Raw genomic sequence first — 115,343 nt, 5'->3', positions numbered from 1 at the left:
TAATGTTCGGCTTGATCAGCGCGGTTAAGCTTTTTTATTTTTTAAATTTTACGCTTAAGGGTTTTACACCGCTTAAAAAGACGGGTTTTCAAATTCCTCAATTCTCGGGTGCTAGATTTAGAATTGGCTTATTTTTTGAAGTCGTTAACTTCTATAAAGATTTGAGACTGCGAAAACCTTCAAGCTTGTATTCGGATAGCATATAACCTAAGAATTGTATTTTGTTTTACTAAGGATTGTTACTAGTAGAATTATTGGTATCCCCATTTTTTAGTGTAACGCCTGAATAGGCGTTAAAGGCAGTTTTATAAAATGCTTTGTGGAGTTGATTTAATGGTTTTTGAAAATAATCTTTCTGATTTTCAGTGTCTTGAAAAATAGTTTTTTCTTTTTTGATTGATGAGGAGCTTTGTGAGGAAATGTAGGACTTTTTTTGCGAGCTTATTTTCCTGTTAACCCTTTCTAGGAAGCATTCACGATCAATACCCCCATTAAAAGGTCATGTCACCTATTGAAATTTAAGTAAAGAATTTTGGCGGTAAAGGTTGATAGAGCATGTCAATGTGCAATTTGTCATTAAATTTTGCAAAATAAAAAAAGTTGTTTTGGATCGTTTTAATGGCCGTGCTTTGAAACCAGGTCTGCCTATGACTTTTCGATATTATACGTAATTTGATATATTTGATATTTGAAATTACGCGATCCTTATGCCGAATAATATATTGAACCCTTTTGCCACACTGCCCATCTGGAAACACTTTCTTGAAGTTACCAAAGACCAACCTGATGAACAGTCCATGGTGATTAAACATATTGAACATGCACTGCCGTTGTTGGAGCGTATTCCTTTGGCATTCCCGTTTTATACCCTGCACAATAGCCAGCACCAATATAATATCCTTCACCTGATAGGGGAAATATTAGATCCCAGACTAAACGAACTGACAGGTCTTGAAACTGCGATGATCATTTTGTCTGCAGTTTACCATGATATCGGAATGGTCTACTCTCCTGCGGATCTTCAAAAGATCGTCACCGAGCCGGAATTCCTGGACTTTTTGTCGGAAAACACCTCGGCCAACCTTCAATTTGAGGAAAACGGAAAGCAGCCTACAGAGGAACTAATCAACTGGTACTGCCGCTGGGCACATGCCAAAAGGGTGTGGCCATTTCTACAGCAGGCCGATGAAAGAATACCCATTGTTTGGGAAGGGGTGCCGTTCCGTGACGAACTCGGGAATGTCTGCGAGAGCCACAATGAGCCGGCGGATGTCATTAAGAATGATGACTTGAAGTTCAGCAACAGTTTTTTGGGCAAATGTGACCTGAAGTTCTGCGCCCTGCTGCTACGTTTGGGGGATATACTTGATTTTGATGATACCCGATCACCAAGGGGTCTATATGAGTTTCTTGGATTGGACAAGGCAAAAAGAACTGGAGAAGTGATCAGCAACGAAGAGTGGCGCAAACATATGAGCGCCAAAGGGTTTGCGATAGATAGAACAGGCAAGCGCCCAGGCCTTCGATTTATTGCTGTTCCAGAACATCCGAAAGTGGAAGTGGGCATCCGCGATTTTTTGAAGATCATAGAAAATGAACTCAACGCCTGTGCCAGGCTTTTGCATTTCTGTTCCCCGCGCTGGTCTGACTTTGAACTTCCAGAAGAAATGAACCTGGAAGGTATCAAAAGCAAAAACTACCGATCGGGCAACTATCATTTTTCGCTCGCTGAAAACGATGTGATGAAACTGCTGACCGGAGAAGGGATCTATAACGACGATTATATTTTCCTGAGGGAACTGCTGCAGAACGCCATAGACACCAGCAGGCACAGGGAGTTCAGGGAGAGATTAACGACAGCGGGTTTTCAGGCTTCGCCCATTGTTGTTTCCAATTTTACCGACCAAGAAGGTTACCAATGGATCAGGATTGATGATTTCGGAATGGGCATGACCCTGGATATCATTGAAAAGCATTTGCTCAAGAAAGGACAATCCTATTATAACTCGGATTCGTTCAAACTCGAAAAGCTGGCCATCAAAGAAAAAGTGAATGCGGATTTTGTTCCGATAAGCCGTTTTGGGATCGGACTATTGTCATGCTTCATCTCTGGTGATAGAATCGAGATCAGTACCCTGCATAAGGATGACCTGCAAAATCCCTATAGACTTTCTGTGGAGGGAAGAAACGGATTCTTTACCCTGCAGAGCAAAAAGGCAAGGCATATACCGGCACCAATGCCAGCTGAATATGGACCGGAGACCGGTTTTCGTCAACAGGCAGGTACCTCGATAGCCGTCAGGATCACCACGAACAAGGAATATGAAGGTTTTGATGTCAAAAGGCACTTGGAAAAATACCTGATGGCACCGCCAGTTCCCGTGAAATACGATAGTGTCCAGGTCGGGGGTGATTTTGAGCTGCTGACAAAAGAGCCATGGACAACAGCCCAGTCCTTTGACCTGGAAGAAGAATTTGTCGAACGCGTCAGGACGCTGACTGATCTGCCCTTCGAAAAAGGGATAAAGGTTTCTATACTTCCGATCAACCTGACCAATGATGCGCTATCGTCCAATATCAAAGGGCAGCTGGTAATCACCTATATCGATATCAACGGACAAGAGCTGGGTAGTGACGAGAAAATCAGCTTTACCCTTGAATCTCATGAAGAGAACCAAATGAAGGTCCGTTGTACTCGTAGGATTCAGGACGGATCGAATTCCACAGAAAACCAGGAAACTTTGGATGTATCCTTCCTAATGGAACATTTACAGATTCCCAAGGAAATCACTTCCTATCCTTATTACTATAACCCATATCACCTCAATTCGCTTAGGTTCAGCCATAATGGTATCATGATCCCATCAGAATCCGAACTTTTTGCGCTGAACAGGGGACTGATCAACAACCACGTTAGCAGCTGGGGACATATGAACAATTTCAATTTCATTTGTACAGGCCTGATCTATTTCCAGGATGAACTGCTGCCGAAGCTGACCGTTTCCAGAAATGAAGTCAGGGAAATGACCTATCCTACGATAGCGCACATGCTCTCGGCGATGAGAGCATTAAACGGCCTGTTGTATGTGGAACCAAAACTCGACCAATATCATTTTTTTGACAAGTTGGAACGTGACGTCAAATATACCTCAGGGGATATCAAGGAGTCCAGGTTCTATGAGGATAACAGAGATTTCTGGAACGATCGCATCGAAGTCAGCACTGTTGAAGGGACGCTGACGATCCGTGAGCTCGTGGAAAAATCTCCGCAACGATTGCAGGTATATCTTGGTTCGCACAGTTCACGCTTCTACCAGACCCTGATCAACTATGTCCTGGAAGAAAATTTCGATATCGAGGCAGAGGATTATGAGGAAGACGGCTACCGCCACCTGCGCTATTTTGTTACCAAAAGGTCCAGGCCTTTACCTGAGATGGTCCTGGGATTCGATCCGCTTACCTTTGTAGACATTTCGAACAGTAGCCTGCTCAAGCTTGGCAAAAACATCAACATCAACCATAGTTTTGTCAAATGGTATGCCGCTGCCTACCCAATTCTTAACGCTGAGTATTTCCATTATTCTAAACAGCTCATCTATGGGCTGTATGGGAACTACAGCTCGATCAGGCCAGACACCCAGAAGATAAACAGGATATTGGAAAAACTCAGGAGCATCCTGCCGCCGGATCTAAGGCCTCCAAAGGACATAGACCTGAGCATGGATGATTTAGGCATCAAAGACTAGCCGGTAACCAGATCGTTTCCGTAGCAAACCTCTGTACATGTTTCAATGAACAGAGGTTTGATAACCGCTCAGTAGTTCCAGATTCTGGAAGCGATCTCTTTCAATTGGGCAAATTCCAGGTGAGCTGAAGGTTCGTAAAGGTTTTTATTGCCCTTGACGATCGAATGAAGCATGCTTCTTAATATATTCATCGTTTCCTTTCCACAGGTGTACCTTTCCGGGTCGCTTTCGTAGATCTTGGCGAGCTCAGGTTTTTCAGCGGCATGCATTTCATGCTTTTTGCCATATTTTTCCTTGAGCATTTTTTCGATCGAGAGCTCCCTGGTTTTTTCCCTTGCGACTTCGACTAATCCTACTGCCGATTCCAGGGATATAGTAGGGATGATGGCGCTGATGTGCTCTGGATCCAGAAAATGGGATTCGATGTCGGTACCCTTGGTTACAAAGGGAATTGCTCCCAGGGCAGTGATCTTCTTGCACTGATCTTCCAATTTTTCGGCGCTGAGGTAGTCTTTGTCCCTGTGTACGATAAAGATCAGGTCTTTGTTCACCTTTCTCAACGTTTCAAGCGTCAGCGGCAGTAGATCTATCTTTGTACAATTGCTGTAGGACATGATCGTCGTCTGTTCTGTGTCAAAGCCGTTCGACTGCACCAGCACCTCCAACATACCGGTTTTGGAGTCTTCTGAAAATACAACGCACCTGCTTTTGATGAGATCCTTTAGATTCATTACTGCCGATAGCCTGGCCACATATTCATCCAGATACATCATTCTGGAAGCCTCGTCCATCCGGTCGATGCCAGGGCTGGCAAATATATGTACTCCGGGTAAAAGGTCAGCTCCGCCCGACAGTAGTACCTTGGCGTTGTCAAGCCCCTGGTCTCCCAGAACGGCGATCTTCACCCTGCTGATCCCGGTAACCCGGAGGGCCATATAGGTCAGGTAGTCATCGCTGGTCAGAAATGCGCCGTCTTTCCAGTACACCACCAGTCCGTTTTGCACATGGTCATCGATATTGCGTTTGGCCTGCTGGATCTCAAAATAGGGGATCATAAAGCAGGCGTCAAAACTAAAGGGCCTGATCATCTCGAAATCGACTTCGGCGACATGGCATAAGATCTCTCCGAGAAACACCTGCTGTACGAGCTTAGTGTAAACACGGTCGTCAGGAGCTGAATCCCTTTTTTTGAATTCTGCCTTCTTAGATTTTTCCAAGCTTTGTTCCAGCGTCAAAAAAGATTCGGTATAATGGTCAGACAGATATTTCAATATCTCTATGCAGAGCCATAACGGCTGATTTTTGCTGATCCCGGGTTCAGTTTTTGCCGATGAAACCCACTGCCTATCTTGATCATAGTAGCAGAAGGCCGGCTCAGGTTCCAACTGGCTTACCCTGATCTCGAAGTAGGAGACCTGGGATGGATAGTTTTCGTCCATAAAAGTAATAGCATAAAAATGGCCGATATCTCCTTTGAGCTGATGGCAATGGACCATCACGCCGATCGGCTTATCTGGCAGGTAGTTCTCCACTTCGAAAAAGATCGGTTTTTTCAACGGGAATCTATCCAGCCGGGCAAACAGCTCATCAATGCCAATGTCCTGGGCCATCTGCTGATGGTTGACCAGAATAAAGCGGGCATCATTGAGCACATAGACCGCTAACTCTACGATAGTGATCTGCTGTTTGGTAAAACTGTGAATGTACCGCTGAACTTCTTTTACAGTTGGTGCCATGTCCTGTTTGCCCAGTATCTCCTTAAAAAGTGCAAGCTTGAGCCTGCCCATTAAGCTGGAACGAAGATTGGCCAATACTAGAGGATTTATTTTATTCATAGCTATAAGATCTGTAAAGTTTTGTTTAATCTAGCAAAAATGGCCTGTTCTAGAGCAGTTCCTCCAGTACCCTGTCCGTATCAGACCTGTAGCGGTAATCCTTCAGTATCTCGTCAAAAGACTCCAAAAGCTGCTCTCTTAACGTCTGGCTGGCCATGTCCTTTCCAGTAAGTGCAGTAAATGCCCCTACAATGAATTTGGTATAGCCCTCCTTTTTTCGCTGGATAACCTGACCAAATACCTAATGAAATTCTTTCACTCTACCATCAATTTTTGAAGCAAAATAGGCCTGCGTCATAGCACCCTGTTTTGAGGCTGATGATTTGCATCTTTACGAAAATCGAAAACCTTATTCATTTCTTCTAAAATATTGGTGTGGCTTTCCATATATAATCCTTGCTTACCGTCAGCTGCATAATCATCAAAGCTAATTAAGGTATCGTAATAGTTTTTGGTTGAATTGAACTTCTTATACTTCGTTTTTGAAGTCGCTACCTTTCTATGATAATTTTCTATAGTTGTTTTGAGCAGATTTCGATCCCGCTTAAGTTCAGAAAGATTTTCAATAAAAAAATCATAGTGAATCGTTGTGAATGGCGCAATTTTTTGAAATTGCTGAGCAATCTCCTCAGAAAGCTTTGGCGCGTTTAAATTTATATATTCATTCACCCCATTTTTAACGAGATGATTTTCAGTATATACCAAAACCGGGAAAATCCTGAGTTTTTTAACGGGCTGTTGAATTTTATAGTCACTCTGACTTTTTTCTGCCAGTAAAGTAATAATCCTGTTGAGCTGGGATGCTCCTTTTTTTTCAGCCACGAAGTTTTTATCAATGAAATACTTAAACTGTTCAACACTTTTCTCTATCGTAACAGTATTAACCAGCGAGGATGATTTGATCTCAAACAGATAAACATCACGTTCATTAACAATCATGGTCACATCGGTGAAAATCCCATCGTCAGAACCTATCACCCTAATCCCGCTTTTTTGAAGCGACTGTAACATTCCAAGAATAAGATACCGCTCAATATAATGCTTTCCCCAAAGCGATTGAAGATCACTATATCTTGACACCTTGAGCGACTCTGGTAGCAACTTCTTTGTGAAAAGATAGAAATTCCAGCATTTCTCAGTAATCAATCCGAAATTGGAAATGCCAGTCAAATACAACAGCCCATCAGATAGCTTAATGAATGGTTTAGTGGTAACGGTAGCAAGGCTTTTTTGTTCCTCTCTATTATCCGCATAGGTAACGACATCAATAACGTGAAGAATTTGGTAAAGATAATGGTCTGGGGGAACTACAACCAACGGACTGTCTTTCTCAATCGCCTCCTGGTAGGTCAAAACAAGGTTGGTAAAAATCAGTGGGTAATCATAGATAGATTTAAACCCAGTCTCTTTCAATAATGCTGTTTCAAACAGGGGATAACTTCCTTTAAGAAATTCCTTTAAGAAACTGATAAAAGCCAATTGCTTTGATATACCAGACCGGTGATAGGATGAGGCGTTTTCAGCATTCAAACCCTGTGCAATCAGCATTTCCCAGATCAACTCAATACTATCATCCCTTTTCCCAACTCCAACTTCGCTATACCGGTCCTCGTTGTAGATCAAAATCGTATCGAAGGCGTGTAAAGCGAAAGAATTATCATTTGCAATTTGAGTATTTTCAGGCTCGTCTAAATTTAAAAGATCAACTAGTATTTCAGTTACCACAGGTCCAGTGCTTAGATAATGCGATTTGATAAACGACAAAGCATTTTGTTTATAGCCGCTAGGCAGTGCATCAATAAAATTATTAACAAAAGCGTGAGTCTTTCTTGTGCGTTTTGTTTCTTCGACTGCTACATTGAGCATAACAAAGAATTTTATCACTGCATTTCGGTCAAAACTGCCGATACTTGAAACTTCCTTTTTGGGAAGCACCAGTGAATTATGGAAAAAACTGAAAGTTAAGATTGGGTTAATTTGTTGCATGTGTGATAAATATACCAGAAAAATTATTCAGCATAACATTTTGCTGGATATGCTCATTTTTTGCGCCTTATATATTGATACACCCCAAAGGAAATAACCGTAAGCCCGAGCCCAGCCCAAAATTTGATTAACCGCCTACGGTAAACACCTGAGCCGATAAGTTTATTGCTTTCAATAATATCACGTTTTTGATAAGCCAATTGGACAAACCAATTATTTTGACCCCTTTGCACCAATTTTCAATAATTTATAAGCTCTTAAATAAAAGGGTGTTATGAGTAAAATATTTTTGGTAAGATGAGGTCAATTAACAGCGGTTTATCCAATCTATTGGACTATTTTCCAATATTGACCGGAATTCCTAATTTCACTCCAAAACTAAATTTATCATGCAAAGCAACTGAAGCACCATCAGCATCAATGGAAGATTTTAAATTACTCCAGGCTACATAAGGAATTAATGAAAGATAATTTACGGCATCTTTTGTTTTTGAACTAATATTGAACAACAAACCACCTTCAAAAGGAATCTGCCTTTGGTTAATCCAAGGCTCCCCGAAAGAATACCCAAGTTTCAAATATATCCCCGGAATGGCCAGGTGTTTAGTGAAAACAGCATAAAATTCGGCGCTTGTTTCAATGCCAAACCCAACCTTATAATTCCCCTTATAAGCGGTGCCACTTTCATCTTCGTTAATGGTTTTTGTTGTATCAGGTAACTTCACGTGGCTTTTGGTGATTTTATAATTGACCTGCGTCAAATCATCCAAACTATTTGTTCTCTTTGGTGTAGCTGATATTGTCAGCAATAGAAATTTTCCACTTACGTTGGGGTATCTTTTAAACCAATTCAAACCAATTTTGACCGCAGGTACAAAACTATTTCTTTCGCTTAATGTGTTCCCAACCAAATTTTCATAATGATGGAAAGAAGTGTTACTAATACTGGGGGTAATGTTAGCATAGAAAAGATTATAGCTATTGTATCTTTTAGCGTAAAGTTTAATTTGCGCATCTGCAATTGAATCTTTTCCAAGCTTTATAATGTTATCTGCTTTTCCTAGGTTTTTATTAAATAAGGATACTTGAAAACGATTGACCATTGTTTCAGATGACTCATTAGTGGTTAAACTTATGTTGTTATGTTTCATTGCTTCCTGCCACATGAATACAAAGGAATACAAAGCCTGGACAATATCTTTGTCTTTTACTCCATAATCACCCAGCACCTGTAAAATAAGCGGACTCTCGCGCTTGTAAAACTCATCATCTTTTGCGATCTCGGCATATTTGAGATAAATCTTTTTAAAAGTGACACTGCTTTTGATTGCTCGAAACTGGTAATGCCCTGTCCTTTGTGACGCAATATGGGTGGTCGCTGTATCTCTCTAATACTGCGATTGCGGGTGGTAATAGGGGAACAGCAGAACGCGTTCCCGTCTTGGTTCTGTTTATATAAACCCATTTTTTGCCATCTAAACCTGTTTTGATATTAGATAAGCTCAGCTTTTCTATGTCAGAATAAGCAAGTCCCGTGAAACAGCAAAAGATAAAAACGTCCCTTACCTGACTCACTCGCTCGGTTAAGAACTGCTTTTCTGAAATTTTAGTTAATTCATCCTCTGTAAGAAATGAACGCTCTACGTTTTTACTCTTTAGTTTGTATCCAAACATTGGATCGCTGTCTATCCATTTTAAGCTCAAAGAAATGCGTAGGATTTTACCAAGACTTTTCAGATACCTTACTGTGGTATTGTTGGCACAACCGTTTACTGACCTCAGGAAAAAATCAAAATCTCTTATAAACGCATGGTTAATATTTTTGATGTTGATATCTGTTATCTTGTATTTTTCATTCATGAAAGCGACAAGATGCCTTTCCAAGACCTGAAAGCGCTTCAAAGTACCAATGGCGTATTCACGTCCAACTAGGGCTTCCATTTTCTCGTTATGAACTTTGATGCCTTCCATCAAGGTATGCTTCCGGACTTCCCGCCCGATAAATCTGCACTTAATGCCTTCGGCTGTAATAACTTCGCCGGCATCAAAAAGATCCCTGTAAGCCTGGTTTATCATTGACTGGAGATTATCCAGATGAGCATTAAAACTTCTGACATCTTCCTTTTTTCCATCCTGTCTGCCTGATTTGGTATTCCACTTTTCAGGATCGCACTCAAGCCCACTGGTCATTTCTGACCTTTTTCCGCCAACGGTTATTCTTAAATAAACTGGCACATGACCGCCATTGTAGTTTTTCTGCTTTTTAAGATAAAAAAGCATGCTAAAATTAGTTTTCATATAAACTGAATTAAGGTTAACAAAATTAGCCCTGCAGTCTGAAAACGTCAAGATGTTCGATGGCCGAACAACTTGTTAAACAAGTGATTATAAATAATTCGGTGAGTTCTTTTACTACCTAAATTACTCACCGAATTACACACTTTTAATATGAGAATCGGTGAGCATTTTAGTTTTTTCCACTAAAACAAAAAAGCTTGCAATCATTTGATTTGCAAGCTTTTACGTAGTTTTGATACTATTTTCTGTGATCCCGCTGGGATTCGAACCCAGGACCACTACATTAAAAGTGTAATGCTCTACCAGCTGAGCTACGGAATCGTTTTTCCTTGTTGTTTAAGGAGGTGCAAATATAGAGATAATAATTAATCGTGCAAATCTTTTTTTATTTTTATTTGAAGTGTTTTATTGAGCCCTATACAACTGCCTGATTTCTAAAAATATAGTTGCTGAAAAAAATAAAAATTATTTAGTCGACTTCGGTATAAAGTTTAAAAACGACTGAAACTGCGCCTTATGCTTGTTTTTATCCAGTTTAAAGTAGAAAGCACCCCGACGGGAATTCGACTTATCTTTTTCAGTTTGCTTAATTAAAAGACCACTTGCGGTGATTTTACGGATGAAGTTCCGGTTATCAATAGGGGTGTCGTATACCTGCTCATAAAGCGATTGCAATTGCGGAATGGTAAATTTCTTCGGCAGCAGCTCAAATAGAATAGGATGGAGGGCTGCCTGATAACGGATTTTATCCATCGCTGCCTGTACCATTTCATTGTGGTCGAAGATCAGTTCAGGAACTTCCGCCAGTTTAAACCACTCGGCGTGGAACTGATCGTTAATTTGCTTGCTGTATTTATTGATGTCGATTAAAGAAAAATACACCACCGAAATGGTACGCTCAATCGGATCACGATCTGGGCGTCCGTAGGCGTGAAGTTGTTCCAGGTACACATCGTGCAGGCCTGTCAGCTCCAGAAGGATGCGCTTGGCTGCACCATCCAGGTTTTCTTCGTCGCCGATGAATCCGCCCATTAAGCTCCATTTATCTTTTACAGGTTCGATAGCTCTTTTGATGACCAGGAGTTTCAATTGCTCGCCATCGTAGCCGAAGATGATACAGTCTACCGCTACAAGTACAGGTTTCTGGTTAAGGTATTTAGCCATTTTTAAGCAGAACGTTTTAGGTTGTTGTAAATGATTTGCTAACATTGCAAACCGATGCAAATTATGCGATTTTTTCTGATGTTATAAAGTCAATTCAATATTAACTCAAATATTATTGATAATCGTTACAATGACGATAATATATTTTTCCTACTTTAGCCTTAACCAAAATAAATCTTTATGAAGAAAATATATCTTAAGCCGGTATCGGTTGCGGCCATTTGTGCTGCTATGTTCCTGTATTCATGCCAGTCTAAAACAGGTCAGGCTGCTCAAAACACCGCTGCACTAGACAGTACCAGATACGAAAGCACTATTGATGGTAAAGCCGTTAAATTGTATACCCTTAAAAATAAAGACGGGGCTAGCGTAAGCATCACCAACTATGGCGGAAGGATTGTTTCGCTTATGGTTCCTGATAAGGACAATAAATTAACGGATGTGGTTTTGGGCTACGACAGCATTGGTGCATACCGGAAGAAAGGAGAACCATTTTTTGGTGCTTTAATCGGCAGGTATGGCAACCGCATTGGCAAAGGCAAGTTTACGCTGAATGGCCAGCAATATCAGTTACAGCTTAACGACGGACCAAATACACTTCACGGTGGAACTGACGGTTTTTATTCAAAAGTATGGGATGCCAAACAATTAGACGCTCAGAAACTGGAGCTTACTTACGTTGCTAAGGATGGCGAGGCGGGTTATCCGGGTACGTTGAACGTTAAAGTGATTTATACTTTAACGGATGATAATGCGGTGCAGATCGACTATGAAGCCACTACAGATAAAGCTACGGTGGTGAACTTAACCAACCACGCCTATTTTAACCTGAACGGTGAAGGGAACAATACCATCCTTGATCATGAATTAACCGTTGCTGCAGATTCGATTACGCCGGTCGATTCGACTTTGATCCCAACCGGAAAGTTAACCGCTGTTGCCGGTACGGCATTTGATTTCAATAAGGCCAAAACAATTGGCAAATCCATTGAAGATAAAGACGAGCAGTTGAAGTATGGTAAAGGTTACGACCATAACTTCGCCTTGAAAGCGCATGATGCCAAAACATCAGTTGCTACGGTTAAGAGTACGGTGACAGGAATAAAAATGGATATTTATACTACAGAGCCGGGTTTACAGTTTTATAGCGGAAACTTTCTTACCGGAGCTGATAAAGATGGTAAAGGGGGTAAATCATATCCGTACCGGTCAGCGATTTGCCTGGAAACACAGCATTTCCCTGATGCACCAAATCATCCAAACTTTGCTTCCACGGAGTTAAAACCAGGACAGGCATACAAAACGAGTACAACGTATAAGTTTTCGAAGTAGGTAATCTATTTTAACCACGAAAACACTGTGGTCACAGAATTTTACGACAAAAGACACAAAAGAACACAAAGCATAATGATCCCCTTTGTGTTCTTTTGTGTCTTTGTAGTTTATTTTTTAACGACGGAAATATTTCAGTATCAGCGAAATCAGTGAGATCTGCGGGAACTTCATTGGCTTCATGAACTCAAGACTTCGGACTAATTACACCTCCAACAACCTGTCGGGAAATTGGGAAACTTTCTCAATCGTCAGCTGCTGCATGATCTGGTAAAGGTGTGTTTTGAACATGTTAATCGTGTGTTCACCACCATCGTTACCCAAAGCACCAACACCATACATAAACGGGCGACCCATAAAATTGAATTCAGATCCAACCGCATGTGCCCTGGCTAAATCTACACCTGAACGGATACCACCATCAAGCATGATTTTTAATTTCGATTTATAAGCGGGATTTGCGGCCAGTTTGATTAATGAATTGATCGATGATTCACCTGCATCAATTTGTCTTCCGCCATGGTTCGATACAATTACTCCATCAACACCAATTTGTATAGCTGCCTGCATATCTTCATCCGTTGCAATGCCTTTCAGTACCAGTGGCCCTTTCCAGATTTCGCGGATAGCAGAAACCTTTTCGATATCTACCTTACCGGTAAAAGTCCGGTTCATGAATTGTCCCAGTTGCGACATGTCCATACCTTTTTCCATATATGGCTTTAGTGTAGCAAAAGACGGGATCCCATGCTGTAAGGTTTTAATGCCCCATAGTGGTCTTGCAAATGCCTGAAGAATGTTATTGATCGACATCTTCGGTGGAATGGATAGTCCGCTTTTGATCTCTTTATACCGCAACCCAAATGCAGGAACATCAACCAATACGACGAGCACCGGGCATTCAACCGCTTTCAAACGGTTTAATATATCATCTCTTAACCTGTTTTCCGTAGGATGATAAAGCTGAAACCATGCCTTTCCATCCGACACTTCGGCAATGCGCTCAATGCTGCTGGTAGAAACGGTACTTAGGGTATAGGGAATATCGTGTTTTGCTGCTGCTTTGGCTAATATTTCAGGAGCATTAGGCCACATTAAACCTTGCAGGCCTATTGGCGAAATACCAAACGGAGCACTATACTTACGGCCGAACAGCTCTACCGACATGTCGATTTCTGACCCAACACGCAGGTAATTTGGCTTCAGGTAAATATCATCAAAATCGTTCTCGTTACGGGCCAAATTCAGTCCCTCATTACAACCACCTTCTAGGTAGTCGAATGCGAACTTAGGAATTCTGTTTTTTGCTTTACGCCTTAAGTCTGCAACAGAAGGATATTGCGGATGGTAAGGAAATGTAATTTTTTTGCTCATTATTTAATCTATTGTCTTGGTCAGATGCCTTTTAAAGTCGAAAACTAATATTATATATTAATTTTCCCATCCTGCACTATCTGTTATATTCGGTTTATTTAGGAATTTTACTGTTTAAAAGTCCTAACATGATAAATTTCCGTGGTTTACAGCGTATAAAAAACTTTGGCATTACCACTGAAAACTGATTTTCTTTGCTGCTCACTCAGCCTTTCCGTGTATTTGCGCACAAGCTGAAACCAGTCCTGGTAAGGGCGGCTGATGAGCATCACCGGCCAGTCGCTGCCATACATGATCCGCTCTGCACCAAAGTTCTCAAAAATCACATCGAAGCATTTAAAAATTTCAATCTCTTTCCAGTTCTTCCAGTCGGCTTCTGCAAGCAAGCCTGAAACTTTACAATATACATTCGGATTTTCTGCCAGTGTTTTAATATGGCCAGCCCAGGTTTTTAAATCTTGCGATTTTACATCCGGTTTACCGCAATGATCGAGGACAAAGGCCTGGTCAGGAACCTGGTCGACCATCCTGATGATGCTATCGAGCTGATTGTGGTAACACAGTAGGTCGTAAGTATAGCCGAAATCTTTCAGTTGCCTGATGCCCGCAATGAAATCCGGGTTAAGTATGAACGCCTGATTTTCTGCCTGAAGCACATGGCGCCAGCCTTTGATCAGTTTAAAATTGCTCCAATGTTTTAGGCGATCAGCAAGATCAGGGTTTTTAAGATCGATCCAGCCGACAATGCCTTTAATCAGGTCGTTTTGTTCTGCCAGTGACAGCAGGAATTCATTTTCAGCCTCCGACTGGTTAGCCTGAACCGCTACACAGCCCGTAATCTGGAGGTCACTGTATATCCGGCTTAAGTTTTTAGGGGAGAAGTCATTGCGGATCGCCTGCATGTCTTCGGTGATCCAGCTATCCCTTACCGGATCAAAATTCCAGAAATGTACGTGGGTATCAATCATGATCTATAGCTTGAAAATTTTATCCATTAGCCGCCATTTCTCACCCGGCTCAGCTCCGGGCAGGGCCTGCTGGTATTTCCACATCAGGGTTTCCCATTCCTGCACTTTCGGGTTTTCCAGGTCGGCCTTTGCTTTCCTTTCAAAAGAAAAGTCTTCACCCACTTCCATAACCATAAACAGCCTGCTTCCGCTTAAGTAGATTTCCATATCGAGCACACCTGCCGAAGTAATACTTTCCTGTATCTCCGGCCAGATCGCTTCATGGTGTTTTCTGTATTCTGCAATCAGGGAGGGCTCATCGATCAGATCGAGGGTGAAGCAATATCTCTGCATTAGTTTTCGGTGTAAGCTTTAACGTTTTGTTTACTTGAACCTAAACCATCAATGCCTAGTTCCACTACATCACCATCTTTAAGGTACCATGGTTCTGGTTTTTGTCCTAAGCCAACACCTGCAGGTGTTCCGGTAGTAATCACATCACCCGGCAATAGCGTCATAAACTGACTGATATAAGATACCATAAATGGCACATTGAAAATCAGGTTTGAAGTATTACCGTCCTGTAAAGTTTCTCCGTTAACCGTTAACCAAAGGCGAAGATTGTGCACATCTTCAATATCATCCTGGGTGGCAATGAATGGGCCAATCGGAGCAAACGTATCGCAACTTTTACCTTTTACCCATTGTCCGTTGCGTTCCAGCTGGAATTCACGTTCACTGTAATCGTTGTGCAGCACGTAGCCTGCAATATGGTCTAATGCATTTTCCTCAGATACATAACTGGCTTTTTTGCCAATAACAATTGCAAGTTCCACTTCCCAATCGGTTTTTTTACTGTTTTTAGGGATGGTGAGGTCATCATTTGGACCCACAATCGCTGAAGTGGCTTTAAAGAATAAAATCGGTTCAGCAGGGATAGGTGCATTGGTTTCTGCAGCGTGATCTTTGTAGTTTAAGCCTACACAGATGATTTTGGAAGGACGCGCCAATGCTGGTCCGAGGCGTACACCTTTATCTACTTCTGTTAAGCTCGCAGTAGCTATATCCTGTTTTAGTTTTTCCAGTCCATCGCCACCAAAAAATGCTTCATTGTAATCCTGTACCAAACCTGAAACGTCATAGTATTTATCATCTATAATCACTCCTGGTTTTTCTGCACCTGCAGCTCCAAAACGTATTAATTTCATATTGTTTAATTTTTATATAGTATCAAGTGAGGTATCTTCGGGCTTAGTATTAATTATTTAATGTAGTAAAGCCACCGTCGATCGGATAATCGCAGCCGGTAATAAACGAAGCCTCGTCGCTGCATAGATACAACGCCAATGCACCGATCTCTTCCGGTTTGGCCATTCTGCCGATGGGCTGCGTTTTAGATAATTTATCGAACATTTCGTCAATATTATCCGGATAGTTTTTTTGCAGAAAACCATCCACAAAAGGGGTATGCACACGGGCCGGTGAAATGGAATTGCACCTGATGTTTTCACCGATATAGTCCTTCGCCACACTCATGGTCATGGCTTTCACCGCACCTTTTGCTGTACTGTAGGCAAACCTGTCGGGCAGGCCAATCAGCGAGGCAATAGACGCCATATTGATGATTACGCCGCCACCAGCCGCACGAAGCTGAGGGATTGCAGCATATAAACAATTGTAAGCGCCTTTTACATTCACCCGCATAATGCGATCGAAATCGGCTTCTTCGGTTGTATCGGCTTTGCCAATATGCGCAATGCCGGCATTGTTAACTAATATATTAATCTGTCCGATTTTGTTAAAAGTATCAATTACAGCCTGGTGGTCAGACACATCGCAGGCATAGCTGAATGCAGCACCGCCGGCATTTTTAATTTCCTGCAAGGTGTTTTCGGCTTGTTCAGGGCCCAATTCAATGATGTGAACCTCTGCGCCCTGCTTTGCCAATACGGTTGCAATGGCTTTGCCGATTCCGCTACCGCCACCCGTAACCACTGCTCTTTTGTTTGTTAAAGAAAACATGTTTATGGTTTAAATTTATAATTGATTAGAATATGCTTACAAATAAAATAAATATTGTTGATTAAAATTCTTTATCTTCTAATCTAATTATTCTTTTGCTTGCCAAATAGTACTATAAGCAATTTTAAGGCATAGAAATTTTACAAAAGCGAATGGCTCATTTGCTTATATTTGAATATTATTTTTATATTTAAATAATTTATTAACCAAATATAATGCTGATCGGATTCGATTAGTCTTTTATCAGAGCCACACCGAATGAGAAAATTCCTGATTTTTGCTTTCTGTTTCCTATTATCTTTCGTTTCAATTTGTTCAGGGGCAACCATTCCATTGCAGAAAACCATTATTGTTTCCGGCAGGCAACAGTTACGTGTTCAGTTTGGCGCAGAAAGACTGTCGAAAAGCTTAACCGCCATCGGTATCAGTAACCGCATTGAAAAAAAACCGAAACCGGTCGCTGCAAAAAATAACATCGTTATTGGAACCATAGATGATCAGGCATTCGTGGCAGCGATTCCCAAAGCGATTCTCAGTAAGCTCGTTCAGCAAAAAGAAAGTTTTATCGTTTCCAGCGCGAAAGACGGTACCATTTATATTATTGGTTACGATGCTTCCGGAGCGTTGTACGGTTGTATGGAACTCGCTGATCAGGTAAAGAAAACAAAAAAAATGCCGTTGCAGATCAATCTCACTGATCGTCCGGAGATGGTGCTCAGGGGAACTTGCATCGGATTGCAGAAACCAGATTACCTCCCAGGTCACGATGTATATGAATACCCCTACACGGAGGAGACTTTCCCATGGTTATATGATAAAAAACTATGGATAAAGTATTTGGATATGATGGTGGAAAACCGTTACAATTCGCTTTATCTATGGAACGGACACCCATTTTCTTCTTTATTGCGACTAAAAGATTATCCTTATGCAGTGGAAGTGGATGAAGCGACTTTAAAGAAAAATGAGGAGATTTTTCAGTTCCTGACGCATGAGGCAGACAAAAGAGGTATTTGGGTGATCCAGATGTTTTACAATATCATTATCCCAAAGCCATTTGCCGATAAGCACGGATTGAAAACGCAGGACCGCAACCGGCCTATTATTCCTTTAATTGCCGATTACACCAAAAAGTCCATTACGGCTTTTGTAGAAAAATATCCTAACGTTGGTTTAATGGTGGCTTTAGGCGAGGCCATGGAAGGTGTGGGGCAAGACGATATTGACTGGTTTACCAAAACCATTATCCCAGGTGTAAAAGATGGTTTAAAAGCTGCGGGCATAAAAGAGGAGCCACCCATTGTACTCCGCGCTCATGATACGGATGCACCCAGTGTAATGAAAGCGGCACTGCCTCTATACAAAAATTTATATACTGAAAACAAATTTAACGGAGAGGCATTAACCACCTACCAGCCCCGTGGTGCCTGGGCAGAGCTGAACAGAAAACTGGCAGCCATTGGTACCATCAACATTTCAAATGTACATATCCTGGCAAACCTGGAGCCCTTCAGGTATGGTTCGGCAGATTTTATTCAGAAGTCAGTACAGGCCATGAACAAAATTTATGGTGCCAAAGGATTACACTTATATCCACAGGCAAGCTATTGGGACTGGCCATATACTGCTGACCAAGTGAATGGCAGATTATTAGAGGTTGACAGGGACTGGATCTGGTATAAGGAATGGGCACGCTATTCCTGGAATTCGCAGCGCGACCGTACAAAGGAAATCGATTACTGGGGCGCAGAACTGGCATCGAAATACGGCACGGATCTGGCCGGTGGCAAAGAAATATTAAATGCTTACGAAGAATCTGGAGAGATTTCGCCCAAGTTGTTGCGCAGGTATGGTATAACCGATGGTAACCGCCAGACCCTGACACTTGGTATGCTGATGACGCAGCTGATTAATCCCTACCGTTACGGTGTGTTTACCCTGATGTATGAATCGGAAGCGCCTGAAGGTGAAATGATCATTGACTATGCAGAGAAGGAATGGAAGAAACAGGGTCACATTGGTGAAACACCCATGCAGATTGCAAAAGAAGTAGTGGTACATGGCAAAAATGCCCTGGCATCGATCAATAAAGTGAAGGCCGGAAAAGATGTGGAAGAATTCAACCGTTTAAAAAACGACATGTATTGTTATGATGAAATGGCGAACTTTTATGCTGAAAAGGTGAAAGCTGCGCTCTGGATTCTTCGGTTTAAATATTCAAACCAGGTGACTGATCTGGAACAGGCTTTACCTTTCCTGCAAAACAGTGTAGATCATTATGCTAAACTAGTGAAACTCACCGAAGGGAGCTACCTGTATGCTAACAGCATGCAAACCAAACAGCGGAAAATCCCGATGCGTGGCGTAGATAAAACATTTATCCACTGGAAAGAGATGCTTCCGGTATTTACCAAAGAGCTGGAACATTTTAAAAGGAGTATTGATTCATTGAAATCGGTAAAAGGGGCGGGTATTGCAACGGTTCAGCCTTATAAAAACGCGGATGTAAAGCTGATCAGTCCATTAGAAAATTACACAGTTGAAAAAGAGACAATCGTATTCGCCGACAGCTCGGTGCGCATCAGAGAAGTCGCAGACCAGCTGACCGGATTAAAAGGGATCAGACTTTCTAAAACCAGGCAATTGAAATCTGGTACGGAGATCAGCTTCGAGACTAAGATTCCGGTGAAGCTGCTGGTCGGCTTCTTTAATCAAAAAGATGCAAAATTCTTAGCGCCACCACAACTGGAAACAGATGCGAGTGCCAATAATTACGGACAATCGGAGATTAAAATCTCAAACGCGCTGGTATTGAATGGTTATCCGCCGGCAAATGTGCATGCTTATAGTTTCCCGGCCGGAAAACATACGTTAACTTTAGGTAAAGGGGAATGCCTGGTGCTGGGTTTTATTGATGATAACCAGGAATTGCGCATTTTCAATGCGGGTTTAGATGGCAGAGGTAAGGATATAGATTGGTTATTTGAATAATGATAAATACAAAGAAAATATTATTTACAGCAGGTATCTCGCTGTTAACAATTAGCGGTTTTGCGCAACAATCGGCTATTTTAGGCACATCCAAACTTAAAAAGTATGTCGATTATTTTAACTCAATTGATACGGAGGCGGTAAAAAATTTTGTGCCGAACAGCGAGGCTTTTACCTGGCTGGCCGATCAGGCACCCATGTTCGAATGTCCTGATTCCGTATTGGAGCAAAACTATTATTATCGTTGGTGGACTTACCGCAAGCATCTGGTGAAAACTCCTGATGGATTTATCTTCACCGAGTTCATTGAGCCGGTAAAGCATGCAGGGAAATACAATTCCATCAGCTGCGCTTTGGGGCATCATATTTATGAAGGAAGATGGCTGAAAGACAATAGCTACTTAAAGGATTATATTAAGTTCTGGCTTTACAAAGCAGATATTGGGGAAAGCAAACAACGCTTCCACCAGTTTAGCAGCTGGGTAGATGACGCGGTTTACCAGAATGAACTGGTAAAACCAGACCAGGCTTTTTTAAAAGAGATTCTTCCTGCGCTGGATCTGGATTATGCCAAGTGGGAAGAGCAGCGCCAGCTTAAGAACGGTTTGTTCTGGCAAAATGATGTAAAAGATGGGATGGAAGAATCGGTTAGCGGTTCAAGGAAAGACCAGAATCAGCGTCCAACCATAAACAGTTATATGTACGGCAATGCAGTGGCTTTGAATAAGATTGCCAGTTTAATGGGTGATAAAGTAATGGCCTTAAAATACCAGGAAAAATCTGCAAGGATCAAAAGCCTGGTACAAGACAGCTTGTGGAATAGCAACGAAAATTTCTTTGAAACCAGGAAGGCAAAAGGAGGCTCATCAGCTGTAAGGGAGGCGATTGGCTTTACCCCATGGGACTTTAATTTACCTGATGATAAGGCCGTCTATGCGAAAGCCTGGGATCAGTTACTGGATACTGCGGGTTTCAAAGCGACCTGGGGCCTTACCACAGCAGAAAGAAGGGAGCCTACATTCAGGACCCGCGGTACGGGACACAGTTGTGAATGGGATGGCGCACTCTGGCCCTTTGCCAGTTCGCAAACGCTGAAGGGATTAGCTAATTTGCTAACCAACTATAAGAATCATGGCAAAATGAATGCCCGGGTATTTTACCAGGAGTTGCACCAGTATGCTGCCTCGCACGTAAAAAACGGGAAACCTTACATTGGTGAATATCAGGATGAAAAAACCGGTGAATGGTTGAAAGGGGATAACCCGCGAAGCAGCTTTTACAACCACTCTACTTTTAATGATCTGGTGATTAATGACCTGATTGGGATCAAGCCCCGTGCAGATAATGTTTTGGAAATCACCCCGCTGATTCCAAAAAACCAGTGGGATTGGTTTGTATTGGATAACCTGTCGTACCACGGAACGAGCATTACCGTGTTATGGGATAAATCCGGAAAAAGGTACAATAAGGGAAAGGGTTTCCTGATTTTTGCCAATGGAAAAGAAATTTACAAAGGCAAAGATTTGAAGGCACTAAAAGTGAAAATGGATTAATCGAAAACACACAATGAAATTAAAGCTGGTAACAATCTTTTGTATAGCGATGAGCTTATTAACCACTTCAGTGGTTGCCAATGCACAATCCTATTACAATGTTTTAAAATACGGTGCTAAAAACGATAGCAGCAAACTGGCCACAACGGCCATAAAAAATGCCATTGAAGCCGCCTCGAAAGCAGGTGGTGGTACTGTTTATTTCCCTGCGGGAAAATATTTAACAGGACCCATTCATCTGAAAAGCAATATCACCATCCTGATTGATGCCGGAGCGGAGCTGCACTTCAGCGATAATTTTGACGATTACCTGCCCATGGTAAAAAGCCGTTATGAAGGGGTTGATGTCACATCCTTTTCACCTCTTTTTTATGCCTATAAAGCCGAGAACATTTCCATCATCGGAAGGGGGCTAATCGACGGCCACGGAAAGAAATGGTGGGATTTCGTTGAAGGCTATAAGGAAGGCCAGCCGCGCTCGAAATGGCAAACCACTTTCGACGGACTCAACAAAGATATTGTGCTTCCGGATGATCCGAAGCAAATGAAACGCGGTTTCCTCCGTCCGCCGTTTATACAGCCTATGTTCTGTAAAAATGTGTTGATTGAAGGCATTACCATCAGAAATTCTCCATTCTGGACAGTTAATCCGGAGTTTTGCGAAAATGTAAAGGTTCACGCGGTGACCATTAATAATCCACATTCGCCAAACACGGATGGGATTAATCCTGAATCCTGCAACAATGTGCACATTTCTGATTGCCACATCAGCGTAGGTGATGACTGTATTACCATCAAATCGGGTAAAGATGAGCCCGGACGTAAGATGGCTGTTCCTGCAGAAAATTATGTGATCACCAATTGTACCATGCTATCCGGTCATGGCGGTGTGGTAATCGGCAGTGAAATGAGCGGCGATGTGCGGAAAATAACCATTTCAAACTGCGTGTTTGATGGTACTGATCGTGGCATCAGAATTAAAACCGCCAGAGGGAGAGGCGGCATCGTGGAAGAAATCAGGGTGAGTAATATTATCATGAAAAATATTAAAGATCAGGCTATCGTACTGGATATGCAATATGCTAAAACCAATGTCGAGCCGGTTTCTGAGCGTACTCCAAAATTCAGGAATATTCATCTCAGCAATATCACCGGACAGGTAAATCAGGCAGGCTACTTAAATGGCCTGGAGGAGATGCCAATTGAAAACGTAACTTTCAACGACATCAATATGGAGGCTAAAACGGGATTCAGCATATCCAATGCCAACCTGATTGAATTCCATAACGTTACGGTAAACACAGAAATCGGCCCTGCACTAAAAGCCCTGAATTTAACCCAGTTGATTGTTGACGGCTTCAAAAGCTATAAACCGAACACGGCGGCAGTGGTGGATCTGATGAATGTAAGCGATGCTTTTATTTATAATGCCTTCCCCGTTCCGGCCACGGCAACCTATCTTAAATTGAGTGGGAAGACCACCAAAAATATCACCTTAGGCAATAACAACTTTGGAAAGATCAAGGCAGCCGTTAAAAAAGATGGCGATGTGACCGAAAATGTCAATGTAATTTCTGGTGATAAAGGGCAGTAGAGATGAGGTTTGCAATACGGAAATATGTTTTGGCAATTTGCAGCCTGTGGCTCACTTTTCAGGCAAATGCCCAGGATGGGAATCAGTTACTGTGGTACAATAAACCTGCGGAAAAATGGACTGACGCCCTTCCTATCGGAAACGGGCGCTTAGGCGCAATGATTTTCGGAGGTGTAAACCACGATCATATTCCATTCAATGAAGAAACATTATGGACGGGTAAGCCCCGCAATTACAATAAGAAAGGTGCTTCGCGATATCTTGCTCAAATCAGGAAGCTTTTAGCGGAAGGAAAGCAGAAAGAGGCCGAGACTTTGGCGCAGGCGGAGTTTATGGGGGTGGAAAGTGAAGCAGGCAATAAGGCTGCCTGGGTAGAGGAAATGAAAGCCGGAAAAGGCATTCAAGGCAATCCTGCACTTCCCGGTTTTGATGATCAAAACTGGAAAGAGTTGGCCGTTCCGAGTTATGAGGGCTGGGAAACTGTGGGCTTACAAAACCTGGATGGGGCAGTGTGGTTTCGCACGAGCATCGATGTGCCAGAAAGCTGGGTAGGTAAAGAGCTGACCTTAGATTTAAACAAAATCTTCGACGAGGATTTCACCTATGTTAACGGAGAACTGGTTGGCCATACGGATAAACCGGATGCACGAAAATATACAGTTCCGGCAAAGCTGATCAAGGCCGGAACAAATACAATAGCCATTCAGGTATTCAATTACGCTGATCGTGGTGGCATAGGTGGTTATAAAGATACCACCAAACCTATCGGGATTTATCCTGCAGGAAGCAATGTCGGTCAGGGAATCTCCCTGGTTAAAACCTGGAAGTATAAAATTCAGAATGCAAGCCCACCCGCAACACCGCAATATCAGGCCAGCTATCAACCTTTTGGTGATTTAGATTTAAACTTCCATCACGGCAAAGCAGCTGTTTCGAACTACAAGCGTTCACTTGATTTAACTACGGCCATTTCCAAAACCTCCTATACCGTAAATGACGTTCATTTCGAAAGGAGCTATTTCGCCAGTCAGCCTAACCAGGCAATAGTGGTTCATTTGACCTCCGATACCAAAAGATCTGTAAGCTTTGAAGCCTCATTTTCCAGCGTTCATCCGCAATCTTCGGTCAGGATGCTCGATCAGCATACTATCGCACTGAAGGTGCAGGTAAAAGACGGTGCGTTGAAGGGGGAAAGCCGTCTGATGATTATTACCAGGAATGGCAATGTAAAGGTTGTGGGCAATAAAATCATGATCAGCAAGGCTGATGAGGCCACTTTGTTTTTAACCGCAGGAACTAACTTTATCAATGCAGGTGATGTTTCCGGTAAGCCGGAACAAGCCAGCATTATAGCATTGAAATCTTTAAAAGGGAAAAGCTACGCAACGCTTAAGGAAAACCATATTCGTGAGTACCAGTCTTACTACAATCGTTTTAAAATAGATTTCGGCTGGTCGGATAATGAAAAACTGCCTACTGATGAACGCTTAATCAGATTTGCAACCTCCAGTGATCCGGCTTTTGCCGCCTTGTATATGCAATATGGCCGCTATCTGCTCATTTCCAGTTCCCGGCCGGGTACGCAACCGGCAAACCTTCAGGGGATCTGGAATGATTTACTGAGTCCACCATGGGGAAGCAAGTATACCACCAATATTAATCTGGAAATGAACTATTGGCCGGCCGAAAACCTGAACCTTGCTGATTTAAACGATCCGCTGTTTCAAAAAATAAAGGGACTGGCAACAAAGGGTGCTGAAACCGCAAAAGATTATTATAACGCCCGGGGCTGGGTGTTGCACCACAATACAGACATATGGAACGGTACTGCGCCGATTAATGCATCCAACCATGGCATTTGGGTAACCGGGGCCGGCTGGTTGAGCGAACATTTATGGGAACATTATCTGTTTGCCAGGGACGAGCGTTTTCTAAGAAATGAGGCCTATCCGGTGATGAAGGATGCTGCGTTGTTTTTTGAAGATTTCCTGGTTAAGGATCCAAAGACAGGCTGGCTGATCAGTACACCGTCGAATTCTCCGGAAAACGGGGGGCTGGTAGCCGGACCAACAATGGATCACCAGATTATCCGTTCGCTATTTAATAACTGTATAGCCGCTTCGCGTTTACTAAATGTCGATGCCGCTTTCAGAAAGGAACTGGAAGACAAAGTAAAACAAATTGCGCCAAACCAGATTGGGAAATACGGACAATTGCAGGAGTGGCTCGAAGATAAAGATGATACAGCCAGCAAACACCGGCACGTTTCGCATTTATGGGGGGTGTTTCCGGGAAATGACATTACCTGGGACCAGGATACAAAGCTCATGAACGCCGCCAGAAAATCACTGATTTACCGGGGAGATGAGGCCACGGGCTGGAGCCTGGCCTGGAAAATCAATTTCTGGGCACGCTTTAAAGAGGGTGACCATGCCATGAAGCTGATCAAGATGCTCCTGAAACCGGCTAATGGTGGTGCAGGTTCGTATGTGAACCTATTCGATGCCCATCCGCCATTTCAGATTGACGGAAACTTTGGTGGTGCAGCGGGAATAGCAGAGATGCTGGTGCAAAGCCACCAGGGCTACCTGGATATTTTGCCTGCTTTGCCAACAGATATCCCGAACGGGGAAGTTAGCGGTTTACGCGCCCGTGGTGGTTTTGAGCTGGGATTGAGCTGGGATAAAGGGCGCCTGATTTCATTGGTCGTGAAATCAACGGCCGGAGGAAAATGCAAGGTGAAGTACCAGGATAAGAACATTGAATTTGATACAAAGGCTGGTGGGAAATACCGGTTGAACGGGGATTTGAAGCTTAACTAACGATGAAGAATACAAAAAGGTTACTGATTATTTTCCTGTTGTTTTCAGCGGCCGGGTTAAATGCCCAGACGAGGAAAGATATTTCTTTAAACGCAGATTGGCTAAGCATAGCTGATAAGCAGAATATTCAGGCCTATCAGGGTTTTGAAGGCTTGCATTATCGGCCGGCAAACTGGAAAAAAGTAAATGTTCCGCACAACTGGGACCAGTACGAGGGCTATCAGCGCAAGCTGCATGGCAATAAACATGGTTATGCCTGGTATCGTAAAACTTTCAAAAGCAATGAATCTGGTGCGGGAAAAAGACAATTCCTTTATTTTGAAGGCGTAGGTTCTTATGCCACCGTATGGCTGAACGGAAAAAAGATTGGTTATCATGCAGGTGGACGAACCACTTTCACACTTGATGTTACCGGAGTAATCAAACTGAACAATGAGGAAAATATTCTTGCTGTTCGTGCCGATCACCCTGCCAATATTCAGGATTTACCCTGGGTAGATGGAGGCTGTTCTACAGAACGCGGTTTTTCTGAAGGCTCACAACCCATGGGTATTTTCCGCCCGGTGCATTTGATTACCACAAATGAAGTCAGAATTCAGCCCTTTGGTGTGCACATCTGGAATGATGACCGGATTTCAGAAATAGAGGCGGTTTTGAACCTCGCGACAACCATTAAAAATTACAGTGGCCAGTCAAGATCAATAAGCGTTTCCACGCAACTCCTTGATGCTGGTGGGAAGGTGGTGAAGTCTTTGAAAAGTGTGCTTAGTATCCCTGCAGGCAAGGAAACCGAGCTCAGTCAGCAGACGGATAAAATCATTGATCCTCAGCTCTGGTCTCTGGAAAATCCATACCTGTATACCTTGAGAACCACGCTATCAGAAAATGGCAAAGTACTTGATGAAGTTAACACGCCCTATGGCATCCGCTGGATCAGCTGGCCCATTGGCGATAGGGCCTCACAGAAAGTATTTCTATTAAATGGAAAGCCGGTATTTATAAATGGTATTGCCGAATATGAACATTTAATCGGGCAGAGCCATGCCTTTTCAAACGCACAGATTTCATCGAGGGTAAGGCAGATTAAAGCTGCTGGTTTCAATGCCTTTCGCGATGCACATCAGCCTCATAATTTATTGTACTCATCATATTGGGATAAGGAAGGAATCTTATGCTGGACACAAATGGCCGCGCACATCTGGTATGATACTCCGGCATTCCGGAATAATTTCAAAGCGTTGTTAACCGAATGGGTAAAAGAACGCCGCAACAGCCCTGCAGTAGTACTATGGGGACTGGAAAATGAAAGTACCCTGCCCGAAGCTTTTGCAAAGGAATGTACCGAACTAATCAGAAAACTCGATCCGACAGCCTCATCGCAGCGAAAAGTAACCACCTGTAATGGAGGTAAGGGTACAGATTGGGACGTTCCGCAAAACTGGACGGGGACTTATGGTGGAAATCCGCTAAGCTATGGCGAAGACCTGCAGCGACAAGTGCTGGTGGGTGAATATGGTGCCTGGAGAACCATCGACCTACATGATACAGATGCCAATGGTAAAGGCTATACAGAAAACAAGATGACCGACCTGATGGAAACCAAAGTCCGCCTGGCTGAAACGGTTAAAGATAAAACTGCTGGTCACTTTTTTTGGCTATACAGCTCGCACGATAACCCGGGAAGGGTACAGGGAGGCGAGGGGTTGAGAGACCTGGACCGGGTTGGACCGGTAAATTACAAAGGGATGTACACTCCCTGGGAGGAACCGACAGACGTATTTTATATGTTCAGGGCGAATTATGCGTCGAAGAAGACGGAGCCGATGGTGTATATCATCTCGCATACCTGGCCAAACCGCTGGACTAAGCCCGGCATTAAGGATAGTATTGTTGTGTATTCAAACTGTGATGAGGTAGAGCTTTTCAATGATGTGAACGGTCAGTCGTTAGGCAGGAAAAAACGTGGAATTGTGGGCACTCATTTCCAATGGGATAAACCAGAAATTAAATATAATGTACTGTATGCTGTGGGATATGTGGATGGGAAGGCTGTTGCGAAAGATCAGATCGTTTTGAATGACCTGCCTCCATCGCCCGGCTTTAACCGTCTGTTGGAAAAGACTACGGTTTTAGCACCGCAGATGGGATATCAATACCTGTACCGGCTAAACTGTGGCGGACCCGCTTATCAGGATGCGTCCGGAAACGTATGGCTGGCCGATCAGCAATTAAGCACTGATGGAAAAAAGTATGGATCAGGTTCGTGGACAGATGCCTTCCCGGGTGTACCAGCTTTTTTTGCCAGTCAGCGAAGAACATACTCCCCGATTCAGGGCAGTTCAGACTGGAAGCTTTTTCAATCTTTCCGATATGGCAGAGATCAGTTAAAGTTCAGTTTTCCTGTACCCGCCGATGGGGAGTATCTGGTAGAGCTATATTTCATTGAGCCCTGGCTGGGTATTGGTGGCGGCATGCATGCCGAAAAAATGAGGCTGTTTGATGTAGCCATCAATAATCGGGTGGTATTAAAGGACCTTGATATCTGGAAGGAAGCAGGAACAAACAAAGTGCTAAAAAAAACCGTCAGGGCATTCGTGAAAGGCGGGCAGCTGGTGGTTTCTTTTCCTCAGGTTAAAGTGGGACAGGCACTTATTTCGGCCATTGCCATCGCTACAACAGATCAGCAGGTTAAAGTGGCCGATCAACGTAATCAGATTGTTGAACCCGGTGCAAGTAATGAATATCAGTTAAAAAGCTGGATGGATGTCGGCGATCAGCAGTATGCCGGTAACAGGGCAACTTTCAACCAACTTCCGCCAAACTTATATGGCGCAGAGTGGATTCAGTTTAAGTCTGCCGCTTCAAAAAGACAAGTTAAATTCAAAATGAACCGGGAGGCAGATGTATTTGTACTGAGCAGCCCTGGTTCTGAAAGCATGAAGCTTTATGAAGATACTAAAACGCAGGTTGTAAACAGTGTTGGGGATCACTTCAACGTGTATCGAAAACGATTCAAAAAAGATGATGAGATAGATTTACAGGGAGATTTTGCCAATGTGGTAATTGTTCCACCAAGTGAGCTTGCACCTGCCTATGATTTAAAAACGGTCACTTCTTACAAAGCAACCGATGCGGTATTAAGGGGAACCAGTATTGTTAGAGCTGAACTGATGGGCAAACCTCGTGTAACTTTCAAATCAGCAAGTGGAGGTATCTTGGAATGGAGCATTCAGGTGGGGGTAGCAGATACCTACTCATTAACGATCAAATATCATAATCCGTCCGATAAACCTTTAAAAGCTAAACTCGTATTTTCATCTGCCGACGGGACAGTAATGAAAACTGTACAACTGGAATTTGCTGCCACAAAAGAGGGCAAGTGGAACTACCTGAACACCGATACCGGCAGCATGATTAACGCCGGAAGCTATAAGGTGAGTGTGGTTGCGGTAGATGCTAATGCACTGACCATTGATGCTTTAGATGTTCAATAAGATAATATGGTATAAGATGTAGCGAAAATCTTATATGAATGCTGATATTTAGCCATGCATATTTGTTTCAACCAAATTAATAAACGAGCCAACAATTAATGAGAGGTCTTCCTGTATTCGATCTGGCGATTATCTTCATTTACCTTGTTGGGATGATATTAGTTGGTGTATATTTTTCGCGAAAAAATAAAAATACCGAGCAATTTACAAAAGCCTCGGGCCTCATTCCCGGATGGGCAATAGGTTTATCCATTTATGCTACGTTTCTAAGCAGCAACACTTTTTTAGGGGTTCCCGGAAAAGCATTCGGGAGCAACTGGAATGCATTTGTATTTAGTATCTCTATGCCGCTGGCCGCATGGGTGGCATCGAAATATTTCGTGCCTTTTTACCGCCGCAGTGGAGAGATATCTGCCTACACCCATCTGGAAAAGCGCTTTGGCGCATGGGCAAGGGTATATGCCGTAATTTGTTTCTTGCTCACGCAACTGGCCAGGATGGGTTCTATATTTTTTGGAATTGCCCTGAGTCTGCAGGCCCTAACAGGTTATTCCATGCAGTTGATTATGATTGTAATGGGCATTTGCATTATCTTCTATACCGTTTTGGGGGGAATAGAAGCAGTGATCTGGACAGAAGTGGTTCAGGCAGTTGTTAAAACACTGGGTGCTTTGCTCATTCTCTACCTGATTGTTCGCAACATGGACGGGGGGGTAGATAGGATAATTGAAATTGGGAAATCGGCCAATAAATTTAGTCTGGGTAGCTTTAGAATGGACTTCACCAGCTCATCCTTTTGGGTGGTTCTGCTGTATGGTTTTTTCATTAACCTGAATAACTTTGGGATGGATCAGAACTATATTCAGCGTTATCACACGGCCTCTTCAGCTAAAGCTGCGTCCCGGTCGGTGTGGTTATGTGTATGGTTATATATTCCCGCTTCGCTGTTGTTTTTTATTATAGGATCTTGCCTGTTTGCTTATTATGAGGTTAACCCTGATCTGGTACAGTCTATCAAACATCAGGTAGCGGTAGAACGTTTGCCTTTACACGCTTCGGCAGCGGAGATTTTAAGGGTTCAGCAGGCCTTGCAGCCTGCAGATTACGGCGATAAAATTATGCCGGACTTTATGGTAACGAAAATTCCGGTCGGCTTGGTCGGCTTAATTGTATCCGCCATTTTATCGGCAGCCATGAGTACCATCAGCTCGGGCATGAATGCTTCGGCGACGGTATTTTCGGTTGATATCTATAAACGCTATTTTAAAAAGGATATCACTGAGAAACAAAACCTGTCGATGTTGCACGTGGCCACAATTGGATTTGGTTTACTGGGCATGTTGGCTGGAATTGCCATGATTGGTGTGAAAAGTATATTGGACATGTGGTGGCAGCTATCGGGGATTTTTGCTGCGGGTATGCTCGGCTTGTTTCTGCTTGGGATTGTAAGTAAACAAAGCAAAAACCATGAAGCAATTATTGCCACCTTGATAGGGATACTGGTAATTATCTGGATGACTTTTTCTTCACTGTTACCTGAGGAATATGAGGCATTTAGAAATCCGCTACATCAGAATATGATTATTGTGGTGGGAACACTAACCATATTTCTGGTTGGCGTTTCCCTTACGAAAGTTAAAAAGCTTAACACCTGACCCGGGCAACTGCAAAAGCCGGGTAATAAAATAAAACAATAGTTAACACCAGATTACAATGGAAAACTCACAAAAGGGGTTCATCCCGGTTATGCTCACGCCTTTTTTAAGCAATGGCAACATTGATTATCCTGCACTTACTCAATTGACAGAAATTTATCTGCAGGCGGGTGCTTCGGGTCTGTTTGCAAATTGTCTCTCGAGTGAGATGTTTGAATTGAATGAGAAGGAGAGGTTGCAGGCCATTAAGCATGTGGTTAAAATTGTTGATGGCGCTGTTCCTGTAGTTGCTACAGGTACTTTTGGTGGCGCAATTTCCCGGCAGGCTGAGTTTGTAAAACAGGTGAGCGACGCAGGTGTGGAAGCTGTAATCGTCATCACCAGTTTACTGGCAGCTGAAAATGAAGCTGATGAAGTACTGGATGACCGGGTCTCCGATTTGCTGAATCAGACGGGTGAGATTCCCCTGGGCTTTTATGAGTGTCCGGTACCTTACAAAAGGGTGTTAAAACCATCACAACTGGCTGAATATGTAGCTAGCGGAAGAGTGATTTACCATAAAGACACCTGTCTCGATTTGGATCAGATCAGGCAAAAGCTCACTTTAACTAAAGGACATGCTTTTGGGCTTTATGATGCCTATATGGGGCATGCAGTTGAATCTTTAAAAGCAGGCGCTTCTGGTTTATCTTGTATCCAGGGAAATTACTTCCCCGAGTTAATCGTGTGGCTATGCGACCACTATAACGGTGCGGCATTGCAGCATGAAGTGCAAGTTGTGCAGCAGTTTCTGATCAAAAATATGGAGGTGATGCATGAGGTTTATCCTTTAGTTTCAAAATACTTCCTTCAGAAAAGGGGTTTAAATATCGGTACCTTTACCCGCAGGAATGTGGGGAAGGTAACACCGGCAACAATCAAAAATGTAGACCAACTGTATGCGGATTATGCCGCGCTCAGGAGCGATCTTAATATTGAGGTTTTCGTATAGTAACGGAAACAAAGCGGCCACGGAATGTATTAACTTTTGAACCACCTAAGACATGTGAGAACATCTTAATTGAGATACTTCCTTTTATAATCCAGGGGCGTCATGCCCGTTACTTTCTTAAAATGCCTGTAAAAATTAGATACGTTATTGAAACCGCAATCGAAACAGATCACTTCTGTTGGCAACTTGTTCTCCACCAATAATCTGCAGGCATGGCTTACTCTGATCTCTATCAGGAAATCGTAAAAGGTCTTTTTAGTCATGAGCTTAAAATAGCGGCAGAAGGAGGTGACACTCAGGTTACTTAGTGAAGCCACTTCTTCAAGCGTAATGTCTTTTTTATAGTTACTCAGCGTATAATTACAAATCTTATTGATCCTTACGGTTTCCGACTCGTTGGATTGATAAAATGTATTTTTTCCGCTAACGATACTATCATATTCTTCGGTTTCTGCAAGCGTTTTAATGATGGACAGCAAAATAATGATCCTGTCGAGATTGGTCGCATCAACAGCCATACGCATCAGGTCGACCAGCTTGTGTTTTGCTTTCCCATTGATCACCATACCGCTTTTTGCTTTTTCAAATAATTTTGGAATGAGATAAGCTTCGGGAAGGGTAAGAATATATTTGCCTAAACAGTCGGGCAAAAAATGAATCACCATTGCTTCAGTATTTAAATCCGGATTGTTCTGAAAATACTCTTCCTTACATCTCCAGGTATGCGGCAGGTTTTCTCCAAGGAGAATCATTTCATCTGGTTCAAAGTTGCTGATGTTGTCGCCGATAAACCGTACGCCTTCGCCTTTAATTACATAATGTAGTTCCAGTTCGGGATGGTAATGCCAGATGTTTCCGAAGTCGGGCTTAATATCGTGACGGATGCTGAATGAACTTTGCAGGGTAATGGGTACTTTGTGAAAATGAGGTTTCATGCGTTAGGTTTAAAAATATCTGGTTAGCGGTTCTTCTATGCTCAAAAGCAACAGGTTGACGCCTTAAAGTTAAAACGTATTATGGTAATATCCTATATTAATTAGATAAAAACTATCATTAAAAACGACTGTGGATTGTTGAGTTTTGTAGAAAGGCCGCTAGGCCCTAACCAAAATATAAACCGGCAAATTATTTTTATATAAATTTTTTGTTTATTAATGAAATAATAGAGCATAAAACACAAAGAAATTTTACTAGTTTCGGATAGCCGTTTTTGCCATTTGCAATAACGTCAATTTAACCAAAATTCAATTCACAATAAAATTCAAATTATGAGAGTATCGTTTTTAGCATTGTTGTTAACCTTCTCCAGTATAGCTGTAAGTTTTGCCCAGAACAACGCGATTGAAGATAAGGCTGCTTATCAAAAGGTAATTACTGAGCGTGCTGATAAAATAGTAGCCAATCTTGGTGTTAAAGATGCCGGAAAAGCAGAGAAGGTGAGAAATGTAATCAGAGATCAGTACAGTAACCTCAATGATATTTACAGCGCGCGCGATGCCAAAGTTGCAGCCATTAAGGATCAGCAGAAAGATAATAAGGTTGAGCGCGATTCTGCCCTGGCTAAACAAGCCCGTATTACTGATGCCGAGCTGGCAAAACTCCACAAAAAGTATATCAGCAAACTTTCTGCTCAATTAACTACTGAGCAGGTTGAAGGGGTGAAAAACGGTATGACCTATAATGTGATGCCCAATACTTATAAAGCCTATCAGGAAGAAATCCTGACTTTAACTGAAGATCAGAAAAAACAGATTTTTACCTGGCTTAACGAGGCACGCGAGCGGGCAATGGATGCAGAGTCGTCGGATAAAAAGCATGCCTGGTTCGGTAAGTATAAAGGACGGATCAACAACTATTTATCAGCTGCGGGCTATGATCTGAAAAAAGAGGGCGTAGAGTGGGAGAAGAGGCGGAAGGCGAAAGCGGCTGAAGCAAACTAAAAACCAGAAAAAACAGTAACTAACCAAATAAACTATTATGAGAATTAAAATTTTGAGCAGAGCCTCCCGGGCTCTGTTGGTGCTGCTTTTTGCCTCAACTTTCGCTTTTGCACAGCAGAAACAGATCAGAGGCAAGGTAGTAGACAAGAAAGACGGGCAGCCCATCCCTGGGGTAAGCGTTGGCATTAGAGGTAAAACCAACAACGTTGGTACTAATGATAAAGGTGAATTCGCCTTATACGCAGATCCGGCCACTGATGCATTGGTTTTCTCTTATATTGGCTATGTCAGACAAGTGGTGCCATTGGATGGGAAAGTTACTTTGCAGGTTAACCTTGCCGAAGATTCACAGAATCTGGATGATGATGCCGTTATTGTAGTGGGGTATGGTGTAAAAAAGAAATCTGAAATTTTAGGCTCAGTAGCCAACATAAAAGCAGAAGAAATACAGGATTTACCAGTTCCAAATATCGCAGCTGCTTTGAGGAACAAAATTCAGGGCGTTGGTGTAAATACTGTTTCAGGGAAGCCAGGCTCATCCATTACTTTGAATATCCGTAACTCCACTGCTTCTGAACAATCACAATTATATGGTGTTACATCCGAGCCATTGTATGTAATCGATGGTATTACCGTTTCCAGAGATGAATTTGACAATATCGACGTGTCGATGGTTGAAGATATTTCTTTCCTCAAGGATGCTTCTGCGGCTATCTACGGCGCTTCAGGCGCAAAGGGCGTTGTGTTAATTACTACGAAACGGGGAAAGACTGGCAAACCCAAAATCAGTTACACTGGATATGTTGGCATACAGGATAATACGAGTGATGTTAAAATGTTGAGTGCTTACGAACATGCAACATTACTTAATGATGCGAACAAGATCAAAAATGCGGCGACATCTTCTTTATTTTCTGATGCAGATCTGGAATTGCTGAAAAACAATCCCAATAAAAGCTGGTTCGATGAATTGTGGCAAACTGCTACCACAAACCGGCATAATATTAATGTGTCAGGCGGATCAGAAGCAATTACCTTTTTCGCAGGTGGAAATTATTACAATGAAACCGGTAATTATGGCGGTATTACCTATAATAAATACGCTTTTCGTTCGGGTATGAACGCAAAGATATTACCTGGTTTAACTGCAGATGTAACACTGAATTTTGATTTCAATAAAAAAAACAGCGATACTTATAAAAATGGAGGTGAGAATGATCAGGCATTTTTTCAGCAGCTAATTACCACTCCCATGTGGGTGCCTATACAAATTGATGGTAAGCCGGTAAATTATAATGGTACAACTAACCCGTTGGCAGTTATTAATTCAGGGAATAACATTTTTACCAAATCGCAGGGTTTAAATATCAATGCAGCCATTAACTACAGTCCCACTTTCATTAAAGGCTTAACAGCGAGTGTACGGTTCGGTAAAAATAACCGCGGCGGAACCAGCGGACAATATGTGCCACCATACACCGTGTATAATTTTAGAATGACAGGGCAAAACGGATTGTTATACACCAATGAGTCCATTGGTTCTGTTACAGCAGTTGGGGTTGCCAACACCTTATTATTAAAAGGAACAACTACCGAATCAAGCTATCAGGCTATTGGGTCATTAAATTACAGCCGCACTTTTGGTAAACATTCTGTATCTGCAATGGCTGCATTTGATCAATCTGAAGGTAACAGTGAATCATTAACAGTGTACTGGAGAAATCAGGTCCTGCCAAATATAGATCAGTATTGGGGATTCGACCAATCTACCTTTACCATGCAGGAGAATACCTTCGGAGAATCTGTACAGCGTTCATACGTTAGTCGTTTTAATTACGATTATGATAAAAAATACTTACTTGAGGCAATTGCCAGATGGGATGCCTCTTCTAATTTTGCTCCTGGAAACAGATGGGGATTATTCCCGAGCTTAGGCATAGGCTGGGTAATCAGTCAGGAAAACTTCTTCAAAGAGAATGTGAAAGTGGTAAATAACCTGAAGGTTAGGGCTAATTATGGTTTGGTAGGGGAGAGCCGTGTGGATGCACGTTTGTGGCAATCCAGATATAAAGTCGATCCTAATGGATATTCGTACAATGAAACTTTATACGGAGGCTTAAACCCGTCCATCTTGCCTAATCCGGATATCACCTGGGAGAAAGCCAGAACAATGAATCTCGGATTGGATGCCTCTTTATTTAATAACAAACTGAATATTACCTATGAATTTTACCACCGATACTCTTATGATATGTTCGATAAAGGAAATAATGAGAACTTCCCGATGTACGCTGGTTTCGAAGCTCCTATAGTAAACTATCAACAGAGAACAGCGTGGGGTCATGAAATTTCCATCGGCTACAAAACCCGGTTTGCAAAAGACTGGAGCATATCTACCGACGTAATGTTCGGATTTGGCAATAGCCGGATTGATCGGATGTTCTACAATCAGTTTCAGTTATGGGATATCACCTACCCTGATTTGAAATATCAGTTTGGTACCAACCCGAATGTATACAATTCATCTAATTATGGCCTGATATCCAAAGGAATGTTCAGAAGTCAGGCTGAAGTAGACGCCTTTTTAAATAAGAATCCTACTTACACCATTAATGGTTCAGTTCCACAGGTTGGATGGTTGTACTACGAGGATACCAACGGTGATGGTAAGATAACGGAAAAGGATCAGACCCTTATGTTTAAGAGCACGAATGGTTTTGGTGTTGGATTTAATGTTGGTTTAAATTATAAATCATTCAGTTTGGCAACGAACTTTGTAACCCGTTTCGGAGGTAAGGTTTTCTTCGATGCAAAATCCAAAGCACCTGCCAGCAATACGGTAAACGTTCCGGCCTATTGGAAAGACCACTGGACCCCTGAAAATCCGAATGCAGCATTTCCCCGTTATGATGATCCTTCAATCGCTGCTGGCTGGAATTCTACCTTTTGGGCAAGAAGCGGAACCATGATCAGGATTAATAATATGACACTGACCTATAAAATGCCTAAATCATTAACCAGCAGACTTGGACTAAGCGATTCGCGTTTGGTTGTAGCCGGCAATAACCTTTGGACAATCGTAAATCCGCTAGACTACAAAGATCCCTATTCATCAACCATTTATGATTATCCAACACTAAGAACCATTTCAGTTGGACTAAATGTAAGTCTTTAATGTTTGTTAACGTAAATCAAGCCAAAATGAATTTTAAAATTAAATATGCATTCGCCATTGGTATTATGTCGGTGCTCACCATATTAATATCTTCCTGTAAAAAAGATTTTTTCGATTTGAAAGACCGTAACGGTATGGATTCGAGGATATGGGATAATGAAGGGTCAATACAATTTTTATTGAATGATACCTATGACGTGGCCATGCCAGACTATCCCTATGAAGTAACCGCGGATAATGTCATTTATGCCAGCGATGAAGATAAATATTCCTCTTCAGAATCCATTATGCGTAAAGCGATTGGAGTAAACGGTACGCTAACCTCTAATGATGTGAAATACATTGCAACAAAATATCAGGGAAATAAGGGCGACAACAGGTACTTTGATATTGCCCGTTGTAATACGGCTATTGCAGAAATACCGAAGGGGACCTTATCGCAAACCTCAAAGGATAAATTAAGAGGACAATTTTTTGCTTTAAGGGCACTAACATACTTTCAACTGGTAAGGCTTTATGGCGGTGTACCCTTAGTCTTAACTGCCCAGGATCCTGACAATATTACCTTGTCAGGGAGAGCAAAAGCATCAGTTTGCTTTCAGGCAATAGTAAGCGATTTGGATTCAGCGATGAAGCTGCTCACGGGCGTAACCTGGGCAGATGCAACCGAACGAGGTAAATTTACCCGTCAGGCTGCAGCGGCACTAAAAGCAAGGGCTTTGCTTTATTGGGCAAGCCCACAATTTAACCCGACTACAATTTCTGCACACCCGTTCGACCAGTCGAGATGGCAAAAGGCTTATGATGCCAATAAAGAAGCCTATGAAATTTGCAAAACTGCCGGGGCTTCCTTAATGCCAAATTATTCAGACATCTTTTTAAAAGAGGGTACTTCTAACCCGGAAGCGATCATTGTGCGTTCTTATTCTGCAAAATTGGCTAAGCGGGGCCAAAATGTGGAACAAAAAAGCCGCCCAACGGAAGAGGGTGGAAATGCTTCGGCATTTAATCCAACCCTTCAATTGGTAAATGCCTATACAATGAAAGATGGTGTACCTGTAGGTCAGGGAAGTTCTTTTACATATGACCCGGTTTTGTTTTGGGTTAACCGAGATCCACGGTTAGATGCCACTATAGCGTATAACGGCAGTAGTTGGAAACTAAGTGGTTCAGCAACCAGGAGGCAGTGGTGTTATACCGGCGGCATTACAGAAGCTTCACCGCAGGGTTTTTACCTTAAAAAATTCTGTGATCCGGATCTTGCAAAGGGATCTGTAGCTTATGCAAATGACTACGGCGGTAATGGTTTGGATTGGGTAGAACTTCGTTTTGCGGAAGTCATCATGAATTACGCTGAATGTGCAAATGAAGTTGGAAACCTGCAGGAGGCAAAGGATTTGGTAAAATTAATCAGAATAAGAGCTGGTATTCAGGCCGGTACTAAAAATTATGGACTGGACCTGGCTACCACAAAAGAGCAAATGCGTTCGTTGATCACTAATGAACGAATGGTTGAATTTTGCTTTGAGGGAAAACGGTCATTTGATTTACGCAGAATGCGTCAGTATCACTTGTTATCAGGTAACATGCAAACGATTCAATGGACTGTTAAAACCACTGCCCTTAAAACAGAGCTGGAAACTGTAGGTACCAACGGGATACGTTTTCGGGAAGGGATTAACATCAATGACAGAACCACATTTGATAAATATTTTTCCACATCAAATGTAAATCAGGGTGCCACTGGATTTGCTGTGTTGGATACCTATTACTTTTATGCCTTGCCCTCAACATTTATGAATTCAAGCCCGCTTCTGGATCAAACCATTGGATGGGATGGGGGCACATTCGATCCTTTGTAGCCTGGTTGTTAACTTTAATAAAGTCAAAATGAAAAAAAATATAAAATACCTCGGTCTGTTTTTTATGACTGCGCTTCTTTTTTCAGCGTGTAAAAAAGAAACAGAAAACATATTTAACATGTTTTCTGATGTTACTGTCACTTACACTGCCAACAGCAAGTATGCGGTAACTGACTATAAAGATGTAAACGTTGGAGACAGTGTATATATAGAATATAATATTGAGTCTGCTAAAACCGATATGTATGCAGCGTGTATTTTTGAAACCTCCTCTGCAATACCGACTAAGATCACTCTTGATGATTCGCAAAGAAGAAAAGCTTCGGGAATTTTTAAAATCAAGATGGACACACGTGTAGGAAAAATTTCTTACCGGGTTTGGGCACTTGATAAAGGAGGGATTTACCTGGGAGACGGATATAAGACTATCACCCTTAATGTTTTACCTGATTATAAATATTGGGCATCAAGGGAATTCTTTATTCCCGACTCCGTCGGTAAAAATTCAAATTCCTATATATCACTAACTGATGGTCAATTATATACGTATAACAATGGAAAAGATAATACTGGTAAGATAGATTTGGGCTTATACAGGGCGCCAGTAATAGGAACAGGCGGTGCTATTACAGGATATTTGTATAATGTATATGCTCTTGATGCCAATCCAATGCCCTTTAGTGCCTACGACATGAGCTCATGGACAAATAAGAGGGCGACTTTAGTTGCGGCACCCAAAACAGGCCAGGCTTCAGCCTTTACAGCATTAAGGACAGGTGCTCAGATTATTACCGCAGGTAAAAGCGCAAAACCTACCATTAAATCAATCACAACGGGACTTGGTGCCGGCAGTTTGTTTTACTTTCTAACGCCAGAAGGAAAGTATGGGGCATTTTATGTTAACTCTATTTCGAGCAACAACTCAACCCGAGGCATATTTTTAAATGTTGATATAAAGGTGCAAAATTAAATAAATTTAATTGTTAGTTAGGAGGGAGGTCACCATTTCGGGACCTCTTTTTTTTGCTTTTTCAAAGTGGAAATAACAGAAATAGAATTCAGTTTTTGATATTGTATAGCTATATAAGGACAAGACAATAAGACAAAAATAAGACAGTTGTTCGGGAGCTCTTCGGGAAGTGTTCGGGAAACCTCCTGCCGGGCTTCGGGAAACCTTGCGGAATTGTTCGGCAACGGGTGCGGATGGTATCGGGAATTCTCCCAGACAATATGCAGAAAACTTCTGGAAAAGTTAGGGTAATGTTCTCCTGGTCATCGGCTGGCAGTAAAAGAATGCCCGATGTTTACCTGAACTTTTCTACTACTTTTTCCAGAGTTTAGTATATTCCAAGTGCAATGCTACTCAACAGTAGCTTAACAAATGTACGTATCATCTACACAAACGAGACCAGCGATCTCAATGTATTTCATCGTTCAAAATAAGACTGTTAGGTTTTGAGGCTTGGTAAAAATGACCTAAATTTCAGGAAATTAAGGTGACAAATAAAAAAATAAAATTTTTATTTAAATATTGTATTTATATATGAATTTATTTGTACCTTGGATCATTGTTTCATTAATACAAATTGTTGAGTTGTATCATTGAGACTAGAATTGTTTAAAAAACAATCTAACCAGAATATAAAAAACCGTAATCAAAAAATAAATGAGCCGTTCCGCAGAATCTGTTTGGTGTGTAAATCATTGTAATTTTCAATAATCATTTAGTAACTATCAGCTGATCTGGTTATCTGTTTCTATAGGAAAAAAATAAAATCAAATTTTAAATCAATGTGACTGGCTTCTTGCTCTTTAGCTGTTTACATCGAGAACTAACCAAATAATAAATATGAACTTAAAATTTTTACGCAAATTTTCATTGTTCTTGCTGCTATTGCTATGTGCAAGTTCAGCTCTATTTGCCCAGGTACGAAAGGTAACGGGTAAGGTGGTAGACCAGTCTGATGGTCAGGGCATCCCAGGGGTGAATGTTAGCCTTAAAGGTATTCCTAGTAATGTAAGTACGAATAGCGACGGTGTGTTTACTATTCAGGTAAGAAGTGATGCTGATGTCCTGGTGTTTTCTTATATAGGGTATGTAAGACAACAGGTTACAGTGGGATCAAAAGATGCGATAACTGTTAAGCTGGTTTCAGAAAATAAGAACCTGGAAGACGTAGTAGTGGTGGGGTACGGCGTACAAAAACGCACAACCTTAACAGGATCTGTTGTCGATATTAAAGCTTCAGAAATTGAAGATCTGCCTGGTACTAATGTAGCCGCCGCTTTAAGTGGCAGGCTACTGGGTGTTGGCGTTAGTGGTGGTGTTGCACGTCCAGGTACACCGGCGAAAATTACAATAAGAAATCCAAATACGATTTTCTCTAAAGATGGAGGAAGTACAGATCCTTTATACGTAATAGATGGTGTGATTCAGATTGATGGTCAAGGTAAACCGGATGCCACAAATTTTGGAAATCTTGATGCCTCAGAGATTGAGAGCATGTCATTTTTGAAAGATGCGTCTGCGGCTATTTATGGTACAAGAGGCGGAAACGGGGTAGTGTTAGTAACAACTAAACGTGGAAAAACGGGTAAACCTAGAATTTCATACAGTGGGTCTTACGCTATTAATGACGAGGCTTACCGTACCAAAATGATGAGCGCATACCAGTTTGGCCAATACTTCAACATTATGAATGGTCCGAATGGGGGGGCGAAGATTCCTGGAGTAGATAATTTTTTCACAGACGATGAACTGGAGCATTTTAAGACTATCGATTATGATCGCCTGGAAGATGCCTGGAAATCCGCATACGATGTTCGTCACACCTTAAGTGTGAGCGGTGGTGCTGACCGTGCAACCTATTTTGCTAATGCATCATACAACAAACAAACAGGTAATTTAGCAACACTAGATTTCAGCAGATGGAATTTTAGAGCCGGTACAGACGTTACTGTCGCCTCTAACTTGAAGGTTGGTTTACAGGTTTCGGGTAACAGTGGTGATTTGGTAAAAACCTTTAATAAAGTTTCAGGCGAAGGGGTTGAGGATGATTATAAAAACCTGCTCTTAGCTCCTAGATATGTTCCTGATTATATCAATGGTTTACCGGTAAAACTTCCTGGTACTACAAATGACTTATCAAGATATCATTTCAACGAAATCAACAGGTTAAATAACCTGGCTACAACCAAATCTAATCTGTTTACCGTAAATGCTTATGCAGAATATGAAGCTCCATTCATTAAAGGGCTAAAAGCCAGGTTTGCTTATGCAAGAAATACAGGTAACTCAGTGGGCGACCAGGTAGGGACATCTTATACATTATATGAATTTAACAGATTAGGGACAAATAAACACATTTATGAGGGTGCAACAGTAGCCAGTTCATTAAGGGTTACCAATGGCGATCGCTTGTATTACTCGAATACAAACCAAAAAAGCGAACAAACCAATTTTGTTCTAAATTATGCACGTGATTTTGGAAAACATTCAGTAAGTGGATTGTTTACTGTGGAGAAATCAGAATCTGAAAACTCGCAGCAGGTTGTATATAAAGCCAGTCCGATTGCAGCTACTAATGGTCAATTCAACTCGGCAACGGGGGCAATCGATGGTTCTACAAGTGCAAACGAGGCTGGGACACTATCTTATGTAGGTAGAGCAAATTATGCTTACGCCAATAAATATCTTGCGGAGTTTTTATTCAGAACAGATGCTTCAACGAAATTTGCACCTGAAAATTATTGGGGCAAGTTTTATTCGGGATCTGTTGGTTGGGTAATTTCAGAGGAGAGTTTCTTTAAAGTACCCGCAGTTAATTACCTAAAGCTGAGATATGCTTTCGGAGTTCTTGGAAACGATCAGACCAAAGCCTGGTTGTGGAGACAGCGTTACACATTTCAGGATGGTAAAGGTGGTGTATTCGGAGGGAATAGTGCAGCTACCACTGGTTTTAAAATGGAAGCTGCCCCAAACAGAGACGCAACCTGGAGTACAGAATATAAAAATAATGTTGGTATAGATGCTAAATTCCTTGCCAACCGATTATCACTGAACGTGGAAGGTTACTATAATTTGGCCAGAAATATTTTGATCGAGCCTACAGCGAGCATCCCGGTAACTGTTGGGGGTACTGTAGCATCCGTAAACTTTGGAGCAGCTGATTATTTTGGTTACGAACTTGGTATCTCCTGGGATGATAAAATTGGATCTGACTTTAATTATGGTGTAAGTGCACGTTTTGGCTGGAACGATGATAAAGTTAAGGTTGGTAATTTCAATGCAAATGATGCATTAAAGCCATGGTTAGCGCAAGTTAATCAATCTTCAGACAATGGAAAATGGGGTTACGATTATATGGGAATGTTCAAAACCCCGGAAGATGTAGCCAACTATATCAACCAGTATAAAATAACACAGGTTTTTGGTGTACCTGTATCACAACTGAAACCCGGTACTTTGTACTATCGTGATGTTAGAGGTCAGTTGCAGTCAGATGGTACATTTGCCGGACCAGACGGAATTATTGATGCGAACGATCAGATTCAGTTGTCACATAAGGCAACAAATCACTATGGATTCGGTATCACATTAAAAGCAGGTTACAAAGGTATAAGTGTTGATGCCGTATTAGCGGGCTCTTTCGGAGGTTGGTCTGAAATTGATGAAAGAAAAGCACTAAACGTATCTATTGCGAGAAATTTCACCAGTTTGCCAAGTATCTGGGGAAATATTTATGATCCGGTTATCAACCCTGAGGGAGTGATGCCAAATCCAAATTTCGCCGATATTAACTTAACTCCGACATCAAATTTTTATAAAGTGAGTGCATTCAGATTGCGGATACCAAGTTTTAATATTAGCTACACCTTTCCGAAATCAATGCTGGAAAAAGTTAAAATCAATAACGCAAGGGTATTTTTATCTGCGCTTAATCCTGCTAATCTGTATAACCCATATAGTTACAAAGGACCTGATGGTGCATGGGATGCTTACCCGAATTTAATGACATATTCACTTGGTGTTAACTTAACCTTTTAATCAGGTTAGTTTCGTAAAATCAATAATCTATAACAGAGATGAAAAGAAATAAAATATTGGTATTATTTACAGCTGCTGCAATGTTAGTGGCAGGTTGTAAAGACACATTTCTTGAAGAAAAAAGAGATTTAGCCGGATACAATGAGGAAGTTTTTAAAGATGCGGCACTTGCACAAGGCTATGTCGACTACGTATATGGTTTATTTTTGCCTGGAAATAATGCTCAGTCCCTTTCCTGGAACCTGGCCACGGCAAATGATAATTTTGCTAGAACAACCGACGAGTTTGCAGGGGAGACTGATTTCAATAAGGTTTGGTCAACTATTAGCTACACCAATAGTCATGCATTAAATTATTTTGGTGCCAGACTTAGTACCAGCATTGTGAATAATCCGTATACAAGATTAAAACAAATTAATATCTTTCTTGCCGAAATTGATAAGTACGGGCTTCCGGAAGATACCAGAAACAAGTTGAAAGGCCAGATGTATTTCTGGAGAGCATGGCAATATTTTGATTTGGTTAGACTTTACGGAGGGGTTCCTTTAGCATTAGTTCCTCAAGATCCTATAAGCGATGATGGTACTTCCTTGCAAATTCCGAGAAGTTCTTCATCTGATTGTATCAAACAAATCGTTACCGATTTAGACCTAGCACAATCTTTATTACCTGGAAAATGGGGAAGTACAGATTGGGGACGCATTACCAGTGGAGCATGCGCAGCTCTTAAAGGAAGGGTTTTGTTGACATGGGCAAGTCCGTTGTTTAACCGGAACGATGACGCTGCACGTTGGGAAGAAGCCTATAAAGCTAATCTTGCTGCCAAAACATTACTTGAAGCGAATGGCAGTGCCTTATTTAAAACTGGCGGTACTGCGAATGGAGTAGCATGGGGTAATATGTGGTTTACTGAAGTAAATAATCCTGAAGCTGTTATCGTGTACGGCTTTAATAATCTGGCCATCGGCGGAACTACTACTAAAAACAATGGATGGGAACAAGCAGCCAGATCAAAAGAATTAAATGGTGGAGGTTCTCTTTCTCCTACAAAACAAATCGTAGATGCTTTTCCTATGAAGGATGGTAAAATGCCAGGTTCTTCCACTTATACCTACGATGCAAAGAAATTCTATAAAAACCGTGATCCACGTTTTTACAAAACCTTTGTCTACAATGGAGCAGTTTGGCCCTATAATGGAAGTACAGGGGCAAATTTCAAGCAATGGACGTATAAATGGTATAACAACGCAACCGCTACTATTCCAAGCTTAACCACAGAAACAAAAGGGGCAAATTCAAGTGGCATATATTTGTGTAAAGCAACTGACCCTGCAGCCTCAAATGCTAATGGAAATTTTCAGCAGAATGGAATGGATTATATGGAAATGCGTTTCGCGGAGGTTGTGCTAAACCTTGCGGAATCTGCCATAGGATCTAACAGGCTTTCAGAAGGTCTGGAAGGTATCAAATCTATCAGAGAACGAGCGGGTGTAGAAAATTTAGACGGGGCATACGGACTGGGTGGCTTAACTAGCAGAGATCAGCTTTTTGGTGCTGTAATTAAAGAGCGTGGCATCGAGTTCGCATACGAAGGAAAACGTTTCTTTGATTTAAGACGCTGGATGCTTTTTGAAGAAAACTCTCCTACAGCTGCCCGTTTAGGTATTAAGCCTTTAAACGGTACTCGTAGAACAGGATATTTCATCACAGTGAAAACCACCGCAGGCGCAAGATATAATGGTAGCACAGATCCGTTGATAAAACCTGCTACAGGAAATGCACCGGTTATTGACAGGGATCCGGCAACTTATCCTACCCCAAATGGTAGTGCCAACTATGCTGCATATCTAGATTACTTGTATGATAACTATTTTGTGATAACAGAAAAAGATGACCTTGACGTAACTAATCCAGCCAACTGGAAGTTTACCTGGTATCCACAATATTATTTCTTTGGATTGAACGAAAACATTTTAAGTGCTTCTCCATACCTGGAACAGACTACAGGCTGGAATAGCTTAAAAGGTGCAGGAACATTCGATCCGTTGAAATAACAAGACATTCGGAGGAGATATCTTCTCGCTCCGGGTTTTATATATTTGGTTTTAAAAAGGGGAGCAGCGAGTGCTCTCCTTTTTTATTTAAGAATGTTACATTTATATATGAAAAATATTCCTATCTTCGATCGTGGCTTTTAAAGGTGCTTTCTGATGTTTTTATCGTCAGTTTATTTGTTCGAATAACACAATTTTAAACAACTGCACCAGCAAAAACACCTACTTTTTTTGAATGCAAATTTGAAACATAATATATTATCTAACCAAATTTTATAACCAAGTTAATCTAAGAAATCAGCATCATTTTTTTTGTAATTCGAATCCGTTTCTTCCACAAGAAAATTGCTTAATTTCTGTAGCTTCTTTAACGAGCAAAACACAAATGAAAAAGAACTTATTAAATCTGCTTTTTTCAGCAGCATTAACGCTCTCCGCTGGTTCAGTTTCTGCACAGTATCCGAAAATTCCTGATGACGTTAAGAGGTCATCTGATTCTCTGCTTAAAGCGGCCTACCATCATTCAGATGTAGCCTGGGAAAAAGCAAAGCCAATTATAGAACAGGAAGCTAAACAAGGGAAACCTTATATTCCATGGGCAGGCCGTCCAAATGATTTACCTCAGTCTGAATTATTAGCTTTTCCCGGTGCTGAAGGCGGCGGTGCTTATAGCTTTGGCGGGCACGGCGGAAGAGTAATCGTGGTAAAAAATCTGAACGACAGCGGTCCGGGTTCGTTGCGTGATGCCTGCGAGCAGGGTGGTGCAAGAATAGTCGTTTTCAATGTTGCCGGGATCATAAAACTTAAAACACCACTCATTATCCGTGCACCTTACATTACCATTGCCGGTCAGACTGCACCTGGCGACGGTGTTTGCGTAGCGGGTGAATCGGTTTGGTTAAACACCCATGATGTAATCGTTCGTTTTATGCGTTTTAGAAGGGGAGAGACCTTCGTTGGTCGCCGGGATGATGCGATAGGTGGTAACCCGGTTGGTAACATCATGATTGATCACGTGTCAGCAAGCTGGGGACTGGATGAAAATATGTCCATGTACCGCCATATGTATAACGATAGCACCGGTAAAACCGAAGAGAAATTAGGGACAGTAAACATTACAATCCAGAATTCTATTTTCGCTGAAGCCTTAGATTACTGGAACCATGCATTTGGTTCAACACTTGGTGGAGAGAATTGTGCTTTTGTTCGTAACCTTTGGGCAGATAATGGTGCCCGTAACCCATCAATTGGATGGAACGGCATTTTCAACTTTGCCAATAACGTAGTTTTCAATTGGAATAATCGCTCCACTGATGGCGGTGATTACACAGCACAGTATAACATCATCAATAATTTTTACAAACCAGGTCCGGTTACTGATTTGAAAGATCCGATTTCCTATCGTATTCTGAAACCTGAATCTGGTCGCAGTAAATTGCCTTATGTGGTTTTTGGCAGGGCCTATGTTGCAGGAAATATCATCGATGGAAACCAAAAAGTAACTCAGGATAACTGGAACGGCGGCGTTCAGCTGGAAGATAAAAAAGGAAACCTGATGAGTTTTGAGCAGGCTTCTCCATATTTTGCGGCCATGAGAACGAAGAAGCCATTCCCAATGCCTAAAATCTCCATAATTCCAACCCTACAGGCCAAAGATTATGTACTGGCAAATGCGGGTGCGACTTTACCAAAAAGAGATCCGGTAGATACCCGAGTGATAAAGCAGGTAACCACAGGGAAAATTGAAGTTCATCCTGATGCGAAACCATCAGCATTCCAATTCGAGCACCGCAGGTTGCCAGGAGATTCTTACAAACAAGGAATCATCACTGAGGTATCTCAGGTTGGTGGCTACCCGGTGTATAAAGGAACTCCCTACAAAGATTCTGACGATGACGGTATGCCTGATGCCTATGAGCTGAAAAACGGTTTAAATCCTAAAGATGCATCTGATGCTGCGAAAATTACGAAAAGTGGTTATTCCAACATTGAAGTATATTTAAACAGCGTGGTTCCGGTATCTACAGTTAAGCCTATCTAAAATGAACAGATATTCGTCTTTGGCAGTTTTCATTGCTGCTCTTGGTTTCGGAAATGCCGCTTTTGCACAATACCCGGTAATTCCGGAAGCAATGGAAAAGAAAGCAGATTCGCTTTTAAAGAGTATTGAAGAGAAATCAGAGCTACAGTTTTTAAAGGTAAAGTCGGTTGTTGATGCTGAAGCAAAACAAGGTAAACCTTATATTCCCTGGGCAGCTAAACCGGGCGATTTACCACAATCCAAGCTGGCAGCCTTTCCGGGTGCCGAGGGCGGTGGCGCTTATTCATTCGGAGGTCGCGGAGGAAAAGTTTATGTTGTAACAAGCCTGGAAGACTCGGGAAAAGGCACTTTGCGTGAAGCCTGTGAGCAGGGCGGAGCCAGAATCATTGTGTTTAATGTGTCCGGTATTATCAGACTTAAAACGCCTCTCATCATCCGCGCACCATATATTACCATCGCTGGACAAAGTGCGCCTGGTGACGGGGTTTGCATTGCAGGTGAATCAGTATGGCTCAATACACACGATGTAGTGATCCGTTACATGCGTTTCCGTCGCGGTGCTACAGAGGTAACCCGAAGAGATGATGCCATTGGAGGTAATCCGGTAGGAAATATCATGATCGATCATGTTTCTGCAAGCTGGGGACTGGATGAAAATATGTCGATTTACCGCCATGTTTACGATCCTAAAGATGGCTCTAAACCGGAGAAATTACCTACTGTAAACGTCACAATTCAAAACTCGATTTTCTCTGAAGCGCTAGATACCTATAACCATGCTTTTGGCAGTACCATAGGTGGTTTAAACTCTACTTTCATGCGAAATTTATGGGCTTCGAATATCAGTCGCAATCCCTCTGTTGGGATGTATGGCGATTTCGGCTTTGCCAATAATGTAATTTTCAATTGGTGGAACAGGAGTGCTGATGGTGGAGATAATGCCTCTTTCTACAGTTTCATCAATAATTACTATAAACCAGGTCCGATTACTCCAGCAGGTGAACCCATTTCTTACCGGATTCTGAAACCTGAATCGGGCAGGGATAAGAGGTTTACCAATGAATTCGGTCGTGCTTACGTTACCGGAAATATCATTGAGGGCAATGAAAAAGTGACTAAAAATAACTGGGACGGAGGGGTCCAGCCGGAGAGCAAACGTGATAAACAAAAATTACTGGATTCTATCCGTACAGATAAACCTTTGCCAATGGCGAAGATTTCCATTATCGATACCAAAAAAGCTTACGAATATGTTCTGGCCAACGCCGGTGCGTCTCTGCCGGTTCGCGATGCGGTTGACCAAAGAATTGTTAAACAGGTAGCAACCGGTAAAATTGAACACGTTGAAGATGGAAAACTTCCCGCTAAACAAAGCTATGTAAAACGTCGTTTACCAGCAGACTCATACAAGCAAGGGATTATTTCTGATATCGCACAGGTTGGCGGTTACCCGGAATATAAGGGTACGCCCTACCAGGATACGGATCACGATGGAATTCCTGATACCTGGGAAACCAAGCATGGTTTAAATCCGAAGGATTCAGCTGATGCAGCTAAAATTTCGAAATCAGGTTATGCCAATATTGAGGTATATTTAAATAGCTTAGTGGATGTAAGCAAGGTGAGGCCTTAAAAAAGGCGAAACCAATCGCCGGTTATACAAAAATAACAAAATGCCAAAAACTAACCATATATTAAAAGCTAAACAACTGAAAACGCTAAGCCTTGCGGTGATTGCGCTTTTTGTTGCTAACTTTTCCTTTGCCCAGAAAACCAAGCCTGTTGAACCACCTAAACCTATTTTCAAAGGCAATGACGGGAAAATGGCCTATACGGCAGATGAGCTTGGAAACCGCATTCCTGATTTCTCCTATGCAGGCTACATGGCTGGCGAAAAATCCATTCCAGATGCGTCAATTAAAGTGATCGTTCCCGTTTCAAAAGGCGATGCAACCTTAAGAATCCAGTCGGCGATCAATTATGTATCAAAACTTCCTGTTGGGAAAGACGGTCTTCGGGGTGCAGTTTTACTGGAAAAGGGAACTTACGAAGTTGCCGGAACTTTAAAACTGACTACTTCCGGTGTAGTGCTCCGCGGAAGTGGATTTGGCGAAAAAGGAACAAAAATATTGGCAACCGGTTTAGACCGGATAGGCGTAATCAGAGTTTTAGGCAAAAAAGATAAGGTAGAAAATGCACCGGTTGCAATTACGGATAGTTATGTTCCGGTAAACTCGAATAAGGTTACATTGTCCGATGTTAATGGCTTCAAGGTTGGCGATAAGATCATCATCAGCAGGCATTCAACAAAAGAATGGATCGAAACCCTCAAAACAGTTGAATTTGGTGGTGGTGAAAGCGCCTTAGGTTGGAAACCCGGAACCAGGGAAGTTCGTTGGGATAGAACAATCACAGCAATAAACGGATCAAACATTACTTTCGATGCTCCCGTTACAACCGCCCTGGATTCAAAATTCGGAGGCGCAACGGTATCAAAATACAAGTGGGATGGAAGAGTTGCACAAGCGGGAGTTGAAAACCTGAATATTGAATCAGATTACCACAAAGACAACATCAAGGATGAATATCATCGGTGGACAGCCATTTGTATCGATAATGCACAGGATGCATGGGTGCGTCAGGTGGTGTTCGAGCATTTTGCAGGCTCAGCCGTAAATGTACTGGAGTCGGCCAAAAGGGTAACCGTTGAAGACTGTAAATCACTGGCTCCTGTTTCGGAAATCGGAGGCGAACGCAGGAATACTTTTTATACCACGGGTCAGCAAACGCTTTTTCAAAGGTTATACTCCGAATACGGCTATCATGATTTTGCGGTTGGTTTCTGTGCACCGGGACCAAATGTTTTTGTGCAGTGCCAGTCCTATCTTCCTTTTAGCTTCAGCGGAACAATCGATAGCTGGGCATCAGGTGTTTTATTTGATATTGTGAATATTGATGGCAACGCACTGAGTTATTTAAATCGTGGTCAGGACGGACAAGGTGCAGGTTGGAGTGCTGCCAATAGCGTTTTCTGGCAATGCAGTGCTGCAAGGGTAGATAACCCGCAACCGCCAACTGCGCAGAACTGGGCATTCGGAACATGGGCGCAGTTTACGGGCAACGGCTACTGGGACATGTCGAACGAGCAAATTCAACCACGCAGTTTGTATTATGCACAACTCAAAGACAGATTGGGAAATGATGTGGATAGCAGAGCTTTTGTGTTGCCTGTAGAAACCGAGGCTTCAAGTTCGCCGCCGGTTGATGTGGCTTTAAAACTGACCAAATTAGCCTATAAACCTGCTTTGACACTTTCTGAATACATCGATTCTGCAAGGGAAAGAAATAAGATTTCTACTGATGCCCCTCGGGCGAAAAGCATTGATAAAATAGGGATAGATAAAGTCACTCAGGTAGCAGTTGCTGGTACAATGGCCATCCAGAACGGCTGGTTGGTTCGCGGTAACGAAATCGTTGTGGGTGACCGACAGGAAGTGCCCTGGTGGAATGGAAGCGCCCGCCCTTACGGACTCAAGAATACCAGATTCCACGTTACGCGTTTTGTGCCCGGCCGTTCGGGTAATGGCCTGACCGATGATCTGGATGAGATTACAGATTCCATGAAAAATGGCAATGTAAAAGTTTTAGACCATAATTACGGGCTCTGGTACGATAGAAGAAGGGACGATCACGAGCGGATCCGCCGCATGGATGGTGAGGTTTGGGCACCGTTTTACGAGTTGCCCTATGCACGCAGTGGCCAGGATAAGGCTTGGGATGGCTTGAGTAAATATGACATTACCAAATACAATCTCTGGTACTGGGACAGGTTAAAGACCTTCGCTAACCTGGCCGACCAGAAGGGCCTGGTGTTAATTCACGAAAACTATTTCCAGCATAACATCATCGAAGCAGGCGCTCACTATGCTGATTTCCCATGGCGTACGGCTAACAATATTAACGATACCGGTTTTCCGGAACCTGTTCCTTATGCAGGTGATAAGCGGATTTTCATGGCGGAGCAGTTTTACGACATCACCAACGAACACCGCAAAGCCATTCACAAAGCCTATATCAGAAAATGCCTAGAGAATTTTGATGGAAATTATGGTGTGATTCAATTGATTGGCGCCGAATTTACGGGTCCGCTGCATTTTGTACAATTCTGGATTGATACCATTGAGGAGTGGGAAAAGGAAACCGGCAATCACCCGATTATCGGGCTAAGCGTAACAAAAGATGTACAGGATGCAATTCTTGCTGATGCCAAAAGAGCTAAGGTAGTTGATTTGATCGATATCAGGTACTGGCATTACCAGGCAGATGGAAGTGCATATGCCCCAAAAGGTGGATTAAGTTTGGCACCGCGCCAGCATGCCCGTTTGTTAAAGCCCAGGAAAACATCTTTTGAAGAAGTTTACCATGCGGTATCAGAATACAAAGCAAAATTTCCTGAAAAGGCAGTGATGTATTCCGGTGATAGCTTTGACAGTTTTGGATGGGCAATTTTCATGGCAGGCGGTTCGCTTTCCAATGCAGATTATCTTGATGAGTCTGCACTGAATCTTGCATCCGGCATGAAGCCATTTCTTCCGGCGGGTAAAAGTGTTAAACAATACGGACTTGAAAATCCGGGCAAAGCTTATATTTTATACAATTCAACCGCCGATGCACTTCATCTCGATCTAAGTAAATTCAATGGAAAATTCAGTGTGAAAATACTCAATCCAAAGACAGGAAAGGTGCTTAAAGCAGAAAAAGTGAATGGTGGATCGTTAGTAAAACTGGATAAAACAGCATCTGGAGACGAGGTGCTCATCATCAACAAAATTTAACATGAACTTTAAATCGAAAATATTTCTAATCGCTGTTGTTTCATCCCTTGCTTTCGGATGCAAGGAGAAACCTCATTTTGGTGATAAAAGTCTGCTGATTTCTGAGAACTCCAGATACCTGACAACAGGAGATGGTAAACCTTTCTTCTGGTTGGGTGATACCGGCTGGTTATTGTTTGGAAGACTGAACAGGGAAGAGGCGAATACGTATCTGGAAGACCGTAAGCAGAAAGGTTTTAATGTGATCCAGGTGATGCTGCTACATGATGTTCCCTCGAGGAATGTTTACCTGGATTCGTCGTTAGTACACGCAGATGTTTCCAGGCCGTTCGTTACACCAGGGAATAATCCAAAAGATTCAGTGGCCTACGATTACTGGGATCACGTGGATTATGTGATTGATAAGGCTGCTGAAAAAGGGCTGTATATGGCACTGGTGCCGGTTTGGGGAACGAATGTGAAACAAAAAAAGGTAAATAAGAATCAGGCAAAAGTATACGCTGAATTTCTGGCTAAACGCTATAAAGACAAATGGAATATCATCTGGCTAAATGGGGGCGATATTAAAGGAAGCGAGGGTATGGATGTTTGGAAAACAATTGGTGAAACTCTAAGGGCGAATGATCCTAACCACCTGATTACTTTCCATCCACGAGGGAGAACGGCGTCATCGCAATGGTTCCATAATGCCAGCTGGTGCGATTTTGATATGATACAATCGGGCCACCGCCGTTATGATCAGGATACCTCTAAAAATGAAAAGCTGCATTATGGAGAAGATAACTGGAAATATATTGAGGCAGATTATAAACTGAAACCGGTAAAACCAACTATCGACGGGGAGCCGTCTTACGAGGACATACCACAAGGTCTACATGATACCACACAGCCACGCTGGACCGATGCGGATGTAAGGCGCTATGGCTACTGGTCGGTTTTCGCAGGTGCATTTGGCTACACTTACGGCCATAATTCGGTGATGCAGATGTACAAAAAAACGGATTTAAAACCCGCTTATGGTCCTAAAGACCAGTGGATTACCGCTATCAATGCGCCGGGAGCACGGCAGATGCAATACCTGAAAGATTTAATGTTGTCTCATTCCTTCTTTGATCGCGTGCCGGACCAGACTTTGGTTGCCGGTACAAACGGAGAGAAATATGAGCGCGTCATTGCCACCAGGGGTGAAGATTTTGCATTGGTTTATACCTATACCGGCAGAAACTTCAACGTTCAACTGGGTAAAACGGATGGTGATGAGGTAAAAGCCTCCTGGTTCGATCCCCGTACAGGGAAAGTGAGCGCAATTGGCACATTTGAAAATAAAGGCGTAAAGGAGTTTAATCCACCCGGGGAGGCCGCAAATGGTAACGATTGGGTACTGGTTTTAGAAAAGGAATAATAATGGTTTGCCGTTCAAAGTTGATATTGTCATTTCGTTTAGCCCTTATCGGCCTGGCTTTGTGTGGACTTACCTCTTGCTCAAAACAAGGCTATATTTTCACATCGTTTCATGAACCTGCTACCGATGGATTAAGAATGCTATACAGCGATGATGCTTATCACTGGACAGACCTGAATAAAGTATTATTAAAGCCGGAAGTGGGTACACAGAAAGTTTTAAGGGATCCGTCTGTTGTGCAGGGACCTGATGGCACATTTCATCTGGTGTGGACTTGCAGCTGGAAAGGAGATAAAGGGTTTGGTTATGCCAGTTCTAAAGATTTAATACACTGGAGTAAACAAAAATTTCTTCCGGTAATGGAAAGTGAGCCGAAAACAGTAAATGTATGGGCACCTGAAGTTTTCTACGATGATGATAAAAAAGAATTTGTAATCATATGGGCTTCTACTATTCCTTTTCGTTTTGCAAAAGGGATTGAAGAAGAAGATAACAACCACCGGATGTATGCTGTTACGACCAAGGATTTCGTGACTTTATCATCACCTAAACTGTTTCTGGATCCCGGATTCAGTGTGATCGATGCCGTAATCGTGAAAAGAGCAATCAAAGATTATGTACTGGTTTTGAAAGACAATACGCGGCCCAACAGAAATTTAAAAGTGGCTTTTGGAAAAGCGGCTTTAGGCCCTTATCAAAATGTCTCGGAAACATTTAGTCCGAAGTTAACCGAGGGACCAACGGTTGTAAAAGTTGGAAAGGATTGGCTGATTTACTTTGATGCCTACGGGCAGAAAATCTATTCGGCGTACAAAACGGCTGATTTTAAAACGTTTAAAGACGTAACCTCCGAAGTTTCAATCCCTGAAGGACATAAACACGGAACGATCATAAAAGTGAAGCGGAAAGTGATTGAGAAATTGAAAAAATGAAAAAGAAATTACTTGGATTAACCCTGGCATTTGCACTTGCGTTTTCTAATGTGGAAGCGCAGGATACCGTACGCTATACCGGAAAGACTTTAGTTAACGCAGATTACCATCATGGCCAGCTTTCGCCAGTGATCGGTGTTCACAATATCCAGACTTTCAGGGCTAATCGTGAGCATCCGGAGCTTGCCGAAGGCTTTGGCTGGACTTATAACCATGCACCAATGCTGGCTTACTGGAACAATAGGTTTTACATTGAATACTTAAGTGATCAGGTGGGCGAAAGCATCCCACCGGGACAAACTTTGGTTCAGTCCTCAAAAGACGGCTATACCTGGAGCAAGCCTGATGTGGTTTTTCCGATATACAGGATTCTTGACGGAACAACAAAAGAGGGCAGAACCGATGTGGCAAAAGACCTGGATGCAGTCATGCATCAACGCATGGGTTTCTATGTTTCAACTAAAAATGTATTCCTGGTTCTGGGTTTCTACGCCATCAGTTTCGATGCGAAGGACGACCCCAATGATGGACATGGGATTGGTAGGGCAGTGCGTGAAATTCAGGCAGACGGTAAATACGGGCCTATTTATTTCGTTCACTACAATCCTGGTTATTCTGAAAAAAACACCAGATATCCTTACTTCACTAAAAGCAAAAACAAAGCTTTTATAGCCGCTTGTAATGAACTGCTATCAAATAAATTAATGACCCAGCAATGGAATGAAGAAGCTGATAGAAAAGATCCGCTGATCACTTTGCAAAAGCAGTATAAGGCCTTTAGTTACTATCATTTGCCTGATGGCCGAGTGGTAGGGCTCTGGAAAAACGCATTAACGGCGATTAGTACCGACAATGGTAAGAGCTGGCCGGAAAGTGCTTTTCGTGCACCGGGTTTTGTAAATAGCAATGCTAAAATCTGGGGGCAAAAAACTTCGGACGGAAATTATGCCACAGTTTATAATCCATCAGAATACCGCTGGCCTTTAGCCATTTCGACTAGTAAAAACGGTTTAGAATACACCAACCTTTCTCTGATTAACGGAGAGATAACGCCTATGCGTTATGGTGGAAACTACAAATCATACGGACCGCAGTATGTTAGGGGAATTGAGGAAGGAAACGGAAAACCGGCTGATGGCAATTTGTGGGTAACCTATAGTATGAATAAGGAAGACATCTGGATATCACGTGTTCCGGTACCGGTAAACGTCGTGGAAAGTAACCAGGTGAAAGAGGAGTTCAGTAAAATGCCAAAAGATAAGGCGCTCGACAGGTGGAATATTTACAGTCCGCTTTGGGCACCTGTAAAACTCGAAGGTGGTGCACTGGTACTGAAAGATAAAGACCCTTTTGATTTCGCCAAAGCAGAACGGGTTTTCCCCGCCGCCAGAAAAACGATCACCTCATTTTCAGTAACGCCGAAACAGAGTGATTTTGGCTTACTGGAGATCGAACTGCAAGATGCAAAAGGTATGGCAACAGTGCGTTTAACATTTGATACCGCAGGAACAATCAGTGCAAAAGCCGGTGCCCGCTATAAAAACTTTATGAAGTATGAGGCCGGTAAAAGTTATGATATCAAATTGAAACTGGATGCTTTTACCAGGTTCTACACCATTACAGTAAATGGGAAAGAGGTATTGACCAGTCTGGCTTTTCAGCCGGTTGCCGAGGTTTCAAGGATTGTTTTCCGTACAGGAGATTTTCGCCGCTTTCCGAATGTTGATACACCGGCCGACCAGACTTATGATTTGAAAAATGCCGGAGAATCTGAAAAGAAAGAGGCGGTGTATTCGATTAAATATTTAAAAACGGAGGGATTTTAGGATGAGGAGGTTCTTGTATAAAACAGCTTTGGTTTTATTATTTGCGTTATGCGCTTTTTCCGCCAACGCCAAAATACTGTTGCCACAAATCCTTTCGAGTTCTATGGTTTTGCAAAGAGATAAACCCATTAATATCTGGGGCTTTGCTGCGCCAGCTGAGAAGATAGAGGTGGCTTTTGCAGGGCAGAAAAAACATACGGTAACTGACCAGAATGGGAAGTGGCTGATCGTTTTGAGTCCACTGAAAACATCAGCGATAGGCCGTACTATGGTCATTTCCGGTTCAAATAAAATTGAGTTAAGCAATATTCTGGTTGGTGAAGTGTGGATTTGCTCAGGCCAGTCGAACATGGAATATGCCATGCGCAAACTCGCAAAAATTCCTAAGCCCAAAAATGAAAAGCTCGGTTTCCCTTCAGATGAAGTAGAAAAGGCAGATAATGATCAAATCAGGATTTTTCTGGTTAACCGCAAACAATTATCGAAACCAGACAGCGTTCACAGGAGTTGGGCGGTGGCCAAAGATTCAGCTTTGCGTTCATTTTCTGCAGCAGGTTATTTCTTTGCGAAGGAAGTGCAGCAAAAATTAGGCATTCCTGTGGGTATGATCTCATCTGCCGTACCCGGAAGCGCCATCGAACCCTGGATAGATGAGCAGGCTTTTTCAACTGAAGCTTATTTTAAGGATAAAAAAGTTGGCAATGATCCTGGTAAATTTTATAGTCCCATGATCGAGCCCTTAACGAATTTTAAAATCAGGGGTTTCCTTTGGTATCAGGGTGAAACCAACTGTTTCCTTAACGAAACCATTTCTTACAGTTACAAAATGAAGGTGCTGATCCAGAGTTGGCGCAAAGCATGGGGAGAACAACTGCCCTTTTACTACGTTCAGATTGCACCTTACGACTATAGCAAACAGAAAAGCGACAAGGTTATACTCACAACAGACACTGAACCGAACTTTTGGGAAGCTCAGGAACAACTTTTAAGGCTGCCAAATACGGGTATGGTGGGGACTTCTGATTTAAACGATAATGGGGGCGACCTGCATCCCACTTATAAATGGGAAGTTGGGCGCCGGCTGGCACTCTGGGCACTAGCCAAAACCTATCATCAGCAAATCAGCTTTTCGGGACCGGTTTTTAAAGCTTTTACCATCCAGGGCGGAAAAGCAGTATTGGATTTTGATTATCTGAAATCAACCAGTGAGGTTATAGCTGGCTTTACCATTGCTGGTAGTGATGGCAAATTTGTAAATGCTGAAGCGGTAATCAAAGATGGCAAAGTCTTAGTGTTTTCAAAAGAAGTCGCCAAACCTGTAAATGTTCGCTATAACTGGTCTGAAAGCCCTGCAGGAAGTTTGTATAGCAATGGATTACCGGCACTGCCTTTCAGAACGGATAACCCTTTAAGTAATCAATTTAGAACCAATTAATGAGACTTAGATTTATACTTTTCTTTTGTTTATTAATCATGTTTGATGCCCTGAAAGCCCAACAAACGGAGAAATTATATCTTTCAGGAACGGGAAATGATCAGACGGTGAATTGGGAATTCTTCTGTACAGAAGGTGCAAATTCAGGTAAGTGGACCACTATTCCGGTACCATCAAACTGGGAATTGCAGGGCTTTGGTAAATACAATTATGGCTTCAACAAGGAGGCTAATAAAGGAAAAGAACAAGGACTATATAAGTACAGGTTTAAGGTTCCGGGTGACTGGAAATCTAAAATCATCAGGATTGTTTTCGAGGGTTCGATGACGGATACTGAAGTTAAAATAAACGGGAAACTGGCCGGTGCTGTGCACCAGGGGTCATTTTATGTTTTTAACTATGATATTTCGGGACTGATTAAATATGATACTGATAATCTTCTGGAAGTTAAAGTTTCCAAACACTCGGCAAACCAATCGGTAAATGAAGCAGAGCGTAAAGCAGATTTCTGGATTTTCGGCGGTATTTTTCGTCCGGTTTATCTGGAAGCTTTGCCACAAACGCACATGGAAAGAATTCAAGCGGATGCCAAAGCAAATGGTATTTTTTCTGCCAACGTCCTCACTGCAGGATCAGCTGATGAGATCTCAGTTGAACTAAAAGACCAAAACGGGAAGAAATTCGGTAATACCTTTTCGGTTAAAACTACATCCGCATCAACACAAATCTTATATACTTTTAAAAATCCCCAACTCTGGTCGTCTGAATTCCCAAACCTATATACGGCGACTTTTACCCTGATCAAAAAAGGAAAGGAAGTTCATCAGCTTACCAAAAAAATCGGTTTCAGAACCGTTGAAGTAAAGGAGCGGGATGGGGTATATGTAAATGGCGTGAAAATGAAATTTAAAGGTGTGAACCGCCATTCTTTTTACCCATCATCTGGCAGAACCACGAGCAAGCGCATCAGTATTGATGATGTGCAGTTGATGAAAGGAATGAACATGAATGCGGTTCGGATGTCGCATTACCCGCCCGACGGACATTTTCTGGATGTATGTGATTCGCTCGGTTTATTCGTGATGGATGAGCTGGCCGGATGGCATGGCACTTATGATACGCCAACGGGTACTAAACTGATGAAAGAAATGATGAGGAATGATGAAAATCACCCATCCATTATCTTCTGGGCAAACGGAAATGAAGGTGGGCACAACCGGGAACTCGACCATCTTTTTCCTGAAGAGGACATCCAGAAACGCCCGCTAATCCATCCATGGGAGGTTTTTGGTGGATTTGAAACCACGCATTACCGGGAGTTTAACTATGGCATCGGGAATTACGATCATGGGCACAATATTTTAATGCCAACGGAATTTTTGCATGGGATGTGGGATGGTGGCCATGGTGCCGGAATTGAGGATTATTGGAATGCCATGTGGCATAATCCTTTATCAGCCGGAGGTTTTCTGTGGGACTTTGCCGATCAGGCAGTAGTGCGTACCGATAAAAATGGAGAGCTGGACACGGATGGAAATCATGGTCCCGACGGAATTGTCGGTCCTTATCACGAAAAAGAAGGGAGTTTCTTTACCATTAAAGAAGTATGGAGCCCTGTTTTTATCGAAAAAAGAGAAATGACCCCTGGCTTTGATGGTTCGTTCCTGGTGGAAAACCGTTATGCTTTCACTAACCTGAATCAATGCACTTTTGAATGGAAGTTAAAGCATTTGAAAAGCGCTGGAGATGCTGAATTCAAGGCTGGAAAAACCGATGCTCCGGATGTGAAGCCTTTTGAAAAAGGTAAATTGCAAATCAATCTGCCAGCAGACTGGAGGACCTTTGACGCTTTGTACCTCACCGCAAAGGATGTGTATGGTAAAGTACTTTTTACCTGGAGTTTTCCGATTAATTTGCCTAAGGATGATGCTGAAAGGATAGTTGCAAAAGCAGGTGGTTCAAAAGTCGCGCTGGAAGAATCGGCTCTGGCTTACCTGGTTGCTGCAAATGGCATCAAATTTAGTTTTGATAAAACCACTGGTCTATTACAGGGAGTCGAAAATGCCAAGGGCATCATTCCATTTTCTAAAGGACCGGTACTACAGGAAGGTGTAAATAATTTTAAAAAATTTAAGGTTAAAAGGGAAGGCGACACGCTGATTATCTCTTCAACTTTCGATAAAAAAGAAAGCTACAACACATTAGAATGGACAGTTTATCCTTCGGGATGGTTGAAAATGCAGGTGAAATATTTTCCGTCCGATTACTTTACCACATTTGCAGGCTTGAATTTCTCTTATCCTGAAACAGAAATTAAGGGTGTAGAATATAAAGGAAATGGTCCGTACCGGGTATGGAAAAACCGTATGAAGGGAACCGAATTTGGCATTTGGAAAAAAGATTACAACGATTCGGCAACAGGAGAGCCGGCATGGCAGTATCCGGAGTTTAAAGGTTATTACTCTAATATGTACTGGTGCGAGTTTATCGGTAGACAACAGTCTTTTAAAGTACTAACCGACCGGGAAGATGTATTTTTAAGGTTGTTTACCCCAAAGAAATCGAAAGATACAGAATATGACAACATGAGTCCCACTTTTCCGAACGGGGATATTTCGTTTATGAATGCGATTTCCGCAATCGGAACAAAAACCCAGAAGCCTGAAACAACCGGACCGATGGGAATGAAGAATATTTATTATGATTTTGACAAAGATCCCAGCAGGGCGCTGGATATGACTTTGTATTTTGATTTTTCCGGTAAATAGGTTTTCCCGCAGATGACGCAAAGAACGCAGATAAAGAGATTTCAATCTGCGCGAATCTGTGAGATCAGCGGGAGACAAAAAATAACAAGTGTAATGAACATTAAAACCTACATATTCATCATCAGCATTTTTTTGCTGTCACTAACGAAAGTGATGGCACAAATCTCCTTGCAGCACACCACCTGCGAGATGCTGGAAAATCCCCTAGGTATTGATGTAAAGAGACCCCGCCTCGCCTGGCAAATTATCTCGAAAGAGCGCAATGTAACCCAAACCGCCTATCAGATTTTAGCGGCCTCTTCACCAGAACAACTGTCACAGAATGAAGGTGATTTATGGAATTCCGGGAAGGTAAACTCCGCTGAATCCATTCATGTGGTTTACGACGGAAAAGCTTTATCCAGCCGTTTAAAAGTCTACTGGAAGGTGAAAGTGTGGACCACTGCCGGTCAGAGTGAATGGTCGGGCAACAACTTCTTTTCGATGGGTTTGCTGTACTACAAAGACTGGCCTAAAGGCTGGATTGGTTTCGACAGGGCTTTTCCGTGGGACAACATTAAAACTGATTCGAGACTATCGGCAAGGTATTTCAGAAAAGAATTTCAAAGCCCGAAAACCGTAAAGTCTGCAACAGCTTCTGTGATCGGTTTGGGCTTATATGTACTTTATATCAACGGAAAAAAAGTGGGTGAAGATGTTTTGTCTCCATCCCCAACGGACTACAGCAGAAACGTAAAATATAATACCTATGATGTAACCAGCTATATTCAATACGGAAAAAATGCGGTAGGTGCAATTTTAGGGAATGGCCGCTTCTTTGCTATGCGGCAGAATGAAAAGCCTTATAAAATTAAAACATTTGGGTTTCCCAAAATGCTGATGAACATCAACATTGTTTATAGCGACGGAACAACAGCAAATATCGACACGGATGATGGCTGGAAGGGCACAGCTGACGGACCAATCAGAACCAATAATGAGTACGATGGCGAGGAATATGACGCGACTAAAGAGGCCTCTGGCTGGAACAAAGTTGGTTTTGATGATGGAAAATGGTCAAAAGCAGAGTTTGTTCAGGAACCTGCCGGTACTATAGAAGCGCAAATGAATGAGAACATGCGGATTATGAATACAATTAAACCGGTATCCATTTCCAAAATCTCAGGAGGAAGGTATGTTGTAGATATGGGGCAGAACATGGTTGGCTGGTTGCAGATGAAGGTAAAAGGAGCCAAGGGGCAGCAAATTAAAATGCGTTTTGCAGAATCGCTTCAGGAAAACGGCGAGCTTTTTACGGCCAATCTTCGCAATGCTAAATGCACCGACTTATATACGCTAAAAGGTGGCGAGCAGGAAACCTGGGAGCCGACTTTTGCTTATCGCGGATTCCGGTATGTTGAACTCACAGGCTACACTTATGCACCTTCGCTAAATGACTTCTCGGGAAAAATGATTTACGATAACATGCAGACTGTAGGAACTTTTCAAACCTCAAATGCTTTGATCAATCAGCTATTTAAAAACGCCTGGTGGGGTATTGCCGGAAATTATAAAGGAATCCCGATTGATTGTCCGCAACGCAATGAGCGTATGCCGTGGTTAGGCGACAGAGGTGCCGTGGCTTATGGGGAGAGTTTTCTGTTCGATAACGGCAGATTTTACACGAAGTGGTTGCAGGATATCAGAAATTCGCAAAAAGAAGATGGAGCGATTCCGGATGTGGCACCAGCTTTTTGGAGGTATTACAGCGATAACATGACCTGGCCCGGTGCCATGCTTCTGGTTACGGAAATGGTATACAAGCAAACCGGTGATGTGACTGCGGTTCGCGACAATTATCCTGCAATGAAAAAATGGCTTTCGTATATGCAGGATCGTTATATGCAGGATTTTATAATAACAAAAGACAGTTATGGCGACTGGTGTATGCCGCCAGTAACCATCGAAGCCGGAAGAGCCAAAAGCGCAGATAAAAAATATCCCTCAGCGTTGATCTCAACCGCTTATTATTATCATTTTACCCAGCTAATGAGGCAATTTGGACAGGCTTTGGGAAATGAGGCAGATGTAAAATACTATCAAATTTTGGGTGATAAAATCAAAGATGCCTTTAACCGGAAATACTATAATGATCAGGGTTATTATGCTTCGAATGCTTTAACAGATAACATCATTCCACTGTATTTCGGCATGGTGCCTGCGAACAAGGTAGCGCAGGTTTTCAAAAATATAACTTACACCATCGAGGTAACGAATAAGGGACATTTAAGCAATGGTTTGGTCGGAATTCAATGGCTAATGCGCTGTTTGAATGATTATGGTCGGCCTGATCTGGCCTATACTGTGGCGACTCAAAAAACATATCCCGGTTGGGGTTACATGGTGGATCAAGGTGCCACCACCATATGGGAGTTATGGAATGGCAACACCGCCGATCCTAAAATGAACTCACAGAATCATGTGATGATGCTCGGCGATTTGTTAATCTGGTATTATGAAAATCTTGCCGGAATCAAATCGGAAAGCAACGCTTTCAAGAAGATCATTATGAAACCGGAAATGATCAACGGATTAAACAGTGTAAACGCAAGTTACCGATCAGTTTATGGAACAATTAAAAGCAATTATACCAAAACAGCCAGCCAGTTTAACTGGAATATAACGGTGCCACCGAATACCTCGGCATGGGTTTATATTCCTGCAAATCAGAAAAATGAGGTTTCAGAAAAATTGAAATCGGTAAAGGATTTGAAATTTATAAAAATGGAGGATAATCACGCGGTTTACGAGCTAGGATCGGGCGATTATTCTTTTGTAGTGGATAAGAAGTAATTTAACCAGTTTAGTGTTAACAGGAAAAAAATAAAAATGATGAGAAAGTTCTTAAAGCCAGTCATGCTACTCACAATGATACTAAGCACAGTTAGTGTGTTCAGTCAAACCAAAGATGTTATAGTTTCCGACGATATTCTTACTAAAGCCAATGCATTTGCTGATATTTTGAATTTAACTGATGGGGGGAAAAAGACGGCCGTTGCGCATATCATTGCAGTACACCTGACTACCGTAAGAGACTGGCACAATGAGCATCCATCGTCAACCGTTCCGGATGGTATAAATCCGGTTACCGGTAATAAGTTAAGCGATCTGGATAAACAGATCATTGCCGATTCTGCGATGCCCGCTACCGTGCATCAGGCGTTAATGGAAGGTTTAAATAAAAACCTGTCTCCTGATCAGGTAGAAATTATATTGGATCAATATACTATTGGCAAAGTGGCTTTTACCATGAAGGGTTATAAAGCCATCGTTCCTGACCTTACTGCTGATGAGGAAGCCAGGATTCTGGGCTTTCTTAAGCAAGCCCGGGAACAGGCAGTTGATTATAAAAATATGAAAGAGATATCGGCAATTTTTGAGATCTATAAAACGAAATCAGAACAAATGTTGAACAATAATGGCCGCAGTTGGAGAGCACTTTACAGTGCCTACACGAAGAAAATAAAAGAAGAAAAAGCGGCAAAACAGAAACAGTAGAGCTATCTACACCAAATAAATATTATTAGGGCATGTAATGGCGAACTTGCAGCTTTTATTCGCTTCAATTCCTTACATGGTAAAAAGAAAAACAATGCTAATATGTTAAAGAAAATTTTAACCATATCAATTGTCATTTTTACGCTGAGCGCTAAAGCCCAGGTTGAAAAATGGCAGAAAGGAATCGTAAAGCACGAATTTCTGTATGATAAGGCGCCTTTCCCATCCTGCCATTCAGCAACGATTACAGAGACACCAACGGGGCTGGTAGCCTCATTTTTCGGTGGAACCAAGGAACGGAATCCTGATGTAGAGATATACATCAGTCGCTTTGTTAATGAAAAATGGCTCCCGCCCGTTTCTGTAGCAAATGGCATTCAGCCCGATGGTAAAAGATTACCCACATGGAATCCGGTTCTATATCAGGTTCCAGGCGGAGATTTGTTATTATTCTACAAAATCGGACCAAAACCGTCTGAGTGGTGGGGTTTAATGCGGACTTCCAAAGATGGCGGAATCACATGGTCTGAGGCAACAAAACTGCCGGCAGGGTATATCGGGCCGGTTAAAAACAAGCCTGTTTTACTAAGCAATGGGAACCTTTTTGCACCATCAAGCAGAGAAGGCGATGGGTGGAAAATTCATTTTGAGGTCACCAAAGACAATGGCAAAACATGGAGGACGGTAGGACCGCTTCCTGAGAATGGAATCAAAGCCATTCAGCCCAGCATCCTGCAGCATGGAAACGGGAAATTGCAGATTTTAGCCAGGACAGCAAACCGGGCCATTGTCGAATCCTGGTCGGATGATAACGGTGAAACCTGGTCGGCATTGACGAAAACTTCTCTCCCTAATAATAATTCCGGAACGGATGCCGTAACCATGAAAGATGGTCGCCAGGTTTTGGTGTACAACCATGTTTTACCTCCCGGAGATTTAGCTAAAGGGCCGAGAACCCCTTTAAATGTTTCCATCTCCAAGGACGGGAAAGCATGGTATGCTGCATTGATTCTGGAGGATTCTCCAATCAGTCAATATTCTTATCCTGCCGTAATTCAAACTTCAGATGGCCTGCTACATTTCATCTATACCTGGAGAAGGGAAAAAATTAAACATGTAGTTGTTGATCCTTCGAAACTGAAGCTGAAGAAAATTAAAAATGGGATATGGCCAAAATTAAATGGCTATACCGCTCCGGTTATTACAGAAACTAAAAGCGAAGAACCATGAGATTATACCGGTTTATTACGCAAGGGATTATTCCTGCCATACTGATTACCCTGATACTTTCTGGGTCTGATTTGCTCTTTGCGCAAACCCAAAATACGGATAACCTTTATAAGAAGCCTTTGGTGGAGGTGTTAAACGAAATTCAAACCCGGTTTAAGGTTCAGATAAAATATTCCGCGCCGCAGGTTAAAGATAAATGGGTAAATTATGCCGAGTGGCGTTTCAGGGCTAATGTTGATGAGACCCTGGCCAATGTATTGACGCCACTGGATATGAAAGTAAACAAGGAAAAGCCTGGTGTGTACAAATTGAAAGAGTACGAATACTACCGCTGGGAGGTTCAGGATGGCTGGAACTATCTGGATACGCTGGCAACAAAGTACCATGATAAAGCCAGCTGGGAGAAGCGCAAAGCGGAAATCAAGCCTGAGCTTTATCAGGCTTTAATGTTGTCTCCTTTACCGGCAAAGCCTGTAGCTAAACCCATCATCACATCAAAAAGAATTTTCGATGGCTATTCTGTCGAAAATATCGCGCTGGAGATTTTACCGGGGGTATGGATCAACGGTTCGCTCTATAAACCCTTGAATGCCAGAGGTAAAATCCCTGTGGTATTAAGTCCCGACGGGCACTGGGAAAAACAGCGGTACAGACCCGATTGCCAGATCCGTTGCGCCACAATTGCCAGGATGGGAGCAATGGCTTTTAGCTATGATTTGTTTGCATGGGGTGAATCCATGTTGCAGTTTAAATACGAAGACCACCGCCGTAGCCTGGCACAAACGGTACAGACACTGGGTGGAATCAGGATTCTGGATTATTTTACTTCACTGAAAGAAACAGATACCACCCGGATTGGCATTAGTGGTGGGTCGGGTGCCGGAAGTCATTGTATCTTAATGACGGCAATGGACAACAGAATTAAATTAAGCGCACCTGTGGTAGCCATGTCATCCTACTTTTATGGGGGCTGCCCCTGTGAAAGCGGGATGCCTATCCATCAATGCGGCGGCGGAACAGACAACGTTGAACTGGCAGCAATGGCCGCGCCACGGCCACAACTACTGGTATCAGATGGTGGGGACTGGACTGCTCACACGCCACAGCATGATTTTCCTTACCTGCAAAAGATGTACGGGTATTATGGGGTGAAAGATCAGGTAGAGAATGTTCACCTGCCTGATGAGAAGCATGATTTTGGCATCAACAAACGCATTGCTCTTTACGATTTTTTGATTAAAAATTTTAAGCTTAACGGTACTGCAGTGAAGGATAAGTCAGGTAAGTACGATGAAACCAAGGTAACCGTTGAAAAAGAAAATGCCCTGTATGTATTTGGCGATAAAGGCGAAAAACTACCTAAGCATGCTTTAATGGGTTTCGAAAACCTTGAGAAGTTATTTCCAGGAGCAACTAAATAGAAGATTATGGAGCAGCAGAACAGGAGAACCTTTATAGCAAATGTAGCTTTGTTAACCGGCACTTTGATGTTTCCAGATCAGCTGCTACTGGCAGCTGCAAAAAAAAGCAGATATAAAATTGCGGTAATCGACCTGATGATCCTAAAACGTCAGAAAATTAGTGCCTTACCCTTAACTAAAGAAATTGGCGCTGATGGACTGGAGATAGACATGGGGGGACTGGGCAACCGGGACACTTTTGATAATAAACTGGCTGATCCCAAAGTGCGTCAGGAGTATCTGGATAAAGCCAGAGAACTGAATATCAAAATCTGTTCACTGGCAATGACAGGCTTTTATGCACAGTCGTTCGCCAAACGTCCCACTTACCAAAGGATGATTCAGGATTGTCTGGATACTGCGAAAGCGATGAATGTGAAAGTCGTTTTTTTGCCTCTAGGCGTGCAGGGTGATCTGGTCAAAAATCCAGAGTTACGGGATCCGATAGTGGAGCGGTTAAAAGTAGCCGGGCAAATGGCTTCGGAGGCGGGAATTGTAATTGGTATTGAAACTGCATTAGATGCTGGTGGCGAACTTCAATTATTGAAAGCGGTGGGCTCGAAATATGTGAAAAGCTATTTCAACTTTTCCAATGCCATTAAAAATGGACGTGACCTACATCAGGAACTCAGGATTTTAGGTAAGAAAAACATCATACAGATTCATGCAACCAACGAAGATGGCCTGTGGTTGCAGAACGACCCGAAAATTGACCTCAGGCAAGTGAAAGCAACACTGGATGATATGGGGTGGAAAGGTTGGCTGGTGGTAGAAAGAAGCCGCGATGCAAGTCAGCCAACCAATGTAAAATATAATTTTAGTGCAAATACCAGTTACCTTAAATCGGTCTTTCAAGCCAAGTAATTTATGAAACAAATTAGCCTGATCATTTTGTTGATATACAGTTTACTGTGCTTTAGTGCAAGCGCAGCAGACATTTACGTTGCAAAGAACGGTTCTGATTCTAATTTGGGTTCGATAGAGAAACCTTTGGCCACCCTTCATTCGGCTATTAGAAAAGCCAGGGAACTCAGACGGTTAAACGATCCTTCGATTAAAAATGGAATCAGAATTTTTCTGGACAAAGGCGTTTACCAGCTGCATGAACCTGTTGTTCTTCGTCCTGAAGATTCAGGGACAAAAGAGAGCCCGACGGAAATTATAGCTACCGAAAAAGTTGTTTTAAGCGGTGGGGTGAACATTAAAGGATGGAAAAAACTGTCAGGAACAGTTGCAGGATTGCCTAAAGCTGCAATAGGGAAATTATGGGTGGCAGATATACCGAATTTTGATGGGAATGGACTATTGTTCCGGCAACTTTGGGTGAACGGCAATAAAGCCGTTCGGGCCAAAAACTACAATGGCGATGCCATGGGTCGAATCCTGGCATGGGATAAGAAAAATCAGACCTGCAGGATTCCTCTGCAAAAAAACGGGAGTTTATCACATATCAATGGTATGGAAATGCTCATTCACCAATGGTGGGCCATTGCAAATCTTCGTGTTAAATCTGTAAAAGTTACAGGTAACACCGCCGAACTTTCCTTCATGCAGCCAGAAAGCAGAATACAATCTGAACATCCATGGCCAGCTCCCTGGATATCGGAGAAAACAGGGAATTCGGCTTTCTACCTCACCAATGCCATTCAGTTTTTAGATGAGCCTGGTGAATGGTTTGAAGACATGCAGAAGCATAAACTTTATTACTGGCCAAAAGCATCTGAAAATATGCAGCATGCCGATGTTGTTGTACCTGCCCTGGAGAACCTGATGAAGATTGAAGGAACAACCGACCATCCGGTTACATTTGTCAACTTCAAAGGAATTTCTTTTGAGCACGCTACCTGGTTGAGACCATCCCGACAGGGGCATGTTCCGCACCAGGTAGGTATGTATATGTTGGACGCTTATAAACTAAATAAAGCAGGAACGCCTGACAAACCTAGCCTTGAAAATCAGGCCTGGGTTGGAAGGCCGGCTTCAGCCGTTGAGGTGAGTTATGCAGATCATATTTCTTTCGAATCTTGCCGATTTGAGCATATGGCTTCAACGGGACTGGATCTCAGAAAAGGCACTGCTGACAATCAGGTAAAAGGTAACCTGTTTAAAGATATTGGTGGTACAGCAATTTTAGCAGGAACATTTTCGGATGAAGCAACTGAAGTTCACTTGCCCTATAACCCTTCAGATAAAAGGGAAATTTCAACCAATGACGTGATCGAAAACAATCTCATTACAGATGTAACCAATGAAGACTGGGGAGCCGTTGGTATCGGGGCCGGTTATGTTCGTGGAATTAAAATATCGCACAATGAGATTTCTGACGTTTCCTATTCGGGCATCAGTGTAGGCTGGGGCTGGACAAAAACGGAGAACGCAATGAGAAACAATACCATCAGTGCGAACAAAATTCATCATTATGGTAAGCATATGTATGATGTAGCAGGCATTTATGCCTTATCGGCCCAGCCGGAATCAATTATTACAGAAAACGTGATAGATAGCATTTATAAAGCACCCTTTGCCCATCTTCCTGAACATTGGTTCTACCTTTATACAGATGAGGGTTCATCCTATTTCACTATTAAAAATAACTGGACACCTGCCGAGAAGTACCTGCAGAATGCAAATGGCCCGGACAATTTATGGGAAGGTAACGGGCCAAAAGTGTCTCAGAATATTAAACAAAGTGCCGGTTTACAACAGCCTTATCAATACCTCTTGAAAGAGAAAGCTGCTTATTCCAATCGCGGGATTAATCAGGCTGAAGATAAACCGGTCGTGTTCGAATTGATTTTTAAAGATGATTTACCGGGCAATAAAACCCTGGAAAAGTTTGCCATGGAGAATAATCTGCTGCAAAGTTCAATCTATAAGTGGAATAAGCGCCTGGTGATTTATACTTCAAGCCTGAAAGTAGAGAGTTTAACACAAACCTTGAAACGCCTGGATGCGTCAGAAATCAAGCTTTACGACAATATGTTTTATGATTTCAACAGAGAAAAAAACTGTGGCGATAAATCTGTAGCGGAATGGGATAATATCATTTTATCGGCCAATCTGGTTAAAGATGAAAAGATGCAGAAAGAGTATCTTGATTACCACAAAACCCAGTTCGAAAAGTGGCCGGAAATATCGAAAGGATTCTGTAATGCTGAATTTCAGCGACTGGCTATCTTTAAAAAAGACAGACAGCTGATGTTAATCATCAGTATTCCGAAAGGAAAAAAATTAGATGATTTAAATCCAAGAACCACTTTGAATAATCCGAAAGTGGATGAATGGAATGCCATAATGAAAAAATACCAGGAGGGAATTGCGGGGACAAAACCTGAACAGGTTTGGGTGTTTTTTAAACCGATTGAATAAACGACGACTAAAGAAATAAATAAAATATCATGTTAAGATTAGGGATCCTAGGTTTAGGAGAGGGCAGAAGTACAATTTCTGCATCATTGGCGAGCAAGAAGTTTAAGCTCATTCAAATTTGCGATGCCAATAAAAAGCTTTGTGAGGAACGTGCTTTAGAGTTTGATTTTGAAAACTGGACAACGTGTTATGAGGATATGTTAACCAGTGATAAAATCGATATGATCGCCATTTATACCCCCGATCATCTGCATTTCGAACATATCAAACTGGCTTTGCAACATGGAAAGCATGTGGTGTGTACTAAGCCTTTTATCGACGATTTAGCACAGGCCAATGAGCTGCTGGAACTTGCTAAGAAATCCAGAAAGAAAATCTTTGTCGGTCAAAGCTCGCGCTTTTTTGAGCCTGCTATGCGTCAGAAAAAGGATTTCGATAAAGGTTTAATTGGGGAACTGATTACAATCGAAAGTCATTATCATGCCGATCACCGCTGGTTTTTGGAAAAAGGCTGGTCACTGAAGCAATCTTTTAAATGGTTGTATGGTGGTTTAAGTCACCCGGTTGATTTTATCCGCTGGTATATGCCCGATATTGAAGAGGTGATGGGTTATGGAATGCTAAGTAGCAATGGCTTGAAAGCAGGACTTAAAAATCAGGATACCATGCATTTCATTTTCAAAGCAAAAGATGGCCGGATTGCGAGAGTGAGCGGCGCTTATACCGGACCAACACAACCGGCAAGCCGCGATAGCGGAATGAGCTGCATTTTACGCGGAACTGAGGGCGCTAGTCAGGCCGATTACCATGAACTGCGCTACTCTGTAACTACAAAAACCGGTGAGGAAAAAATCATTACCTGGGGCGATTCAACTTTAAAACACTATTTCCGTTTCGAAGGACAAAGCCACCATGCAGGAGAATATCAGAATTACCTGGATTATTTTGCCGATAGCATCAATAATAAATTTACCGCTTACCCTGATTTGAAGGAAGGGATTGGAACGGTGGCATTGTTACAGGCTATGGATAAATCGATGGAAACGGGATTGCCTGTGAAGATTGACGATATCCTTAAAGCCAATAATATTACTAGAGAATCGATAGGGTTGTAGCTTTTCGATAAAACAGCCACTGAAACACAGAGAACACGGAAGAAGGAATTTATTTATAAAGAGAAAAAATACTCCGTGAATTCAGTGCTTCCGTTGCAAAAAATACAAGAGAATCGATAGGGTTGTAGCTTTTCGATAAAACAGCCACGGAAACACAGAAAACACGGAAGAAGGAATTTATTTATAAAGAGAAAAAATACTCCGTGGATTCAGTGCTTCCGTGGCAAAAAATAAATGAGAACCGATAGGATTGTAGAAATCCCGTCATTGCGAGTTATCCTAACCTAAACCATACTAACCAAATAAACCAATGGGAAACATTGTTGAACGATTAACCGGCCTGGATTACCTCATCGTGGTCGCCTATGTGATCATTTTGATCATCATCGGGTACAGGGCCAGTTTCTCAAAAAAGAAAAGCGAAGACGAAACTTTATTCCTCGCAAACAAATCATTAAACTGGTCGAGCATCGGCTTCAACATGTGGGGCACAAACGTTGGCCCCTCTATGCTGCTGGCCTTTGCCAGTATTGGTTACAGTACGGGCATTGTGGCCGTAAACTTCGATTGGTATGCCTTTATATTTTTATTCCTCCTGGCAATTGTTTTTGCCCCGAAATACCTGGCAGCTAAAGTAAGTACCATGCCCGAATTTATGGGAAACCGTTACGGCGATTCTACACAGAACATTCTGGCCTGGTATGCCCTGGTGAAGATTTTAATTTCCTGGTTGTCATTAGGCCTGTTTGCCGGGGGCTTCCTGGTCCGCCAGATTTTAGGCATCCCCATGTGGCAGTCAGTTACGGTTTTAGTCGCTTTCGCAGGCTTATTTACTTTTTTTGGCGGCTTAAAAGCCATTGCAAAGGTAAATGTCTTCCAGATGATTTTATTGATTGCCGTTTCCCTATCTCTCATGCTTCTGGGTTTAAATAAAGTGGGTGGAATCTCCGCATTGTATGCGAAAACACCTCATCATTTCTGGAATTTAATTCAGCCAGCCAGCGACCCAAAATACCCCTGGTATGCCATCTTACTGGGATATCCCGTTGCTGCTGTAGCCTTTTTCTGTACCGATCAGTCAATGGTTCAATCGGTTTTAGGGGCAAAAAATTTAAAACAAGGCCAGCTGGGCGTGAGCTTTATCGGCTGGCTCAAAATCCTTTCTTTACCACTTTTTATTGGTACGGGAATTTTATGTTATGTGCTGTTCCCAAACCTGAAAGATCCAAACGAAGCCTACATGACTATGGTGACCAGTTTATTCCCGCCGGGCATGAACGGTCTGGTAATCGTAGTATTGATTGCTGTTCTGGTAGGAACGATCGGATCCTCGCTCAATTCGCTGAGCACCGTTTTTACTATGGATATTTATGTGAAGAAAATCAATCCGCAGGCCAGCAATAAGCAGATTATCCGTATTGGAAGATGGGCTGTAGTGGCCGGTTGTATATTCGCTGTGATTGTAGTGTTGGCCATCGATAACATCAAGGGGTTAAACTTATTCGACGTTTTTCAATCGGTGCTGGGTTTTATCGCTCCTCCGCTGTCAGTGGTTTTCCTGCTCACCGTGTTTTGGAAAAGAACAACCAGAAAAGCAGTGAATTTTACGCTGTCCATCGGCTCAATTCTTAGTCTGAGTATCGGCGTTACTTATCTCTGGATCCTGCCACCGGGTGAATATAGTTTCTGGCCACATTACTTGATGCTGTCTTTTTTCATTTTCGCCGGACTCCTGATCATTGCAGTGTTGATTTCCGTGCTGGACAGATCGCCAAGTATTTATACAATTAATGCCGAGCATCAGGCTAACGTCGAGAAGCCCCAAAGGGCAGTCTGGATCTCCTGGGTGGCCCTGGCGATAGTAATGCTATTACTCTATTTATTCTTCAACGGACATTAACCGGAACTCCGGAGCCGGGTGTCAAAATATATAAACATGAAAAATTTAAGAAAAACATTACTGCTGGCTTTAGTCACCTTTTCAACAGTACCTGTATTTGCACAGCATGCCTCCTGGATCTGGTATCCCGGAGATTTCGATATTTACATGAGCAATGTGATGCAGAACCGGAGAACAGAAAGAGGTTCTTTCTTTCCGGTATTCTGGAAAATGGATAGTCACTATGTACTGGTCGATTTTCATAAGGAATTTACCCTCTCACAGCCGGAAGAGGTGAGGCTTTATGTAGAAGGAACTTACAATGTGAAAATCGATGGGCAGGCGATTTCCGGTTTCCCGAAGAGCATACAAATCCCGGCAGGCAAGCATAAACTAAGCCTCAAGGTGTACAATCAGGCACATGTACCCGCAATATATGTCAAGGGAGAAACCGTCGTTTCTGATGAAACCTGGTTAACTACATTTGAAGATAAAGAGTGGATTGATGCCAGTGGAAAAACATCCGATAAATCGGGTACCACCTTCGTGTCAGCAGGTTCGTGGAACTTCAACGACCCGGCCAGATTACCTTCAGCATTTAAATTGCCAACTGTGCCACAATCAGCTTTGAAAACAGAAAAAGCGGGTTCGGGCTACGTGGCTGATTTCGGAAAAGAGACCTTCGGTTTCATCAAGGTGCACGGATTAAAGGGTAAAGGACGATTAAGCCTTTACTATGGCGAGTCCAAAGAAGAATCACTATCAACTGCTAAATGTGAAACTTTAGATGACCTGGATATTGACCTGAGCGTAAAAAGAGATTCCATTATGCCCTTATCAAAAGCCTTCAGGTATGTCAACTTTCAGCCTGGTGCCGGTGTTTCTGCTGATTCAATTTCCATGCTTTATGAATATGCACCGGTTACAGAACGGGGGAGTTTTAAATCGTCGGATGCAGAGCTGAACAGGATTTACGATGTGGCTAAATATACTTTCCACCTGAACACCCGCGAATTTTTCATAGATGGGATCAAACGCGATCGCTGGGTTTGGAGTGGCGATGCCTATCAAAGCTACCTGATGAATTACTATTCATTTTTCGATGCACCGACGGTTAAACGGACTTTATTGGCTCAACGTGGAAAAGATCCGGTTACGGCACACATCAATACCATTATGGATTACTCTTTCTACTGGTTTCTTGGTATCTATGATTACTATAAATTTACTGGTGATCAGAAGTTTGTTCAGGATGTTTATCCCCGAATGCAGTCTCTAATGACTTATATAGATGGTAGGAAAAACAAAAATGGCCTGCTCGAATGGATGCCTGGCGATTGGATTTTTATCGACTGGGCAGATAAACTGAGCAAAGACGGGGAGGTGAGTTTTGAACAGTTGCTGTATGCACGGAGTTTGGAAACAATGGCTTTATGTGCCAGGCTGGCAAATGATGCTGATGGTGCCGCCCGCTATGATCAGCAGGCCAAAGTATTGAAGGCAAGGATTTTTGAATTATACTGGAATCAAACTAAAAGCGCTTTAGTACATAGCCGGGTGGATGATAAGCAAACCGACAATGTAACGCGTTATGCCAATATGTTTGGAATCTTTTTCGACTATTTTACGCCAGAGCAAAAACTGGCTGTAAAAAAGAATGTGCTTTTAAACAATGAGGTAGCGAAGATTACAACACCTTACATGCGCTTTTATGAATTAGAAGCGCTATGCGCCATGGGCGAGCAACCCTATGTTTTAAAAGAAATGAAAAGTTACTGGGGCGGCATGTTGAAGCTGGGCGCTACCTCCTTCTGGGAGGAATATAATCCGGATAAAAAAGGGACAGAACATCTGGCCATGTATGGAAGGCCTTTCGGAAAAAGCCTTTGCCATGCCTGGGGCGCTAGTCCGGTTTACTTGTTGGGAAAATATTATCTCGGCGTTCAGCCTACAACCCCGGGTTACGAAACTTATATCATTGAACCAAATTTAGGTGGTTTAGCATGGATGGAGGGTAAAGTGCCAACTGCCAATGGCGATATTACCGTTTATTGCAGTAAAAAAGAGATCAGGGTAAGTGCTGCAACCGGCACGGGTACATTGAAAATAAACAGCAAAACAAAACCGGTAGTGAAAGGTGCTGAAGTGAAGGAAATCGCCAGAGGGAAATATGAAGTAACCATTGAGAAGGGTAAAGATTACACCGTGAAATACACCGGTTAGTTTTTACCAGACCTCGCAGATCACAATCTGCGAGGTATAAGCGATGCGTTAAACGCCAATGCGTTGTTCAATCTTCTTCACGCATTTATTTGCTTCCGCAAGAATCACATCATTTTCAATGGCCTTATCGGCATTCAAGGCATTTAACATCGATATGGTTAAACAGGCAATAATGCCATCATTGCCGCCGATGCCAATTGGTACAGAAATATCCGTTACGCCTGAAACAGAATCACTGTTTTTAAAGTAGGAACCCGTTTTCTGAATTTCCTCCAGCGAGCTGATGAAATCTTCCTGCTGCGGTTTCGAGTATTTTTTGAAAATACCATTGTTTTTAAGGGCCAGGGTGCGTTCTGAGTCGGGCATGTAAGCCAGTAAAACCTTACCTGATGCAGTTAGTGGCAAAGGGAACAGGTTACCCTCTTCAATAGAAAGTGCAATTGGCCCCGGACTTTTAGCATGAATAATTACCATTACCTGATTCATATACAAAATACTTAAGTGGCAGGATTGGCGGATGCTGTTGGCCAGCTCCTCAAGCGGAAACTGTGCGGCCTTGCGCAGTTCGTCCATCGGAGAGTGCCTGTGCGACAGGTAGAACAACTTTAACGAAAGCCTGTATTTTCCCGAAACTTCATCACGCAAAATATATCCACGGCTCTCCAGGCTCATCAGCATCCGGTAAATTTCATTAGGGGTTTTCTCAATACCGATAGCAATTTCCGTTTGTGAGAGGGGGATGGATTGTGCTGATAAATATTCCAATATATCAAGGCCTTTATCTAAGGCGGGCGCTTGATATTTAGATTCCTTTTCGTTCATACAGGTTTAAATTTGGTCGTAGCGTATTTTTTACAATTTCAAACATACAAAATGCTTTCGGATTTACCATTTAGAAAGCTTCTATATCAATCTAAAGTATTAAATGTTTTCATATTTAAAAAAAATATTTATATTTGAATTAGTAGTGAGAGCTAATCCCGAGCTGAACTTCAGCCTGACGATAAAAAGGAATATTGTATTTCTTTAATTGCTTTTGTAGCTGATAACCAATTATAAATCTAAATAAAATACCTTAAAGGTGTAAATTATTTAATGAGCAAAATATTAGTCTTTTTCTGGCTTTTCTTATTTAGTATTTCGCTTTTTGCGCAGGATATTAAAGTTGCCCGTTTAAGTTGCAGCTATCGGGATAATCCGATAGGGATAGATTTTGTCTCACCCATTTTAAGTTGGAAGCTTCAATCGTCAGGAAGTAATGTGATGCAATCTGCCTATCAGATATTGGTTGCGAGCAGCGCTGCTCAACTAAACAAAAACGTTGGTGATGTTTGGGATACTAAAAAAGTAATCTCTGCCCGGTCAATTCAGATACCATACAAAGGAGCGAAATTGTTTTCAGCTAAAACCTACTTCTGGAAAGTCCGGGTTTGGAATGGCTCAGGAGAGGTTTCTGCATGGAGCAATACTGCTTTCTGGCAAATGGGTTTACTTACGGCTCAGGACTGGAAAGGCGCAAAATGGATTGCATTTGAGAAGCTTGCCGATTCGAATGTCAATGTTCTTCCTACAGATGGAAAAAAGGATAAGTACAATGCGAATAATATTTTACCTATGTTCCGTAAAGATTTCGCGGTTACCAAAAGCATCAGGAAGGCAACTGCTTTTGTTTCTGGCTTAGGGCATTTCGAAATGAGTTTAAACGGACAGAAGATAGGTGAGGATTTCCTGGCACCTGGCTGGACGAAATATGATCGCGAAGCACTATACGTGAGCTACGACATTACCAGTCAGATTAAAAGAGGTAATAATGCCGTTGGTGTAATGCTGGGCAATGGTTTCTATTATATTCCACCGGTAAAGGAAAGATATCGGAAACTTAAAGTGGCTTACGGTTACCCGAAAATGATTTGCCGGCTTTTGATAGAATACAGTGACGGAACTTCTGCTAATATCATTAGTGATCAAAGCTGGAAAACAGCACCATCGCCAATAACCTTTTCCAGTATTTATGGTGGAGAAGATTACAATGCAAATCTGGAACAAAAGGGCTGGAACCTGGCTGGTTTTAATGATGCTAAATGGAAAACAGCGCTTCTGGTTAACGGACCTCTGTTAAATGCACAAAAAGAAGAACCCGTTAAGGTTTTTGAAAACTTTACCGCCCAAAGCATCAAAACTACAGGTAATGGGGAATGGGTTTACGATATGGGCCAGAATGCGTCGGCGATTATTGAATTGAAGGTGCATGGCAAAAAAGGAGATACAGTCAGGATTACACCTGCAGAATTAATCAAAGCAGACGGACAGGTAACGCAGAAAAATATCGGCGGACCTTCTTATTTCACTTATATTTTAAAAGGGGATGGTGTAGAGACCTGGCGTCCGAGGTTTTTTTATACCGGATTCAGGTACCTTCAGGTGAAAGGGGCTGTTCCCGCAGGAGAGGTTAATGCAGCCAACCAGACAGTAATCAAAAATTTAACAGCATTGCACGTTAGGAATGCTGCAGAACAAATCGGGGAATTTACCAGCTCTCACGAACTGTTCAATAAAACCTTCAGGTTGATCGACTGGTCGGTTAAAAGTAATATGGTGAGCGTTTTTACCGATTGTCCGCACCGCGAGAAACTGGGCTGGTTAGAACAATTGCACCTGATGGGAAATTCTGTTGGTTACAACTACAATGCGGCACCTTTATTTAAAAAGGCCTTACAGGATATGAAAACCTCCCAGCTGCCAAACGGGCTGATCCCTGAAATTGCACCTGAATATGTGAAGTTCGAATGGGGCGGAGATATGTTCCGCGATTCACCTGAATGGGGCAGCAGCGGTATATTACTTCCCTGGTATTTATATCAGTGGTACGGAGATAAAGAAGCGATAGCGGAATACTATCCGATGATGCAGGGTTACCTGAAGTACCTTGCTGCAAAAGCAGAAAACCACATTTTGTCGCAAGGTTTGGGCGACTGGTATGATTTAGGTCCGAAAGCACCAGGCGTATCTCAGTTAACACCAATGGGCGTAACCGGAACGGCAATTTACCACTACGATTTAAAGATAATGGAAAAGATGGCTACGCTTTTAGGTAAAAAAGCTGATGCGCTGGCCTATTCAGACCTTGCAGCTAAAGTAAGAAAGGTATTTAATAATCAGTTTTTCAATAATAAAACCAGGCAATATGCATCGGGTTCTCAAACGGCTAATGCCATGGCAGTTTACATGGAACTGGTGGAGGATGAGCATAAAAACGCAGTAATTGATAATCTGGTTAAGGACATAAAAAACAGGAAGAATAGTTTAACTGCCGGCGATATTGGTTACCGCTATGTGTTAAGGGTATTAGAAGACGCCGGACGATCGGATGTGATTTTTGATATGAACAGCCGGTCTGATGTACCAGGTTACGGAATGCAGATCGCGAAAGGGGCTACGGCATTGACTGAAAGCTGGGCCGCTTTGCCAACCGTTTCTAACAATCATTTTATGCTGGGGCATCTCATGGAATGGCTGTACAGCGGGCTGGGTGGAATCCGTCAGGCAGAAGGTGCTGTTGCTTTTAATCACATTAGAATAGAACCCGAAGTAGTCGGCGACTTAACCGCTGCTCGTGTCAGTTACAATTCTCCTTATGGCCAGATCTTGTCATCATGGACGAAAACAAAAAAACAGTTTACGCTGGAAGTCAGGATTCCGGTGAACACAAAAGCGGATATTTATTTTCCGGGCGACGGAAAGCAAACCATTACAGATGAAATTAATCCACGTATTAATGCTTTAAGTTTTGAAAACGGAAAAGCAAAATTAACAGTGGGTTCAGGTCACTATAAATTTATATGCACAAATGACTAGAATCAAAATCATCCTATTCCTGATGGTGATTGCCTTTAATGTGCAGGCACAAACACCAAACCCGATTTCGAATGCGGAGATGGAAGAGATTTATGAGGAAGTAAAAACGCCTTATAAGTACGGCTTGGTGATGGTTCCTGAAGATAAAGAACACAAAATGGATTGTCCCACGATATTCAGGAAGGGTAAATTCTGGTACATGACTTATCTGATTTTCAGCGGTCGCGGTTACGAAACCTGGCTATCAAAGAGCAGTGATTTACTGCACTGGGAAAATCAGGGAAAACTAATGTCATTTGACGATTCTGGTAAATGGGACGACAATCAAAAAGCCGGGTACAATGCTTTGCTGGATATGAAGTGGGGCGGGAGTTATGGTGTGAAATCTTTTGACGGAAAGTACTGGATGTCTTATTTCGGCGGGAAAGAAAAAGGATATGAAGTGGAACCGCTGTCCATTGGAATGGCGTATACCACAACGCATCCATCACACGTACAGGAATGGACACGTTTAGATAAACCTGTTTTAACTGCTGCAGATGTGGATGTGCGCTGGTGGGAAAACCGCAATAAGCTTTTTAAAAGCACAGTAATAGAAGACCAGAAAAGACTAACCGGACATCGCTTCGTAATGTACTACAACGCTGTTGGTGATTCTTTGGCAAATAATAAAAAAACACGCTGGTACGAGCGTATTGGTATGGCGGTTTCTGATGACATGGTTCAATGGCAACGTTTCAATCGAAATCCTGTGGTGCATCATCCCGTGGGTATTACCGGCGACGGCGTGATTCAGCAAATTGGCGATAAATACGTGATGTTTTATTTCGGGGCATTCTGGCAGGATCGAAAAGGTTCATTCAATCGTTTTGCTGCGTCGAAAGACCTGGTAAACTGGACCGACTGGACCGGCGATAACCTGATTGAGTCGTCAGAAAAATATGATGAATTGTATGCGCACAAATCTTTTGTATTGAAATACAAAGGGGTGGTGTACCACTTTTATTGTGCGGTAAATAAGCAGGACCAGCGCGGAATTGCAGTAGCCACATCGAAAGATTTAGGTAAGAGTAAAGTAGATTTTGTTAGCGAATCCAGAAAATAGTATGAAGGTTTCAAACATGGAGATAAAATATAAATTATTGTGGTTGATGCTCTTTTGGAGTGTAGGGACTTTTGCGCAATCACGTGTAAGAGAAAACTTCAACAAAAACTGGAAATTCTTTCCCGGGGATGAGCTTGGTGCAAAATCTCCTGCCTATGATGACATCAGCTGGCGTAAACTCACATTGCCTCACGACTGGAGCATCGAGGGAAAATTCGATGAGAAAAACCCTGCCAAGCCTGAGGGCGGTGGTTTGCCAACCGGAATTGGCTGGTATAGAAAAACTTTCAATGCACCGGCGAATTTTCAAAACAGATTAGTTAGCATTGAATTTGACGGGGTGTACAAAAATAGTGAGGTATGGGTTAACGGCAAATATCTGGGCAAACGTCCTTATGGCTACGCCTCATTTTCTTATGATATTGGCAAATATTTGAAGACCGGTAAAAACATCATTGCTGTTAAGGTCGACAATTCAGCCCAACCCGATTCCCGCTGGTATTCGGGATCAGGAATTTACCGGAATGTTTGGCTGACATCGACAGCCAAGATTGCCGTTGCCAATTGGGGAACTTTCGTCACCACCGATAATTCCGGCCATATAGAGGTTCAAACCCAGTTGCTGAACAAAACGATGAACGCTCAGTCTGTAGCAGTAAGCCATGCTATATATGCAAGTGATGGAAAACTGGTTCTCAAAAGTAGCGCTCAAACCATTCAGGTCAGTACATCTGGCGGAGCAGCCAAAACCACACTGGATATCAAAAATCCAAAACTGTGGTCTGTTGAAAACCCCAACCAATATAAATTGATTACTCAGATTCTTCAAAACGACAAATTGATTGATACTTATGAAACTAGGTTTGGAATCCGTTCATTCAACTTTGACGCCGATAAAGGCTTTTCTTTAAATGGAAAAGCAATGAAGATTCTCGGCGTTTGTCTGCATCATGACTTGGGGGCGCTGGGGGCCGCTGTAAATACCCGTGCCATGGAACGCCAGCTCGAAATCATGAGATCCATGGGGGTAAACGCTATCCGCACCGCACACAATCCACCGGCACCAGAGTTTCTGGACTTGTGTGATAAAATGGGTTTCCTGGTGATGGACGAAGCATTTGATATGTGGGCGAAAAAGAAAACCAAAAACGACTACCACCTCAATTTTCCGGAATGGCATACGCGCGATCTGGAAGACATGGTGTTACGCGATAGAAATCATCCGTCTATCATCCTGTGGAGTATCGGAAATGAAATTCGCGAGCAGTTTGACAGCACCGGGATTGCCATGACCAAAGAGCTGGTTGCCACGGTTAAAAAATTGGATCAAAGCCGCCCTGTAATCTCCGCTTTAACCGAAACTGATGCCAGGAAAAACTTTATCTATCAGGCGAATGCGCTTGATATTTATGGCTTGAATTACAATCATAAACTATACAAAGACTTTCCTAAAAACTATCCCGGTGTAAAGTTTCTGGCAACAGAAACTACTTCAGCTTTAGAAACCCGGGGCTTTTACGACACAGCAGATACCATCCGCCGCTGGCCTAAAGATGGGAAAACAAAGTTTACAGAAGGAAACAGGGAATGGTCAGCATCCTCTTACGATAATGTTTCTGCTTACTGGGGTTCCACGCATGAGGAAACCTGGAAAGCAGCTAAACAATACGATCATGTTTCAGGACTTTTTGTATGGACAGGTTTCGATTACCTTGGTGAACCCTTGCCTTATCCCTGGCCAGCCAGAAGCTCCTATTTCGGGATTGTAGATTTAGCCGGATTTCCTAAAGATTCATATTATATGTATCAGAGCGAATGGACTAACAAGCCCGTTTTGCATATACTGCCGCACTGGAATTGGGAAGCCGGAAAATCGGTAGAGGTTTGGGCTTATTACAACAATGCCGATGAAGTGGAATTGTACCTGAATGGCAAGTCGCTTGGAAAAAAATCGAAACAGAACGATGATTTACATGTGCAGTGGAATGTCACTTTTGAACCCGGAACTTTAAAAGCTGTTTCCAGGAAAAACGGCAGGGAGGTGCTCACTCGTGAAGTGAAAACGGCGGGTGCACCGGCTAAAATCGAGTTAGTAGCCGACAGGAAAAACATCAAGGCCAATGGTGAAGATCTATCTTTTGTTACAGTTCGCATTTTGGATGCCGCGGGCAACGTGGTTCCCGATGCAGATAATTTGGTGAATTTTAAAGTTGAAGGGAATGGATTTATTTCAGGCGTAGATAATGGTTTTCAGGCAAGTCTGGAGCCCTTTAAAGCGAGTTATCGCAAAGCTTTTCATGGTTTATGTTTAGCTATTCTTCAATCAACAGATAAAAGCGGAACAATGAAGTTAACAGCAAGCTCGGCAGGTTTATCTGCTTCTTCAATAACGATAAATACAGGGAAATGATGAGCCGATTGATGCAAACTAATAATCATTTGATGTTAAACGAGTCTCCCGCAGATTTCGATGATTCCCGCAGACCAGTTTTTTTAAAATCTGCGCAAATCTCCTTAATCAGCGGGAAAAAACTGGCTATTCACTCAAATGTTCTTAAATGCCTTATATGGTTAAATCTTTTATTGCTGTCACTTACTGCATCTGCCCAACTGGTCGACAAAACACCAACAGCCGTTCAAAAAGCCCCTCAAATTTATAACAAAGAACCCTGGGAAGACCAATTAGTGAGCGGCATCAATCGCGATGCTTCTCGTGCCACTGCCTATTCTTTCGCAAACATTGAAGATGCCAAAAAAGGAAATCGAGATAAATCTGCCAGGATGATTTCGTTAAACGGCGATTGGGATTTCTCTTTTGCCATCAAACCAGCAGATGCGCCAAAAGACTTTTATAAATCCCGTGTAAGTGGATGGAAAAAAATAGAAGTCCCGTCAAACTGGGAGATGAAAGGATATGATAAACCCATTTACAAGAGTGCTGTTTACCCCTTTCGGCCTGTAAATCCGCCAAATCCGCCAATGGATTATAATGGTGTCGGAAGTTATCAGCGCACTTTTTCTACCCCTGAAAACTGGAAAGATATGAACATCACCCTGCATTTCGGAGGGGTGAGTTCGGGATATAAAGTTTGGGTGAATGGTAAATTTCTGGGTTATGCGGAAGATAGTTTTCTCTCTTCAGAATTTAACATTTCGCCGTATTTGCAGGCCGGTGAAAATATTTTATCGGTTCAGGTGATGCGCTGGACGGATGGCAGTTTCCTTGAAGATCAGGACCACTGGCGTTTGAGTGGAATCCACCGCGAAGTGATGCTACTGGCAGAACCAAAATTGAGAATTGCTGATTTTTTTGTGCAAACTAAACTGGATAAAGATTATAAAGACGCCACTTTAAGCATCCGTCCAAGAATAGAAAACCTCACGGGCAAAGAAGTCAAAGGCTATAAAGTTACAGCATCCCTTTTCGATGGCAATGGTGCTGCGGTACTTGATAAACCCCTGGAAAGAAGTGCAGAAAGCATTATCAACGAAATCTGGCCACGACTGGATAATGTGAAGTTTGGTTTGCTGGAAAGTAAAATTAAAAACCCTGCGAAATGGAGTGATGAGGTTCCCAACCTCTACACGTTGACCATCTCATTGGAAGATAGTTTAGGTAGAGTGCTGGAAGTTAAAAGCTGTAAGGTTGGTTTCAGGAGCATCGAATTTTCCAAGATCAATGGTAAACTTTTAATTAACGGTAAGGAAACCTACCTGTATGGAATTAATCGGCCCGATCATCATCCTACTAAAGGAAAAGCTTTAAGTCGCGCGGATATTCTGGAAGATGTCCAAACCATCAAGCGTTTTAATTTCAACTGCATCCGGACCAGCCATTACCCAATGGACCCGTATTTATATGATTTATGTGATGAATATGGAATTCTGGTGATTGATGAGGCCAATCTTGAAACCCATGGTTTGGGTGGTAAACTCAGCAACGATCCCACCTGGACAGCAGCTTACCTCGAACGCAGCAGCCGAATGGTGATGCGGGATAAAAATCATCCAAGCATCATCATCTGGAGTTTGGGAAATGAATCAGGAAGTGGCCCAAATCATGCTGCCATGTCGGCATGGATTCACGACTTCGATATCACCCGCCCGGTTCACTATGAGCCTGCCATGGGTAATCCCCGCTTAGATGGTTACATGGATCCGGGCAATCCTGCGTATTTGAAACCTAACGATCACTCGCACAGGTTGCAAAATCCACAAGACCAACCTTACGTTGATATTGTGAGTAGAATGTACCCAAGCATTTACACGCCAAAAATGCTTGCTGAACAGCAGAACGGTGATAACCGCCCGATTTTCTTCGTCGAATATGCACACGCCATGGGAAATTCAGTTGGCAACATGAAAGATTTCTGGGATGTATTTCGTTCTACGCCACGCATTATAGGTGGTGCCATATGGGAATTTAAGGATCAGGGAATTCTGCAAACTGATAGTGTTGGAAACAAATTTTACGCTTATGGCGGCGATTTTGGTGAAAAGTACTTTGATAACTTCACCATAAAAGGCGTGGTCAATTCTGATGGGCAACCTAAAGGAGCGATGTTTGAATGTAAACGCGTTTACCAGGGTGCGCAAACCGAATTAGCAGATCAAACCAAAGCAATCATCAGAATTAGTAACAGACATGCCGTTAAAAATTTAAATGCCTATACGGTTACACTGATCGTTCGGAAGGATGGAGCAGTTGTCAGCGAGAAAGTATTGCCGGCGATCAATTTAGCTGCCGGAAGGGATACTTTATTGAATGTTTCAAAGTATTTACCAAAAATGGAACAAGGGTCAGAATATTTAGCTGATGTTCATTTTACTTTGAGCAAAGATGAATTATGGGCCAAGAAAGGATTCGAGGTAGCATCAAATCAATTTGCTTTGACAGGTTTAGCTAGCGCTAAAACCGTTGATCATATCAATCCACCAAAACTTTCAGGCAGTGTTGATATAGAAACCTATTCCGGACAAAATTTTGCAATCGGCATCAGCAAAAAGAATGGTGCTTTGGTTTCTTACAAGTGGAAAGGCACGGAGCAAATCTTTGCCCCATTGTTGCCTCATTTCACCCGTCCGTTAACGGATAACGATAAACGTGGCTGGAAGTCGAATAAAAAATTAAAGCAATGGTATGCCAACGATTTAAAACTGATATCAGTTTCGGGAGGCAAAGCTGACGCAAAAAATGGTTCTGATTTAATCGTAACAAGTGAATATAGTCTGATTAACGACAGCGCAAGAGTAAAAGTTAACTATGAAATCTCATCAACAGGTACCATTAAAGTTGATTATGCCCTCATGGTAAAGCCTGGTTTGCCTAATATCCCAAAAGTAGGAATGCAACTGGGTGTACTTCGTAACTACAATACCATTTCATGGTATGGAAAAGGCCCGATGGAAAACTATATCGACAAAAATTATGCTGCTGATGCTGCGATTTACAGCGAACCTGTAAACAATTTTATGGAGCATTATGCCGTTCCGCAGGAAAATGGAAACCGGAACGATGTGCGCTGGATGTATTTTTCGGATCCCGCAAAAAAGCAGGGTTTGCTTTTTGCAGCAGACAGTTTGCTGAGCATGAGTGCCAGCCCTTACACAGACGACAACGTTCATGCGGCGAAACATACAAATAAATTGAAGGATGCCGGGTATTTAACGGTAAATGTGGATTTAATACAAATGGGCGTAGGCGGGAACGACAGCTGGAGTGATGTCGCCGCACCACTGCCACAATATCAAATCCCATCAAAGAATTATCATTACCGCTTTTATCTTTTGCCTTTCGAGGGTAAAAAAGAGGAAGTGAGCAATAAAGTAAAACGAATAAAATTTTAGCATTGTGGAGAAGACCATTAACTTAAAAGGAATAACCTGGAACCATAGTCGCGGACTTTTACCCATGGTGGCAACGGCGCAACGATTTTCTGAATTGTACCCGAATGTTAACATCACCTGGGAGAAGCGAAGTTTACAGCAATTTGCCGACTTTTCTATTCAGGAACTGGCCGAGAGATTTGATTTGCTGGTTATCGACCATCCATGGGCAGGCTTCGCAGCCAAAACCAAATCAATTGTAGCCCTCGACTTTTACCTGTCGGAAGATTATTTGAATGATCAGCGCCGTAATTCGGTTGGGGAGTCATATGAAAGCTATTTCTACGATGAACATTTATGGGCGCTGCCCATTGATGCCGCAACACCGGTAGCCGCATCAAGACCGGATCTTTTGGCAGAAAAAGGTTTACAGTTGCCACAATCTTTCGAAGATCTTTTGGCACTTGCCGATCAGGGCTTAGTTGCATTTGCAGGTATTCCTATTGATGTTTTAATGAATTTTTACACGCTTTGCTGCTCACTGGGCGAAGACCCATGTCAGAATGATACGGCGGTAATATCACCCGAAGTCGGAATAAGAGCCTTAAAGATGTATCGTGAGCTAGCTGCGAAAATAGATCGGGAAAACTTCAACCGTAATCCGATTCAGGTATATGAAGCCATGACTAAAACCGATGAAATTGCTTACTGCCCTTTTGCTTACGGTTATTCAAACTATTCGAGAAACGGTTATTCGCGTAAGGCTTTGCATTTTCACGATATGATTTCTATGGATGGTATAACGAATTTAAGAAGCACACTGGGGGGAACGGGTTTGGCAATTTCTTCAAAATGTGAGGAAATAGATGTGGCAGCCAAATATGTGGAATTTGTGGGATCTCCCGCCTGTCAGTCAACCTTATTTTTCGAAAGTGGTGGTCAGCCAGGTCATTTAGCCGCATGGAAAAACGAAGAAATTAACCGACAGAGTCAGAATTATTTCAGCAACACCTTACCGGCTTTACAGCGTGCTTTTTTACGCCCGCGTTACCACGGCTCAATGTATTTCCAAGACCATGCCGGTGATGTGGTACGCGATTATCTGATGAACGGTGGAAATGAAGAGGAGGTACTATCCGCTATGAATACCTTGTATATTACATCTAAAAGTTTAGTGTTATCATGAACAGACCACTAGAAGGACTCTTGGTTTTAGAGTTTTGCCAGTTTCTGGCCGGGCCATCTGCAGGATTGAAGCTTGCGGATCTGGGCGCCCGTGTCATTAAAATTGAGCGACCTGAAACAGGCGACGCTTGCCGGCAGTTATCCATCAAAAATCTTTTTGTAGATGATGACAGCTTGCTTTTTCACACCATCAACCGTAATAAGGAAAGCTATGCTGCGAATCTGAAAAATCCTGAGGATTTGGAAAGATTAAGAAAACTTATCAGCAAAGCAGATGTGATGACACATAATTTCCGTCCCGGGGTGATGGAAAAGATAGGTCTGGATTACGAAAGCGTTCAGCACATCAACCCTAAAATCGTTTATGGTGTGGTTACCGGATATGGAAATGAAGGTCCCTGGCGGAATAAACCTGGTCAGGATTTGCTGGTTCAGGCCGTTTCGGGCTTAACCTTTTTATCTGGCGTAGATATAGATGGACCGGTTCCATTTGGCCTCTCGGTGTCGGACATCATGTGTGGAAACCATCTTGCACAGGGGATTATGGCTGCCTTAATCAAAAGGGCCAAAACAAACAAAAGCGTTCTGGTTGAGGTGAGTTTACTGGAATCTGTTCTGGATGTGCAGTTTGAAGTGATCACAACTTATCTGAATGACGGGGGTAAATTGCCTGACAGAAGCGGAGCAAAGGGTAGTGCGCACGCCTATTTGAGCGCACCTTATGGTATGTACGAAACTAAAGACGGCTACATTGCCATGGCGATGGGGAATCTTCCGAATATATGTGCCATTATCAAATGCGACATTGATGATTTATATGTGGAAGCAGGTTCGGCATTTGAGAACCGCGACCAGCTAATCGTACGCCTGGCCGAAACTTTCAAAAAGCAGGATACCACTACCTGGGTAAATCTTTTAGAAACGCATGGTATATGGTGTGCAGAAGTGTTAAATTACCAGACTGCTACTGCTTTAAGTACCTATAAAAACCTGGAGATCGAACAAAGTTTAGATCTTGGAGGCGACAAGACTATTAAAACTACTGTTAGTCCGATCCGGTTAGATAATGAGAAGTTGTTTGCAGCGAAAGCTGCACCAAAACTGGGTGTTGATACCCGGAATATTAATACAGAATTTGAATTGAATTAGCATATGAGACCGCTCGAAGATTATTTAGTTATCGATTTCAGCCAGTTTCTATCGGGACCCTCGGCAAGTCTGCGTCTGGCCGACATGGGCGCCCGTGTAATTAAAATTGAGCGTTTAGGTGTGGGCGACATTTGCCGCACCCTTTACACCTCAAATTTGATCATGAATGGAGAATCATCTGTTTTTCATGCCATCAATAGAAATAAAGAAAGTTTTGAAGTGGATTTAAAAAGTGAAGAAGATTGTGAAATGGTACGCGAACTGCTCAAAAAAGCAGATGTGATGATTCATAATTTTCGTCCGGGTGTAATGGAGCGTTTAGGTTTCGATTATCCTTCGGTCATCGCCTTCAATCCCAACATTATCTATGGGGAGATCTCCGGTTATGGGAACACAGGAGAATGGAGAAATAAACCTGGTCAGGATTTATTGTTGCAATCGGTTACCGGTCTAACTTCATTAACCGGTAACGCTGATAGTGGCCCTGTAGCCATGGGTTTATCCATCGTCGATATGTTAGCTGGCGCGCATTTAGCACAGGGACTTCTGGCTTGTTTATACCGCAAAGCGATAAAAAATGAGGGCGGATTTATACAGGTGAGCATGATGGAATCGGCTTATGATTTCCAGTTTGAAACCATTACAACCTTTATGAACGATGGCGGCGCTTTACCTGAACGATCAAAAAAGAACAATGCCAACGCATATTTAGGTGCACCCTATGGTATTTATCAAACAGAAAACGGATATTTAGCATTGGCAATGGGTTCAATTCCTCAACTTGGTAAATTACTGGGTTGCGAGCAATTGGAGGATTACCTTGAAATCAGTGAGGCATTTGATAAGAGGGATGAAATAAAGACGATTTTAGCTGATCATCTGTTATCAGATACAACTGAAAAATGGCTTTCCATATTGGAACCCGCCGATATATGGTGTGCCGACGTTTTGAACTGGAACGCCTTAATGGCGCACGAGGGTTTCAAAGTTTTGAATATGATCCAGGAAGTGGAAATGGTGGATGGTTATAAATATGAGACCACCAGATGCCCGATTCGCATTGACGGCGAATTACTCACTTCACCGGTAGGTTCGCCAAAGTTGGGGCAGGATAATGAAAAAATTATCAAAGAATTTACAACACAGAATACAATTGCAAATGCATAACCAGATAGATACTTTTAAAATAGCCGTCCGCAAATTTGCTCCCTTTGAATCTGCCATGCAGAAGTTCTGGGACGAGTATTGCGCTTTTTCCGGCTGTAAACTGAAGCTGGAGATGGTGGTAATGGATTTGCATGAATTATACAACAAAACCATTACTGAAAAAGGTTTGGCAAATGGCGACTTTGATATTGCCCATATCAACACCGATTGGGTTTTTGAAGGTTATGTCAACCAGGATTTCGAGGTTTTAAACCCCTACATCAACAGAAATAAACCTGACGATTTCCCAAGGGGATGGAGTAAATCCCTTCTGGGTTTACAACGTTTCGGCTGGGAAGTAGTGGGCTTGCCCTTTCACGACGGACCTGAATGTTTTATTTACAGAAAAGATTTATTTGAAAGTGAAACGGAAAAGGCAGGTTACCTGGCACAATTTGGTAAAGCTTTGGAAATACCCCAAACCTGGGAAGATTTCCATCAGGTAGCACAGTTTTTTAATCGTCCGGAAGAGCAGTTGTATGGCAGTGTTTTCGCGTGCTACCCAGACGGGCACAACACAGTTTTTGATTTTTGCCTGCAATTGTGGACCAGGGGCGGAGCCCTCACTGATAAAAATGGCTTCATTCAAATCAATACGCCTGAAGCTATTGACAGTCTGAATTTCTACCGTACAATCGTAAACGATCAAACTGCTGTTCATCCGCAGTCTTTTGCTTTTGAATCTGTGGCCGCAGGCGCCGCTTTTTCTCAAGGTGAGGTCGCGATGATGATCAACTGGTTTGGCTTTGCTGCCGTTTGCGAAGTAGATGCAAACTCGAAAGTGAAAGGTAAAGTCGATGTTGCGCTGCTACCATCGGCTCCTGATCAGCTTTCCGCTTCGCTGAATGTATACTGGCTTTATACCATTGCCAAGGGTAGCAGAAATAAAGACATAGCCTATGATTTTTTACGCTTTGCATTGGCAGAAGAACAGGATAAACAACTTACTTTAGCCGGTGGAATAGGATGCAGGCTCTCTACCTGGGATGATAAGGAAATTAATGAAATTATTCCCTATTACCATAAATTAGCCGCATTACACGAGGTAGCAAATATGCTACCACAGAAACAAAACTGGGCCGCTATAGCAGCCATAATTGATCAAATGGTGCTGGACGCGATTCATACAGGCAAGCCTTCGGAAGAACTCGCTGAGCTTGCACAAAACCAGATTAATGAAATTGATAAATGAGTATTGATATAAAATATAAACCCGCATTACCCCAAACAAAACAGCCCATTATCATTATTGGTGCAGGTGGTATTGTGGCTGATGCACATCTCCCGGCGTACAAAATTGCAGGTTTCGAAGTTCACGGAATTGTAAACCGTACAAAAGAAAGGGCTCAAAAACTGGCCGACACTTTCGGAATACCCAATGTGTACAATTCGTTAGCAGAGGCCGTGGCTGATGCGCCCGAAAATACGGTATACGATTTAACCATTATGCCTGCCCAGTACATCGAAGCTTTAAACCAGTTGCCCGATGGCAGCGCTGTATTGATTCAAAAGCCAATGGGTGATGATTTTGCGCAGGCCAATGAAATCCTGGAATTATGCAGGGCTAAAAAGCTTAAGGCTGCAATAAACTTCCAACTGCGCTTTGCGCCTTTTGTCAGCGCCGCACGATATCTTATCGGGCAGGGTTTAATAGGGGAATTGTATGACATGGAAGTTCGGGTGACAATCAAGACCCCATGGGAGATTTTTCCGCATGTGATTATCCATCCGCGCCTCGAGATCCAGTATCACAGCATTCATTACGTCGATTTAATCCGCTCATTTTTAGGGAATCCTCAGAGTGTTTTAGCAAAGACCTTGAAACATCCGGCCAAAAAACTGTCATCATCGCGCTCAACAATTCTGTTTGATTATGGCGATACTTTACATGCCGTAATCAATACCAACCATGACCATGATTTCGGTCCTGATCACCAGGAAAGTTATATCAAATGGGAGGGGACCAAAGGAGCTATTGTTGCTAAAATAGGTTTACTAATGGATTACCCGCATGGTGTGCCTGATGTTTTTGAATATTGCCTGGTGGAAGATGGGAAATCTCCCGTGTGGCAAACAGTCAAACTCGAAGGATCCTGGTTCCCCGAAGCCTTCATCGGTACCATGGCAAACCTGATGCTTTTTAGTGAAGGATCAACAGATGTACTGCATACCAGCGTTGAAGATGTGATTCAAACGATGGCGGTTGTAGAAAGTGCTTACCAATCAAGTGATTTTGGTGGCGTTAAAGTAAAAGATAAAGAATAAACGATGTATTTCAAATCAACATTTTTTGAGGACTATCAGTTACAGGATAAACGTGTAACCCTGGGGCGCACTATAACAGAAACCGATTTTGTAGTTCATGCCGGGCATACCGGTGATTTTTTTCCACACCACATGGATGCAGAGTGGTGTGCCACCCAACCCTTTAAACAACGCATTGCACATGGCACGATGATTTTTAGTATCGGTATCGGTTTAACTGCGTCCGAAATCAATCCTGAGGCCATGTCGAAAGGTTATGATAAATTGCGTTTCGTAAAGCCGGTATTTATAGGTGATACCATCCACTCTGAAGTTACGATCTCTGAAAAAGGAGATAGTAAAAGACCAGAATATGGAACCGTAACGGAACATGTAGAAATCATCAACCAGCACGGAGAAGTCGTTTTAGTATGCGACCATTTACTCGTAGTAAAGAAAAAATAAACTAATGACAAATGGCTATTGAAAAATAACGTAATGGTCATTGAAGCATTGAACAAATAAAAACCAAATATAATGAACCACAACACACAGCCAGAAATTGTTACTGAGGGCGATCCGTCGTCAGGGAAAAAGTATTTATTGCCGTTTATTCTAGTGGTGAGCCTGTTTTTTCTCTGGGGAATGGCACACAACCTGGATTCCATTTTAATTCCACATTTAAAAAAAGCTTGTAATCTGAATAACCGCCAATCAACTTTGATTGATACATCTGTTTTCTTCGCTTATTTTTTAATGGCCATTCCAGCCGGAATGATCTTGAAGAAATGGGGGTACAAAGCTACCATGATTTCGGGATTACTCGCTTTTGCACTTGGTGCTTTTCTCTTTGTACCGGCTGCGAACAGCTTATCGTACATCACTTTTTTAATTGCGCTTTTTATTATTGGATGCGGCTTAACCATGCTCGAAACCTCGGCAAACCCTTATGCGGCAGTTTTGGGAGATCCTGCAAAGGCAACCAGCAGATTAAACTTGGCAGCCTCTTTCAATGGTCTGGCTGCGATGGTTGCACCGCTTATTGGCGGTTTATTTATTCTTTCTGGAAAATCTCATACCAAAGAAGAACTGGCGGCAATGACAGAAGTTGGCCGAAACAATTACTTTTTGGAAGAAGCTGCATCAGTTAAAACACCATATATCACTTTAGGCATTATTCTATTGGTTATCGCTGCAATATTTTATTTTATCCATCTGCCCGAAATTAAAACGAAAAGTATTGATGGGGAAGCTAAAGGCAGCTTTTTTGGAGCTTTACGTCACAAACATCTAAGATGGGCAGTTGTTGCACAGTTTTTTTATGTTGGCGCGCAAGTTTGTGTAACCAGCTTTTTTATCAGAATGGCACAACAGGGCGGTGGTTTTGATGAAAAAACAGCAGCTTCATATTTAGCTGTTTATGGCTTTTTGTTTACAGCAGGTCGGTTTGCCGGTACTGCACTTCTGCAGTTTATCGCCTCAAACAAGTTGCTGGCTATTTACGCAATCGTATCCGTATTATTATGTCTGGTGGCCATATTGGGACAAGGATCTTACGTAGTATATGCGCTTGGTGCTATTGGTTTCTTTATGTCAATTATGTTTCCTACCATTTTTGCGCTCGGTATTGATGGAATTGGGGAAGATACAAAACCAGGCTCTTCGTGGCTGATTATGTCGATTGTTGGCGGCGCTATCCTCCCATTCGGAATGGGTACTCTAATAGATATGTATGGAGATAATATCCAGATCGGCTATAGCATTCCATTGGTTTGTTTTGTGGTAGTTCTTTATTTCGGATTAAAAGGCTATAAAATTGCCCATAAGTAATGACGGATTTTAAATATTTCAGGGTTTTTATTTTTGCTTTGCTGATGAGTTTTATCTTGTCAGACAGCGTTTTCGCGCAACAAAACGAAAATGCAAAACCCTGGGTATTCTGGTATTGGGTTAAGGGGGCGGCTTCTAAAACAGGCATTACTGCCGATCTGGAAGCCATGAAAGCAAACGGGATTGGAGGGGCTTACCTCATGACCATTCAAGGTCCCGATAAAACACCTTTTTATAATCCTCCTGCAGTTCAGCTCAGCTCCGAATGGTGGAAACTGGTAGAATTTGCCATGATTGAAGCCAAACGGCTGGATCTCAAACTGGGCATGCACGTAAGTGATGGTTTTGCCCTTGCCGGCGGGCCATGGATTACACCTGATTTGTCCATGCAAAAGGTAGTCTGGACAAAAACCAATATCACCAATGGAGCCTCCGCAATAAAATTAGCCCAACCCGAAACAAAGGAAAACTATTATCAGGATATTGCCGTTTATGCCTTTCCCTCACCAACCGGCCAGGGCATTTCCACCAGAACTGTAATTCCTAAAATCACGGCAAGTAATGGCGCCGATGCAGGTGGTTTGATTCAACCTGGAAATAAGAAAAACTTCGGGGCCGCAGAGCCATGCTATATTCAGTATGAATTTGAGAAACCTTTCACCTGCAGAACAATAACCATTAAGGTAAGTGGCAACAATTATCAGGCGCAACGCCTGGCGATGGAGACCAGTGACGATGGCATAAACTTTCATCCGGCAGGGCGTTTAGAGGCGCCGCGTCACGGCTGGCAGGATACGGATGAGGATGTAACGCATTCCATCTCTCCATTAACCGCTCGCTTTTTCAGGTTTATCTATGATAAAAAAGGTTCAGAACCCGGTGCGGAAGATTTAGATGCGGCCAAATGGAAACCCTCCTTAAAACTCATCAATCTGGAACTATCGTCTGAAGCCAGCATCAATCAGTTTGAAGGTAAGAACGGTTCCGTATGGCGGATCAGTAAAAGAAGTACCGGGGAGCAAATTGCTAAAAATCTGTGTGTCCCTTTAAATAAAATCATTAACCTTTCAGGGAAGTTGAAACCTGATGGTACATTAAACTGGAAAGCGCCAAAAGGAAACTGGACAATACTGAGAATCGGGCACACATCCACAGGCCATACCAATGCGACTGCTGGTGGCGGAATGGGGTTAGAGTGTGACAAATTTAATCCGGAGGCAGTAAAGTTGCAGTTCGATAACTGGTATGGGGAAGCCTTAAAGCACGGCGGTCCGGAAATTGCCAAAAAGGTGTTGAGTGTTTTCCATGTGGATAGCTGGGAATGTGGCAGCCAGAATTGGTCACCCTTATTTAAAACTGAATTTTTAAAACGCAGGGGTTATGATTTAACACCCTATTTACCGGTGATGACTGGCCTGCCTGTTGAAAGTGCCCAGGTTTCTGAGGACTTTCTATATGATGTGCGGAAAACAATAGCTGAACTGGTAGTAGATCAGTTTTACAAAACACTGGCCATACTGGCTAAACAAAAAGGAGTCACCTTTACAGCAGAAAGTATCGCGCCGACAATGATGAGCGATGGTTTATTACATTACAAAACCGTCGATGTGCCCATGGGCGAATTCTGGTTGAACAGCCCTACGCATGATAAACCGAATGATATGCTTGATGCGATTTCAGGCGGACATATCTACGGTAAGAATATTATCCAGGCTGAGGCATTTACAACAGTAAGAATGGACTGGAACGAAAGCCCTGCAAACATGAAAACCCTGCAGGACAGGAATTATGCGTTGGGTGTAAACAGAATGGTTTACCACGTTTTTGTTCAAAACCCGGATACCAGTTTAAAACCTGGGGTAACCCTTGATGGCGTAGGCTTATACTTTCAACGTGATCAAACCTGGTGGATGATGGGAAAAGCCTGGGTAGATTATGCCGAAAGGACACAGGAATTGCTGCAGCAGGGTAAACCAGTCGTTGATATAGCCGTTTTTACGGGCGATGATTTTCCCCGTCGTTCGGTTTTGCCCGATAGGCTGGTGGAAACTTTACCCGGGATTTTTGGAAATGAGGTAGTCGAAAAGGAAAAGAAACGTTTGGCTAATGTGGGAGAGCCGCTCCGTCAGATTCCGGCAGGGGTAACTCACTCCGCAAATATGGCCGATCCTCAAAACTGGGTAAATCCCTTGAGGGGCTATGCCTATGATAGCTTTAATCCCGACGTATTGGCTTCGGCAACGGTAAAAAATGGCAATGTGGTTTTCGAAAGCGGAGCCAGCTATAAAATTCTGGTAATTCCCGGGGCCATGAAAATGAATCCGGATAACCGCTACATGAGCTATGAAATCCTGAAAAAACTTTCGGAGTTGATTAAAAGTGGGGCGAAGGTGATCGTTTCAGATAAACCACTTTATGAGAATGGAATTAGACAAGAGCGTCATACTGAATTTGATCAACTAGCCACTGAAATCTGGGATGGCAATTTTGAATCGTATAAAAGTAATGGCCATCCGCTTTATCAGAAGAAATTAGGTGCCGGAAGGGTTTTTCAGGCACCTTTTTATGGAGAAACTTTTGATGCTATAGGTTTAGAAAGGGATGTTGATGTTCAGGATAAAGGAGATGTTAAGCAAGGCGATGTCTATTCAAAGGCTGTCGGCTATTCTCACAGAATGGATGGAGATAAGAATATTTATTTCATTACCAACCAGGAGGATAAGAAACGCAGTCTTCAGTTCCACTTCAGAAACGCCGGAAAGTCGGCTCAAATTTATGATCCGGTAAACAATACCTTGTCAGCCCCCCTTGAGGTTAACGGTGGGGTTTCCGGAACCAATGTAGACTTAACCCTGTATCCAAATCAATCAGTTTTCGTCATACTGGATACACCTGTTGTTCGTTCTCAAAATACAGGGCAGCAATTTAATATTGCTAAAGAAAACAACTTCAAACCCATTCAGGACATTTCAACATCCTGGGAGGTGAAATTCGACCCTGCATACGGAGGTCCTTCGAAACCTGTCCCCTTTAAAGAATTAACAGATTGGACAAAACATCCGGATAGCACAATTAAATTCTACTCGGGCACGGCAACTTATACCAGAAACTTTACCTATAGCGGCAATACCAAAAATACATGGGTAGATTTAGGTGATTTTTCCAGCATGGCAAATGTAAAGATCAATGGCGTATCCTGCGGAACCTTGTGGACGTCACCTTACCGGCTGGACATCAGTAAAGCAATCAAAAAAGGAAAAAATATCATTACAGTAGAGGTTGTCAATACCTGGGCCAACCGGTTAATCGGCGATAGTAAGCTGCCCGAAAATAAAAGAATTACAAAAACAACTGCCCCCTTCCGTCTGGAAGGCAAACCTTTAAATCCTGCGGGATTGTTAGGACCGGTAGTGATACTATTGGAGGAGAAATAAGATATGCGCGCATTCAACATCTATTTAACCATTGCCCTGGCTACCCTTTCGCTTTTTGCAAAGGCACAGGATAAGTCCTTGGTGAACAATTCAAAATCACCTTATGCCAAATTGCACAGCATTAATATGACTGATGTGAGCTGGACAAAAGGTTTTTGGGCCGATCGTTTTAAGGTTGCTACCGAAACCATGGTACCCAATATGTGGGCAATATATACTGATCCTAAAATCAGCCATGCCTTCAAAAATTTTGAAATCGCTGCCGGACTCGATACAGGATCACATGCAGGTCCATCTTTCCATGATGGTGATTTCTATAAAACGCTGGAAGCTGTGGCTGTACTTTATGCCTCAACTAAAAATCCAAAACTTAGCACGATGATGGATCAGGCCATTGTGGTGATTGGAAAATCGCAACGCGAAGATGGCTATATCTACACCAAAGCGATGATTGAACAGCGAAAAACGGGTTCTAAAAATCAGTTCCAGGACCGGCTAAGCTTTGAGTCTTACAATATCGGCCACCTGATGACAGCAGGTTGCATCCATTACCGCGCTACCGGCAAAACAACTTTGCTCGACATTGCTAAAAAGGCAACCGATTATCTGTATAATTTCTATAAATCTGCATCACCAACACTAGCCAGAAATGCCATTTGCCCCTCGCATTATATGGGGGTAGTGGAAATGTATCGCACCACTAAAGATCCCCGCTATCTGGAACTGGCGAACCACCTGATTGCGATCAAAGGAAAAATTGATGATGGCACTGACGATAACCAGGACAGGATACCCTTTCTGCAGCAAACCAAAGCCATGGGGCATGCGGTGCGGGCGAACTACCTCTATGCCGGCGTAGCGGATCTGTATGCCGAAACCGGTAAAGATTCGCTGCTGAACACCTTAAACCTCATGTGGGATGATGTAAATCAGCATAAAATGTACATCACTGGCGGCTGTGGTTCGCTGTATGATGGAACTTCTCCTGATGGAACGTCATACAACCCTGCTGATGTTCAGAAAATTCACCAGGCTTTTGGCCGTGATTATCAGTTGCCGAATTTTACTGCGCACAACGAAACCTGCGCCAATATTGGTAACCTGCTATGGAACTGGCGCATGCTTCAGATTACCGGGGATGCCAAATACGCAGATGTTATGGAGCTTGCGTTACACAATAGCGTTTTATCGGGAATCAGCCTGGATGGTAAAAACTTTTTGTACACCAATCCACTTGCACAATCAGATGACTTACCCTTTAAACAACGCTGGAGTAAGGACAGGGTTCCCTACATTGCTTTATCAAACTGCTGCCCGCCGAACGTGGTACGAACCATTGCAGAGGTAAGTGATTACGCGTATAGCGTCTCTGATATGGGACTGTGGTTTAATCTATATGGCGGCAATAATCTGAGCACTAAGCTCGCAGACGGAACCAGGGTTTCGCTTGCCCAGGAAACCAACTATCCCTGGGATGGGCGGATCAAGATCAGCCTAAAGGAAACAGCAGCTAAATCCTATTCTCTGTTTCTAAGGATCCCATCATGGACCCACGACGCACAAATCAGCATTAATGGAAAATTAGCGCAAATCAAAGTCAACCCCGGAAGCTATGCGGAAATAAACCGGTTGTGGAAAAAAGGTGATGTAATCGAACTGAATCTGCCTATGGATGCAACGTTGATAGAGGCGAATCCACTGGTGGAGGAAAACCGGAATCAGATTGCCGTAAAACGCGGACCAATAGTATATTGCCTGGAGTCGACTGATTTGCCCAGAAAAAGCATTTTCAATGCCTTTATACCCACTTCAACCAGGTTCGAAGCTAAACCAATCCATATTGATGGGGCTGAAATGATGAGCCTGGTTGGACAGGCCAAAATAGTAGCGCCAAACAATTGGAAAAACGTATTGTACAGGCCTGTTGATAACAAGAATGTAACACAGGAAATAAAACTGATACCTTATTTTGCATGGGGAAACCGTGGCCATTCAGAAATGTCAGTATGGTTGCCGGTGAGTAGATAGATAAAGGAGATAAAAATGAAACTAAAACTGATAATACTTTTAAACTTTGCCTGCTGCGTTATCGCATCCGCAACCATAAAACCGGCATCAATGTTTACCGATCACATGGTTTTACAGCAGCAAAGTAATGTTGCCATTTGGGGTTGGGCAAAGCCATCCAACAAGGTAAAAATTACCACGTCCTGGAACAAAGAAAGCTATACGGTAACATCCGGACAGGATGGGAAATGGAAAGTTAAAGTGTCTACTCCTGTAGCTGGCGGCCCCTATAACATGGAATTCAACGATGGAGAAAAACTCGTTTTAACGGATATATTGATTGGAGAGGTATGGTTCTGTGGCGGGCAGTCCAACATGGAAATGCCCCTTAAAGGCTTTAAAGGGCAGCCCATTATAGGCTCTAATGAAGCAATCCTGAAATCTGCTAATCAGAATATCCGAGTCTATACGGTTCCGCGTTCGTCAATTACCACACGTCAGGAAAACAGTAAACCTTCACAATGGAAAGCAGCAGCGCCGGAAACCGTTTCAAATTTCAGTGCGACCGCCTGGTACTTTGCAAGGCTGCTGAGCGAAATGCTAAATGTGCCCATCGGCGTAATCAACGACAGCTATGGCGGTTCAACCATTGAAGCATGGATGTCGCCCGAAGATTTAAAACCTTATTCGGAGATTAAAATTCCATCAAAGGGCGATAGCATCAAAGAGGTAAGCAGAACACCTACGACGCTTTATAACGGCATGCTTTATCCTGTCATCGGCTACGGCATTAAAGGTGCCCTCTGGTACCAGGGCGAATCCAACTATGAGCGTTCCGATCGTTATGAAGATTTGTTCCCGGCAATGGTTTCTTCATGGCGCAAAAATTGGGAAAATGGCGAATTTCCCTTTTATTATGCGCAGATTGCCCCTTACAATTATACACAGTTGCCGCCGAACCATATTGGCGGTAAATTTAATTCCGCGTTTTTAAGGGACGCACAACGCAAATCATTAGCTAAAATTCCGAACTCCGGAATGGCCGTTCTCCTTGATATCGGTGAAGAAAAATCGATACATCCGGCTAACAAAAAGCAAGGTGGCGAACGTCTGGCATACCTCGCTCTGGCACAAACCTATGGCATAAAAGGCTTTGGCGCCTACAGTCCAACCTACGAATCATTAACTATTGATAAAAATAAAGCCGTAATTAAGTTTCAAAATGTACCAAATGGCTTAACTTCATTTGGAAAAGAATTAAACTTATTTGAAGTGGCAGGAGCGGACAAGAAATTTTATCCTGCAAAAGCGGTAATCAATGGCAGCAGCATAAGCGTTTCAGCAGAGCAGGTGAAAATACCGGTTGCTGTTCGTTACGCATTTAAAGATTTTGTTACCGGCGAACTATTTGGAAATGATGGTTTACCTGTTTCCTCTTTCCGTACTGATGATTGGGATAATTAATATGTTTTTAATCGCACAGAGAAAAAGATTACAACGTATGTTCACTGGGAACTTAAGTTCTCCTGGAAGACATCTGTGGAGACTGAACCGTCACCTTTTCTTCGTGTTATTTTTGTCCTGTTGGTTGATGCAAAGGGCGACCGCCCAGGAAAACCTGACCTGGACATCTGAAAGCAAAAACGCATCAGAATCGATGCCTGTAGGTGGCGGCGATATCGGTTTAAATCTTTGGGTAGAAAAAGGTGAGCTTTACCTTTACCTCGCTAAAAGCGGTACGTTTGATGAAAACAATACGCTACTGAAGCTCGGTCGCATCAAACTCAGGTTGAGTCCCAACCCTTTTGAGGGGGAAACGTTCAAGCAGGAGCTGATCCTCAAAGATGGTTATGCACGCATCGAGGCTGCAAATCGTAATCTGAATGCGCAAATTAGCGTATGGGCAGATGTTTTCAATCCGGTCGTTCATCTGGATATCAAAGCGAATAAAAAGATTACTGCCTTAGCCAGTTACGAAAGCTGGCGATACGAAGACAGGGTAACCAAAGGCAAGGAAAATAATCAGAATTCATACAAATGGGCGCCTCAGGGCGAAGTGAAAACTTTTAAAGATCAAATTGGTTTCAAGGGTAATGCTGTTCAGTTCTACCATCAAAACAAGGCTCAAACTGTTTTCGATGTTGCGGTAAAACAACAGGGACTGGAAGATAGAAAATCAGAATTATACAATCCGCTAAAAAATGTGATTTTTGGCGGATTGCTCAAGGGCGATAACATGATTCCGGCAGGAATTGATAGCGGGCGATATTTAAATACACCATACAAATCCTGGAAGCTAAAAAGCAATAAGCCTGCAAAGGCTCTAAATCTAACCATCGCTCTAAATACCTTAACCACTGAATCCTTTCAGGAATGGGAGAGGAGTATAACTGAAACCAATACTGAAAACAATCAAACTGCCAGCAAAAACTGGTGGAACGAGTACTGGGAAAAGAGCTTCATTTATATCAATGCCAAAAACGATGAGGCCAACCAAACGGGGAGAAATTATCAGCTGTTCCGATATATGCTTGGCTGTAATGCCTTTGGAAAATACCCGACTAAATTTAATGGGGGCTTATTCACTTTTGACCCTCAGTTAACGGACTCAACCTTAAAATATACACCTGATTTCAGGAATTGGGGTGGAGGTACCCATACTGCGCAGAACCAGCGGCTGGTGTACTGGCCGATGCTGAAAAGCGGTGATGGCGACCTCATGAAACCACAGTTCGATTTCTATCTCAATTTATTGAAGAATGCAGAGATCAGAACGCAAGCTGCATGGGGGCACCAGGGTGCAAGTTATACCGAGCAGTTAGAGAATTTTGGTTTACCAAATCCCGCCGAATATGGCTGGAAACGTCCCGCTGGTTTTAATAAAGGTATGGAATACAATGCCTGGCTGGAGTACGAATGGGATACGGTACTCGAATTCTGCATGATGATTCTCGAAACGGAAAAATACAGCGGTGCCCGGATCGAAAAGTATTTGCCGCTGATTGAAAGTTCGCTCCGCTTTTTTAAGGAACATTATACTTTTCTGGCTAAAGAGAGGGGAGCCAAAACGCTGGATGCAAATGGTTATCTGGTTCTGTATCCGGGTTCGGGAGCGGAAACGTATAAAATGGCCTATAATTCGACCTCAACCATTGCTGCTTTGAAAACGGTTCTGCAAAGTTTGCTTGCCCATCCTGGCTTGTCTGATCAACAAAAAACATATTGGGAGGAAATGCTAAAAACCATTCCTCCGATCACTTTCCGCGAGATTAATGGTCATACAACAATTGCTCCTGCAAAACTCTGGGAACGAATCAACAATACCGAAAGCCCGCAGTTGTATCCGGTTTATCCCTGGGGAATATATGGGATTGGTAAAGCTGGTTTGGACACCGCAATCAACACCTTCAGGTATGATCCGGATGTACTGAAATTCCGCAGTTATATAGGCTGGAAGCAGGATAATATTTTCGCAGCACGACTCGGTTTGACTGATGATGCTGCAAAGTTAACCGCGGCCAAACTAAAAGATTCAGGAAGAAGGTTTCCGGCTTTCTGGGGCCCGGGATTTGATTGGGCACCAGATCATAACTGGGGTGGATCTGGAATGATCGGTTTACAGGAAATGCTGATGCAGGTTGATGGGAAGCATATTTATTTGTTTCCGGCCTGGCCAAAAGATTGGGAGGTTCACTTCAAACTTCACGCGCCTTATCAAACAACAGTAGAAGGAACCTTAAAAAATGGAAAATTAATAGATTTGAAGGTATTACCAGAATCAAGAAAAGCAGATATAAAAATAATGATCGAATGAGTGAGTTTGAATGGTTGAGTAGTAAATTACTCCTTCTATTAATCCCTCATTCACTAATTAAAAAACTATGGATTTACAGTTAAAAGAAAAAGTGATTATCATTACCGGTGCCGCAAAAGGTATTGGTCGCAGCATTGCAGAAGTATTTGCGAAAGAAAATGCAATCGCGGTAGTTGTTGGCAGAAAAGCAGAAGATAACCAGAAAGTGGTTGACGCAATTGCAGGGCAAGGTGGTCAGGCTGCTCAGTTCGTAGCCGAATTATCAAACCCCGAAGATTGTGAAAAAGTAGTTGCAGAGATTGTGGCTAAGTTCGGACGCATTGATGGCCTGGTGAACAATGCGGGTGTAAATGATGGCGTTGGTCTCGAAAATGGAAACTATAAGGATTTTATGGCCTCATTACATAAAAACGTGGTTCACTACTACCTGATGGCTCATCACGCTTTGCCGGAATTAATTAAAAGCAAGGGAGCAATTGTAAACATTACTTCAAAAACGGCTGAAACAGGGCAGGGAAATACTTCAGCTTATGCTGCTGCAAATGGAGGTAGAAACGCCTTAACACGCGAATGGGCAGTGGAGTTGCTGAAATATGGTATTCGTGTAAATGCAGTTGTTGTTGCCGAATGCTGGACACCTGCTTATGAAACCTGGATAGATACGTTACCGGATGCGCAGGCAAAACTCGATGAAATTACTGCTAAAATCCCATTGGAAAACAGAATGACCACTGCTGAGGAGATCGCCAATATGACAGCCTTTTTGATGTCTGAAAAATCAAGCCATACCACCGGCCAGATTATTCACGTCGACGGCGGGTATGTGCATTTAGACAGAGCTTTGGCGAATGCATAATATTCACTCATTCAAAATTCACTCATTAACATATGAAAACCCTTACCTGTACAACGCCCGGAACTTTCGAATATTCAGAAACAGAAAAACCTGAACTGAAGAAAGGCCATTCCATCATAAAAATTAAACGAATCGGCATTTGTGGTACTGATTTACACGCTTTTGAAGGTACTCAGCCCTTTTTCAACTATCCGCGTGTTTTAGGTCACGAGCTTTCGGGAGAACTGGTAGAGGCTGATGGTGCCTCAGGTTTCAACATCGGAGAGGCCGTAACCTTTATTCCCTATTTCAATTGTGGTGAATGTATTGCATGCCGGATGAACAAACCCAATTGCTGTGTAAAAATGCAGGTTTGCGGTGTGCATGTAGACGGGGGGATGCGTGAATATTTACAGGTTCCATCGCTTACGCTTTTACACGGGGAAGGTTTGAGTTATGATGAACTGGCTCTGGTGGAGCCCCTGGCTATTGGTGCTCATGGTGTTCGCAGAGCTGATGTGCATCCCGGCGAATTTGTATTGGTTATCGGTGCAGGCCCGATTGGTTTGGGAACTATGGAATTTGCCCGCATTGCCGGAGGTAATGTGATTGCGCTCGATATTAACGACGACCGACTTGCCTTTTGTAAAGAGAAACTAGGTGTTGCGCATGTCATTAATGCGCTTTCTCCTGATGTACTTCAACAACTTAGCGACATTACCAATGGCGACATGCCAACAGTGGTTATCGACGCAACCGGAAATCAAAAGGCGATAAACAATGCAATAAATTACATGGCCCATGGTGCAAGGTTCGTTTTAATTGGCCTGCAAAAAGGTGATCTGATTTTCAACCATCCCGAATTTCATAAACGTGAATCCACTTTGATGAGCAGCAGAAATGCTAATATTGAAGATTTCGAACATGTGATTAAATCAATGAAAGCTGGTTTGGTAAAGCCAACAACCTACATCACCCATCAGGTGAGGTTTGAAGACGTTAAAGCCGAATTTGAAAGCTGGCTTGATCCGAAAAACGGAGTGATCAAAGCGATGATCAATATGGCAGATTAGTTTTATAAAATAAAAGCCGATAAATAAATTTATCGGCTTTAGGGTATTTGAGCGCGTATGTAATATTATTTGTAGAATACTTCGTTCCAATGCAATTCATTTCTGAACTGATTGATTTTGGTATCCGCACCAATATTGATGTATTCCAAACCTGCAATATTTGCAAAGTCTGATAAATGTTCGGTAGTTAAATTCTGACTGTAAGCCGTGTGGTGTGCACCACCAGCGTAGATCCATGCAGCACATCCGGTTTTCATATCCGGAAGTGGTTTCCATAGCACGCGGGCAACAGGTAGGTTTGGCAAATCATGCTCAGCCTCTACCGCGGTTACTTCATTTACCAGTAAACGGAAACGATTTCCCATATCAATTAATGATGCATTTAAAGCATCGCCGCTACCTACGTTGAAAACCAAACGGGCAGGATCAGCTTTGCCACCAATACCCAGAGGATGTACTTCCAGGCTGGCTTTGCCCTGAGCCAGAGAAGCGTCAACTTCAAGCATGTGCGAACCGAGTACCATTGAATTTGAAGGGTCGAAGTGATAGGTATAATCTTCCATAAAGGCATTTCCACCAGGTAAACCAGCACCCATTACTTTACATGCACGTACTAAAGCAGCTGTTTTCCAGTCGCCTTCACCAGCAAAACCATAGCCATCGGCCATTAATCTTTGTGCCGCAATTCCAGGTAATTGAATCATGCCATGCAGATCTTCAAAAGTATCTGAGAAGCCTTTAAAGCCACCATCTTCCAGGAATTTTCTTAAACCCAATTCGATTTTTGCCGCATCGTAAACCGATTGATGTCTGGCACCACCAGCTTTCAAATCATCAGCCATATCGTAGGTTTCTTCATATTCCTGTAGTAAACCCTGAATTGATTCCTCACTAATGCCATTGATTACGGCAACCAGGTCACCGATACCATAAGTATTTACCGAGAAACCAAACTTCATTTCTGCTTCTACTTTATCACCATCTGTAACGGCTACGAAACGCATATTATCGCCAAAACGAACAAATTTTGCTCCTTGCCAGTCGTTCCATCCAGCTGCGGCCCTCGCCCAGGTATCAATTTGTTTTGCAACCTCTTCATCCTGCCAGTGGCCCACCACTACTTTGCGGTCTTTGCGCATACGCGAAACGATGAATCCAAACTCACGGTCGCCATGGGCACTCTGGTTCAGGTTCATGAAATCCATGTCAATCGTGTTCCATGGAATATCGCGGTTGAATTGAGTGTGCAGGTGCAGTAAAGGTTTCTGTAATACATTCAATCCTCTGATCCACATTTTAGCAGGAGAGAATGTATGCATCCAGGTCATTACCCCGATGCAGTTTTTATCGGTGTTAGCTTGCTGTAAGGTTTCAAAAATCTCCTCAGTAGTTTTCACGATCGGTTTATATACTACCGATACCGAGATGCTGCCATTCTGGTTTAATGAATCAGCAACCTGCTGCGCGTGATCAGCCACTTGTTTTAAGGTTTCTTCCCCGTACAAATGTTGCGTACCAGTAATAAACCAAACTTCTAATTTTTTTAAATCAATCATTTTTTATTTGTTTAATTGCTTAACTTCTTATTTGTTATTGTCCGTAATAGGCTCCGGCACCATGTTTACGCTCATAATGCTTTTGAACCAATGATTCCTTCAGCTTTGGTGCCTGCGGATTGATCTGCTCCGTTAACAAAGCCATCTGCGCCACTGCTTCCAGAACGGCACTGTTGTAAACGGCTTTTTCAGCGGTCTTACCCCAGGTAAAAGGTGCATGGTTGCCTACTAAAATCATTTCAACCTCTTTGTAACTCAAACCAAGGCTTTCAAAATGATTCATGATCTGGAAGCCGGTTTCATATTCATAGTTTCCTTTAATCATAGCATCCTCCATAGGTGGTGCGCAAGGAATATCAACTGTTAAATGGTCTGCATGAGTGGTTCCGAAAATAGGAATTGCTCTTTGCGCCTGCGCCCATGCCGTACCATAGGTAGAATGGGTGTGTACAACACCTCCTATGTTTTCCCAGTGTTTGTATAACACGGCATGGGTTTTTGTGTCGGACGAAGGACGTAAATCACCTTCAACGGTGTTGCCGTCAAAATCCACAATTACCATCTTCTCTGGTGATAAATCCTCGTAAGGTACACCACTAGGTTTGATGGCAAAAACCCCTTTAGCGCGGTCGGCTGCACTTACGTTACCAAAAGTGAAAAGCACCAGGCCTAGTTTGGGTAACTGCATATTGGCCAGGTAGGCCTGTTCTTTTATATCCTGATAGTTGCTCATGATAGATAAGGTTTAACGTCTTTCTTGTTGTAGCGCTCCAGGTAACGGCCTAAACCAAGGTATTGCTGATAATGCATTCTGTACATTTTCTGCTTTTTAATATTTGGTTTGTATTCCTTCTCAAATCCTGTTCCCATTGCTGCCATAGCCTCTTCAATTGTTGGGTAAATACCCGCTGCAACTGCGGCAAACATAGCAGCACCTAAAGCACAGGTATGTTCAAAACGGTGTATCCTGATGGGCATTTCTAAAACATCCGACATCATTTGCATAATATAGGCTGATTTTTTAGCTACACCACCAATACCGATAATTCCTTTTACCGGAACGCCCTGTTCTTTAAAGCGGTCTACAATAGCCTTGGCTCCAAAACAGGTTGCTGCCGCCAGTGCACGGAAAAAACGAGGGGCATCGGTGCCTAATCCTAAACCGGTAATCGCACCTTTAAGTTCCTGGTTGGCGTCTGGCGTTCTCCTGCCGTTCAGCCAATCAATGGCCAGCTCGGCATAGTCTTCATCTTCCAGCGCTTCCGCCTGTTTACTAAGGTTAGCAATGATTTTGCTTTCCAGTTCATCCTTTAAAGCCATGGCTGTTGCCTCATCAATGAGATTTGATTCGGTAAGTAAATGATTTAAAGGCCAGCTGATCAGATTTTTAAACCAGGCATACACATCACCAAAAGCAGATTGCCCTGCTTCTAAACCCGCCATACCCGGAATAACCGATCCATTTACCTGTCCACAAATGCCGCTGATTAGTTTTCCATGTAAATCCTGATTAGGGGCAACAAGAATATCACAGGTACTGGTGCCCATTACTTTACTCAGGTAATATGGCTCAATCTGACCGCCAACGGCACCCATGTGGGCATCGAAAGCACCAACACCGATTACAACATCAGTAGATAAGCCAAGTTTATCAGCCCATTCTTCACTCAAAGTGCCCGCGGAAACATCTGAAGTATAAGTATCTGCAAATAATTTATCTCTAAAACCAGCTAAAAGCGGGTCAAGGCTACTAAAGAAATCCTCCGGAGGTAATCCGTTAAATTCCTCTGCCCAAAGTGCTTTGTGCCCAGCCGCACAACGACTGCGTTTCATTGCTGCTACATCTTTGCCGCCACAAAGCAGAAAAGGTATCCAGTCGCAATGCTCCACCCACGATTGTGCTCCTGCTTTTATAGATGAATCTATTCTTAAAATCCGCAGTAGTTTAGACCAGAACCACTCTGATGAATAGATTCCACCAACATACTTCAGATAATTCGTTTTAAATTTGGTCGCATGCTCATTGATTTCTGCGGCTTCCTTTACTGCGGTATGGTCTTTCCAAAGTACAAACATGGCATTTGGATTTTCCTCAAAGCCCGGAGTTAACGCAAGAGGAGTACCGGAAGCATCAACCGCAACAGGACTTGATCCCGTGGTATCGACTGAGATTCCTTTAACCGAGGCTGCAATTTCTGATCCGCCGGCCTTTGCTAAACAATCTTTTATGGTATGGGTCAATCCTTCAATATAATCTAAGGGATGTTGTCTGAATTGATTGATGGATGGTTTACAATATAGCCCTTTTTGCCATCTTGGATAAAGGAAAACGGAAGAGGAGATCTCTTTGCCGTCGGTGGCGTCAACCAAAACAGATCGCACTGAATCCGTTCCGTAATCGACACCAATTACATAGTTTGCTTTGCTCATAACAGTAAATAATCGTCTAATTAACGTTTATTTATCCGAAATGCAAAATTTATATAAAAATTTTAATCCACAGATGTTTAAAGAACTCAAACAGCCTGGTGAAATTTTTCGTGGTCACAAAAAAGCCACGTTTTAAAACGTGGCTTCTCAAAATATCAGTTTAAACCCGGTTATACTTTCTTTGGAGGCAAATCAAATGCAATAGCTTCATGCTCGAAATGACCTTTATGTGCTCCATCGCAAAATGGTTTGTTTTGTGATAAACCACAACGGCAAATCGATAATACATCTCTTCCTTGTAAACCGTAAGTGTTTCCGTTTTTATCTACAATTTCGAAATCCCCCTCGATTTTTACCGACCCGTTGTTATTGATTGTAAGTTTTGTTTTTGACATTATGTTTTGTTTGTATGAAGCAAAATTAAGCCTTAAAAATTACATATTGATCCTTTGATTGTAGTTTAGAAACGTTCTCAATCTCGCATCTCCTCTCTACAAGCTCAACCTCAGATATCCCCAATTTCAGTTCTTTCAAACATTTTGGCTGAAATCGCATTTATCCTATAGGAAAAATTATACAGGATGAGTCGTTTCGAAAATAAAGTAGCCCTAATTACAGGTAGCAGTCAGGGCATTGGTGCAGCATGCGCATTGAGATTAGCTAAAGATGGCTGTGACATCGTATTGAACGGCCATAAATTTGATGAAAGGGGAGAAAAGCTTATTGCTGAAATAAACGAGATGGGACGTAAGGCGGCATTTGTAGTAGCAGATTTAAGTCAGGCAAATGACGCTATCCGTATGGTTGAAGAGGCTGTAAATCAATTTGGCAGGCTCGATATTCTGGTTAACAATGCCGGTGTGGAAAAGAATGCGGATTTCTGGGAGGTTACTGAAGAGGATTACGATCTCGTCATGAACACCAATCTTAAAGGTGTATTCTTCGGCATTCAGTCTTTTGTAAAGTATTGCAGGAAGAACAGTGTTGAAGGGGTGGTGATCAATATGAGTTCAGTACACGAGGAGATTGTTTTTCCGCATTTTGCAGCTTATTGCGCAAGCAAAGGTGGCTTAAAAATGCTTACCCGAAACCTAGCAACTGAACTTGCCCCTTTCAATATCAGGGTAAATAATGTTGCACCGGGAGCTGTTTCTACGCCAATTAACCAGGACTTGCTAAACAATAAAGAGGAACTGGAACGAGTGATCAGCAATATCCCTTTACGCAGAATGGGCAGGGTAGAAGACGTGGCCGGTGTTGTTGCATTTCTGGCTTCAGATGATGCTGCATACGTAACCGGCTCTACCTACTTTGTAGATGGTGGATTAACATATCATTATGAAGAACAGTAGCTTTTTGAGCGATTATTTTACGGAAATCTTGGGATAGGTTTTACAACCTTAACTTCCAGGATTGAGGTACCATTAAGGCACAGCAACCTAATACAGCTAGTGGTATCCTAGTGGTTTGCTAGTGGTCTGGTAGTGGTCTGCTAGCCATAAACCACTAGAAAACCACTTTCAGATTGGTAATAAGGCCTTTTTTGAGCGGTAAATGCCTGCCGCATAGCAAATCCGTCACTTTATCTGTCCTCATCCAACAAGTTTCGAAGAATTATCTCTTTTTTAAGCAGTTGATCAAATGCTATTTTCAAATCCTGATTTTCTAAGACTTCTCCTAAACAACAGAAATTCTACGGTGGTTATGACTAGGTAAGCGATAGGAAAATAGACCAGGTTGGTCAACACACTTGTGTGGGCAGCATGGTAATCAGTTACCAGAACAGGGGACAGGTAAATGACCAGCGCAAGTGCCGGTCCCGGGAAGCTTAATAGTGAGAAGTAGAAATTGTTCCTGATTTTCCTGTTCAGATTCAGAAAAAAGGTCAGTGATGAAATCAGCATTAATATCAAGTATATAAACGAGATACCTAAATTCAATATCAATTCTATAACACCCCAGAACTTTTCGAACAGATTTTGTTCGGATGCTGGCGTTTGATGGATCACGATCCTGTAGGTGATGTATAACAGTATACTGCAAATTAAATTAATAAGCCAGTATTTAACTATAATTTTATTCATTGCCTTCTATTATTTTTAAATATTCCTTATTGATGCGTGTATAATATTAAAGAAAATATACCCTCCGATCAATTTTTTAATTTTTCCCCCATTCTGTTCTATCCTATCAAAATGGCAAAGAACCATATCATTATGATAGGGTAGGATAACTGTTCATTTTTGTCAAATAATAATTAAAGGCTTTTAAGTATCCCTACGCTGATGTTTTGGTATCTTTTTTAACCGGGGCATTTGAATTGTAATGCTGTTGCCATGAAATTTAAAGATCATGGATAACCAGATTATTTTTATCCGTATCGCCGACGAATGCGATACGAAGTACGTTGACGAAATTATTGAGGAGACCTATCTCAGTGCGATTGCCAGGAAAACCGGAATTGCGAGGCGGACCTTTGCTGCAGTAGCAGAAAAGATAGCCGCTGGCAAAGCAGTAATAGCGGTTACCAGTGGTGGAGAATGGGTAGGTTTTTCCTATTTTGAAACCTGGGAAGACGACCGGTTTGTTTCCAATTCCGGACTTATCGTAGCGCCGCGATTCAGGAATTCAGGTGTTGCAGCAGCTATTAAAAACAAGGTATTCAAACTTTCCTGACGATTGTATCCCAATGCAAAAATATTCAGTATCACTTCCGGTTCAGCAGTGATGCACATGAATGCTAAACTTGGCTTCCTGCCAGTGGCCTTTTCCGAGATTACTCACGACTACCTTTTCTGGGAGGGTTGCAAATCATGTATGAATTATGATATCCTGGAGCGCAAAGGAAAGTGCAATTGTCTCTGTACAGCTATGCTTTTCGATCCGGCATATTCCCTTCATAATCCAACACCGGTTTCCCTGGAATCCGGGAAATACAAACAAACAACATTTTCAAATAACTAATAGCCACACAATGAATAATAACCGGATTAAAACAGCAGCGGGAGTTCCCGACCTGAATTCCCTTTACCAGCAATCTATTGATCTGCTTGCAAACCTGATTGCTACACCATCGTTTAGCGGAGCAGAAGATGCAACTGCAGAAATCATCACCTCATTTCTAAATGCCCGGGGTGTAAATACCATTAGAAAATACAATAACGTATGGTGTTACAACCGGCACCTGGATCTTTCAAAACCAACTATTCTATTAAACTCTCATCACGATACGGTACGTGATAATAACCAATACACTATGGACCCTTTCCTTCCACAGGTGATAGATGACAAAATTTTTGGCCTGGGTAGTAATGATGCCGGAGGATCTCTGGTTGGTTTAATCGCTACTTTTCTTCATTACTATCCTATGGAGGGCCTGCCATTCAACTTATGCCTGGCCGCTACCGCAGAGGAGGAAACTTCAGGTGAGAATGGCATACGCAGCATTTTAAAAGATCTTAAGCCGATCGATTTTGCAATAGTGGGTGAACCAACCGGAATGCAAATGGCCATTGCGGAAAAAGGATCAATGGTGATCGACTGCAGTGCAAAAGGAAGAGCTGGCCACGCAGCAAGAGAAGAGGGCGACAATGCGATTTACCATGCGCTTAAAGATATTGAATGGTTTAAAACATATCAATTTCCAATCATGGATGGAGCGCCTGTGCCTGTCAAAATGAGCGTAACTGAGATTGGGGGCGGTATTCAGCATAATATTGTACCTGTAGAATGCCATTTTACGGTTGACATCCGTTTTGACCATAATTATACAGAGAAGGAAATTATCAATACCAATATTAATCATACTTCCAGTTATTTCAAGATCCGCACTAATGTATTAAAGCCATCTCATATCGATTTAACACATCCCATTGTGAGAGCCGGACTTTCATTAGGACGTACTACTTATTTCTCGCCTACCAGTTCAGATCAGGGCTGGCTGGATATGCCATCTGTAAAAATGGGACCGGGAAATTCTGCCCGGTCTCACACAGCCAATGAATATATTGGTATTGATGAGATTGAGGAGGGAATTAACATCTATATTAACATGTTAGCGTCTCTTCAGTTCCCTGAAGAGCAAACTGATCTAACGGGATTTCCAATTCCGGCGATTTATCATGGCTAAAAGGCGGATGCCCTTTATTTTGAGGGATACGATAGCCCAGATACTCACCATTTCAAAATGGAAATCACCATACCAAAATGGAAGGGTTTTTTAACTGATTACTTTCCCCGGAATAAAGTATGTCAATTTATCTAACTGATTTATAATAAGTTATGTGGTGTATGTCTTTTATGGTACACCAATGGATTAAGCCCTGTAAAAAGCAACAAATTATGACCGTACTACTCTTAATCATCCTCCTGCTGCTCTGCGGCGCAAGTTACAAATCAATTGATTGGTTCGAAAAAATCTAATATCATGATCACATTATTCATCATCGCTGTAGCCGTATTCATCTATATGATTTACGTGCTGATTAAACCAGAAAAATTTTAGTCCTGCCTTCTTTAAAGGCATTAACAAATTAAAAAATGAACACTGAATTAACCGGCATTATTGCCACCTTCCTGCTTACACTGATCATCGCTATTCCACTTGGAAAGTACCTGGCCAAAGTGTTCGCAGGAGAAAAAGTCTGGACAGACTTTTTGAAACCCCTCGAATCTGGAATCTTTAAGCTTTCAGGAATTGACATCAGGGAACAAATGAACTGGAAACAGCAAATGAAAGCGCTGATGACCATTAACCTGTTATGGCTGGTCTATGGATTTTTCGTTCTGATTTTCCAGGATAAGCTTCCTTTTAATCCAGACGGAAATCCGGGTATGACGCCAGATCTGGCTTTTAATACCATTATCAGTTTTGTGGCCAATTGCAACCTGCAACATTACTCGGGAGAGAGTGGTGTAAGTTACCTGACCCAGCAGTTTGTGCTGATGTTTCTGCAGTTCGTAAGTGCCGCCACGGGTATAGCTGCTGCAGTAGTTTTATTTAAAGCTTTCAAAGATAAAACCTCTACCCAGCTGGGTAACTTCTGGGAGTTTTTCGTGAAATCAATTACCCGTTTGCTGTTGCCCCTGGCAATAGTTGTAGCTTTAATATTAACGTTTAACGGTACGCCTGCAAGTTATGATTCCAAGGATCAGTTCATATCCGTTCAGGGAGACACCGTGAATGTGTCCAGGGGCCCGGCAGCACAATTTATAGCCATTAAACATTTGGGAACAAACGGCGGCGGCTATTTTGGCGCCAACTCCGCACATCCATTTGAAAATCCAAACTACATCACCAATACAGTAGAAGTAGTTTCGCAAACCATTATCCCCCTGGCTATGTTGATTGCTTTTGGATATTTCATCCGCAGAAAGAAACTGGCATGGACAATTTTTGGCGTAATGACCATCGGACTTTTCATGCTGCTCGTACCTACTCTAAATTCAGAGCTCGGGGGAAATCCTGAACTGGCCAAAATGGGTATTTCACAGGCGAGTGGCGCAATGGAAGGGAAGGAAGTGCGTTTAGGGCCTGCCGCAACTGCCTACTGGAGCACACTAACCACCGTGATTTCTACCGGCTCGGTAAATGGTATGCACGATAGCACGATGCCTCTCACCGGACTATGGCAACTGCTCGCCATGATGATCAACTCATTTTATGGTGGATGCGGTGTAGGGTTGCTGAACTATTTTATTTACCTGATCGTAGCCGTATTCATATCTGGGCTGATGGTAGGTAGAACGCCTGAATTTCTTGGACACAAGGTTGAAGCAAGGGAAATAAAAATTGCCGCGATTATTACCTTGTTGAGCCCGTTTTTGATCCTTGCGGGTACTGCAATATCTAGTTTTGTAT

Annotated in this window: 72 protein-coding genes and 1 tRNA gene (1 of these 73 only partly in view); 55 read left to right on the top strand and 18 right to left on the bottom strand. The window is 42.5% G+C overall.

Annotated elements, in window-relative coordinates; translation table 11 throughout:
* Positions 1-1,352: 1,352 nt before the first annotated feature.
* On the top strand, positions 1,353-3,746 hold the full coding sequence (locus AB669_RS18025; RefSeq protein ID WP_156166778.1) for a hypothetical protein: 2,394 nt from the start codon (positions 1,353-1,355) through the stop codon (positions 3,744-3,746).
* A gap of 68 nt (positions 3,747-3,814) precedes the next feature.
* On the opposite strand, the gene AB669_RS18020 is transcribed toward AB669_RS18025, so the two are convergent.
* The 6 genes from AB669_RS18020 to AB669_RS17995 form a co-directional block, all read right to left on the bottom strand.
* The gene (locus AB669_RS18020; protein ID WP_047800719.1) at positions 3,815-5,581 is read right to left on the bottom strand and encodes a hypothetical protein; all 1,767 of its coding nucleotides are present in this window, start codon (positions 5,579-5,581) and stop codon (positions 3,815-3,817) included.
* 294 nt (positions 5,582-5,875) lie between these two features.
* Positions 5,876-7,567: a hypothetical protein gene (locus AB669_RS18015; RefSeq protein WP_047800718.1), complete on the bottom strand. Its 1,692-nt coding sequence runs from the start codon at positions 7,565-7,567 to the stop codon at positions 5,876-5,878.
* Between the two features lie 335 nt (positions 7,568-7,902).
* Positions 7,903-8,718: a hypothetical protein gene (locus AB669_RS18010; protein ID WP_156166777.1), complete on the bottom strand. Its 816-nt coding sequence runs from the start codon at positions 8,716-8,718 to the stop codon at positions 7,903-7,905.
* 154 nt (positions 8,719-8,872) lie between these two features.
* On the bottom strand, positions 8,873-9,865 hold the full coding sequence (locus AB669_RS18005; protein ID WP_047800783.1) for a site-specific integrase: 993 nt from the start codon (positions 9,863-9,865) through the stop codon (positions 8,873-8,875).
* A gap of 248 nt (positions 9,866-10,113) precedes the next feature.
* A tRNA-Lys gene (locus tag AB669_RS18000) sits at positions 10,114-10,186 on the bottom strand.
* Between the two features lie 144 nt (positions 10,187-10,330).
* Entirely contained in the window at positions 10,331-11,029 is a 699-nt protein-coding gene (locus AB669_RS17995; RefSeq protein ID WP_047800782.1) for an NUDIX domain-containing protein, read from the bottom strand.
* Positions 11,030-11,209: 180 nt separating this feature from the next.
* Between AB669_RS17995 and AB669_RS17990 the strand changes: the two genes are divergently transcribed.
* Positions 11,210-12,361, top strand: a complete 1,152-nt coding sequence (locus AB669_RS17990; protein ID WP_047800716.1) for an aldose epimerase family protein — start codon at positions 11,210-11,212, stop codon at positions 12,359-12,361.
* A gap of 204 nt (positions 12,362-12,565) precedes the next feature.
* Here AB669_RS17990 and AB669_RS17985 read toward each other — a convergent pair whose 3' ends face one another.
* From AB669_RS17985 to AB669_RS17965, 5 genes are all read right to left on the bottom strand, one after another.
* Positions 12,566-13,735 carry an alpha-hydroxy acid oxidase gene (locus AB669_RS17985; protein ID WP_047800715.1) on the bottom strand — a complete coding sequence of 390 codons (1,170 nt, stop codon included), beginning with the start codon at positions 13,733-13,735 and terminating at the stop codon, positions 12,566-12,568.
* Positions 13,736-13,881: 146 nt separating this feature from the next.
* Positions 13,882-14,703: an amidohydrolase gene (locus AB669_RS17980; protein WP_053058466.1), complete on the bottom strand. Its 822-nt coding sequence runs from the start codon at positions 14,701-14,703 to the stop codon at positions 13,882-13,884.
* A gap of 3 nt (positions 14,704-14,706) precedes the next feature.
* Entirely contained in the window at positions 14,707-15,036 is a 330-nt protein-coding gene (locus tag AB669_RS17975; protein WP_047800713.1) for an L-rhamnose mutarotase, read from the bottom strand.
* Positions 15,036-15,890, bottom strand: a complete 855-nt coding sequence (locus AB669_RS17970) for a fumarylacetoacetate hydrolase family protein (RefSeq protein WP_047800712.1) — start codon at positions 15,888-15,890, stop codon at positions 15,036-15,038. Before AB669_RS17970 ends, AB669_RS17975 begins: the two co-directional genes overlap by 1 nt.
* Positions 15,891-15,939: 49 nt before the next feature.
* Positions 15,940-16,704, bottom strand: a complete 765-nt coding sequence (locus tag AB669_RS17965; RefSeq protein ID WP_047800711.1) for an SDR family NAD(P)-dependent oxidoreductase — start codon at positions 16,702-16,704, stop codon at positions 15,940-15,942.
* A gap of 258 nt (positions 16,705-16,962) precedes the next feature.
* Here AB669_RS17965 and AB669_RS17960 point away from each other — a divergent pair, with 258 nt between their 5' ends.
* From AB669_RS17960 to AB669_RS17930, 7 genes are all read left to right on the top strand, one after another.
* Positions 16,963-19,695: a hypothetical protein gene (locus AB669_RS17960; RefSeq protein WP_047800710.1), complete on the top strand. Its 2,733-nt coding sequence runs from the start codon at positions 16,963-16,965 to the stop codon at positions 19,693-19,695.
* A complete protein-coding gene (locus tag AB669_RS17955) occupies positions 19,695-21,248 on the top strand; it encodes a glycosyl hydrolase family 65 protein (RefSeq protein WP_047800709.1) in 1,554 nt (517 codons plus the stop codon). Before AB669_RS17960 ends, AB669_RS17955 begins: the two co-directional genes overlap by 1 nt.
* Before the next feature lie 49 nt (positions 21,249-21,297).
* Positions 21,298-22,842 (top strand): glycoside hydrolase family 28 protein, encoded by a 1,545-nt coding sequence (locus AB669_RS17950; protein WP_231582708.1) that lies wholly within the window; start codon positions 21,298-21,300, stop codon positions 22,840-22,842.
* Between the two features lie 2 nt (positions 22,843-22,844).
* Positions 22,845-25,664 carry a glycoside hydrolase N-terminal domain-containing protein gene (locus AB669_RS17945; protein ID WP_047800707.1) on the top strand — a complete coding sequence of 940 codons (2,820 nt, stop codon included), beginning with the start codon at positions 22,845-22,847 and terminating at the stop codon, positions 25,662-25,664.
* 2 nt (positions 25,665-25,666) lie between these two features.
* Positions 25,667-29,158 (top strand): malectin domain-containing carbohydrate-binding protein, encoded by a 3,492-nt coding sequence (locus AB669_RS17940; RefSeq protein WP_047800706.1) that lies wholly within the window; start codon positions 25,667-25,669, stop codon positions 29,156-29,158.
* Positions 29,159-29,256: 98 nt separating this feature from the next.
* A complete protein-coding gene (locus tag AB669_RS17935; RefSeq protein WP_047800705.1) occupies positions 29,257-30,813 on the top strand; it encodes a sodium:solute symporter in 1,557 nt (518 codons plus the stop codon).
* 58 nt (positions 30,814-30,871) lie between these two features.
* Entirely contained in the window at positions 30,872-31,804 is a 933-nt protein-coding gene (locus tag AB669_RS17930) for a dihydrodipicolinate synthase family protein (protein WP_047800704.1), read from the top strand.
* Between the two features lie 65 nt (positions 31,805-31,869).
* Here AB669_RS17930 and AB669_RS17925 read toward each other — a convergent pair whose 3' ends face one another.
* Complete coding sequence (locus tag AB669_RS17925) at positions 31,870-32,739, bottom strand: AraC family transcriptional regulator (protein ID WP_047800703.1); 870 nt, start codon at positions 32,737-32,739, stop codon at positions 31,870-31,872.
* 333 nt (positions 32,740-33,072) lie between these two features.
* Between AB669_RS17925 and AB669_RS17920 the strand changes: the two genes are divergently transcribed.
* The 23 genes from AB669_RS17920 to AB669_RS17810 all read left to right on the top strand — a co-directional run bounded on the left by AB669_RS17920 (position 33,073) and on the right by AB669_RS17810 (position 75,934).
* Positions 33,073-33,744, top strand: coding sequence for a DUF3826 domain-containing protein (locus AB669_RS17920; protein WP_053058465.1), 672 nt, complete (start codon positions 33,073-33,075; stop codon positions 33,742-33,744).
* Positions 33,745-33,781: 37 nt separating this feature from the next.
* Positions 33,782-36,919 (top strand): TonB-dependent receptor, encoded by a 3,138-nt coding sequence (locus AB669_RS17915; protein ID WP_047800702.1) that lies wholly within the window; start codon positions 33,782-33,784, stop codon positions 36,917-36,919.
* A 26-nt stretch (positions 36,920-36,945) separates the two neighbouring features.
* The gene (locus AB669_RS17910) at positions 36,946-38,781 is read left to right on the top strand and encodes a RagB/SusD family nutrient uptake outer membrane protein (RefSeq protein ID WP_047800780.1); all 1,836 of its coding nucleotides are present in this window, start codon (positions 36,946-36,948) and stop codon (positions 38,779-38,781) included.
* Positions 38,782-38,809: 28 nt separating this feature from the next.
* On the top strand, positions 38,810-39,751 hold the full coding sequence (locus AB669_RS17905) for a hypothetical protein (protein ID WP_047800701.1): 942 nt from the start codon (positions 38,810-38,812) through the stop codon (positions 39,749-39,751).
* 879 nt (positions 39,752-40,630) lie between these two features.
* On the top strand, positions 40,631-43,828 hold the full coding sequence (locus AB669_RS17900; RefSeq protein WP_047800700.1) for a SusC/RagA family TonB-linked outer membrane protein: 3,198 nt from the start codon (positions 40,631-40,633) through the stop codon (positions 43,826-43,828).
* Between the two features lie 38 nt (positions 43,829-43,866).
* The gene (locus AB669_RS17895; protein ID WP_047800699.1) at positions 43,867-45,882 is read left to right on the top strand and encodes a RagB/SusD family nutrient uptake outer membrane protein; all 2,016 of its coding nucleotides are present in this window, start codon (positions 43,867-43,869) and stop codon (positions 45,880-45,882) included.
* A gap of 385 nt (positions 45,883-46,267) precedes the next feature.
* Positions 46,268-47,923, top strand: a complete 1,656-nt coding sequence (locus AB669_RS17890) for a polysaccharide lyase family 1 protein (RefSeq protein WP_047800698.1) — start codon at positions 46,268-46,270, stop codon at positions 47,921-47,923.
* Between the two features lies 1 nt (position 47,924).
* Positions 47,925-49,556: a polysaccharide lyase family 1 protein gene (locus AB669_RS17885; RefSeq protein ID WP_047800697.1), complete on the top strand. Its 1,632-nt coding sequence runs from the start codon at positions 47,925-47,927 to the stop codon at positions 49,554-49,556.
* Between the two features lie 40 nt (positions 49,557-49,596).
* Positions 49,597-52,758 carry a DUF6298 domain-containing protein gene (locus AB669_RS17880; protein ID WP_047800696.1) on the top strand — a complete coding sequence of 1,054 codons (3,162 nt, stop codon included), beginning with the start codon at positions 49,597-49,599 and terminating at the stop codon, positions 52,756-52,758.
* Between the two features lies 1 nt (position 52,759).
* Positions 52,760-54,160, top strand: coding sequence for a glycoside hydrolase family 140 protein (locus AB669_RS17875; protein WP_047800695.1), 1,401 nt, complete (start codon positions 52,760-52,762; stop codon positions 54,158-54,160).
* Positions 54,161-54,186: 26 nt separating this feature from the next.
* A complete protein-coding gene (locus tag AB669_RS17870) occupies positions 54,187-55,092 on the top strand; it encodes a glycoside hydrolase family 43 protein (RefSeq protein WP_231582707.1) in 906 nt (301 codons plus the stop codon).
* A complete protein-coding gene (locus tag AB669_RS17865; RefSeq protein ID WP_047800693.1) occupies positions 55,089-56,918 on the top strand; it encodes a hypothetical protein in 1,830 nt (609 codons plus the stop codon). The genes AB669_RS17870 and AB669_RS17865 overlap by 4 nt, the downstream gene beginning before the upstream one ends.
* Position 56,919: 1 nt before the next feature.
* Positions 56,920-58,353, top strand: a complete 1,434-nt coding sequence (locus AB669_RS17860) for a sialate O-acetylesterase (RefSeq protein ID WP_231582706.1) — start codon at positions 56,920-56,922, stop codon at positions 58,351-58,353.
* Positions 58,353-61,121 carry a glycoside hydrolase family 2 gene (locus AB669_RS17855; RefSeq protein ID WP_047800692.1) on the top strand — a complete coding sequence of 923 codons (2,769 nt, stop codon included), beginning with the start codon at positions 58,353-58,355 and terminating at the stop codon, positions 61,119-61,121. The genes AB669_RS17860 and AB669_RS17855 overlap by 1 nt, the downstream gene beginning before the upstream one ends.
* A 93-nt stretch (positions 61,122-61,214) precedes the next feature.
* Positions 61,215-63,953, top strand: coding sequence for an alpha-L-rhamnosidase (locus AB669_RS17850; RefSeq protein WP_047800778.1), 2,739 nt, complete (start codon positions 61,215-61,217; stop codon positions 63,951-63,953).
* Positions 63,954-63,989: 36 nt separating this feature from the next.
* Positions 63,990-64,658, top strand: a complete 669-nt coding sequence (locus AB669_RS17845; protein ID WP_231582705.1) for a DUF3826 domain-containing protein — start codon at positions 63,990-63,992, stop codon at positions 64,656-64,658.
* A 102-nt stretch (positions 64,659-64,760) separates the two neighbouring features.
* Positions 64,761-65,888, top strand: coding sequence for an exo-alpha-sialidase (locus AB669_RS17840; RefSeq protein WP_047800690.1), 1,128 nt, complete (start codon positions 64,761-64,763; stop codon positions 65,886-65,888).
* On the top strand, positions 65,885-67,309 hold the full coding sequence (locus tag AB669_RS17835) for a hypothetical protein (protein WP_047800689.1): 1,425 nt from the start codon (positions 65,885-65,887) through the stop codon (positions 67,307-67,309). Before AB669_RS17840 ends, AB669_RS17835 begins: the two co-directional genes overlap by 4 nt.
* Positions 67,310-67,315: 6 nt before the next feature.
* On the top strand, positions 67,316-68,212 hold the full coding sequence (locus AB669_RS17830) for a sugar phosphate isomerase/epimerase (protein ID WP_047800688.1): 897 nt from the start codon (positions 67,316-67,318) through the stop codon (positions 68,210-68,212).
* A gap of 3 nt (positions 68,213-68,215) precedes the next feature.
* The gene (locus AB669_RS17825) at positions 68,216-70,717 is read left to right on the top strand and encodes a right-handed parallel beta-helix repeat-containing protein (protein ID WP_047800687.1); all 2,502 of its coding nucleotides are present in this window, start codon (positions 68,216-68,218) and stop codon (positions 70,715-70,717) included.
* Positions 70,718-70,746: 29 nt separating this feature from the next.
* Complete coding sequence (locus tag AB669_RS17820; RefSeq protein ID WP_047800686.1) at positions 70,747-71,832, top strand: Gfo/Idh/MocA family protein; 1,086 nt, start codon at positions 70,747-70,749, stop codon at positions 71,830-71,832.
* Between the two features lie 310 nt (positions 71,833-72,142).
* Complete coding sequence (locus AB669_RS17815) at positions 72,143-73,732, top strand: sodium/solute symporter (protein ID WP_047800685.1); 1,590 nt, start codon at positions 72,143-72,145, stop codon at positions 73,730-73,732.
* Between the two features lie 36 nt (positions 73,733-73,768).
* Positions 73,769-75,934, top strand: a complete 2,166-nt coding sequence (locus tag AB669_RS17810; protein ID WP_047800684.1) for a family 78 glycoside hydrolase catalytic domain — start codon at positions 73,769-73,771, stop codon at positions 75,932-75,934.
* 48 nt (positions 75,935-75,982) lie between these two features.
* Here AB669_RS17810 and AB669_RS17805 read toward each other — a convergent pair whose 3' ends face one another.
* Positions 75,983-76,756, bottom strand: coding sequence for an IclR family transcriptional regulator (locus AB669_RS17805; protein WP_047800683.1), 774 nt, complete (start codon positions 76,754-76,756; stop codon positions 75,983-75,985).
* A 273-nt stretch (positions 76,757-77,029) separates the two neighbouring features.
* Here AB669_RS17805 and AB669_RS17800 point away from each other — a divergent pair, with 273 nt between their 5' ends.
* From AB669_RS17800 to AB669_RS17720, 17 genes are all read left to right on the top strand, one after another.
* Positions 77,030-79,789 (top strand): family 78 glycoside hydrolase catalytic domain, encoded by a 2,760-nt coding sequence (locus AB669_RS17800; protein ID WP_047800682.1) that lies wholly within the window; start codon positions 77,030-77,032, stop codon positions 79,787-79,789.
* On the top strand, positions 79,782-80,894 hold the full coding sequence (locus AB669_RS17795) for a glycosylase (protein ID WP_047800681.1): 1,113 nt from the start codon (positions 79,782-79,784) through the stop codon (positions 80,892-80,894). Before AB669_RS17800 ends, AB669_RS17795 begins: the two co-directional genes overlap by 8 nt.
* 16 nt (positions 80,895-80,910) lie before the next feature.
* Entirely contained in the window at positions 80,911-83,304 is a 2,394-nt protein-coding gene (gene galB / locus AB669_RS17790) for a beta-galactosidase GalB (RefSeq protein WP_047800777.1), read from the top strand.
* 32 nt (positions 83,305-83,336) lie between these two features.
* Positions 83,337-86,741, top strand: coding sequence for a glycoside hydrolase family 2 TIM barrel-domain containing protein (locus AB669_RS17785; protein WP_082120728.1), 3,405 nt, complete (start codon positions 83,337-83,339; stop codon positions 86,739-86,741).
* A 4-nt stretch (positions 86,742-86,745) separates the two neighbouring features.
* A complete protein-coding gene (locus AB669_RS17780; RefSeq protein WP_082120723.1) occupies positions 86,746-87,906 on the top strand; it encodes an ABC transporter substrate-binding protein in 1,161 nt (386 codons plus the stop codon).
* Positions 87,903-89,054 (top strand): CaiB/BaiF CoA-transferase family protein, encoded by a 1,152-nt coding sequence (locus tag AB669_RS17775; RefSeq protein WP_047800679.1) that lies wholly within the window; start codon positions 87,903-87,905, stop codon positions 89,052-89,054. The genes AB669_RS17780 and AB669_RS17775 overlap by 4 nt, the downstream gene beginning before the upstream one ends.
* A gap of 3 nt (positions 89,055-89,057) precedes the next feature.
* Positions 89,058-90,221 carry a CaiB/BaiF CoA-transferase family protein gene (locus AB669_RS17770; protein ID WP_047800678.1) on the top strand — a complete coding sequence of 388 codons (1,164 nt, stop codon included), beginning with the start codon at positions 89,058-89,060 and terminating at the stop codon, positions 90,219-90,221.
* The gene (locus AB669_RS17765; protein WP_047800677.1) at positions 90,214-91,452 is read left to right on the top strand and encodes an extracellular solute-binding protein; all 1,239 of its coding nucleotides are present in this window, start codon (positions 90,214-90,216) and stop codon (positions 91,450-91,452) included. Before AB669_RS17770 ends, AB669_RS17765 begins: the two co-directional genes overlap by 8 nt.
* The gene (locus tag AB669_RS17760) at positions 91,449-92,525 is read left to right on the top strand and encodes a Gfo/Idh/MocA family protein (RefSeq protein ID WP_047800676.1); all 1,077 of its coding nucleotides are present in this window, start codon (positions 91,449-91,451) and stop codon (positions 92,523-92,525) included. The genes AB669_RS17765 and AB669_RS17760 overlap by 4 nt, the downstream gene beginning before the upstream one ends.
* Before the next feature lie 3 nt (positions 92,526-92,528).
* Positions 92,529-92,969, top strand: coding sequence for a MaoC/PaaZ C-terminal domain-containing protein (locus AB669_RS17755; protein ID WP_047800675.1), 441 nt, complete (start codon positions 92,529-92,531; stop codon positions 92,967-92,969).
* A gap of 72 nt (positions 92,970-93,041) precedes the next feature.
* On the top strand, positions 93,042-94,334 hold the full coding sequence (gene fucP, locus AB669_RS17750) for an L-fucose:H+ symporter permease (RefSeq protein WP_047800674.1): 1,293 nt from the start codon (positions 93,042-93,044) through the stop codon (positions 94,332-94,334).
* Positions 94,334-97,768, top strand: coding sequence for a glycosyl hydrolase (locus AB669_RS17745; RefSeq protein ID WP_053058463.1), 3,435 nt, complete (start codon positions 94,334-94,336; stop codon positions 97,766-97,768). Before fucP ends, AB669_RS17745 begins: the two co-directional genes overlap by 1 nt.
* A 3-nt stretch (positions 97,769-97,771) precedes the next feature.
* The gene (locus tag AB669_RS17740) at positions 97,772-99,796 is read left to right on the top strand and encodes a glycoside hydrolase family 127 protein (protein ID WP_047800673.1); all 2,025 of its coding nucleotides are present in this window, start codon (positions 97,772-97,774) and stop codon (positions 99,794-99,796) included.
* 90 nt (positions 99,797-99,886) lie between these two features.
* Entirely contained in the window at positions 99,887-101,239 is a 1,353-nt protein-coding gene (locus tag AB669_RS17735; protein ID WP_231582704.1) for a sialate O-acetylesterase, read from the top strand.
* A gap of 127 nt (positions 101,240-101,366) precedes the next feature.
* Complete coding sequence (locus AB669_RS17730; RefSeq protein ID WP_231582703.1) at positions 101,367-103,589, top strand: DUF5703 domain-containing protein; 2,223 nt, start codon at positions 101,367-101,369, stop codon at positions 103,587-103,589.
* A 67-nt stretch (positions 103,590-103,656) separates the two neighbouring features.
* A complete protein-coding gene (locus tag AB669_RS17725) occupies positions 103,657-104,445 on the top strand; it encodes an SDR family oxidoreductase (protein WP_047800671.1) in 789 nt (262 codons plus the stop codon).
* A 32-nt stretch (positions 104,446-104,477) separates the two neighbouring features.
* Positions 104,478-105,497 carry a zinc-binding alcohol dehydrogenase family protein gene (locus tag AB669_RS17720; protein WP_047800670.1) on the top strand — a complete coding sequence of 340 codons (1,020 nt, stop codon included), beginning with the start codon at positions 104,478-104,480 and terminating at the stop codon, positions 105,495-105,497.
* A 65-nt stretch (positions 105,498-105,562) separates the two neighbouring features.
* Here AB669_RS17720 and araA read toward each other — a convergent pair whose 3' ends face one another.
* The 4 genes from araA to AB669_RS17700 all read right to left on the bottom strand — a co-directional run bounded on the left by araA (position 105,563) and on the right by AB669_RS17700 (position 109,878).
* A complete protein-coding gene (gene araA, locus AB669_RS17715) occupies positions 105,563-107,053 on the bottom strand; it encodes an L-arabinose isomerase (protein ID WP_047800669.1) in 1,491 nt (496 codons plus the stop codon).
* A 34-nt stretch (positions 107,054-107,087) separates the two neighbouring features.
* Complete coding sequence (locus tag AB669_RS17710) at positions 107,088-107,786, bottom strand: L-ribulose-5-phosphate 4-epimerase (RefSeq protein ID WP_047800668.1); 699 nt, start codon at positions 107,784-107,786, stop codon at positions 107,088-107,090.
* Positions 107,783-109,483 (bottom strand): ribulokinase, encoded by a 1,701-nt coding sequence (locus tag AB669_RS17705; RefSeq protein WP_047800667.1) that lies wholly within the window; start codon positions 109,481-109,483, stop codon positions 107,783-107,785. The genes AB669_RS17710 and AB669_RS17705 overlap by 4 nt, the downstream gene beginning before the upstream one ends.
* A gap of 170 nt (positions 109,484-109,653) precedes the next feature.
* On the bottom strand, positions 109,654-109,878 hold the full coding sequence (locus tag AB669_RS17700; RefSeq protein ID WP_047800666.1) for a CDGSH iron-sulfur domain-containing protein: 225 nt from the start codon (positions 109,876-109,878) through the stop codon (positions 109,654-109,656).
* Between the two features lie 186 nt (positions 109,879-110,064).
* Between AB669_RS17700 and AB669_RS17695 the strand changes: the two genes are divergently transcribed.
* On the top strand, positions 110,065-110,835 hold the full coding sequence (locus AB669_RS17695) for an SDR family NAD(P)-dependent oxidoreductase (protein WP_047800665.1): 771 nt from the start codon (positions 110,065-110,067) through the stop codon (positions 110,833-110,835).
* A 285-nt stretch (positions 110,836-111,120) separates the two neighbouring features.
* Here the strand turns inward: AB669_RS17695 and AB669_RS17690 are convergent, their stop codons facing one another.
* Positions 111,121-111,567 carry a hypothetical protein gene (locus tag AB669_RS17690; protein ID WP_047800664.1) on the bottom strand — a complete coding sequence of 149 codons (447 nt, stop codon included), beginning with the start codon at positions 111,565-111,567 and terminating at the stop codon, positions 111,121-111,123.
* Positions 111,568-111,835: 268 nt separating this feature from the next.
* Between AB669_RS17690 and AB669_RS22360 the strand changes: the two genes are divergently transcribed.
* The 5 genes from AB669_RS22360 to kdpA all read left to right on the top strand — a co-directional run.
* Positions 111,836-112,159, top strand: coding sequence for a hypothetical protein (locus tag AB669_RS22360; RefSeq protein ID WP_197082431.1), 324 nt, complete (start codon positions 111,836-111,838; stop codon positions 112,157-112,159).
* Between the two features lie 3 nt (positions 112,160-112,162).
* Positions 112,163-112,447, top strand: a complete 285-nt coding sequence (locus tag AB669_RS22355) for a hypothetical protein (protein WP_197082430.1) — start codon at positions 112,163-112,165, stop codon at positions 112,445-112,447.
* Between the two features lie 10 nt (positions 112,448-112,457).
* The gene (locus AB669_RS17680) at positions 112,458-113,612 is read left to right on the top strand and encodes a M20/M25/M40 family metallo-hydrolase (RefSeq protein ID WP_047800773.1); all 1,155 of its coding nucleotides are present in this window, start codon (positions 112,458-112,460) and stop codon (positions 113,610-113,612) included.
* Between the two features lie 297 nt (positions 113,613-113,909).
* The gene (gene kdpF / locus AB669_RS22595; protein WP_156166780.1) at positions 113,910-113,987 is read left to right on the top strand and encodes a K(+)-transporting ATPase subunit F; all 78 of its coding nucleotides are present in this window, start codon (positions 113,910-113,912) and stop codon (positions 113,985-113,987) included.
* 35 nt (positions 113,988-114,022) lie between these two features.
* Positions 114,023-115,343, top strand: partial view of a potassium-transporting ATPase subunit KdpA gene (gene kdpA / locus AB669_RS17675; protein WP_047800663.1) — the 5' portion only. Its footprint extends 398 nt past the window's final position; the window shows 1,321 of its 1,719 coding nt (coding positions 1-1,321); its start codon is at positions 114,023-114,025; its stop codon lies off the right edge, out of view.

The sequence above is a fragment of the Pedobacter sp. BMA genome (assembly GCF_001027745.1).
GTDB lineage: Bacteria > Bacteroidota > Bacteroidia > Sphingobacteriales > Sphingobacteriaceae > Pedobacter.
This window is presented reverse-complemented; position numbering and strand designations above follow the sequence as displayed.

Excerpts from the sequence above, each read along its gene's own strand:
- fucP (WP_047800674.1), top strand. The coding sequence starts at position 93,042 with ATGAACCACAACACACAGCCAGAAATTGTTACTGAGGGCGATCCGTCG.
- AB669_RS17835 (WP_047800689.1), top strand. The coding sequence starts at position 65,885 with ATGAGATTATACCGGTTTATTACGCAAGGGATTATTCCTGCCATACTG.
- AB669_RS18010 (WP_156166777.1), bottom strand. The coding sequence starts at position 8,718 with ATGAAACATAACAACATAAGTTTAACCACTAATGAGTCATCTGAAACA.
- AB669_RS17730 (WP_231582703.1), top strand. The coding sequence starts at position 101,367 with ATGCAAAGGGCGACCGCCCAGGAAAACCTGACCTGGACATCTGAAAGC.
- AB669_RS17885 (WP_047800697.1), top strand. The coding sequence starts at position 47,925 with ATGAACAGATATTCGTCTTTGGCAGTTTTCATTGCTGCTCTTGGTTTC.
- AB669_RS17880 (WP_047800696.1), top strand. The coding sequence starts at position 49,597 with ATGCCAAAAACTAACCATATATTAAAAGCTAAACAACTGAAAACGCTA.
- AB669_RS17830 (WP_047800688.1), top strand. The coding sequence starts at position 67,316 with ATGGAGCAGCAGAACAGGAGAACCTTTATAGCAAATGTAGCTTTGTTA.
- AB669_RS17840 (WP_047800690.1), top strand. The coding sequence starts at position 64,761 with ATGTTAAAGAAAATTTTAACCATATCAATTGTCATTTTTACGCTGAGC.
- AB669_RS17950 (WP_231582708.1), top strand. The coding sequence starts at position 21,298 with ATGAGCTTATTAACCACTTCAGTGGTTGCCAATGCACAATCCTATTAC.
- AB669_RS17775 (WP_047800679.1), top strand. The coding sequence starts at position 87,903 with ATGAACAGACCACTAGAAGGACTCTTGGTTTTAGAGTTTTGCCAGTTT.
- AB669_RS17710 (WP_047800668.1), bottom strand. The coding sequence starts at position 107,786 with ATGAGCAACTATCAGGATATAAAAGAACAGGCCTACCTGGCCAATATG.
- AB669_RS17890 (WP_047800698.1), top strand. The coding sequence starts at position 46,268 with ATGAAAAAGAACTTATTAAATCTGCTTTTTTCAGCAGCATTAACGCTC.
- AB669_RS17735 (WP_231582704.1), top strand. The coding sequence starts at position 99,887 with ATGTTTACCGATCACATGGTTTTACAGCAGCAAAGTAATGTTGCCATT.
- AB669_RS17745 (WP_053058463.1), top strand. The coding sequence starts at position 94,334 with ATGACGGATTTTAAATATTTCAGGGTTTTTATTTTTGCTTTGCTGATG.
- AB669_RS17700 (WP_047800666.1), bottom strand. The coding sequence starts at position 109,878 with ATGTCAAAAACAAAACTTACAATCAATAACAACGGGTCGGTAAAAATC.
- AB669_RS17975 (WP_047800713.1), bottom strand. The coding sequence starts at position 15,036 with ATGCAGAGATATTGCTTCACCCTCGATCTGATCGATGAGCCCTCCCTG.
- AB669_RS17955 (WP_047800709.1), top strand. The coding sequence starts at position 19,695 with ATGATAAATACAAAGAAAATATTATTTACAGCAGGTATCTCGCTGTTA.
- AB669_RS22360 (WP_197082431.1), top strand. The coding sequence starts at position 111,836 with ATGGATAACCAGATTATTTTTATCCGTATCGCCGACGAATGCGATACG.
- AB669_RS18015 (WP_047800718.1), bottom strand. The coding sequence starts at position 7,567 with ATGCAACAAATTAACCCAATCTTAACTTTCAGTTTTTTCCATAATTCA.
- kdpF (WP_156166780.1), top strand. The coding sequence starts at position 113,910 with ATGATCACATTATTCATCATCGCTGTAGCCGTATTCATCTATATGATT.
- AB669_RS17925 (WP_047800703.1), bottom strand. The coding sequence starts at position 32,739 with ATGAAACCTCATTTTCACAAAGTACCCATTACCCTGCAAAGTTCATTC.
- AB669_RS17970 (WP_047800712.1), bottom strand. The coding sequence starts at position 15,890 with ATGAAATTAATACGTTTTGGAGCTGCAGGTGCAGAAAAACCAGGAGTG.
- AB669_RS17820 (WP_047800686.1), top strand. The coding sequence starts at position 70,747 with ATGTTAAGATTAGGGATCCTAGGTTTAGGAGAGGGCAGAAGTACAATT.
- AB669_RS17695 (WP_047800665.1), top strand. The coding sequence starts at position 110,065 with ATGAGTCGTTTCGAAAATAAAGTAGCCCTAATTACAGGTAGCAGTCAG.
- AB669_RS17945 (WP_047800707.1), top strand. The coding sequence starts at position 22,845 with ATGAGGTTTGCAATACGGAAATATGTTTTGGCAATTTGCAGCCTGTGG.
- AB669_RS17705 (WP_047800667.1), bottom strand. The coding sequence starts at position 109,483 with ATGAGCAAAGCAAACTATGTAATTGGTGTCGATTACGGAACGGATTCA.
- AB669_RS17980 (WP_053058466.1), bottom strand. The coding sequence starts at position 14,703 with ATGATTGATACCCACGTACATTTCTGGAATTTTGATCCGGTAAGGGAT.
- AB669_RS17845 (WP_231582705.1), top strand. The coding sequence starts at position 63,990 with ATGATGAGAAAGTTCTTAAAGCCAGTCATGCTACTCACAATGATACTA.
- AB669_RS17960 (WP_047800710.1), top strand. The coding sequence starts at position 16,963 with ATGAGAAAATTCCTGATTTTTGCTTTCTGTTTCCTATTATCTTTCGTT.
- AB669_RS17910 (WP_047800780.1), top strand. The coding sequence starts at position 36,946 with ATGAATTTTAAAATTAAATATGCATTCGCCATTGGTATTATGTCGGTG.
- AB669_RS17825 (WP_047800687.1), top strand. The coding sequence starts at position 68,216 with ATGAAACAAATTAGCCTGATCATTTTGTTGATATACAGTTTACTGTGC.
- galB (WP_047800777.1), top strand. The coding sequence starts at position 80,911 with ATGGAGATAAAATATAAATTATTGTGGTTGATGCTCTTTTGGAGTGTA.
- AB669_RS17680 (WP_047800773.1), top strand. The coding sequence starts at position 112,458 with ATGAATAATAACCGGATTAAAACAGCAGCGGGAGTTCCCGACCTGAAT.
- AB669_RS17940 (WP_047800706.1), top strand. The coding sequence starts at position 25,667 with ATGAAGAATACAAAAAGGTTACTGATTATTTTCCTGTTGTTTTCAGCG.
- AB669_RS18020 (WP_047800719.1), bottom strand. The coding sequence starts at position 5,581 with ATGAATAAAATAAATCCTCTAGTATTGGCCAATCTTCGTTCCAGCTTA.
- AB669_RS17795 (WP_047800681.1), top strand. The coding sequence starts at position 79,782 with ATGACTAGAATCAAAATCATCCTATTCCTGATGGTGATTGCCTTTAAT.
- araA (WP_047800669.1), bottom strand. The coding sequence starts at position 107,053 with ATGATTGATTTAAAAAAATTAGAAGTTTGGTTTATTACTGGTACGCAA.
- AB669_RS17800 (WP_047800682.1), top strand. The coding sequence starts at position 77,030 with ATGAGCAAAATATTAGTCTTTTTCTGGCTTTTCTTATTTAGTATTTCG.
- AB669_RS17965 (WP_047800711.1), bottom strand. The coding sequence starts at position 16,704 with ATGTTTTCTTTAACAAACAAAAGAGCAGTGGTTACGGGTGGCGGTAGC.
- AB669_RS17740 (WP_047800673.1), top strand. The coding sequence starts at position 97,772 with ATGCGCGCATTCAACATCTATTTAACCATTGCCCTGGCTACCCTTTCG.
- AB669_RS17760 (WP_047800676.1), top strand. The coding sequence starts at position 91,449 with ATGAGTATTGATATAAAATATAAACCCGCATTACCCCAAACAAAACAG.
- AB669_RS17985 (WP_047800715.1), bottom strand. The coding sequence starts at position 13,735 with ATGAGCAAAAAAATTACATTTCCTTACCATCCGCAATATCCTTCTGTT.
- AB669_RS18005 (WP_047800783.1), bottom strand. The coding sequence starts at position 9,865 with ATGAAAACTAATTTTAGCATGCTTTTTTATCTTAAAAAGCAGAAAAAC.
- AB669_RS17855 (WP_047800692.1), top strand. The coding sequence starts at position 58,353 with ATGAGACTTAGATTTATACTTTTCTTTTGTTTATTAATCATGTTTGAT.
- AB669_RS17935 (WP_047800705.1), top strand. The coding sequence starts at position 29,257 with ATGAGAGGTCTTCCTGTATTCGATCTGGCGATTATCTTCATTTACCTT.
- AB669_RS17990 (WP_047800716.1), top strand. The coding sequence starts at position 11,210 with ATGAAGAAAATATATCTTAAGCCGGTATCGGTTGCGGCCATTTGTGCT.
- AB669_RS17720 (WP_047800670.1), top strand. The coding sequence starts at position 104,478 with ATGAAAACCCTTACCTGTACAACGCCCGGAACTTTCGAATATTCAGAA.
- AB669_RS17690 (WP_047800664.1), bottom strand. The coding sequence starts at position 111,567 with ATGAATAAAATTATAGTTAAATACTGGCTTATTAATTTAATTTGCAGT.
- AB669_RS17930 (WP_047800704.1), top strand. The coding sequence starts at position 30,872 with ATGGAAAACTCACAAAAGGGGTTCATCCCGGTTATGCTCACGCCTTTT.
- AB669_RS17915 (WP_047800702.1), top strand. The coding sequence starts at position 33,782 with ATGAGAATTAAAATTTTGAGCAGAGCCTCCCGGGCTCTGTTGGTGCTG.
- AB669_RS17770 (WP_047800678.1), top strand. The coding sequence starts at position 89,058 with ATGAGACCGCTCGAAGATTATTTAGTTATCGATTTCAGCCAGTTTCTA.
- AB669_RS17725 (WP_047800671.1), top strand. The coding sequence starts at position 103,657 with ATGGATTTACAGTTAAAAGAAAAAGTGATTATCATTACCGGTGCCGCA.
- AB669_RS17860 (WP_231582706.1), top strand. The coding sequence starts at position 56,920 with ATGAGGAGGTTCTTGTATAAAACAGCTTTGGTTTTATTATTTGCGTTA.
- AB669_RS17755 (WP_047800675.1), top strand. The coding sequence starts at position 92,529 with ATGTATTTCAAATCAACATTTTTTGAGGACTATCAGTTACAGGATAAA.
- AB669_RS17785 (WP_082120728.1), top strand. The coding sequence starts at position 83,337 with ATGTTAAACGAGTCTCCCGCAGATTTCGATGATTCCCGCAGACCAGTT.
- AB669_RS17920 (WP_053058465.1), top strand. The coding sequence starts at position 33,073 with ATGAGAGTATCGTTTTTAGCATTGTTGTTAACCTTCTCCAGTATAGCT.
- AB669_RS17805 (WP_047800683.1), bottom strand. The coding sequence starts at position 76,756 with ATGAACGAAAAGGAATCTAAATATCAAGCGCCCGCCTTAGATAAAGGC.
- AB669_RS17905 (WP_047800701.1), top strand. The coding sequence starts at position 38,810 with ATGAAAAAAAATATAAAATACCTCGGTCTGTTTTTTATGACTGCGCTT.
- AB669_RS17815 (WP_047800685.1), top strand. The coding sequence starts at position 72,143 with ATGGGAAACATTGTTGAACGATTAACCGGCCTGGATTACCTCATCGTG.
- AB669_RS17875 (WP_047800695.1), top strand. The coding sequence starts at position 52,760 with ATGAACTTTAAATCGAAAATATTTCTAATCGCTGTTGTTTCATCCCTT.
- AB669_RS17865 (WP_047800693.1), top strand. The coding sequence starts at position 55,089 with ATGAAAAAGAAATTACTTGGATTAACCCTGGCATTTGCACTTGCGTTT.
- AB669_RS17810 (WP_047800684.1), top strand. The coding sequence starts at position 73,769 with ATGAAAAATTTAAGAAAAACATTACTGCTGGCTTTAGTCACCTTTTCA.
- AB669_RS17995 (WP_047800782.1), bottom strand. The coding sequence starts at position 11,029 with ATGGCTAAATACCTTAACCAGAAACCTGTACTTGTAGCGGTAGACTGT.
- AB669_RS17850 (WP_047800778.1), top strand. The coding sequence starts at position 61,215 with ATGAACATTAAAACCTACATATTCATCATCAGCATTTTTTTGCTGTCA.
- AB669_RS17900 (WP_047800700.1), top strand. The coding sequence starts at position 40,631 with ATGAACTTAAAATTTTTACGCAAATTTTCATTGTTCTTGCTGCTATTG.
- AB669_RS17765 (WP_047800677.1), top strand. The coding sequence starts at position 90,214 with ATGCATAACCAGATAGATACTTTTAAAATAGCCGTCCGCAAATTTGCT.
- AB669_RS17895 (WP_047800699.1), top strand. The coding sequence starts at position 43,867 with ATGAAAAGAAATAAAATATTGGTATTATTTACAGCTGCTGCAATGTTA.